96 protein-coding genes, 3 tRNA genes and 1 other RNA gene (1 of these 100 only partly in view) are annotated in these 92,002 nt (G+C 70.4%); 53 read left to right on the top strand and 47 right to left on the bottom strand.

Annotated elements, in window-relative coordinates; all coding sequences use genetic code 11:
* The first annotated feature begins 165 nt into the window (after window positions 1-165).
* A complete protein-coding gene (locus GE300_RS09565; protein WP_154446324.1) occupies window positions 166-1,554 on the top strand; it encodes a hypothetical protein in 1,389 nt (462 codons plus the stop codon).
* Window positions 1,555-1,920: 366 nt separating this feature from the next.
* Here the strand turns inward: GE300_RS09565 and GE300_RS09560 are convergent, their stop codons facing one another.
* The 4 genes from GE300_RS09560 to GE300_RS09545 form a co-directional block, all read right to left on the bottom strand.
* Complete coding sequence (locus tag GE300_RS09560; RefSeq protein ID WP_154446323.1) at window positions 1,921-2,175, bottom strand: hypothetical protein; 255 nt, start codon at window positions 2,173-2,175, stop codon at window positions 1,921-1,923.
* A gap of 208 nt (window positions 2,176-2,383) precedes the next feature.
* Window positions 2,384-2,575 (bottom strand): hypothetical protein, encoded by a 192-nt coding sequence (locus GE300_RS09555; RefSeq protein WP_154446322.1) that lies wholly within the window; start codon window positions 2,573-2,575, stop codon window positions 2,384-2,386.
* The gene (locus GE300_RS09550; RefSeq protein ID WP_154446321.1) at window positions 2,572-2,928 is read right to left on the bottom strand and encodes a hypothetical protein; all 357 of its coding nucleotides are present in this window, start codon (window positions 2,926-2,928) and stop codon (window positions 2,572-2,574) included. Before GE300_RS09550 ends, GE300_RS09555 begins: the two co-directional genes overlap by 4 nt.
* A 75-nt stretch (window positions 2,929-3,003) precedes the next feature.
* Window positions 3,004-3,091: transfer RNA gene (locus GE300_RS09545), tRNA-Ser, on the bottom strand.
* A 244-nt stretch (window positions 3,092-3,335) separates the two neighbouring features.
* On the opposite strand from GE300_RS09545, the gene GE300_RS09540 reads away from it, so the two are divergent.
* The 8 genes from GE300_RS09540 to GE300_RS09505 all read left to right on the top strand — a co-directional run bounded on the left by GE300_RS09540 (window position 3,336) and on the right by GE300_RS09505 (window position 10,960).
* On the top strand, window positions 3,336-4,232 hold the full coding sequence (locus GE300_RS09540; RefSeq protein WP_233416901.1) for an SPOR domain-containing protein: 897 nt from the start codon (window positions 3,336-3,338) through the stop codon (window positions 4,230-4,232).
* 32 nt (window positions 4,233-4,264) lie between these two features.
* Entirely contained in the window at window positions 4,265-5,440 is a 1,176-nt protein-coding gene (locus tag GE300_RS09535; protein ID WP_154446319.1) for a D-alanyl-D-alanine carboxypeptidase family protein, read from the top strand.
* Between the two features lie 2 nt (window positions 5,441-5,442).
* A complete protein-coding gene (tmk, locus tag GE300_RS09530) occupies window positions 5,443-6,105 on the top strand; it encodes a dTMP kinase (RefSeq protein WP_154446318.1) in 663 nt (220 codons plus the stop codon).
* Window positions 6,106-6,118: 13 nt separating this feature from the next.
* Window positions 6,119-7,249, top strand: a complete 1,131-nt coding sequence (locus GE300_RS09525; protein WP_154446317.1) for a DNA polymerase III subunit delta' — start codon at window positions 6,119-6,121, stop codon at window positions 7,247-7,249.
* A gap of 26 nt (window positions 7,250-7,275) precedes the next feature.
* Complete coding sequence (locus GE300_RS09520; protein ID WP_154446316.1) at window positions 7,276-8,076, top strand: TatD family hydrolase; 801 nt, start codon at window positions 7,276-7,278, stop codon at window positions 8,074-8,076.
* The gene (locus tag GE300_RS09515) at window positions 8,069-8,872 is read left to right on the top strand and encodes an MBL fold metallo-hydrolase (protein ID WP_154446315.1); all 804 of its coding nucleotides are present in this window, start codon (window positions 8,069-8,071) and stop codon (window positions 8,870-8,872) included. The genes GE300_RS09520 and GE300_RS09515 overlap by 8 nt, the downstream gene beginning before the upstream one ends.
* Complete coding sequence (locus tag GE300_RS09510; protein ID WP_154446314.1) at window positions 8,866-9,804, top strand: AEC family transporter; 939 nt, start codon at window positions 8,866-8,868, stop codon at window positions 9,802-9,804. The genes GE300_RS09515 and GE300_RS09510 overlap by 7 nt, the downstream gene beginning before the upstream one ends.
* A gap of 91 nt (window positions 9,805-9,895) precedes the next feature.
* On the top strand, window positions 9,896-10,960 hold the full coding sequence (locus tag GE300_RS09505) for an AI-2E family transporter (RefSeq protein WP_154446313.1): 1,065 nt from the start codon (window positions 9,896-9,898) through the stop codon (window positions 10,958-10,960).
* A 42-nt stretch (window positions 10,961-11,002) separates the two neighbouring features.
* Here the strand turns inward: GE300_RS09505 and GE300_RS09500 are convergent, their stop codons facing one another.
* Window positions 11,003-11,653, bottom strand: coding sequence for a CDP-alcohol phosphatidyltransferase family protein (locus tag GE300_RS09500; RefSeq protein WP_154446312.1), 651 nt, complete (start codon window positions 11,651-11,653; stop codon window positions 11,003-11,005).
* Between the two features lie 387 nt (window positions 11,654-12,040).
* Here GE300_RS09500 and GE300_RS09495 point away from each other — a divergent pair, with 387 nt between their 5' ends.
* Window positions 12,041-14,365 (top strand): Tex family protein, encoded by a 2,325-nt coding sequence (locus tag GE300_RS09495; protein ID WP_154446311.1) that lies wholly within the window; start codon window positions 12,041-12,043, stop codon window positions 14,363-14,365.
* Window positions 14,366-14,627: 262 nt separating this feature from the next.
* Here GE300_RS09495 and GE300_RS09490 read toward each other — a convergent pair whose 3' ends face one another.
* Complete coding sequence (locus GE300_RS09490) at window positions 14,628-15,422, bottom strand: class I SAM-dependent methyltransferase (protein WP_154446310.1); 795 nt, start codon at window positions 15,420-15,422, stop codon at window positions 14,628-14,630.
* A gap of 154 nt (window positions 15,423-15,576) precedes the next feature.
* Between GE300_RS09490 and GE300_RS09485 the strand changes: the two genes are divergently transcribed.
* From GE300_RS09485 to GE300_RS09460, 6 genes are all read left to right on the top strand, one after another.
* On the top strand, window positions 15,577-16,596 hold the full coding sequence (locus GE300_RS09485) for an AraC family transcriptional regulator (RefSeq protein ID WP_325063179.1): 1,020 nt from the start codon (window positions 15,577-15,579) through the stop codon (window positions 16,594-16,596).
* Between the two features lie 504 nt (window positions 16,597-17,100).
* The gene (locus GE300_RS09480) at window positions 17,101-17,361 is read left to right on the top strand and encodes a helix-turn-helix domain-containing protein (protein ID WP_154446309.1); all 261 of its coding nucleotides are present in this window, start codon (window positions 17,101-17,103) and stop codon (window positions 17,359-17,361) included.
* Between the two features lie 74 nt (window positions 17,362-17,435).
* The gene (locus tag GE300_RS09475; protein WP_154446308.1) at window positions 17,436-19,178 is read left to right on the top strand and encodes a SulP family inorganic anion transporter; all 1,743 of its coding nucleotides are present in this window, start codon (window positions 17,436-17,438) and stop codon (window positions 19,176-19,178) included.
* A gap of 261 nt (window positions 19,179-19,439) precedes the next feature.
* A complete protein-coding gene (locus tag GE300_RS09470) occupies window positions 19,440-20,903 on the top strand; it encodes a helix-turn-helix transcriptional regulator (protein WP_233416900.1) in 1,464 nt (487 codons plus the stop codon).
* 124 nt (window positions 20,904-21,027) lie between these two features.
* The gene (locus GE300_RS09465; RefSeq protein WP_233416899.1) at window positions 21,028-22,242 is read left to right on the top strand and encodes a flavin-containing monooxygenase; all 1,215 of its coding nucleotides are present in this window, start codon (window positions 21,028-21,030) and stop codon (window positions 22,240-22,242) included.
* 22 nt (window positions 22,243-22,264) lie between these two features.
* Window positions 22,265-22,702, top strand: coding sequence for a DUF302 domain-containing protein (locus GE300_RS09460; RefSeq protein WP_233416898.1), 438 nt, complete (start codon window positions 22,265-22,267; stop codon window positions 22,700-22,702).
* 41 nt (window positions 22,703-22,743) lie between these two features.
* Here the strand turns inward: GE300_RS09460 and GE300_RS09455 are convergent.
* Together GE300_RS09455 and GE300_RS09450 are read right to left on the bottom strand one after the other, a co-directional pair.
* A tRNA-Leu gene (locus GE300_RS09455) sits at window positions 22,744-22,830 on the bottom strand.
* A gap of 115 nt (window positions 22,831-22,945) precedes the next feature.
* On the bottom strand, window positions 22,946-24,262 hold the full coding sequence (locus tag GE300_RS09450) for a peptidoglycan-binding domain-containing protein (RefSeq protein WP_154446305.1): 1,317 nt from the start codon (window positions 24,260-24,262) through the stop codon (window positions 22,946-22,948).
* Between the two features lie 73 nt (window positions 24,263-24,335).
* Here GE300_RS09450 and lipB point away from each other — a divergent pair, with 73 nt between their 5' ends.
* The 3 genes from lipB (at window position 24,336) to GE300_RS09435 (ending at window position 27,382) form a co-directional block, all read left to right on the top strand.
* Window positions 24,336-25,052 (top strand): lipoyl(octanoyl) transferase LipB, encoded by a 717-nt coding sequence (lipB, locus tag GE300_RS09445; protein ID WP_154446304.1) that lies wholly within the window; start codon window positions 24,336-24,338, stop codon window positions 25,050-25,052.
* A gap of 142 nt (window positions 25,053-25,194) precedes the next feature.
* The gene (gene ctaD / locus GE300_RS09440; RefSeq protein ID WP_154446303.1) at window positions 25,195-26,835 is read left to right on the top strand and encodes a cytochrome c oxidase subunit I; all 1,641 of its coding nucleotides are present in this window, start codon (window positions 25,195-25,197) and stop codon (window positions 26,833-26,835) included.
* A 1-nt stretch (window position 26,836) separates the two neighbouring features.
* Complete coding sequence (locus GE300_RS09435; RefSeq protein WP_154446302.1) at window positions 26,837-27,382, top strand: DUF2244 domain-containing protein; 546 nt, start codon at window positions 26,837-26,839, stop codon at window positions 27,380-27,382.
* Between the two features lie 137 nt (window positions 27,383-27,519).
* On the opposite strand, the gene GE300_RS09430 is transcribed toward GE300_RS09435, so the two are convergent.
* The gene (locus tag GE300_RS09430) at window positions 27,520-29,004 is read right to left on the bottom strand and encodes a spondin domain-containing protein (RefSeq protein WP_154446301.1); all 1,485 of its coding nucleotides are present in this window, start codon (window positions 29,002-29,004) and stop codon (window positions 27,520-27,522) included.
* A gap of 260 nt (window positions 29,005-29,264) precedes the next feature.
* Here GE300_RS09430 and GE300_RS09425 point away from each other — a divergent pair, with 260 nt between their 5' ends.
* Window positions 29,265-29,954 carry a hypothetical protein gene (locus tag GE300_RS09425; RefSeq protein WP_154446300.1) on the top strand — a complete coding sequence of 230 codons (690 nt, stop codon included), beginning with the start codon at window positions 29,265-29,267 and terminating at the stop codon, window positions 29,952-29,954.
* Between the two features lie 39 nt (window positions 29,955-29,993).
* Here GE300_RS09425 and GE300_RS09420 read toward each other — a convergent pair whose 3' ends face one another.
* A complete protein-coding gene (locus GE300_RS09420; RefSeq protein WP_154446299.1) occupies window positions 29,994-31,256 on the bottom strand; it encodes an MFS transporter in 1,263 nt (420 codons plus the stop codon).
* A gap of 82 nt (window positions 31,257-31,338) precedes the next feature.
* Window positions 31,339-31,794, bottom strand: a complete 456-nt coding sequence (locus GE300_RS09415) for a GatB/YqeY domain-containing protein (protein WP_154446298.1) — start codon at window positions 31,792-31,794, stop codon at window positions 31,339-31,341.
* Between the two features lie 181 nt (window positions 31,795-31,975).
* Between GE300_RS09415 and carA the strand changes: the two genes are divergently transcribed.
* Window positions 31,976-33,166, top strand: coding sequence for a glutamine-hydrolyzing carbamoyl-phosphate synthase small subunit (gene carA, locus GE300_RS09410; protein ID WP_154446297.1), 1,191 nt, complete (start codon window positions 31,976-31,978; stop codon window positions 33,164-33,166).
* A 130-nt stretch (window positions 33,167-33,296) separates the two neighbouring features.
* Window positions 33,297-35,117, top strand: a complete 1,821-nt coding sequence (locus tag GE300_RS09405; RefSeq protein WP_325063178.1) for a glycosyltransferase family 2 protein — start codon at window positions 33,297-33,299, stop codon at window positions 35,115-35,117.
* Window positions 35,118-35,185: 68 nt separating this feature from the next.
* Here GE300_RS09405 and GE300_RS23530 read toward each other — a convergent pair whose 3' ends face one another.
* Both GE300_RS23530 and GE300_RS09395 read right to left on the bottom strand, forming a co-directional pair.
* A complete protein-coding gene (locus GE300_RS23530) occupies window positions 35,186-35,989 on the bottom strand; it encodes a hypothetical protein (protein WP_154446296.1) in 804 nt (267 codons plus the stop codon).
* 14 nt (window positions 35,990-36,003) lie between these two features.
* Window positions 36,004-36,645 (bottom strand): GntR family transcriptional regulator, encoded by a 642-nt coding sequence (locus tag GE300_RS09395; RefSeq protein ID WP_154446295.1) that lies wholly within the window; start codon window positions 36,643-36,645, stop codon window positions 36,004-36,006.
* A gap of 106 nt (window positions 36,646-36,751) precedes the next feature.
* Here GE300_RS09395 and GE300_RS09390 point away from each other — a divergent pair, with 106 nt between their 5' ends.
* Both GE300_RS09390 and GE300_RS09385 read left to right on the top strand, forming a co-directional pair.
* On the top strand, window positions 36,752-37,396 hold the full coding sequence (locus GE300_RS09390) for a pyrimidine 5'-nucleotidase (protein ID WP_154446294.1): 645 nt from the start codon (window positions 36,752-36,754) through the stop codon (window positions 37,394-37,396).
* Between the two features lie 42 nt (window positions 37,397-37,438).
* Window positions 37,439-38,722, top strand: coding sequence for an FAD-dependent monooxygenase (locus GE300_RS09385; RefSeq protein WP_154446293.1), 1,284 nt, complete (start codon window positions 37,439-37,441; stop codon window positions 38,720-38,722).
* On the opposite strand, the gene GE300_RS09380 is transcribed toward GE300_RS09385, so the two are convergent.
* Together GE300_RS09380 and GE300_RS09375 are read right to left on the bottom strand one after the other, a co-directional pair.
* Window positions 38,719-39,195: an Lrp/AsnC family transcriptional regulator gene (locus GE300_RS09380; RefSeq protein ID WP_154446292.1), complete on the bottom strand. Its 477-nt coding sequence runs from the start codon at window positions 39,193-39,195 to the stop codon at window positions 38,719-38,721. The genes GE300_RS09385 and GE300_RS09380 overlap by 4 nt on opposite strands.
* Window positions 39,195-39,653, bottom strand: coding sequence for an Lrp/AsnC family transcriptional regulator (locus GE300_RS09375; protein WP_154446291.1), 459 nt, complete (start codon window positions 39,651-39,653; stop codon window positions 39,195-39,197). Before GE300_RS09375 ends, GE300_RS09380 begins: the two co-directional genes overlap by 1 nt.
* A gap of 144 nt (window positions 39,654-39,797) precedes the next feature.
* Between GE300_RS09375 and ilvC the strand changes: the two genes are divergently transcribed.
* The 5 genes from ilvC to GE300_RS09350 all read left to right on the top strand — a co-directional run bounded on the left by ilvC (window position 39,798) and on the right by GE300_RS09350 (window position 44,209).
* Window positions 39,798-40,820 (top strand): ketol-acid reductoisomerase, encoded by a 1,023-nt coding sequence (gene ilvC / locus GE300_RS09370; RefSeq protein ID WP_154446290.1) that lies wholly within the window; start codon window positions 39,798-39,800, stop codon window positions 40,818-40,820.
* A gap of 114 nt (window positions 40,821-40,934) precedes the next feature.
* Window positions 40,935-41,345: a DUF6524 family protein gene (locus GE300_RS09365; RefSeq protein WP_154446289.1), complete on the top strand. Its 411-nt coding sequence runs from the start codon at window positions 40,935-40,937 to the stop codon at window positions 41,343-41,345.
* Window positions 41,346-41,474: 129 nt separating this feature from the next.
* Window positions 41,475-41,906, top strand: a complete 432-nt coding sequence (gene secG / locus GE300_RS09360) for a preprotein translocase subunit SecG (RefSeq protein ID WP_154446288.1) — start codon at window positions 41,475-41,477, stop codon at window positions 41,904-41,906.
* A 172-nt stretch (window positions 41,907-42,078) separates the two neighbouring features.
* Window positions 42,079-43,725 carry a CTP synthase gene (locus tag GE300_RS09355; protein WP_154446287.1) on the top strand — a complete coding sequence of 549 codons (1,647 nt, stop codon included), beginning with the start codon at window positions 42,079-42,081 and terminating at the stop codon, window positions 43,723-43,725.
* Between the two features lie 28 nt (window positions 43,726-43,753).
* Entirely contained in the window at window positions 43,754-44,209 is a 456-nt protein-coding gene (locus GE300_RS09350; protein ID WP_325063177.1) for a tellurite resistance TerB family protein, read from the top strand.
* Here the strand turns inward: GE300_RS09350 and GE300_RS09345 are convergent.
* The 13 genes from GE300_RS09345 to GE300_RS09285 form a co-directional block, all read right to left on the bottom strand.
* Window positions 44,201-44,671, bottom strand: coding sequence for a GFA family protein (locus tag GE300_RS09345; protein WP_325063176.1), 471 nt, complete (start codon window positions 44,669-44,671; stop codon window positions 44,201-44,203). The two genes, GE300_RS09350 and GE300_RS09345, sit on opposite strands and share 9 nt — an antisense overlap.
* The gene (gene murD / locus GE300_RS09340; RefSeq protein WP_154446286.1) at window positions 44,668-46,074 is read right to left on the bottom strand and encodes a UDP-N-acetylmuramoyl-L-alanine--D-glutamate ligase; all 1,407 of its coding nucleotides are present in this window, start codon (window positions 46,072-46,074) and stop codon (window positions 44,668-44,670) included. The genes GE300_RS09345 and murD overlap by 4 nt, the downstream gene beginning before the upstream one ends.
* A 14-nt stretch (window positions 46,075-46,088) precedes the next feature.
* A complete protein-coding gene (locus tag GE300_RS09335; RefSeq protein WP_154446285.1) occupies window positions 46,089-46,748 on the bottom strand; it encodes an SDR family NAD(P)-dependent oxidoreductase in 660 nt (219 codons plus the stop codon).
* A complete protein-coding gene (mraY, locus tag GE300_RS09330) occupies window positions 46,745-47,830 on the bottom strand; it encodes a phospho-N-acetylmuramoyl-pentapeptide-transferase (protein ID WP_154446284.1) in 1,086 nt (361 codons plus the stop codon). Before mraY ends, GE300_RS09335 begins: the two co-directional genes overlap by 4 nt.
* Window positions 47,831-49,279 carry a UDP-N-acetylmuramoyl-tripeptide--D-alanyl-D-alanine ligase gene (locus GE300_RS09325; RefSeq protein WP_154446283.1) on the bottom strand — a complete coding sequence of 483 codons (1,449 nt, stop codon included), beginning with the start codon at window positions 49,277-49,279 and terminating at the stop codon, window positions 47,831-47,833.
* Window positions 49,276-50,742: a UDP-N-acetylmuramoyl-L-alanyl-D-glutamate--2,6-diaminopimelate ligase gene (locus GE300_RS09320; protein ID WP_154446339.1), complete on the bottom strand. Its 1,467-nt coding sequence runs from the start codon at window positions 50,740-50,742 to the stop codon at window positions 49,276-49,278. The genes GE300_RS09325 and GE300_RS09320 overlap by 4 nt, the downstream gene beginning before the upstream one ends.
* Before the next feature lie 58 nt (window positions 50,743-50,800).
* The gene (locus GE300_RS09315; RefSeq protein WP_325063175.1) at window positions 50,801-52,591 is read right to left on the bottom strand and encodes a peptidoglycan D,D-transpeptidase FtsI family protein; all 1,791 of its coding nucleotides are present in this window, start codon (window positions 52,589-52,591) and stop codon (window positions 50,801-50,803) included.
* Window positions 52,588-52,917 (bottom strand): cell division protein FtsL, encoded by a 330-nt coding sequence (gene ftsL, locus GE300_RS09310; protein WP_154446282.1) that lies wholly within the window; start codon window positions 52,915-52,917, stop codon window positions 52,588-52,590. Before ftsL ends, GE300_RS09315 begins: the two co-directional genes overlap by 4 nt.
* Window positions 52,914-53,918 (bottom strand): 16S rRNA (cytosine(1402)-N(4))-methyltransferase RsmH, encoded by a 1,005-nt coding sequence (gene rsmH, locus GE300_RS09305; RefSeq protein ID WP_154446281.1) that lies wholly within the window; start codon window positions 53,916-53,918, stop codon window positions 52,914-52,916. Before rsmH ends, ftsL begins: the two co-directional genes overlap by 4 nt.
* A 19-nt stretch (window positions 53,919-53,937) precedes the next feature.
* Window positions 53,938-54,441 carry a division/cell wall cluster transcriptional repressor MraZ gene (mraZ, locus tag GE300_RS09300; protein ID WP_325063174.1) on the bottom strand — a complete coding sequence of 168 codons (504 nt, stop codon included), beginning with the start codon at window positions 54,439-54,441 and terminating at the stop codon, window positions 53,938-53,940.
* Window positions 54,442-54,995: 554 nt separating this feature from the next.
* Window positions 54,996-55,370: RNase P RNA component class A (gene rnpB / locus GE300_RS09295), an RNA gene on the bottom strand.
* Window positions 55,371-55,401: 31 nt separating this feature from the next.
* Window positions 55,402-56,094: an N-acetylmuramoyl-L-alanine amidase gene (locus GE300_RS09290; RefSeq protein ID WP_154446337.1), complete on the bottom strand. Its 693-nt coding sequence runs from the start codon at window positions 56,092-56,094 to the stop codon at window positions 55,402-55,404.
* A 21-nt stretch (window positions 56,095-56,115) separates the two neighbouring features.
* Complete coding sequence (locus GE300_RS09285; protein WP_154446280.1) at window positions 56,116-56,565, bottom strand: outer membrane protein assembly factor BamE; 450 nt, start codon at window positions 56,563-56,565, stop codon at window positions 56,116-56,118.
* A gap of 93 nt (window positions 56,566-56,658) precedes the next feature.
* Between GE300_RS09285 and GE300_RS09280 the strand changes: the two genes are divergently transcribed.
* From GE300_RS09280 to GE300_RS09245, 8 genes are all read left to right on the top strand, one after another.
* Complete coding sequence (locus GE300_RS09280) at window positions 56,659-57,231, top strand: YceD family protein (protein ID WP_154446279.1); 573 nt, start codon at window positions 56,659-56,661, stop codon at window positions 57,229-57,231.
* Between the two features lie 148 nt (window positions 57,232-57,379).
* Window positions 57,380-57,586 (top strand): 50S ribosomal protein L32, encoded by a 207-nt coding sequence (gene rpmF, locus GE300_RS09275; protein ID WP_154446278.1) that lies wholly within the window; start codon window positions 57,380-57,382, stop codon window positions 57,584-57,586.
* Between the two features lie 18 nt (window positions 57,587-57,604).
* Window positions 57,605-58,699 (top strand): phosphate acyltransferase PlsX, encoded by a 1,095-nt coding sequence (gene plsX / locus GE300_RS09270; RefSeq protein WP_154446277.1) that lies wholly within the window; start codon window positions 57,605-57,607, stop codon window positions 58,697-58,699.
* A 2-nt stretch (window positions 58,700-58,701) separates the two neighbouring features.
* Complete coding sequence (locus GE300_RS09265; protein ID WP_154446336.1) at window positions 58,702-59,679, top strand: beta-ketoacyl-ACP synthase III; 978 nt, start codon at window positions 58,702-58,704, stop codon at window positions 59,677-59,679.
* Window positions 59,680-59,784: 105 nt separating this feature from the next.
* Window positions 59,785-60,087 carry an integration host factor subunit alpha gene (gene ihfA / locus GE300_RS09260; RefSeq protein WP_154446276.1) on the top strand — a complete coding sequence of 101 codons (303 nt, stop codon included), beginning with the start codon at window positions 59,785-59,787 and terminating at the stop codon, window positions 60,085-60,087.
* An 18-nt stretch (window positions 60,088-60,105) separates the two neighbouring features.
* Window positions 60,106-60,963 (top strand): MerR family transcriptional regulator, encoded by an 858-nt coding sequence (locus tag GE300_RS22945; RefSeq protein ID WP_325063173.1) that lies wholly within the window; start codon window positions 60,106-60,108, stop codon window positions 60,961-60,963.
* A gap of 44 nt (window positions 60,964-61,007) precedes the next feature.
* Window positions 61,008-61,084 (top strand) — tRNA-Pro (locus tag GE300_RS09250).
* A 67-nt stretch (window positions 61,085-61,151) separates the two neighbouring features.
* Window positions 61,152-62,243 (top strand): 2'-deoxycytidine 5'-triphosphate deaminase, encoded by a 1,092-nt coding sequence (locus GE300_RS09245; protein WP_154446275.1) that lies wholly within the window; start codon window positions 61,152-61,154, stop codon window positions 62,241-62,243.
* 17 nt (window positions 62,244-62,260) lie between these two features.
* Here the strand turns inward: GE300_RS09245 and scpB are convergent, their stop codons facing one another.
* The 6 genes from scpB to GE300_RS09215 all read right to left on the bottom strand — a co-directional run bounded on the left by scpB (window position 62,261) and on the right by GE300_RS09215 (window position 68,659).
* A complete protein-coding gene (gene scpB / locus GE300_RS09240; protein WP_154446274.1) occupies window positions 62,261-62,941 on the bottom strand; it encodes an SMC-Scp complex subunit ScpB in 681 nt (226 codons plus the stop codon).
* Entirely contained in the window at window positions 62,938-63,726 is a 789-nt protein-coding gene (locus tag GE300_RS09235; RefSeq protein ID WP_154446273.1) for a segregation and condensation protein A, read from the bottom strand. The genes scpB and GE300_RS09235 overlap by 4 nt, the downstream gene beginning before the upstream one ends.
* Complete coding sequence (locus GE300_RS09230) at window positions 63,719-64,738, bottom strand: glycoside hydrolase family 3 N-terminal domain-containing protein (RefSeq protein ID WP_325063172.1); 1,020 nt, start codon at window positions 64,736-64,738, stop codon at window positions 63,719-63,721. The genes GE300_RS09235 and GE300_RS09230 overlap by 8 nt, the downstream gene beginning before the upstream one ends.
* A 1-nt stretch (window position 64,739) precedes the next feature.
* Window positions 64,740-65,633: an SPOR domain-containing protein gene (locus tag GE300_RS09225; RefSeq protein WP_154446272.1), complete on the bottom strand. Its 894-nt coding sequence runs from the start codon at window positions 65,631-65,633 to the stop codon at window positions 64,740-64,742.
* A gap of 69 nt (window positions 65,634-65,702) precedes the next feature.
* A complete protein-coding gene (gene argS, locus GE300_RS09220; RefSeq protein WP_154446271.1) occupies window positions 65,703-67,445 on the bottom strand; it encodes an arginine--tRNA ligase in 1,743 nt (580 codons plus the stop codon).
* 65 nt (window positions 67,446-67,510) lie between these two features.
* On the bottom strand, window positions 67,511-68,659 hold the full coding sequence (locus GE300_RS09215; protein WP_325063171.1) for a deoxyguanosinetriphosphate triphosphohydrolase: 1,149 nt from the start codon (window positions 68,657-68,659) through the stop codon (window positions 67,511-67,513).
* A 92-nt stretch (window positions 68,660-68,751) separates the two neighbouring features.
* Between GE300_RS09215 and erpA the strand changes: the two genes are divergently transcribed.
* Window positions 68,752-69,087 (top strand): iron-sulfur cluster insertion protein ErpA, encoded by a 336-nt coding sequence (erpA, locus tag GE300_RS09210; RefSeq protein ID WP_154446333.1) that lies wholly within the window; start codon window positions 68,752-68,754, stop codon window positions 69,085-69,087.
* 13 nt (window positions 69,088-69,100) lie between these two features.
* On the opposite strand, the gene GE300_RS09205 is transcribed toward erpA, so the two are convergent.
* A complete protein-coding gene (locus tag GE300_RS09205; protein ID WP_154446270.1) occupies window positions 69,101-69,982 on the bottom strand; it encodes a hypothetical protein in 882 nt (293 codons plus the stop codon).
* Window positions 69,983-70,077: 95 nt separating this feature from the next.
* Here GE300_RS09205 and xth point away from each other — a divergent pair, with 95 nt between their 5' ends.
* Window positions 70,078-70,857, top strand: coding sequence for an exodeoxyribonuclease III (gene xth / locus GE300_RS09200; protein WP_154446332.1), 780 nt, complete (start codon window positions 70,078-70,080; stop codon window positions 70,855-70,857).
* A 12-nt stretch (window positions 70,858-70,869) separates the two neighbouring features.
* Here the strand turns inward: xth and GE300_RS09195 are convergent, their stop codons facing one another.
* Both GE300_RS09195 and dksA read right to left on the bottom strand, forming a co-directional pair.
* On the bottom strand, window positions 70,870-72,018 hold the full coding sequence (locus tag GE300_RS09195) for an FAD-dependent monooxygenase (protein WP_233416897.1): 1,149 nt from the start codon (window positions 72,016-72,018) through the stop codon (window positions 70,870-70,872).
* A gap of 94 nt (window positions 72,019-72,112) precedes the next feature.
* On the bottom strand, window positions 72,113-72,535 hold the full coding sequence (gene dksA, locus GE300_RS09190; RefSeq protein WP_154446268.1) for an RNA polymerase-binding protein DksA: 423 nt from the start codon (window positions 72,533-72,535) through the stop codon (window positions 72,113-72,115).
* A gap of 194 nt (window positions 72,536-72,729) precedes the next feature.
* Between dksA and GE300_RS09185 the strand changes: the two genes are divergently transcribed.
* From GE300_RS09185 to GE300_RS09155, 8 genes are all read left to right on the top strand, one after another.
* Window positions 72,730-73,569, top strand: coding sequence for an AAA family ATPase (locus GE300_RS09185; RefSeq protein WP_154446267.1), 840 nt, complete (start codon window positions 72,730-72,732; stop codon window positions 73,567-73,569).
* Between the two features lie 102 nt (window positions 73,570-73,671).
* Window positions 73,672-74,118, top strand: coding sequence for a GNAT family N-acetyltransferase (locus GE300_RS09180; RefSeq protein ID WP_154446266.1), 447 nt, complete (start codon window positions 73,672-73,674; stop codon window positions 74,116-74,118).
* Window positions 74,115-75,488, top strand: coding sequence for a DUF2927 domain-containing protein (locus GE300_RS09175; RefSeq protein ID WP_154446265.1), 1,374 nt, complete (start codon window positions 74,115-74,117; stop codon window positions 75,486-75,488). The genes GE300_RS09180 and GE300_RS09175 overlap by 4 nt, the downstream gene beginning before the upstream one ends.
* A gap of 36 nt (window positions 75,489-75,524) precedes the next feature.
* The gene (locus GE300_RS22940; protein WP_233416896.1) at window positions 75,525-75,689 is read left to right on the top strand and encodes a hypothetical protein; all 165 of its coding nucleotides are present in this window, start codon (window positions 75,525-75,527) and stop codon (window positions 75,687-75,689) included.
* Window positions 75,690-75,759: 70 nt separating this feature from the next.
* Window positions 75,760-76,572, top strand: a complete 813-nt coding sequence (locus GE300_RS09170) for a class I SAM-dependent methyltransferase (protein ID WP_154446264.1) — start codon at window positions 75,760-75,762, stop codon at window positions 76,570-76,572.
* Between the two features lie 86 nt (window positions 76,573-76,658).
* The gene (locus GE300_RS09165; protein ID WP_325063170.1) at window positions 76,659-77,843 is read left to right on the top strand and encodes a vWA domain-containing protein; all 1,185 of its coding nucleotides are present in this window, start codon (window positions 76,659-76,661) and stop codon (window positions 77,841-77,843) included.
* 46 nt (window positions 77,844-77,889) lie between these two features.
* Window positions 77,890-78,231: a TerC family protein gene (locus tag GE300_RS09160; RefSeq protein WP_325063169.1), complete on the top strand. Its 342-nt coding sequence runs from the start codon at window positions 77,890-77,892 to the stop codon at window positions 78,229-78,231.
* Between the two features lie 40 nt (window positions 78,232-78,271).
* Window positions 78,272-78,958, top strand: coding sequence for a M48 family metalloprotease (locus GE300_RS09155; protein WP_154446262.1), 687 nt, complete (start codon window positions 78,272-78,274; stop codon window positions 78,956-78,958).
* Here GE300_RS09155 and GE300_RS09150 read toward each other — a convergent pair.
* From GE300_RS09150 to GE300_RS09110, 9 genes are all read right to left on the bottom strand, one after another.
* Window positions 78,949-79,494, bottom strand: a complete 546-nt coding sequence (locus GE300_RS09150) for an RSP_2648 family PIN domain-containing protein (protein ID WP_154446261.1) — start codon at window positions 79,492-79,494, stop codon at window positions 78,949-78,951. The genes GE300_RS09155 and GE300_RS09150 overlap by 10 nt on opposite strands.
* On the bottom strand, window positions 79,491-80,690 hold the full coding sequence (locus GE300_RS09145; RefSeq protein WP_154446260.1) for an RSP_2647 family RNA methyltransferase: 1,200 nt from the start codon (window positions 80,688-80,690) through the stop codon (window positions 79,491-79,493). The genes GE300_RS09150 and GE300_RS09145 overlap by 4 nt, the downstream gene beginning before the upstream one ends.
* 116 nt (window positions 80,691-80,806) lie before the next feature.
* Window positions 80,807-80,974 (bottom strand): RSP_7527 family protein, encoded by a 168-nt coding sequence (locus GE300_RS09140; protein ID WP_154446259.1) that lies wholly within the window; start codon window positions 80,972-80,974, stop codon window positions 80,807-80,809.
* Window positions 80,975-81,083: 109 nt separating this feature from the next.
* Window positions 81,084-81,806, bottom strand: coding sequence for an ABC transporter permease (locus GE300_RS09135; protein ID WP_154446258.1), 723 nt, complete (start codon window positions 81,804-81,806; stop codon window positions 81,084-81,086).
* Complete coding sequence (locus GE300_RS09130; protein ID WP_154446257.1) at window positions 81,803-82,474, bottom strand: ABC transporter permease; 672 nt, start codon at window positions 82,472-82,474, stop codon at window positions 81,803-81,805. The genes GE300_RS09135 and GE300_RS09130 overlap by 4 nt, the downstream gene beginning before the upstream one ends.
* A 27-nt stretch (window positions 82,475-82,501) precedes the next feature.
* A complete protein-coding gene (locus GE300_RS09125; RefSeq protein WP_325063168.1) occupies window positions 82,502-83,254 on the bottom strand; it encodes a transporter substrate-binding domain-containing protein in 753 nt (250 codons plus the stop codon).
* A 164-nt stretch (window positions 83,255-83,418) separates the two neighbouring features.
* Complete coding sequence (locus GE300_RS09120) at window positions 83,419-83,949, bottom strand: sarcosine oxidase subunit gamma (protein WP_154446256.1); 531 nt, start codon at window positions 83,947-83,949, stop codon at window positions 83,419-83,421.
* Complete coding sequence (locus GE300_RS09115) at window positions 83,942-86,965, bottom strand: sarcosine oxidase subunit alpha family protein (RefSeq protein ID WP_154446255.1); 3,024 nt, start codon at window positions 86,963-86,965, stop codon at window positions 83,942-83,944. The genes GE300_RS09120 and GE300_RS09115 overlap by 8 nt, the downstream gene beginning before the upstream one ends.
* On the bottom strand, window positions 86,962-87,297 hold the full coding sequence (locus GE300_RS09110) for a sarcosine oxidase subunit delta (protein WP_154446254.1): 336 nt from the start codon (window positions 87,295-87,297) through the stop codon (window positions 86,962-86,964). The genes GE300_RS09115 and GE300_RS09110 overlap by 4 nt, the downstream gene beginning before the upstream one ends.
* 335 nt (window positions 87,298-87,632) lie before the next feature.
* Here GE300_RS09110 and GE300_RS09105 point away from each other — a divergent pair, with 335 nt between their 5' ends.
* A complete protein-coding gene (locus tag GE300_RS09105; RefSeq protein ID WP_154446253.1) occupies window positions 87,633-87,872 on the top strand; it encodes a hypothetical protein in 240 nt (79 codons plus the stop codon).
* 74 nt (window positions 87,873-87,946) lie between these two features.
* Here the strand turns inward: GE300_RS09105 and GE300_RS09100 are convergent, their stop codons facing one another.
* Window positions 87,947-89,194, bottom strand: coding sequence for a sarcosine oxidase subunit beta family protein (locus GE300_RS09100; protein WP_154446252.1), 1,248 nt, complete (start codon window positions 89,192-89,194; stop codon window positions 87,947-87,949).
* A 209-nt stretch (window positions 89,195-89,403) separates the two neighbouring features.
* Here GE300_RS09100 and ccmI point away from each other — a divergent pair, with 209 nt between their 5' ends.
* The 5 genes from ccmI to GE300_RS09075 all read left to right on the top strand — a co-directional run.
* Window positions 89,404-90,627 (top strand): c-type cytochrome biogenesis protein CcmI, encoded by a 1,224-nt coding sequence (gene ccmI, locus GE300_RS09095; RefSeq protein ID WP_154446251.1) that lies wholly within the window; start codon window positions 89,404-89,406, stop codon window positions 90,625-90,627.
* On the top strand, window positions 90,624-91,103 hold the full coding sequence (gene ruvX, locus GE300_RS09090) for a Holliday junction resolvase RuvX (RefSeq protein ID WP_154446250.1): 480 nt from the start codon (window positions 90,624-90,626) through the stop codon (window positions 91,101-91,103). Before ccmI ends, ruvX begins: the two co-directional genes overlap by 4 nt.
* Window positions 91,100-91,315, top strand: coding sequence for a DUF1289 domain-containing protein (locus GE300_RS09085; protein WP_154446249.1), 216 nt, complete (start codon window positions 91,100-91,102; stop codon window positions 91,313-91,315). Before ruvX ends, GE300_RS09085 begins: the two co-directional genes overlap by 4 nt.
* A gap of 103 nt (window positions 91,316-91,418) precedes the next feature.
* On the top strand, window positions 91,419-91,742 hold the full coding sequence (locus GE300_RS09080; protein ID WP_154446248.1) for an ArsR/SmtB family transcription factor: 324 nt from the start codon (window positions 91,419-91,421) through the stop codon (window positions 91,740-91,742).
* Window positions 91,735-92,002 carry the 5' portion of an SRPBCC family protein gene (locus GE300_RS09075; RefSeq protein WP_154446247.1) on the top strand. It continues 176 nt past the right edge of the window, so the window shows 268 of its 444 coding nt (coding positions 1-268); the start codon lies at window positions 91,735-91,737; its stop codon lies off the right edge, out of view. Before GE300_RS09080 ends, GE300_RS09075 begins: the two co-directional genes overlap by 8 nt.

The raw sequence follows: 92,002 nt of genomic DNA, 5'->3' as shown, positions 1-92,002 counted from the left end.
TGTTCTCCTCGTTCTTGGAGACCAGCAGACGTCAGATCGTAGCTTCCGTCACTGTCCGATTTTCGGGGGGCAGCTCAATTCAACGATCCGACAGGTAACGAATTCCTGGCCGAGATCCGCGAAGGGCTGCAAGCCATCCAAGACGGTGACGGTGATCTGGCGCGCGTGGCAGCACGGTTGCAGGCCATCGGCGGGGCCGGTGACGAGGTGTTCCGGGCTGTCGAGCAATTGCAGGCGGCGACCGCTGATCCGGTGGGCCTGTCCCTTGAGGATGCGCGCGAACGGCTGACGACCATTGCCGAGGCTATCGGCCTATTCGGGGAAGAACTGGCCGCTATCGACGCGGCGGAACCGGGCGAACAGGCGGCGGCGGCCTATGCCCAACTGGCCGACCGCATGGCCGACGCGGCGAAGGCTGGCGACGTTCTCCGCTCTAAGCAATTCGCGGCGCTGTCCGATATCGTCAACAAGGCCGGATCTGCCGAGGAAAAGGTGCAGCTCATGCAGGCTGCGCTTGAGGCGAACGAAGAAGAACTAGTCGAGATTGTCCGACGCCTGGAAGAAAGCGAAAGCGGCGCGCGTGGCGTGGCCGGTGCGGCTGGCACTATCGACTTTAGCGGGGCTGCGGCGAGCGCGGGCGCTCTGGCTGATCAGCTTGGCCGAGCGCTGGCGAACGCTCAAGGGCTGGCAACGTCCGGTCTGGATGCTGTCGAACAAGCGCGGATCGAACTTGAGTTTGAGGGCGACCCGCTAGGCAAGGCTGGCGCTCTGGCTGCGCACCGCTTCGATAGCCAAGTAAACGTACCTACCGAGATTCTGGATAACGATACGGCGGCGGTCCTGGAGGGCGAGCGCACCGCCTATATCAACGCGGCTGTCGAGGCCGAGAAGTACCGGCAACAGCTTGCCAAGGTCCGCGAAGAACGCGCCAAGGCGGGCCAGTCGAGCGGCGGCGGGGGCGGATCGAAAGCCAAGGCCAAGACCGATGAACCGTCGATTCTGGATATCAGCCAAGAGCAGATCACGCAGCTTGAGCGGCAGATAGAGTTGATCGGGAAGACCGATGCGGAGATTGCCGAACTCACCCACAAGTACCTGCTGCTAGACGAGGCCAAGCGGCGCAAGCTGGACCTGGACGAGCGCGAGATAGAGACCGGGCAAACCCTGCGCGACCTGATCGACCAGCAAGCCGCGACGGTCGGGCGGCTGACCGAGGAACAGCGCCAAGGGGCACAGCAGGCGGAATTCTACGCGAGTCAGACCGCAGCACTTAAAGACGGCATTATTGACGCCATCGTGGAAGGCGAGAACTTTATCGGCACCCTGGGCAACATCGCCAAGGCATTCGCCAAGGTGCTGCTACAGGCGGCGTTGTTTGGCGAGGGACCGCTTGCCACCCTATTCGGGCAGGAAGCCGGTAAGGGGCTGCTGTCGGGCCTGCCGTTCTTCGCACGCGGCACGAACTTCGCACCGGGCGGGCCTGCCGTAGTCGGGGAACGCGGCCCGGAAATCGTGAACCTGCCGCGCGGGCGAGCGTCACGCCTAACCACATGATCGGGCCATCGGCACTAAACGTGCTCAAGGGCGGCGTAGGCGGCTCTACAGGCGGCGCAGCGGCATCACCGGAACCACAACTAGACGTGGCCGTGCTGCATTTCCGCAGCCAAGACGAATTCGATGCGTACCTGTCGAGCGCACGCGGGCGGCGCAAGCTTCGGGTTGTGAATGCCGAGGAAGGTTTCGGGGGCGGTAGTCCCCGGTGAGATATGGCGTTCGCATGGTGCGGGCGTCATGGGGGCGGCAAGTAACAGCCAGCCGCGAGCCGTCCCCGAATATTCGCGCTATCCATCGGCGCGCATGGCCGCTAAGGGGCCGGTGAAGGGGGGGTAGTTGATCGCCTCCCCTTCACCTTAACAAACCTTAGCTTACCTCTAGTTCAGCGACTTCGGCTTCCGCCGCGTATTCATGCGTCAGCCGGATAACGTCTTCAAGGCAAAGGGAGTATGGGACGGGTGTAAGGCCATCCGCTTCGACCCAACCGCCGACAACCTCATTGTAGCAGTAGATCGCATAGCCTCCACGTTTCGCCAACTTGAAGCCGTGTTTCTTGAGGCGCTGGGCGCACCGCTTTTCGAGGCGTTCGGCGGGTGTTGATTTGAATTCGGTCATCGGCATCGGAATGCTCCAAGGTTTGCGCACATCGCGCGATTTCAGGGAGTGAGCCTCTGCCGCACCAGTTTAGGGTGATGCCGCACCTACCGTTGCCGGTAACGCCCCGTCTGCGAGTTGGCTCTAACCCGTGACGCTGGGACGATTTCATAGAATAGTAACTACCGTGGGATTCGCCTGCAAGTGAAAAGCCCCGCCGAAGCGGGGCCTATCGTTACTCAGGGGCGGCGCAGGGCCGTTCTGATCGGTGCCGTTCAATCTCCCGGCTGATGTACCGGTCAATCTCCGATTGGGGCTTACCGGCCTTCACGGCGGCGACCACCTGCATAAACAGGTTCTCCGCGAAAGGCTGATCCTCGGCGGGGATATGGGCGAAGGCGCGGGCGATACGGTCGGCGGCGCTCATTGTTCGCCTCGACCGGTTGGCAGATCGTCGGGCCATCTGCTGTTGTCGCCAATCGCATTGTTCAGCCGCTCGACCTGCGGTTCCAGCGCATCCCGAAGGTTTAGCAACTCACGGGACGCGCGCAGTAGGGGGCGCACGTCTCCGCGAAAGAGCCAGTCCAGCGAAAGCCCGTTGTCGCAGACAAAGTTGATGCATGCATCTGATGGCGCGCCGTCCTCATCCAACAGGGATTCGGGCGGGCTGACCTGGAGGACTTCACAGGCCAAGTATACGCGCTGTCGCGCGTCTTCGTGGCGAATTTCGGCAGCCTGGGCGGCAAGGGCGTAAAGCGTGTCTGAAGCGGTCATTTTCAAGCGCTCTCCAACTGTGGGGACAGATGGTGTTCCGCGCACAAAAATCCCTGTAAGACCTTGATATTAAACAATGGCTGGCGGAGGCGGTGGGATTCGAACCCACGAAGGGTTGCCCCCTGCTGGTTTTCAAGACCAGTGCCTTCGACCGCTCGGCCACACCTCCGTCCGGTGCGGGGGTACACCGGGCCGCGACGGGGGGCAAGATCCCGCCAAGCCGGGGTTTCGTCGCTTCCCAATCACTGGCACATCCGATAGTCTGTCACGCAATATCTAGCCCACCCGCGGGTGGGGCAGGTGCGTTTCCCCGGACAGCCGCCAGAGAGCGGGATCCGGGGCTGCCGAGAGGGAGCAGTATGAGCAGGCAAAAGGCAAGCATCCGCCGCAGGCATGTCCTGGGGGTCCTCCTGTTGACCGCCGCCCTGGGTGGTTGCGGCCGGCTGGACGGGCTTGGTGACGCCACGGGTGCGGCCGCGGCATCGGCCAGCGGCGCGCCTGCGGCACCGGCGCAGAACGTGCGGGTCCAGGAACGCGACATCGAGCGGCCCGACATTTTCGCGCTCGAGGCGAAGGGCCTGTGGGACGGGCGGTTCAGCTTCGGCGACAAGTGGGTCGCGGTCGCCGCCAACGTCAAGGCCGAGCGCGTGCGCATCGTCAATCAGGCCAACGGCCGCGCCATCGAGGGCGCGCTGTTCCAGAAAGAGGACAACCTGCCCGGACCGCCGATCATGGTCTCGCAGAACGCCGCCGAGGCGCTGGCGATGCTGCCCGGCACGCTGACCGACATGAAGATCGTGGTGCTGCGGCGCGAGGTCGTTCCCGTGCAGCCCGATCCGGCCGCCGCGCCGACGCCGGCTGTCGCCGCCGGGCAGGTGTTCTCGGTGGACGGGGTCTCGACTGCCGCCATTCCCGGCACCGTCGCCCCCGCGCCGGCCGCACCGGCACCCGTGCCGGCGGCAGCGCCGGCCCACGCCGGCATCGACACCGCGGCGCTGGAGACGACCGCGCTGGCCGCGGTCGAGGCGGCGGCCACGCCGCCCGCCGCCACAGCACCCGCCGCAGCACCCGCCGTCTCGGCGTCCGGAACGTGGATCCAGGTGGTCAACGGCGGCAACCGCGACGGCGCCGAACTGACCCTCAAGCGGCTGAAGGACAACGGGTTGAACGGCGAGATCCGCCGCCACGGCAGCGACAGCGCGCCGATGTTCCGGGTGGTCGCCGGACCGTTCGCCGGCGGTGCCGCCTTCAACACGGCACTGGCCAAGATCAAGGGCCTCGGGTATCGCGACGCGTTCGCGGCCAGGTGATCGCCGCGACCGGGCGCCATAGGAGGAAACGCATGATCAGCAAACCGCGCGACACCCTGCTTTCGCTTGCCGCCGCGGCGGCGCTTCTGCTCGCGCCGCTGTCGGCCGCGGCATTCGAGACTGCCGCGCGATCGGCTTTGGTCGTGGATCACGCCACCGGCACGGTATTGCTGGAAAAGGACGCCGACGTGCCGCTGCCGCCCGCGTCGATGTCCAAGCTGATGACGCTGTTCATGGTGTTCGAGGCGCTGGAAGCCGGCAGGCTGTCGCTGGACGAGCGGCTGCCGGTCTCGCAGCAGGCGCAGCAGATGGGCGGCTCGACCATGTTCCTCGACACCACGGACAAGGTGCGGGTCGAGGATCTGATTCTGGGCGTCATCGTGCAGTCCGGCAACGATGCCTGCGTGGTGCTGGCCGAACGGCTGGCCGGCACCGAGACGGCCTTCGCGCAGCAGATGAACGTCCGCGCGCGGGAACTGGGAATGCTCGATTCCACCTTCGCCAATTCCACCGGATGGCCGCATCCCGACCACCGGATGAGCGCCCGCGACCTGGTGCGGCTGAGCACGCTGTTGATCGAGCGCTTTCCCCAGTACTACGAGTACTTCTCGGTACGCGAGTACGATTTCGACGGCCGCGCGCCGTCCAACCGGTACAATCGCAACCCGCTGCTCAACCTCGACCTGGGCGCGGACGGGCTGAAGACCGGCCACACCGAAGAGGCCGGTTATGGCCTGGTCGGCTCGGCAGTACAGAACGGCCGCCGCGTGACGATGGTGGTCACCGGCCTGGGCAGCTCGCAGGAACGGGTCGCCGAAAGCGAGCGGCTTCTGACCTGGGCGTTCCGCGAGTTCACCTCGCGCGAGCTGTTCCGCGCCGGCGAGACCATCGCGACGGCCGACGTCTGGATCGGCGCGGCGGGGCAGGTTCCGCTGGTCGCCGCCGACGCGGTGACCGCGGTCGTGCCGTGGGCGGAGAAGGACAACATCACCACCTGGGTCGAGTATTCCGGCCCGATCGAGGCGCCGATCGAGAAGGGGCAGCCGGTCGCCGAACTGGTGGTCACCGTGCCCGGCGTGGGCGAGACGCGGCATGCGTTGCAGGCCGCGGAAGGCGTCGGTCGCGGCGGCTTCATGTCCAAGCTTCAGGCCACGGCGCAGGTGCTGATGGGCCGAGCGATGACGGCCGCGCTCGGAGCCGGCGGATAGGCATGGGCGGAGCCGGCCGGCGCGGCCTGTTCATCAGCCTGGAGGGGATCGACGGCTCGGGCAAGTCGACGCAGGCCGGGCTGCTGGCCGAGCGGCTGCGCGAACGCGGCATCGCGGTGCACCTGACGCGCGAGCCCGGCGGCTCTCCGGGGGCGGAGGCGATCCGGTCGCTGCTGGTCGAGGGCGACCCGGCCCGCTGGTCGCCGGAAACCGAGATCCTGCTGTTTACCGCCGCCCGCCGCGACCATCTGGAGCGGGTGATCCTGCCGGCGCTCGCGCGGGGGGTGATCGTCGTGTGCGACCGGTTCGCGGACAGCACCCGCGTCTACCAGGGCGCCGCGCGCGCGGATTTGCGCCGGACCGTGGACGCGTTGCACGATCTGATGATCGCCACCGAACCGGACCTGACGCTGATCGTCGACATGGACCCGCGGGCGGCGCTGTCCCGCGGCCTGGCGCGGTCCAGCGGCGAGGACCGGTTCGAGGACATGGGCGCCGCTTTCCAGGAACGGCTTGCCGAGGGCTTCCGCAGGCTTGCCGAGGATGCGCCCGACCGCTGCCGCCTGATCGACGGCGCCGGCGCGCCGGACCAGGTGGCCGCGCGGATCTGGGCGGCGGTGGAGCCGTTGCTCGCCCGGCGGCTGGGCCCGGCCGGCGTGACGTGATACCCGCCCCGGCATGAGCGACGACAGCATCCCCGAGCCGGACCGGATCGAAGGCGCGCCGCACCCGCGCCACAGCACGGCGATCTTCGGGCACGAGGCGGCAGAGGCAGAGTTCCTCGACGCCCATGCCTCGGGCCGGCTGCACCATGCCTGGCTGCTCAGCGGGCCGCGCGGGATCGGCAAGGCGACGCTCGCCTGGCGGATCGCGCGGTTCCTGGCGGCGACGCCGGCGCCGGGGCAGGACACGGGCCTGTTCGGCGATGCCCCCTCCCCGGCCAGTCTGGATCTGCCGGCGGAGCATCCGGTGACGCGCCGCGCCGCGGCGCTGGCGGAGCCGGCGATCTACCTCTGCCGCCGTGGCTGGGACGAGAAGGCCAAGCGCCTGAAGACCCAGCTGACGGTGGACGAGATCCGGCGCATGAAATCCCATTTCGCGCTGTCTGCGACCGACGGCGGCCGGCGCACGGCGATCATCGACCCGGCCGACGAGATGAACACCGCCGCCGCCAACGCGCTGCTGAAACTGCTCGAGGAGCCGCCCGCGAACACCGTGCTGCTGCTGGTCAACCACCAGCCGGCGCGGCTTCTGCCGACGATCCGTTCGCGCTGCCGCACCCTGCGCCTGGGTCCGCTGTCGGCCGAGGACCTGGGTCGGGCGCTGCAGGCGGCGGAGCAGCCGCTGGACCAGGTCGACACGCTGCACCGGCTGAGCGGCGGCTCGGTCGGCGAAGCCGTCGGCCTGCTCGAGGGCGGCGGGCTGGAGATCTGGCCGGCGATCCTGACGCTGCTGGCGCAGGCGCCGCGCATGGACCGCCAGGCGATCGCCGCCCTGGCGCAAAAGGCCGCCGGACGAGCCAACGACGCGACCTACCGGATGATCGTGACGCTGACCGAACGGGCGGTGGCGCGTCTGGCACGGGCCGGCGCCGGCATGACCGCGGATCTGACCGAGGCCGAGGCGCCGATCGCCGCCCGGCTGTCGCCCGACCCGGCCGCGGCGCGCGCCTGGGCCGAGACCCACGCCACGCTGACCGAGCGCACCGGCCACGCGCGGGCGGTGAACCTTGACCCCGAACAGGTGATCCTCGATATGTTGCTGGCGATCGAACGAACCGCCAGCCGGATCCGGCCCGCCGCCGCCTGAACCGCTGGCCCAGCCCAAGAGCCTGAATGCCCCCTGCCCTGGTCGACAGCCACTGCCACCTGGATTTCCCGGATTTCGAGGGCCAGACGGACGAGATCGTCGCCCGCGCGGTCGCCGCGGGCGTCACCCGCATGGTCACGATCTGCACCCGGCTGAGTGGCGAGCCGAAGGTCCGCGCCATCGCCGAGGCGCACGATCCGGTGTTCTACGCCGCCGGCACCCATCCGATGAACGTGGCCGAACAGCCGATGGCCACCGTCGAGCAGCTGGTCGCGCTGGCCGCACATCCCAAATTCGTCGGCATCGGCGAGACCGGGCTGGACTACCACTACACCGCCGACACCGCGAAGGTGCAGCAGGCCAGCCTGCGCGTCCACATCGAGGCCGCGCGCCGCACCGGTCTGCCGCTGATCATCCACGCCCGCGACGCCGATGACGACATCGCCCGCATTCTGTCCGAGGAACACCGCGCCGGCGCCTACAGCTGCGTGATGCACTGCTTCTCGTCCGGTGCGGCGCTGGCGCGGACCGCGCTGGATCTGGGGTTCTACCTGTCGATGTCGGGCATCGCCACGTTCAGGAAATCCACCGAACTGCGCGAGATCTTCGCCGCCGCGCCGCCCGAGCGGGTTCTGGTCGAGACCGACAGCCCCTATCTCGCGCCGATGCCGCATCGCGGCAAGCGCAACGAGCCGGCCTACACCGCGCACACCGCCGCCGTCGGCGCCGAGATATTCGGGCTGAGCGCCGCCGAGTTCGCCGCGCGCACCACCGCCAATTTCGACCGCCTGTTCGACAAGGCCGCGCGCTGGACGCCGGATGCCTGACCTGGTGGTGCGCATCCTCGGCTGCGGCTCGTCCGGCGGTGTGCCGCGCATCGGCGGGTTCTGGGGCGCGTGCGATCCGAACGAGCCCCGCAACCGGCGCCGGCGCTGCTCGATCCTGGTGGAACGCCACGACGGCGACGCGGTGACGCGGGTGCTGGTCGACACCTCGCCGGATTTGCGCGCGCAGCTGCTGGATGCGCAGGTCGGGCTGCTGGACGCGGTGGTCTATACCCACGAACATGCCGACCACACCCACGGCCTGGACGATCTGCGCATGGTGGTGTTCAACCGCCGGTCCCGCCTGCCGGTCTGGGCTGACGAGCCCACCGCGACATCGCTGCACGCGCGCTTCGGCTATGCCTTCACCCAGCCGAAGAACAGCGCCTATCCGCCGATCCTGCAGATGCAGCCGATCGACGGGCCGTTCCGCATCGACGGGCCCGGCGGCGCGATCCCGTTCATCCCGTTCCGGGTCGAGCATGGCCACATGGGCGCGCTCGGCTTCCGGATCCACGATCTGGCCTACCTGCCCGACGTGTCGGCGATGCCCGAGGAGAACTGGACGCTGCTGCAGGGGCTGGAATGCTGGATTCTCGACGCGCTGCGCTACACGCCGCACCCGACGCACATCCACCTGTCCACCGCGCTGGACTGGATCGCCCGCTCGGGCGCCCGTCGCGGCGTGCTGACCAATATGCATATCGACATGGATCATGCCACCGTCGATGCCGAGACCCCCGACAACGTCACCCCGGCCCATGACGGCATGACCCTGCGGTTCGAATTGCCATGCTGACGCTGGTCCAGGTCGTGCTGCCGGTCTTTCTGGTCACCGCGACCGGCTATGCGCTGGTGCGCGGCGGCTACTTCAAGGACGGGCTGATCGACAGCCTGAACCGTTACACCCAGGCCTTCGCGATCCCGCTGCTGCTGTTCAACGCGACGCGGAACATGGACATCGCCGCGGTCTTCAATCCCGGCATGCTAATCTCGTTCTACACCGCCGCGACGACGACCTTCGTGCTGGGGATCGTTGGCGCGCGCCTGCTGTTCCGCCGCCGCCCCGGCGAGGCGGTGGCGATCGGCTTCGGCTCGCTGTTCTCGAACTCGGTGATCCTGGGCATCCCGCTGGTCGAACGCGCCTACGGCGGCGAGGCGCTGGCCGCCGCCATCGCCATCATCTCGGTGCACGCGCCGTTCTGCTATTTCCTCGGCATCACGGTGATGGAGATCAGCCGTGCCGACGGCCGCGGCGCCGCCGACACCGCCCGGGCCGTGCTGAGCGCCATGCTGCGCAACGCGCTGATGGTCGGCATCGCGCTGGGGTTCGCCGCCAACCTGACCGGTCTGTCGCTGCCGCAGCCGCTGCAGGACTCGGTGGACATGGTGGTGCGCTCGGCGCTGCCGGTGGCGCTGTTCGCCCTCGGCGGGGTGCTGACGCGCTACACCATCCGCGCCTCGATCGGCGAGGCGCTGATGACCTCGGCGCTCAGCCTGATCGTGCATCCGGCGATCACCTTCGCGCTGGCCTATGGCGTCTTCGGCCTGCCGATCCTGTTCGTCAAGGCCGCGGTCACGGTCGCGGCGATGGCCCCGGGGGTGAACACCTACATCTTCGCCACGCTCTACAACCGCGCCGAGGGCGCCGCGGCCAGCACGGTGATGCTGGCCACGACGCTGTCGCTGCTGTCGGTCTGGGGCTGGCTGTCGCTGCTGTCGCTGCTCTAGGGGCGGCTTTTCACTGCCGGGCGGCTCGGGTAAGGTCGCGCCGCGACGGGGATTTGGTTCCGGCGCGACACAGCGGCTGCAGGGCAGACCCATGACGATTTCCGATACGCTGTACCGCGGTGCGGTGGTCTTTCTGGCCGCCGTCGCGATGTTCGTCGTGCTGTCGCTGGCCGAGGCGGTCTTTGCGCCGCTGCTGCTGGCGCTGGTGATCGGCGTGGTGCTGTCGCCGCTGCTCCGGCTGGGCGAGCGTCTGCACCTGCCGCGGGTGCTGAACGCGCTGTTCGCGCTGATCTTCGGCCTCGGGGTGCTGGCCCTGCTGATCGTCCTGCTCGAGCCGCCGGTCAGCAGCATCGCCGAGCGGGCGCCGGCTATCTGGTACGAGGTGCGCGGCACCTTCACCGAGATCCAGACGCGGCTGAACGGGCTGATGCAGTTCTCGGACGAGGTCTCGGAGACGCTGGGCGAACAGGCAGAGAACCGCGAGGGCGGCAACATTCCCACCTGGACCGACGCGCTGCTGCTGGCGCCGTCGCTGGCGGCGCAGATCCTGATCTTCGTCGGCGGTCTGTTCTTCTTCCTGCTGACCCGCGCCGAGGTGTATGACGGGATCGCCCGGCTGCTGCCGCGGCTCGAACGGGCGCAGATCGAGCGCGTGGAGCACACGGTTTCGCACTATTTCCTGACCATCTCGGTCATCAACTTCTGCTTCGGCGCATCGGTGGCGCTGGCGCTGCACCTGCTGGGCATGCCCTCGCCGATCCTGTGGGGTGTGATTGCCGCCGCGATGAACTACATCCTCTACCTCGGCCCGGCGCTGGTCGCGCTCAGCCTGGCGGTGTCCGGCATCGTGGTCTACGACGGCGCGGCGATCCTGCTGCCGCCGCTGGTGTTCGTCGCGCTCAACGTCGCCGAGGGACAGTTCATCACCCCCGCGCTGGTCGGGCGGCACATGTCGGTGAACCCGCTGCTGGTGTTCTTCTCGCTGGTGTTCTGGCTGTGGCTCTGGGGGCCGGTGGGCGGGTTCATCGCGATCCCGCTGCTGCTGATGGCGAACGGCCTGTGGGAGCAGGCCCGCCCCCCGGCAGCGACGGTCGCGCCGGTGCACACCGCCCGCGAGGCCGGGCCCCGGCGCGAGGCCGGGCCCGCAGCCGAATAGGCTTTCCTCACGGCATCGCCCGCGCCCGGCGGCCGCCGCCGCTTACTCGCGTGCCGGGTTCACGGTACCGACGATCTTCCGCGCGCCCGGCGGCGCAAAGGCGCGCCAGCCCATGAACCAGCGTGACAACGTGGTAATCGCGCACGCCGCGGCGAAGCCGTAGGCCAGCAGCGGGAATGCGGCCGGCCACAGGCACATCAGCACGAAGACCAGGATCGTCTCGAACCCCTCGGTCAGACCGCCGAGATAGTAGATGCCCTTGGTGGGATATGCGTCGGCAGTCTCGCCGCGCTTGGTCGCGATGATGCCGAAGGCCAGGAAGGACGAACCGGTGCCGGTGAAGGCCGCAACCAGCACCGCCGCCGGCAGCGCATTCGCCGGATCGGCCAGCGCGAAGCCCAGCGGAAACACCGCGTAGAAGGCGAAATCCAGCGCGATGTCCAGATAGGCGCCGCGGTCGGTGGGCCCGTTGATCCGTGCGACCGCCCCGTCCAGCCCGTCTGCCAGCCGGCTGAGTCCCAGCAGCGCCAGGCCGATCCAGTACCATCCCGCCGCCAACGCGGGTACTGTCGCCACACCGATCACGAAGCCTGCGACGGTGATCGCGTTGGCCTCGACGCCGGCGCGCGCCAGCAGCCGCGCCGGCGGCGCGAGCAGCCTCGCCTGCAGCGGGATCAGCGCCGCGTCGATCATGCCCGGCGCCCCGGCGCCGAAGGTTCGCCCAGTACGCGCGCCGGCGCGCATCGTGCAGTGTTCATGTGCATTCTCCGGCTGACTGCGCAATCACTCTGTGGCCTATGCGAAAACCCGGCCGGATGGCGAATAACTTCAGCTTGAGCCGGTCGTGTGCCGCAACAGGCCACGCCGCCGACGCCGCCTGCGCTTCGCGCCCACGCGACGCTAGCCGCGTCGCGAGGATCGGTCAATTTCACTCCCCCCTCGCTGCGGCCGAAACGCCAGTTCGCCCAGCGGCTTGGCGTCCGCAGCCTCAAGGCGCCGCCGTGCCACGCCGCACGCGCCCCCTTGGCGGCCCTGTCCGACTTGGCTACATCGGGTCTTCCGACACAGGAGGAGCCCGCCTTGGACGCCACAGCCGACCGCATCGCCCGGAACATCGCGGATACCATCGACGCCCGGCCCGCCCAGGTCAGCGCGGCGGTGAACCTGCTGGACGGCGGCGCCACCGTGCCGTTCGTCGCCCGCTACCGGAAAGAGGCGACCGGCGGGCTGGACGACACCCAGCTGCGCACCCTGGCCGACCGGCTGTCCTACCTGCGCGAGCTCGAGGCGCGGCGGGCGACGATCCTGCAGTCGATCCGCGACCAGGGCAAGCTGACCGACGCGCTGTCCCGGCAGATCCTCGCAGCCGACACCAAGGCCACGCTCGAGGACATCTACCTGCCCTACAAGCCGAAGCGCCGCACCAGGGCGATGATCGCCCGCGAGAACGGGCTGGAGCCGCTGCTGCGTGCCATCCTCGACGACCGTTCCGCCGCGCCCGAGACCCTGGCCGAAGCCTATCTGAGCGCCGAGGTCGGCAGCGTGAAATCCGCCCTGAACGGCGCCCGCGACATCCTGGCCGAGAACCTGACCGAAAGCGCCGACCTGCTGGGCCGGCTGCGCGACTTCATGCGGAAGGAGGCGCTGATCACCGCGCGCGTGATCGAGGGCAAGGAGGCGGACGGCGCCAAGTTCTCGGACTATTTCGATCATCGCGAGCGTTGGTCCGACATTCCCTCGCACCGGGCGCTGGCGATCCTGCGCGCCGCCAGGGAAGAGGTGGTGACCGTCGACATCGCCCCCGATCCGGATGGCGGCGTGGCGCGGGCCGAGGCGATGGTCGCGGCGCAGATCGGCGCGCCCGGCGACGCCCCCGGCGACCGCTGGCTGCGCGCCGCCGCCGGCTGGACCTGGCGCGTCAGGCTGAGCCTGTCGATGTATGTCGACCTGATGTCCGAACTGCGCAAGCGCGCACACGAGGAGGCGATCGCCGTCTTCGCACGCAACCTCAAGGATCTGCTGCTGGCGGCGCCGGCCGGGGCGCGGGCAACGCTGGGGCTGGATCCCGGCATCCGGACCGGGGTCAAGGCGGCGGTGGTCGACGCCACCGGCAAGCTGGTCGAGACCGCGACGCTGTACCCGTTCCAGCCGAAGAACGATCTGCGGGCCGCCGAAGCCAGGGTGATCGAGATGGTCCGCCGCCACGGCGTCGAGCTGATCGCCATCGGCAACGGCACCGCCAGCCGCGAGACCGAGCGCATGGTCGCCGACGCCCTGCGCCTGCTGCCCGACGGCACCGCCAGACCCACCAGGGTCGTGGTGTCCGAGGCCGGGGCCTCGGTCTATTCCGCATCGGAACTGGCGGCGAAGGAATTCCCGGATCTGGACGTCAGCCTGCGCGGCGCGGTCTCGATCGCGCGGCGGCTGCAGGACCCGCTGGCCGAACTGGTGAAGATCGAGCCGAAGTCCATCGGCGTCGGCCAGTACCAGCACGACGTCGACCAGCGCCGCCTGTCGCAGACGCTCGAGGCGGTGGTCGAGGACGCGGTGAACGCGGTCGGCGTGGATCTGAACATGGCATCCGCGCCGCTGCTGGCGCATGTCTCGGGTCTGGGCCCGTCGCTGGCGCAGGCCGTAGTCGATCACCGCGACGCGCACGGGGCCTATCCGTCGCGCAAGACGCTGCTGAAGGTCGCCGGCCTCGGCCCGCGCGCCTTCGAGCAGTGCGCCGGTTTCCTGCGGATCCGCGACGGAAGCGAGCCGCTGGACGCCTCGTCCGTACACCCCGAGGCGTATGGTCTCGCGCGGCGCATCGTCGACGCCTGCGGCCGCGACATTCGCGCGATCATGGGCGATCCGCAGGCGCTGAACGGGCTGCGCGCTGACGATTTCGTGGACGAAACCTTCGGCCTGCCCACGGTGCGCGACATCCTGTCGGAACTCGAGAAACCCGGCCGCGACCCACGCCCCAGCTTCAAGACCGCCGCCTTCGCCGACGGCGTCGAGGACATCAAGGATCTCAAGCCGGGGATGCTGCTGGAGGGCACGGTCACCAACGTCGCCGCCTTCGGCGCCTTCGTCGACGTCGGCGTGCATCAGGACGGGCTGGTGCACATCAGCCAACTGGCCGACCGGTTCGTGAAGGACCCGCACGAGGTGGTGAAGGCCGGCGACGTGGTGAAGGTCCGGGTAACCGAGGTCGATATCCCGCGCAAGCGCATCGGGCTGAGCATGCGCAAGGACGGCGGCGCGGGTTCTGCCGACAAGCGGTCCGACCGCGGGACGACGGCCGCCAAGCCGCGCCGGCACGGCGCGAAACCGGCGGCGGACGGCGGCCGGACCGCGGCAGGCGACGGCGGCGCGCTGGGTGCCGCGCTGCGCGACGCCATGAATAAAAAGCGTTGATGACCGCCCCCGGCCGCCCGCACGGCGGCAAGTGGACGATCTGCGGACCCGCGCTTGGGGCCGGGTGATCCGGCGTCCCGGGATCGAACCCTTCGTTTCGCTGAATTCATCCGCCAGAACGTTTCATGCCGTTCCGCTGTGCGCCACCCGCGCCTGGCGGAGAGGCCGGGGGCCAAACCGGGGGCCAGACCGGGGCAAAGTACTCGAACAGGGGAACTGGCCGATGCGGCACTGAACGACATAAACATGCCGCAGGCGGCCGCTAGGGCTTTTGTGCCTTGATGATGAGCGTCGGCATGTCGAACTCGACCGACCCGTCTTCGAGGGTGAACGGCTCCAGCGCTTTCTCCGATTCGCGGAGGAGCCGCTCGAACTGGTCGTCGGACAGGATGCCTCCGAGTGTCCACACGCAGGCCCGCTCGGTCGAGACCATCGCGTCGATCGACGCAAAGCGAACCTTGCCGTCGCGCCTGACGATCTCTGCGTCGGCGAGGCCCGCCGCGCGGCAGATGTCCCGCAACTGCGCGGCGTCGCCCAGGCTGAAGGGGGCGCGAAAGGCGTTTCCGACCTCCGTTCCGAAGAGACGGTCGAGCAAGAGCGCGAAGGCGCCGTAGCCCGGCGAGTTCTCGACCGCATCGCAGACCGCGACGGCCAGCCGGCCCCTGGGTTTCAGGACCCGCATCATCTCGGTCAGCGCCTTCGGCTTGTCCTCGAAGAACATGAAGCCGAACTGGCTGACGACGGCGTCAAAGCTGTTGTCCGGCAGGTGCAGGGCCTCGGCCGTTCCCTCGAGCCACTCGATATTCGCCGGCTTGCGGCGCGCGACCGCCAGCATGTCCGGGTTGGCGTCCAGCCCGACCACTGCGCCCGACGGGCCGGCGATCCGTGCGGCGGCGAGGGTCAGGGCCCCCGTCCCGCAGGCCACGTCGAGCACACGGTCGCCCGCCTGCACGCCGGCTTCCGCCGAGACCACGGGCCCCCATTGCGCGAACAGGGCCGGCACGAACTGGGCATTGTATACTTCGGCTGGCGGGCGCGTTTCCTGCAGAACTTTCATCGCCTTTCTCCTCCGGGACCGGGGAACACCGGCTGGATATTCCCCCGCGCCGAAGCTAGCCTGCGCCATGGCACAAGACCATGATCGGAAGTCCCTGTCGCTTGCCGGATCGTCCATGATGCAGTTCCGGTCGATACCCTGTGAGGGAACGGCCGTGTCCGAACTGCCGGTACTCTGCCAGGACTCGGCCACCGATCCTCTGACCGATGCCCTGCGGATGGTGAAGCTCACCGGCGCGGTGTTTCATCTCGTGGACGCGTCCACCCCCTGGGGCGTGGAGATCCCGCGGGCGCAGGACTATTCCCCGATCATCCTGCCGCGCGCGCAGCATGTGATCTCCTACCACATCATTCTGAAGGGCGCGGGCTGGATCGAGATCCCCGGCGTCGCGTCAACATGGTTCGAGGCCGGCGACATCCTGGTGCTTGCGCACGGCGACCCGTATGCGCTGCTGAGCGCGCCCGGCCAGACGCCCGAGTTCGACCGGACGGCGACCATCGCCTTCTTCCGCGATTGGATGGCGGGCAAAGTGCCCTTCGTGATGCGCGAAGGCGGCGGCGGCCCAGGTGGCGCGGAGTACATGTGCGGGTTCCTCGGCTGCGACATGCGCCCTTTCAACCCGCTGCTCTCTACGCTGCCGCGCCTCTTGCGCGTGAACTGGTCCAGAAACGACCAGAGGGACCTGCTCGGCCGCCTGATCGACCTGACGCTCACCGACGCGCGCCTGCCGCGCCTGGGGGGCGAGTCGATCCGGATGAGGCTGAGCGAACTGATCTTCGTCGAGGTGATCCGCCTGTTCGTGCAGTCCCTGCCCGCGCACGAGACCGGCTGGCTGTCGGGTCTGCGCGACCCGGCGATCGGCAAGGTTCTGGCGGTGATCCACGAAGCCCCCGCGCATCACTGGACCCTCGCAGCGCTGGCCAAGGAAGCGGCGATGTCGCGTTCCGCCATGGTCGCGCGCTTCACCCACCTGATCGGGCATTCTCCGATGCAGTACCTGACCCTCTGGCGCATGCAGATTGCCGCTCGCCTGCTTGCCGACAGCTCCATGAAGGTGGCCAGTGTCGGACACGAAATAGGGTATGAATCGGAAGCGGCATTCAGCCGGGTGTTCAAGAAAACCGTCGGTGTGTCACCCGCCCGCTGGCGCGCGAATGCGATCGCGGGCATCTAGGCGCCGCTTTCGGGACTCGGCGCCGCCTGCGAGCAAAAGTGGGCAGTGTCCGCGCTCTGTGCGATTGGCGCGGCAGTGGGTTCGCGGTGCCGAGAATGCCCGAAACTCCAGCCGCAGCATCGCGGTAGGTGTTCGAGGGGCGATGACCGTCTGCGCCGTGGGCACCGGCCGGGTCCGCGAAGCCATCCTCCGCAGCGCAACATCGCGGCCCCAGCGCGATGTGGACCCGGCTCTGCGGCGAGGCATCCGAGTCGAAGGCCACAGAATCCAGACTTTGCCGCGCGTACGGAAACCGGCTCAGGCGGGACCTTCCTGCCGCTCGGCATCGCGAACGACGGCGCGTTCCTGTGCGCCCCCGGAGACATCGCTGCCGGCTGCGCATCGATTGCTCGGCTTCAGTCTTCACCCTCGACCCTTCACCGCTTCGGGCCGCCAGTATAAATGATGTTCGACATATCAGCATGCATGTACTAAACATCTGTTGTCACGTTCAGGACATGCATCATGATCACGGGTCCACAGATGCGCGCGGCGCGCGCCCTTCTCGGCATAGATCAGAAGACCCTGGCCAAGCTGGCGGGGCTGTCCGTGCCGACGATCCAGCGCATGGAAGCCGGCAGCGGCAACGTGCGCGGAATCGTGGACAGCCTGACCAAGGTCGTCGAGGCACTTGAACTCGCCGGCATCGAACTGATCGGCGAAGGCTCTGTCAGCACGGCAAGGGGGCGCGGCGTGCGACTGAAGGTGCCTTCACCGAAACCCTGATCCCTCAACCCGCGACGGCGACCGCCGACGACATGCCGACGATCCCGCCGCAACCCTCGAAGGTGCGGCCACAGATGAAAGACCAGACCACAAGACAGAGCGACGCGCCGGACTTTGCCGGACTCTTCACCCCGAAACTCGTCACCGTCCTGCGCGAAGGCTATGGCCTGGCGCAGTTGAGGGCAGACGCCATCGCGGGACTGACCGTCGCCATCGTGGCGCTGCCGCTTTCTATGGCCATCGCTATCGCGTCCGGCGCGACCCCGGCTCAGGGGCTTTATACGGCCATCGTCGGCGGTTTTCTTGTGTCGCTCCTCGGCGGATCGCGTTTCCAGATCGGCGGGCCGGCCGGCGCCTTCATCGTGCTGGTCGCCGCCACCGTGGCCCAACACGGGATGGAGGGGCTGATCCTCGCCACATTCCTGTCGGGGCTGATGCTTGCGCTCGTCGGCTTTCTGCGCCTCGGCACATTCATCAAGTTCATTCCCTTTCCGGTCACGGTCGGGTTCACGGCCGGGATCGCGGTGATCATCTTCGCCAGCCAGGTCAGGGAACTGTTCGGACTGACCTTGGAGAACGAACCGGGCGAACTGCTGGGAAAGGTGCCGGCACTCTGGGACGCACGGGCGAGCCTGACGCCGGCCGCCCTTGGCGTCGCCGTCACCACGGTCGCCGTGATCCTCGGCTTGCGACGCTGGCGCCCGCACTGGCCGGGGATGCTGATCGCCGTCGGCTTTGCCGCCGCCGCCACCGCCCTGCTCACGCTGCCGGTGCAGACGATCGGCAGCAAATTCGGCGGCATCCCCTCGTCGCTGCCGGCGCCGAGCCTGCCGTCGCTCTCGGCGGAAACGGTCCTCGCGATCCTGCCCGCGGCAATCTCATTCACCTTGCTGGGCGCCATCGAGTCGCTTCTGTCGGCCGTGGTCGCCGATGGCATGACCGGACGCCGCCACCGTTCGAACTGCGAACTTGTGGCCCAAGGCGCGGCCAACATCGGATCGTCTCTTTTCGGCGGCTTCTGCGTGACAGGCACCATCGCGCGGACCGCGACCAATGTTCGGGCCGGCGCGCATGGTCCGGTGGCCGGCATGCTGCACGCCGCATTCCTGTTCCTGTTCATGCTGGTCGCCGCGCCGCTCGCCTCGTACATCCCGCTGGCCGCGCTTGCCGGCGTGCTGGCCGTCGTTGCCTGGAACATGATCGAGAAATCGGCCATCGCCATCCTCATCCGCTCGGGCTGGGGCGAGGCGACGGTACTGGGCGCCACCTTCTTCCTGACCATCTTCCGCGATCTGACCGAAGCCATCGTCGTCGGCTTCGCACTCGGGGCGGTCCTTTTCATTCACCGCATGAGCCGGGCAACAGATGTTGTGACGGGCGGCGCCTTCGTCCGTCACGACGAGCCGGACACCGCCCACCCACGCGGCGAATACCACGAGGACCAGGCCCAGAACCCTGACGTGGTCATCTACCGGATCACCGGCGCGCTGTTTTTCGGGGCGACCGCCTCCATCGGCTCCGTGCTCGATCGCATCCAGGACGCCCACAAGGCGCTAATCGTCGATTTCTCGTCCGTCCCCTTCCTCGACTCGACCGGTGCCAACATGATCGAGGGACTTGCCCGCAACGCGCAGAAGCAGGGCGTCGCGCTTTGGCTTACGGGTGCAAGCCGGGACAACCGGCGCATCTTCGCGGCCCACGGCCTGAAGCATCCGTTGGTCAACCATGCCACATCGGTGGACGAGGCTCTCGCGCAAGTCCGCAAAGCCGTCCTCGCCGATCAAGGCAGCGTGATGCCGGCATCCGGCATCGCGTGACGTCGCCAGAATCCGGGACCGAATCCTGATTGCCTCGCGAAGGCCCGATCTGGCGAAATCCGGGTATCTTCGCTACCTTCCGCAGAAAGCATGGCAAGTGATCGTTCTCATAGGATCGACGCGGCAAGGGCTGCATACAATCGCGGCTCCTGGGCCGATGCGACCGAGTTGTACCTGCGGGCAGATGCCGAAGCTGCGCTGGATGTGCCAGATCTCGAAGCGCTGACATGGGCTGCGGGACTCGCAGCCCGGGATGCGGAAATGCTGGCGGCCCTGGAACGGCTGTACGCCCACCATGAAGCGCAGGGCGACCACGAAAACTGCGCGAGGACGGCGTTCTGGAGCGGCCTGCGCAACATGATGATCGGCGAGGTCGGTCTCGGATCGGGCTGGCTGCATCGTGCCGCAAGGCACGCGGAGGCGACACCGCGCGACTGCGTCCAGCGGGGCTATCTGATGCTGCCGCAGGTCTTCATGCTTCGCGGACAGGGGAACTACGAGGCAGCCATCGAGGCCGCCGACGGGGCGCTGGCGATCGGCGATGCGGCTGGGGATGACGACCTGATCGCGCTCGCCGGCAGCCTCAAGGGCGGCATCCTGTTCCGGGTGGGTCGGATCGAGGAGGGCTATGGCCCCATCGACGAAGCGATGCTTCTCGCCAACAGCGGTCGGCTGTCGCCGATCGTCTGTGGCGTCTGCTATTGCGAGATCGTCGCGTCCTGCTGCCGGGTGCAGGAGATGGTGCGCGCCCGCGAGTGGACCGCCATCCTCGACGCCTGGTGTCGTCGCAACCCGCAAGCCAAGGCCTTCAACGGCGTCTGCCAGGTGCACCGGGCAGAAGTGCTCCAGCTCGAGGGCAACTGGGCGGAAGCATATGCCGAGGCGGATCGCGCAGGAGAGGGTTTGAAGGGAACGACCGAACGGACCGCCATGGCCACCGCCGCCTACAGGCGCGGCGAGATCCTGCGTCTGCAAGGGCGCCACAAGGACGCCGAAGCGGAGTATCGGCGGGCCGGCGAAATCGCCATCGACCCGCAACCTGGACTGGCGCTGCTGCGGCTTGCGCAGGGGCGAGCGAACGAGGCCGCGGCAATGATCCGCCGCTCGATCGAGACCGCAGCTGACATGCCGCGCAAGACCGCACTGCTCCCGGCCGGCATCGAGATCCTCATCGCGTGCCGCGACCTCGAGGGTGCCGAGGATCTCTGTGCTGGGATGACCGAAATTGCCGGCATCTTCGGAACGGAGATTCTGGCCCGTATCGCCGATCAGGGCTGCGGCACACTGGCTCTGGCGCGCGGTGACGCCGCCGGCGGGGTCGCCGCGCTGATCCGCGCGCGATGCTTTTGGTCGGGTTTCGGCGCTCCCTACCTTGCCGCGCGTCTGCGCGTCGAAATCGCGCGCGGATGCATCGCGCTCGGAGACACCGAAAGTGCGGCGCTGGAACTGCAAGCCGCCGAGAAGACCTTCCTCGAACTTGGCGCCGAACCCGATCTTACCCGTCTTCGCAAGCTCCGCGGTGAGCGCACCCACGGCGAGCTTACCTCGCGCGAGCGCGAGGTGCTGGCATTGCTGGCGGAAGGCGGCTCCAACCGAGCCATCGCCGACGATCTCGGCCTCAGCCCGAAGACGGTGAACCGACACGTCGAGAATATCTTCAACAAGCTGGGCGTCTCCTCCCGTTCCGCCGCGGTCGCCAAGGGATTCAGGAACGGCATGATCTGATTTCGCCGGCATGGGGCAGACACCCCAGTTGCGGCCGCGCCGACATGGGGCGTCTGTACGATGACCGGCCGATGCGCGCCGGCTACGCTCGTCTCCAGACAGTCCGCACATCTGGAGCGAAGCGATGACCATGCAGAATGCGAAACCGGCGCGGGCGCAACATCCGGCGGATCTGCTGGAGACCGGAAGCGCGCTCCGGGCGCATCCGGAAAGTTTCTCGCAGGCGAATGCAGTCCCTGGGACGCCGGAACGACACCGGGTCGTCGTCATCGGGGCGGGCCAGGCCGGGCTCTCGGTCGGCTATCACCTCAGTCGACGCGGCATCGAACATCTCATCCTCGACGGCGCAAAGCGCATCGGCGATGTCTGGCGGAACCGCTGGGACAGCCTGCGTCTGTTCACCCCGGCCAAGTTCGACGGGCTCGACGGTCTGCGCTTCCCCGGCGGTCGCGACCACTTTCCGACCAAGGATGAGATGGCCGATTACCTGGAAACCTACGCTGCCCACCACCGGCTGCCGGTGCGTCTGGGCGCGCGGGTGCAAAGATTGCACCAGGCAGACGGGCAATTCCGCCTCGAAACCACGGCCGGCACCTTTCTGGCGCAGCAGGTCGTTATCGCGGCGGCCAGCTATCAGAAGCCGCGGGTGCCGGCTTTTGCCGCGAACCTTCCGCCAGACGTGGTGCAGATGCACTCGCACCAGTACCGGAACGCAGGCCAGATCGGGGCCGGACCGGTGCTGCTGGTCGGAGCCGGCAACTCGGGGGCGGAAATCGCCATGGATCTGGCACCAACGCATGAAGTCTGGGTGGCCGGGCGCGACGTGGGCCACATCCCCTTTGATATCTCCGGCTTCCTGGGGCGCAAGATCCTGGTACGGCTCGTCATTCGGGGCTTGTTCCATCGCCTGTTGACGATGCGCACGCCCATGGGAAAGAAGTTCCGCCGCAAGATGCATGGCCACGGAATGCCGCTGATACGCACCCGCCCGGGTCAGTTGCAGCGCGCCGGCGTGCGCCGGATCGGCAGGATCAGCGGCATCGAGGCCGGATGTGCGATCTCGGAAGACGGCCACAGGCTGGCCCCGAGCACCGTGATCTGGTGCACTGGCTATCATCCCGGCTTCGATTTCATCGATTTGCCGGTGCTCGATCCGCAAGGCGAGCCGAGGCATCGCTTCGGCCGAGCCACCGACATCGACGGCCTCTACTTCAGCGGGCTTCATTTCCAGTACGCGGTCTCATCGACCATGATCGCGGGGGTCGGGCGCGATGCGCGTCGCGTCGCAGCCTGGGTTGCCGAGTCCGACCGCCGCCAGAGCCGTTCGATCCCGTGTTGATACAGGCAAGGAGGATGCAGACATGAACAGGATTCTCTCCGCCGCCGTTCTCGCCGTTTTTACCTCGGCAGCGGCAGCTGAACCGGTCATCGTGCCAACGTCCGGCTCCGTGGACCAGACAGTGGGCGACTTGCAGGCAGCGGTCGAAGCCCAGGGTGGCCGGGTCTTCGGCGTGATCGACTTCGGCGGCGCTGTGCGTAGCGTCGGCAGCGATGTCGGCGATGTGCAGCTGGTGATCTTCGGCGATCCCCGGATCGGTGCGCAGGCGCTTTCGGCCGACCGCATGGCCGCGCTCGATCTGCCCGGAAAGGTCCTGGTCTACGACACGCCGGCAGGATCCGAGATGGCGTATGAGCAACCCGAAGAGATGCTGGCGGAGTGGAACATCCCCCCGGACGCGCCGGTCCTGACCATGATGTCCCGCGTCCTCGAAGCCATCACTTCGGCCGCGACGCGATAGATATTTTCTCCAGCGCGAACAAGCCGCTTGCCGGTAAAAATTGGTGCGGTCGAGAAGACTCGAACTTCCACGGGAGTTACCCCACAGCGACCTCAACGCTGCGCGTCTACCAATTCCGCCACGACCGCACGAAATGGTGCAGGCGCTATAGCAACTCCGTTTCGGGTTGTGAAGCGCCGTTTCGGAGCCCGGCCGAAGATTTCGTGACCGGCGCGGCGGAACCCGCCGCCGCGCCGCGGAACGCTACTGGCTGGACGGCATCGCGAAGGTCGGCAGCACCGTCGCGCCGCCGGTCTGCGCCGGCACCGGGCTGCCACCCAGGCCGGTCGCCGCGCGCAACAACTGCACCCGCTCGGGCTGGCCCGGAGCAAACACCGCCTGCGCGCCGCCGTCGAGCGCGGCAAAGGCCAGCTCGTACCAGGGCCGGGCCAGATCGACCCGCGTCGAGGCACCGAAGCCCTGCGACAGGTGGTGGCCGATCAGTTCGGCATAGACCGGCTCGCCCATCGCCACCAGCAGCAGCGCCGAGGCCAGCGCGACCTCGGGATTGTCGGTGCGATAGCCCGACGACAGGCAGATCCGCGCCGTTGTGGACAGCTGCGCCGGCGCCTGCCCGGTGGACAGGGCGAACTCGCTGACCTCGTCGAGGATCGCGTCGCGGCCACGGATCGACAGCCCCGAAAGATACGCGCGCATCGGCGGTACATAGGCCGGGCACTGCGCGTCCATCTGCGCCACGGTCAGGTTCGGGATCTGCCGCGCCATGGTCTCGCCCTGGGCGATGGCATAGGTCCGCGCCAGGCAGAACTGCTCGCTGAGCGCGAAATCAGGGTCGGAGACATTGGCCACCGTGGTGAAACCGCCGTTGGTGGTGGTGACCAGGCTGATCTGGTTGCAGGCGCTGGCCATCGACGCGGCCTGCGGCGCGGCGCCGAAACTGGGCAGCGGCGCGGCCGCGGCCTGCTGCGTTTCCGGCTCCGGCACCGCTTCGGGCGCCGGGGCGGGTACGGTCGCCACCGGCACGTTGACGGTCACCGCCGGCTGCGGTGCGCCCCGCGGCACGCCGGCCGCGTCGTCGCGATAGACCAGCAGCAGCCCGCGCGGCCCCATCGGGTTCTGCGCGATCAGCTGATGCGTCGCCGCCCCGCCCGACATCGCCCGGTGGTACGAGCCGACGAGGAAGCTGCGTTCGTAGTCGGTCAGCTGGCCGGTGGGCGCATAGCCCATGTGCGCCTGATACTGCGAGATCGCATTGCGCGAATTGCGGCCCAGGATGCCGTCCGGCGCCCCGGCCGGGAACCCGAAGTAGTTCAGCGCCGTCTGGGTTTCACGGTTCTGCGCCCGCACGGCAGCGGACGGCCCGCTCTTGCGCACCACGGTGCGCGTGGTCGTGGTCGCGGCCGGCCGGCGCTGCTGCTTTGTGGCTTCGTTGACGATCACCCCGCCGATCACACCGCCGATCACGCCGCCGATCACGTCCCCCGCATCGGCCGCCGCGCGCTGCGCCGGCACGATCGCCACGCAGATCGCCGTGACGGCGCCTAGCACTTTGCCCAACATCTGACTAAATCTCCTCGTGACACATGCCGCTCCCCAATTGCGGCGTGCCAATCCTAGCACAGAATCGCTCCTCATGACCGTTGACCTGCCCCCGACCGCCGCCGCTGCCAGCGCCACTGCCCCGGCGCCCGAATGGCTGCGCGCCGACGCGCCGGTGGCCTATCCCGACGCGGTCGCGGCGATGGAGGCGCGCGTCGCCGACATCCTGGCCGGCCGCGCGCCCGAGCAGGTCTGGCTGGTCGAGCATCCGCCGCTCTACACCGCCGGCACCTCGGCTCGCCCCGGGGATCTGCGTGCGCCAGACCGGTTCCCGGTCTACGAGACCCGGCGCGGGGGCGAATACACCTACCACGGGCCGGGGCAGCGGGTGGCCTATGTGATGCTGGACCTGAACCGGCGCGGCCGCGACGTGCGCCGCTTCGTCTGGCTGCTGGAGGAATGGGTGATCCGGACGCTGGCGCGCTTCAACGTCACCGGCGAGCGGCGCGCCGGCCGCGTCGGCGTCTGGGTGGTGCGGCCCGACCGCCCGCCGAACCCGGACGGCACCCCGGCCGAGGACAAGATCGCCGCCATCGGCGTGCGCCTGCGCCGCTGGGTCAGCTATCACGGCATCGCGCTGAACGTCGAGCCGGACCTCGGCCACTACGACGGCATCGTGCCCTGCGGCATCGCCGAGCACGGCGTGACCAGCCTGGTGGACCTCGGCCTGCCGGTGACCATGGACGACGTCGATCTGGCGCTGCGCGCCAGCTTCGCCGAGGTGTTCGGCGCCCTGCCCGCAAGCGGCTGAGGCCGCCGCGCCAGCGCGACAATTCACCCCGTCCGCGCAGGCAGGAACCGGTTGAGAGCGCCAACCGCCGGCTCTATAGTCGCCGCCACACCCGCGCGGCGTCCAGCCGGCGGCGAAAGACAATGCGCCTCAGGAGAAGCACATGGCAGACGCTACGGCCCACGCCCATGGCGAGCATGACAGCCGCGGGTTTTTCACCCGCTGGTTCATGTCCACCAACCACAAGGACATCGGGATCCTCTACATCATCGTGTCCGCGCTGCTGGGCCTGATCTCGGTCGGGTTCACCATGTTCATGCGGCTGGAACTGATGGAGCCGGGCGTGCAGTACATGCTGCTGGCCGACGGCACGCCGAACGGGCACCTGTGGAACGTGATGATCACCGGCCACGGCATCCTGATGATGTTCTTCGTGGTCATCCCGGCGCTGTTCGGCGGTTTCGGCAACTATTTCATGCCGCTGATGATCGGCGCACCGGACATGGCGTTCCCGCGGATGAACAACCTCAGCTTCTGGCTGTTCGTCGCCGGCTCGTCGCTGGCGGTGCTGTCGGTGGTCACTCCGGGCGGCAACGGGCAACTGGGATCGGGCATCGGCTGGGTGCTCTACGCGCCGCTGTCGACGACCGAACAGGGCATGTCCACCGACATCGCGATCTTCGCCGTGCACCTGTCGGGCGCGTCGTCGATCCTGGGCGCGATCAACATGATCACCACCTTCCTGAACATGCGTGCGCCGGGCATGACCCTGTTCAAGGTGCCGCTGTTCGCCTGGTCGATCCTGGTCACCGCCTTCCTGATCCTGCTGGCCCTGCCGGTGCTGGCCGGCGCCATCACCATGCTGCTGACCGACCGCAACTTCGGCACCGCATTCTTCGACGCGGCCAACGGCGGCGATCCGGTTCTCTACCAGCACCTGCTGTGGTTCTTCGGCCATCCCGAGGTGTACATCGTGATCGTGCCGGGCTTCGGCATCATCAGCCACGTTGTCTCGACCTTCTCGCGCAAGCCGATCTTCGGCTACTTGCCGATGGTCTTCGCGATGATCGCGATCGGCGCGCTGGGCTTCGTCGTGTGGGCGCACCACATGTACACGGTCGGCATGTCGACCACCCAGCAGGCCTATTTCATGATGGCCACCATGGTCATCGCGGTGCCGACGGGGATCAAGATCTTCAGCTGGATCGCGACCATGTGGGGCGGCTCGGTCGAGTTCAAGACGCCGATGCTGTTCGCCATCGGCTTCATCTTCCTGTTCACCGTGGGCGGCGTGACCGGCGTGGTGCTGTCGCAGGCCGCCGTCGACCGTGTCTATCACGACACCTACTACGTCGTGGCGCATTTCCACTATGTGATGAGCCTGGGCGCGGTGTTCGCGATCTTCGCCGGCGTCTACTACTGGATCGGCAAGATGTCCGGCCGCCAGTACCCCGAGTTTTGGGGCAAGGTGCACTTCTGGCTGTTCTTCATCGGCGCCAACGTGACCTTCTTCCCGCAGCACTTCCTGGGCCGCCAGGGCATGCCGCGCCGCTACATCGACTACCCCGAGCAGTTCGCCCTGTGGAACGAGGTCAGCTCGTACGGCGCGTTCCTCTCCGGCGCCTCGTTCCTGCTGTTCTTCGGCATCGTGTTCTACACCCTGTTCCGCGGCGAGCGCATCTCCGAGCCGGCCTACTGGGGCGCGCACGCGGACACGCTGGAGTGGACGCTGCCGAACCCGCCGCCGGAGCACACCTTCGAGACGCTGCCCACCCGCGAGATGTGGGACAAGCAGCACCACTGAGATGCGCCCGCAGAACGGAAATAACGACGAGGCCGGGGCTGAGACCCCGGCCTCTTCGCTTCCGGGGCCGAGCCGCAGCGACCCGCCGCTGCTGGAACTGGAGCTGCACCCGCACCGGTCGATGAGCCTGCGCGGCTTCCGCTGGGTGCTGATCATCACCTCGGTGGGGCTGGCGGTGCCGCTGGTCCCGTTCCGGGGCACGCCGGTCGGCTGGGGCCTGCTGCCGTTCCTGGTGGGGGCGCTGGTGGCGCTCTACCTGGCGATCCGGCGAAACTACCGCGACGCCCGGCTGCACGAGGTCCTGCGCCTGTGGCCCGACCTGATCACCGTGGAGCGGCACGAGACCGACGGCCGGGTGTTGCGCTGGCAGGCCAACCCGTACTGGGTCACCGTGACGCTGCACGACGACGCGCGGCTGGAAAACTATCTCACGCTGAAAGGCGCGGGGCGGGAAATCGAACTCGGCGCCTTCCTCGGCCCCGAAGAACGGATCGCGCTGCACGCGCGACTGCGCCGGGCCTTGGCGCAGATTGCCGCAGGGGGCTGAGCCCGGCCCGGCAGCAGCCTGTCCCTGTTGATCTTGCAGGCGCAGGTCGCCCGGCGCGGTTCCGTAATCACGCGCCGGAACGGGCCGCTGACCAGCAGAAGCGGCAGCCGCTGGATGCGGCTGCCGCAAGGCGTCGGTCAGACGAACAGGAAGTGGTCCGCGGTCAGGTCGGCGGCCGCGACCCCGATCAACTCGGCGTCCGATCCGTTGTAGGCGATCCGGGACGACGACGTGCCGGTGATGGTCAGATCCGCGAACTCGGTCACCCCGGCCGCGCTGATCGCGATCAGGTCGAGAACCAGATCGAAATCCGTCACCCGGTCGTGCGCGCCCTCGCCGGTCAGGACGACGACATCCTCGCCGCTGCCGGTCGTGATGGTGTTCCGGCCGGCTCCGCCGATGATCAGGTCGTTGCCGGCGCCGCCGTTGATCTGATCGTTGCCGTCATCGCCGTTGATGACGTCATGACCGGCGCCGCCGAAGATGATGTCCTGCGAATTGCCGCCCGACATCAGGTCGTTGCCGCCGCCGCCGATCAGCACGTCGCGTCCGGTCCCGCCAAGCATGACGTCTGCGCCGCCGCCGCCGAACAGGAAGTCGTCGCTGGCCTCGCCGTCGATCCAGTCGCCACCACCCCCGCCGAAGACGAAGTCGTTGCCGGGGCCGGCCTCGATGAAGTCTCGACCAAAGCCACCAAGGATCACGTCGTCGCCCCGCTCGCCGAACAGGAAGTCGCGCCCGGCACCGCCGTCGATGATATCGTCACCCCTGCCGGCATAGACCAGATCCATGCCCCGACCGGCGCTGATCACGTCCCAGCCGTCCCCGGTTTCGATGACGTCGTTGCCGCCCCGCGCATCGACGATGTCATCCGCGCTGCCGCCGAGGATCTCGTCGGCGTCTGCGCCGCCCTCATGGCGTGCCACCACGTTGATATGCACGGTGGCGAGTTCGAACCCGTCGCGCGAGAAGTCGCCGGCCGTCGGGTCGATGATGGTTCCCGCCGCGGTGGTGCCGCCGAGGATCGTCATCGGCTCGCCGTTCGGCCCCGCGACCGGGCCGTTCTCGCCGCCGATATAGCCCGGATGGGCGGCAATGGCGCTGTTGGTCGCGTCTCCGGTGTTCGGCGCATTCTGGTTGATGAACGCGGCGTCCTGCTCGGTGTTCGCTTCGGTTCCCGCGTCCAGCACGTCGCTGCCGTGGATCGTGATCTGGGTCGCGCCGTTGAAGTTGCCGCCGGCGTCGAACAGCTCGATCGGATCGTCCGAGCCGATGAAGGCATCGTTCGACGGGATCACCATCGCCCCGAACTGCAGGTAACGGTGATCCTGCTCATCGACGTCGAAGATCGTCGACGCCAGCTCGAAGGGGTCGATGACACCGGCCGCACCGAAATCGCCCGACACCATACCGGAAAGGCCGGTCACGCCGGTGGCGGCGGCGAATTCGCCGTTCAGCGTGTCCAGCGTGCCGTCCTCGGCAAGCCGCTCCAGGCCGGCGCTTGCGGTGTCGCCGATGTCGAACAGGTCGAACCCACCATCGTTAAAGCCAACCCAGACAGGAGTCAGGTACAGACCACCGATATCGGTTTCGTTCCGAACGGATACTCTAATCTCGACCATTGTTTTACCCCAATGAACAATTATGCCCACGCGCACGATTCACGCAGCATGCAGGGTAGTTCATGCGTCCGCCTTCGCCAGACCATAATGTTAACGAACTTTAAATAAATCTCCCCCGCGCCACGCCGCCTGGCCCTCCCGGACGCCGGCGCAGAGCCCCGGAAGTTCAAGGATTCGAACCGGCACATCAAGAGAACCGAGGCCGGATGTGGTTCACTCTGCGCGGAACGCGGGACGTTCCTGTCAAGATGGGGGATAGCATGATGCTTGACAGACCCTGCCTGCCGGCCCTCGCTGCCGCGACGATCCTGGCACTGCCGGCCGTCGGCGGCGAAATGGCGCACTACGGCGCGCAGCCGCGTGCGGTCGAGGCGCAGATCGTCACGGCTCCGGTGGTCACCTTCCCCGGCTTCGAGGACAGCCAGCGCCAGATCGACGGCGCGACCGCCACGCTGGTCAGCTACGACGGCGGCGTGCTGGTGGATGTGGCCACGGCCGAATTGATGCCCGGGCACGGCTATACCATGTGGTTCGTGCCGATCAACGCGCCCGAGGCCTGCGCCGCCGCGCCGTGCACGTCATCCGACGTGGTCGGCAACCACGAGGCCGTGCAGTCCGACGTCAGCTATGGCGCCGGTGCGATCGCCGACGCCGACGGGCGCGCGAGGTTCACCACCCACCGGGCGGCCGGAGATCTGGTCGATCCCTGGTTCGGCCACGGGCTGCAGAAGCCGATGACCGCCGAGGTCCATGTGGTGATCCGCGACCACGGCCCGATGGACGGGCTTTCCGCCGCCGCGGTCGAGGACGCTCTCACGAGCCATGCGGGTCAGTGCGATCCGGGCAAGCTGCCCGATTTCGACGGCGCGCGCATCGGCATGGCGGGCGGCTATGCCTGCCAAAACGTGCAGGACGCCGTCTTCATCCAGGGCGCGGCGCCGGCGCTGTGATCCAGCAAGGGGGTCCCGGGCGGCCGCGTCCGCCCGGGATCAGACGGCCGCCGCCGGGGCGCGCGGCGCGCCTTCAGCCTGCTCGCGCTCCCGGCCGCGCCCGCGGCCGGACATCAGCCACATCAGCAGGCTCAGCACGGCGAGATTTGCCACGCCGGCGATCGCCGCATTGGCATACGACCAGGTGTAGGCGCCGGTCAGATCGTAGAACCAGCCGCCCTGGTAGCCGCCAAGACCGTGACCAGCCCAGGCGAAGACCATGACGATGCCCAGCACCGATGCGCGCCGCGCCGGCGGCGCCAGCGCGCGCGTCGTCGCCAGCACCCCGGTCATCACCCCGGCATAGCCGAACCCGTAGATCACCGCGAACACGGCGAAGCCACCCAGCCCCTGCACCAGGGTAAAGCCGAACACCAGCAGCGTCTGCCACGCCGAGGCGAGCATCCACGCCGGAACCGGGCCGATCAGGTCGGCCAGACGCCCGAAGGCGATGCGGCCGAGGATGCCCACCAGCAGCATGCCGAAGGCGATGCCGCTGGCCTGCTCGACGCCGAAGCCGCGGCCCTGGATCAGCGGCACCAGGTGGACCAGCGCCACCGCCATGCAGGTGCAGCAGAAAAACGACGCCGCCGACAGCATCGCCGTCACCAGCCGCGGAGACACCGGCACCGGCGATCCGGTGCCGGCCGCCGGACCGCCAGCGCCGGCGGCGTCCGGACGCGGCGGCGGCCGCTGCAGCGCCGCCAGCGGCAGCAGCAGCAGCAGCGATGCCGCCCCCAGGATCGCCAGCGCCGCGCGCCATCCGTACCCGCCGATCAGCAGGCCGGTCACGAACGGCACACCGCCCTGCCCCAGCGCCTGCCCCGCCGACGCGATGCCCAGCGCCAGCCCCGCACCGCGCCCGAACCAGTTGCCGACATTGGCGATCAGCGGCGCGAACAGCGCCCCGGCGCCGAGAAAGCCGGCCAGGAAGAACAGCAGCTGCAGTTGCCACAACGCCTGCGCCTGCGACGCCGCCAGCACGCAGGCCGAGAACACCGCCGCGCCGAACAGGCAGACCGCGCGGGTCGAGGTCACCTCGGCCATCCGGCCCATCAGGATGCCTCCGGCCGCCAGCCCCACCAGCCCGGCGGTGTTGATCAGCGCCACTTCGGCGCGGCTGCGGGCGAAGGCCTCCTGAAGCGGGATGATCAGCACCGACAACCCGTTGACCATCAGCCCCATGGCCACCGCCAGCATCACGGCAGCGGACAGGACGATGGTCCAGCGATAGGAAGGCTCGGGCGAGACGTCGGCGCGCATGGCTCTCCTTCCCGGATGCGGGCGGAGCCAGTCTAGCAGGAACCGCCGGCCGGGTCGCGACGGATCCGCGGGCGGGCCGCGGTCAGCCCAGCGCGGCCTTGACGCGCTGCCCGGCCTTGCCGAAATCGATCTGCCCGGCATAGCGCGACTTCAGCACGCCCATGATCCGGCCCATGTCGCGGATCGAGCTGGCGCCGGTCTCGGCGATCGCCTCGCGGATCGCCTTGTCGACGTCCTGGTCCGACAGCGGCTTGGGCAGGAACCCCTGGATGATCTTGATCTCCGCGCGCTCCTGCTCGGCCAGCTCGATGCGGCCGGCCTCGTCATAGGCCTCGGCGCTGTCGCGCCGCTGCTTGATCATCTTGGCGAGAATGTCGCGGATCTCGGCCTCGCTGACGCCTTCGGTGTTCTCCTCCGAGCGGGCGGCGATGTCGCGATCCTTGATCGCGGCGTTGATCAGGCGAAGCGTCGAGAGGCGGAGCTGGTCTTTCGCCTTCATCGCCTCCTTCAGCTCGCGCGAAAGGCGGGTGCGGATCATGGGGATCACCTTGCTGCGTTCATACCTCAAGACCGACCGTTATATCGGTGCCGGCGGATCGTTACAAATCATTTCAATGTGCGCGCACCGCGGCCCGTCCTGCCCGGCGACGCCGTCGCGGCTTGACCGCCCGGCATGTCGGGCATAGGTTCCGCGCGACCTTCGAACAGGATGCCCGCCCATGACCGCCGATCCCCGGACGGCCGCCGCCGACGCGGCCGCAAGCCCCGAGAAACCGACCGCCTGCCTGGTTCTGGCCGACGGACAGATCTTCTACGGGCGCGGCTTCGGGGCCGAGGGTCTGGCGGTGGCCGAACTGTGCTTCAACACCGCGATGACAGGCTACCAGGAGATCATGACCGACCCCAGCTACGCCGGGCAGGTGGTGACCTTCACCTTTCCGCACGTCGGCAACGTCGGCGTGAACCCCGAGGACGACGAGACCGCCGATCCGGTCGCCGCCGGGATGATCGTCCGCTGGGATCCGACCGAGCCGTCGAACTGGCGCGCCGCCGGGCACCTGTCCGACTGGCTGGCCGCGCGCGGCCGCATCGGCCTGGGCGGCGTCGACACCCGCCGCCTGACCCGCGCGATCCGCCACCAGGGCGCACCGCACGTCGCGATGGCGCACGACAAGGACGGGAACTTCGACCTGGAAGACCTGACCGCCCGCGCCCGCGCCTTCGCCGGTCTCGAAGGCGCCGACCTCGCCAGGGAAGTCACCTGCGCCCAGTCCTACCGCTGGGACGAGATGCGCTGGGCCTGGCCCGACGGATACGCCAGGCGGCAGACGCCGGGGCACAAGGTCGTCGCCATCGACTACGGCGCCAAACGCAACATCCTGCGCTGCCTGGCCAGCGCCGGCTGCGACGTCACCGTGCTGCCCGCCTCGGCCACCGCCGAGGACATCCTGGCGCTGCAACCCGAGGGCCTGTTCCTGTCGAACGGCCCCGGCGATCCGGCGGCGACCGGTGCTTATGCGGTGCCGATGATCCGCGAGGTGCTGGACAAGTCCGACATCCCTGTGTTCGGCATCTGCCTCGGGCACCAGATGCTCGGTCTGGCGCTGGGCGCGAAGACCCTGAAGATGAACCACGGCCACCACGGCGCGAACCACCCGGTGAAGGACCACACCACCGGCAAGGTCGAGATCGTGTCGATGAACCACGGCTTCGCGATCGACACCCAGTCGCTGCCCGCGGGTGTCGAGGAAACCCATGTGTCGCTGTTCGACGGCTCGAACTGCGGCATCGCGATGCGCGACCGGCCGGTGTTCTCGGTGCAGTACCACCCCGAGGCCAGCCCGGGGCCGATGGACAGCTACTACCTGTTCGAGCGCTTCGTCGCCGCGATGAAGGCGCGCGCCGCCTGACCGACGCGGCCGGTTCCGGGTTCGTCCGGACCCCTCGCCGGCATCGCCGCGCCCGGCGCACCGCACCCGTTAAGCCGCTGTTAAGTTAACGCGGTCAAGGATCGGCGCATTCCGTTGCGAGGACCGACGCGTGCCCCGATCCGCCGCCGCCCAAGACCTCGACCGGCCGGCGCGCGCGCCCCGGCTGGGCGAGTTGCTGCGCGCGGCCGGCGCGGTACCGCCGGCCGCGGTCGACTCGGCGCTCGCGGCGCGCGGGATCGTGCCCCTGGGCGAGGCGCTGCGCCGCCGCGGCGCGGTCACCGGCGCTACCATCGCCGGCGCACTGGCGGCGCAGTCCCGTCTGCCGCTGGCGGACCTCGAAGCCGACCCCCCGGATCCGGTACTGTCGCAAGGCATGGACCCGCGCGGCCTGCTCCGGCTCGGCGCGCTGCCCTGGCGGCGGCAGGACGGGCGGCTGGTGATCGCCATCGAGGGCCCGGACGCGCGGGCGCGGCTGCTGGCGCGGCGGCCCGCGCTCGACGGACAGGTCGACTTCGCGGTCGCCGAGCGCCGCGCCATCGAGGACGCGATCCTGGCGCTGCATGGCCCCGCCCTGGCCGAGGCCGCCCGCGACCGCTGCCCCGAGGCCGTCTCGTGCCGCGGCTGGACCCGCCGGTCGGGCGCGGTGCTGCCGGTGATCGCGCTGACGCTCGCCGCCGCCGCGCTGCTGGCGCCGCTGCCGCGATTCCTGGCGCTGCTGGGCTGGCTGGCACTGGTCAACGCCTGCACCACCGCGCTGCGGGCGGTGGCGCTGGTGGAAAGCTTCCGCGCCGGGACAGACGCGCCGCGCCGCCCGCCGGCGGGCGCGCCGTTGCCGGTGATCTCGCTGCTGATCCCGCTGTTCCGCGAGGACGCCACGCTGCGCCAGCTGATCGCGGCGCTGGAAGCCAGCGACTACCCGCGCGAGCGGCTGGACGCGATCTTCATCCTCGAGGCGGACGACGTCGCCACGCCGATCGCGCTGGCCCGGACCCGGCTGCCGCCGTGGGCGCGGGTGCTGACCGTGCCCCCCGACACGCTCAAGACCAAGCCGCGGGCGATGAATCTGGCGCTCGACTTCTGCCGCGGCGACATCGTCGGCATCTACGACGCCGAGGACCGCCCCGAGCCGGACCAGCTGCGCCGCGTCGCCGAGCATCTGGCCGCCGCCCCGCCCGAGGTCGGCTGCGTGCAAGGATATCTGGACTTCTACAACCCGCGCCAGAACTGGCTGGCGCGCTGTTTCGCTGTGGAATACGCGATCTGGTTCCGGGTGCTGCTGCGCGGCGTGCAGCGCCTGGGCATGCCGCTGCCGCTGGGCGGCACCACGGTGTTCTTCCGCCGCCGGGTGCTGGAGCGGGTCGGCGCGTGGGATGCGCACAACGTGACCGAGGACGCCGACCTGGGCATGCGCCTCGCCCGCCTCGGCTATCGCACCGAGATGGTCGCCACCACCACCTACGAAGAGGCGAACTGCCGCCCCTGGCCGTGGGTCCGGCAGCGCTCGCGCTGGCTGAAGGGCTACGCGATGACCTGGGTTACGCACATGCGCGCCCCGGTCCGGCTGTGGCGCGAGCTCGGGCCGGCCGGTTTCGCCGGCTTCCAGCTGCTGCTGCTGGGCGGGCTGACGGCCTATCTGGCCACGCCGCTCTACTGGGCGCTCTGGGCCGGCTGGCTGGGGTTCGATCTGGCGGTGTTCGCCAGCGGGCCGCGCTGGCTGTGGACGGCGTGGTTCGCGTCGATGTCGCTGGGCCAGGCGGTGATGGCGGCGGTCGCGCTGCGCGCGGTCTGGGCGCGCCCGCGCCGCCACCTGATCGCCACCGTGCCGCTGATGTTCCTGTACTGGCCGCTGGGCGCGCTCGCCGCCTGGCGCGCGGTGACCGAGCTGTTCACCCGGCCGTTCTACTGGGCAAAGACGGATCACGGCCTCTGACACTCGCACCGGCTCCCGGCGCTGCGTCCGCCCGAACCGGGCTTGCCCGCCCAGCCGGCGGACGCTGCCTAGGCCACGCCGAACAGGGTACACGCTTCGGGCAGATAGCGCTCGCGGATCGCGTTGTTGCCGGGCCGCAGGTCTTCCAGCAGCGCGTCGCGGGCCGCCTGGTCCAGGTCGGGAAGCTCCGGCGCGGCGCCGTTGCGCGCCAGCGCCTGCAGCAGCCCAGCCTCGCCGGTCGTCCCGTTGACCCGCAACGACCGGTGCGGCAGCAGCCCGGCCGGCGCCGGCAGATCCGCCGCGGCCAGAAACCCCGGCACCAGCGGCAGATCGTGCGGATAGCGCATCAGGCGGATGTTCTCCGGCCCGAACGCGTCCTCCCACCACGCCAGCATCGCCGCGTAGTCCAGCCGCGCGCGGGTGCGCGGATCCTGCAGCCACGCCGCGACCGGCCGCGCCTCGGCCACCGCCGGGTCCAGCACCACCTGGCGATAGGCCGACAGCGCCCATTCGTCCTGCCGCCGCAGGCAGACCACCACCCGCACGTCGAACCGCTCGGCAAGCGGCGCAAGCGCCCGCGCGTACACCGGATCGGGGGCCGACAGCCCCTCGGCGCTGAGCACGGTGACCGGCGCGCGCACGCGCTCGGTATAGCCGGCGATCAGCTCCGCTGCCGCGCCGGGCGCGTCTCCGGGCGCCTCGGCGGCGATGGCCCGGACCAGGTCCTGGTGTTTCTCGGGCGCGCCGGACTTCGGTCGCGGATAGCGCACGCCCATCAGCCGCAGCGCGGCGCGGTTGCGCGCCAGGAACCGCTGCAGCGCCGACGTGCCCGTGCGCTCCATCCCGATGTGGAGAACGATCCGCCGTTTCACCCCCGCGTCCCCGCTCAGAGCCGCCCGGCGCCCTGCCTGAGCCGGGTCTCGTAGGCCGACGAGATGTGCTCGCGGATCGCCGCGTCCGCCGCGGCGCCGTCGCGCGCGGCGATCGCATCGACGATCGCCCGATGCTGGTCCAGCGCGACACCGGTGCGGCCCTCGGCCTGGAAGGTGGTGACGCTCATCAGCGCCATCGAGCGGTGCACGGCCTCGAGCTGCTGCACCAGATAGCGGTTGTGGCTGGCCAGGTGCAGCTGGCGGTGGAACCGCTTGTTGGCGCGGCTCATCCGCTCCGGCTGGTCCATCAGCGCCCGGTCCTCGTCGATCATCGAGAACAGCACCCGGACCTCCTCGGGGGTGGCGTGCTGGGCGGCCAGCCGCGCCGCCAGCGCCTCCAGCTCGGCACGCAGCACGTAAAGCTCGCCGATCTGGTCGTGGTTCAGCGAGGCGACGATCAGCGAACGGCCGTCGCGGGCCAGGATGCCCTGCGTCTCCAGCCGCTGGAACGCCTCGCGGATCGGCGTGCGGCTGACGCCGAAACGCTCCGCCAGCTCGGCCTCGACCAGCCGGTCGCCCGGCCGGTATTCGCCCTTGTCGATGGCGTCCAGCACCAGGTCGTAGGCATCCTTGTGCGCCTGGATCTCGCTCGGCATCCGCTTCCTCTCGTCCGCTCAACCAGTTACCCCCCGTGCCGCGGGTTGTCGACGGTTTTCCGCGCCGCAGCATTGAGCCGCGCGCCGCGGCGGCGTATGCCGGGGCATGGCCAGGCACCGCTTCATCCATGTCCGCACCTGGGTCTTCGACCTGGACAACACGCTGTACCCGCCCGGCGCCCGGCTGTTCGACCAGATCGAGGCGCGGATGAACGGCTTCATTCGCGCCCGTCTGGGGCTGGACGAGGCCGCCGCCGCCGCGTTGCGCCGCGACTACTGGCGCGACCACGGCACCACGCTGACCGGGCTGATGACGCACCACCGGGTGGAGCCGGACGGCTTTCTCGAGGAGGTGCACTCCATCGACCTGACCGGGCTGACCGCCGAGCCGGGGCTGCGCGCCGCGATCGCCGCGCTGCCAGGGCGCAAGATCGTCTATACCAACGGCTCGCGCGGGCACGCACGCGGGGTGACGGCGGCGCTGGGCCTGGCGGGACTGTTCGACGCGCTCTATGGCGTCGAGGACGCCGGCTACGCGCCGAAGCCGCGGGCCGAGGCGTTCGCCGCGGTGTTCGACGCCGACGGGCTGGACCCGTGCCGCGCGGCGATGTTCGAGGACGATCCGCGCAACCTTGCGGTGCCGCACGCGCTGGGCATGCGTACTGTACTCGTGGGCCCCGGGATCCCGCCGGCGCCGCATATCCACCACTGCACCGAGGACCTGCCGGGCTTTCTGTCGCAACTGGTCTGAGCGCCCTTCCCCGACCGTCGCCGGCGGACTAGGTTTGCGGCCATGACCGCGCGCCCCGAGATCCGGCCCGAAATCCTGACCGCAGACATCGCCGTCGCCGGCGGCGGCATCGCCGGCATGACCGCCACCGCGGTGTTCGCCGCCCTGGGCCTGCGCACGATCTGCATCGAGCCGGCGCGCCCCGTCACCGCGCCCCGCGCGGCGGGCGCCGACCTGCGCAGCACCGCCTTCCTGGAGCCCGCGATCGCGCTGATGGACGAGGCCGGTCTGTGGGACCGCCTCGCGCCCCACGGCACCGACCTGCGGGTGATGCGCCTGCTCGATGCCGCCGGTCCGGACGGCGCCGTACGGGAGCAAGCGGATTTCGATGCGGCCGAGATCGGCCGGACACGCTTCGGCGTCAACCTGCCCAACCGGCTGCTCCGGCGCGAGCTGCTGGCCCATCTCGAGGCGCAGCCATTCGCCACGCTGCTTGCGGGCACCGCCGTCAGGCGCCTGACCCCGCGCACCGCCGGGGCGATCCTGCACCTGTCCGACGGCCGCCAGGTCCGCGCCCCGCTGGTGGTCGCCGCCGACGGCCGCGACAGCCCGCTGCGGCAGGCGGCCGGTATTTCCGCGCCGCGCTGGGACTACGGCCAGCAGGCGCTGGTCTTCGCTGTCGCGCATCCGCGGCCGCACGACAACGTCTCGATCGAGGTGCACCGCGACGGCGGCCCGTTCACCCTCGTGCCGCTGCCCGACCGGGACGGCACGCCGCATTCGGCCGTCGTCTGGATGGAGCGCGGCGCCGAGGTCGCCCGGCTGCGCGCGCTCGACACGGACGCCTTCGCGCAGGCGGCCACCGAGCGTTCCTGCGGCGAACTGGGCCCGCTGACCCTGGCCTCGGAGCGCGCCGCCTGGCCCATCGTCAGCCAGATCGCCGCCCGCTTCGATGCCGCGCGGCTGGCGCTGATCGCCGAGGCCGCGCATGTCGTCCCGCCGATCGGCGCGCAGGGGCTGAACACCTCGCTCGCCGACGTCGCCTGCCTGAAAGAGCTGATCGCCGCCACGCGCGGCGATATCGGCGCGCCGGATCTGCTCGCCCGCTACAACCGCGCCCGCCAGCCCGAGACCGCGCTGCGCGTCGCCGGCATCGACGCGCTCAACCGTGCCGCCATGACCGGTGCACCCACACTGCAGGCCGCCCGCCGCGCCGCGCTCGCCCTGCTCCACCGCACGGGGCCGCTGAAGACCGCCGCGATGCGCCTCGGCCTCGGCGCGCACCCAGCTTCCACCGTCCCGAAAATATCCCCGCCGGAGGCATCCGGCAACGGCCACGGGCGCTAACGCCCGGCCCCGAACAGCGCATCGGGGCCCACGTCCTCCTGCCGCAGCAGCACGTTCGATTCGATCTCGCCCACCCCCGGCAGGGTCATGATCCGCCGCCGCAGGATGCGCTCGAAATCGCCCAGGTCGCGCGCCACGACCTTCAGCCGGTAGTCGTAGATCCCCAGCACGTGCTGCACCACCTGCACCTCGGGGATGGCGATCACCGCGCGTTCGAACTCGGCCAGGCTGACCCGCCCCCTGGCGGCCAGCTTCACGCCCAGGAAGACGACCACGCCGAAGCCCAGCTTCTCGCGGTCCAGCACCGCGTGGCGGCCGGTGATCACGCCCGCCTGCTCCAGCCGCCTGACGCGCCGCCAGGCCGCCGGCTGCGAGACGCCGACGATGTCCGCCAGCACCTGGGTCGAGCGCCCGCCGTCCGCGATCAGCGCGCGCAGCAGGGCCCGGTCGGTGTCGTCGAGGTCCAGTCCCATCAGATCGCCAGCGCCTCCGAGTTCTTCAGCTCCGACACCAGCATCAGCGCCTCGATGTCCGCGATGTGCGGCAACGCCAGGATCCGTTCCTGATAGATCTGCTGGTAGTGGCCGAGGTCCCGCGCGACCACGTCCATGCGGATGTCGACCCGGCCCAGCAGCGTCTCGATGCTCTGCACGTTGGCGATCCGGCGCGCCTCGGCGATGAAGGCATCGAAGGCGCGCGGCTCGGTCTTGTCCAGGGTCACCCGCAGGAACACCTGCACCTCGAAGCCCAGCGCCCTGAGGTCCAAGGCCACGCGGCGGGCAGCGATGACGCCGCCGGCCTCCAGCCGGTCGATGCGCCGGCGGCAGGCCGAGACCGAGATTCCGGCGGCCTCGGCCAGCACCGAGACCGGGCGCGCCGCGTCCTCCTGCAACAGGCGCAGCAGGTGGCGGTCGATGCGGTCGATCTGCATGAAAGTCTCGCTTCGGTCCGATATGGCGAATGAATGCGCCACATAATCCGCGAATATCGCGGAAATGGCAAACGCGTTCTCAGCTGCCCCGATCTATCCTGCGCCGGTCACTTCCAGACAGGAACCAGAACCGGAGGCAACGCCATGCGCGTCTATTACGATCGCGACTGCGACATCAACCTGATCAAGGACAAGAAGGTCGGCATCATCGGCTACGGCAGCCAGGGCCACGCCCACGCGCTGAACCTGCGCGATTCGGGTGCCAGGAACATCGCCATCGGCCTGCGCGAGGGCTCGCCCTCCGCCGCCAAGGCCGAGGCCGAGGGCCTGCAGGTCATGGGCCTGGCCGAGGTCTCGGCCTGGGCCGACGTGCTGATGCTGACCATGCCGGACGAGCTTCAGGCCGACACCTACCGCAAGTATGTGCATGACAATCTGCGCGACGGTGCGGCGATCGCCTTCGCCCATGGCCTGAACGTGCACTTCGGCCTGATCGAGGCCAAGCCCGGCGTCGACGTGATCATGATGGCGCCCAAGGGCCCCGGCCACACCGTCCGCGGCGAGTTCGTCAAGGGCGGCGGCGTGCCCTGCCTGGTCGCCGTGCACAACGACGCCACCGGCACCGCGCTGGAGATCGCCAAGTCCTACTGCTCGGGCATCGGCGGCGGCCGTTCCGGCATCATCGAGACCGACTTCCGCCAGGAATGCGAGACCGACCTGTTCGGCGAGCAGGCTGTCCTGTGTGGCGGCCTGGTCGAGCTGATCCGCATGGGTTTCGAGACCCTGGTCGAGGCCGGCTACGATCCGGAAATGGCCTATTTCGAGTGCCTGCACGAGGTGAAGCTGATCGTCGATCTGATCTACGAGGGCGGCATCGCGAACATGAACTACTCGATCTCGAACACCGCCGAGTACGGCGAGTATGTCTCGGGCCCGCGCATCCTGCCCTACGACGAGACCAAGACCCGGATGAAGGCGGTGCTGAAGGACATCCAGGATGGCCGCTTCGTCCGCGACTGGATGCAGGAATGCCAGGCCGGGCAGCCGTCGTTCAAGGCGATCCGCCGCAACAACGACGCCCACCAGATCGAGGCCGTCGGCGAGAAGCTGCGCGGCATGATGCCCTGGATCTCGGAAGGTAAGATGGTCGACAAGGCCAAGAACTGATTGTGACAAATCGCGCACCCGGGGGACGGCCCCGGGTGCGCGAGCCGGGTTTTCCTAGCCTTGGATCGGCGCGCTCGGTAAGGTCCGCGCAAAAGCGATTTGCAGGAGCGAGACATGGGCAGAGCCTTCCTGATCCGCTGGGCCGCCGCGCTGGCGCTGGTCCTGCTGACCTACAATCCCGCCGGTTTCAGCTATGTCGACTGGGTGCGCGGCGGCTTCGACCAGTCGCCGGCGCTGAAGGTGCTGATCGGCCTGCTGCTGTTCGTCGCCTATGTGATCTACCTGCGCGCCACCGTCCGCTCGATCGGCATCGTCGGCATCGGTCTGGTGCTGGCGATCATCGCGGCGCTGATCTGGGTGCTGATCGAGGCCGGGATCGTCTCGGTCGAGAACCCCTCGGTGATGGCCTGGCTGGGGCTGATCACGCTGTCGGTGGTGATGGGCGTCGGGCTGAGCTGGTCGATCATCCGCCGCCGGCTGTCCGGCCAGCTGGACGTGGACGACGTCGAGGAGACAAGCGCCTGACCGCGCGGCTTGCGCAGCGCGGCCGGGTCGGGTCCGGGGGCGGGGGTGATTTGCCCATCGACAAGCCCGACCTCATGGCCTAGACACCGGCGCTGAGCCGGAAACGCACGGGAACCGCACGGGCACGTCATGGAAAACATCGTTCTGATCATCCACCTTCTGCTGGCGCTGGCGCTGATCCTGTCGGTGCTGCTGCAGCGCTCCGAAGGGGGCGGGCTGGGGATCGGCGGCGGTGGCGGCGGCGTGATGTCCGGGCGTCCGCCCACCACGCCGATGGCCAAGGTGACCTGGATCCTGGCGATCGGCTTCATCTGCACCAGCCTGGCGCTGACCTGGATCGCCACGCGCGATTCCGCCGGCAGTTCGGTGATCGACCGCGTCGGCGTCGAGACCCCGGCCCCCGCCGGCGGCAGCACCGGCGGCGCCGGCGGGATCGCCCTGCCGCCCGCGCTGGATGGTGGCGATCTGACGCCGCCCGCGCCCGTGCCCGCGGATGGCGCAGGCGGCACCTCGGGCAGTTCCGGCGCATCGGGACCCGCGGTTCCGCCGCCGGCCGAATAATTTCTCCGGCTCAGGGGCAACCGATGGTTGCCCGGCTTTTTCATTCCACAGGATATTGCGCAACCGCGACTTGTCTTGGCGGCAAGAATGGCTTACGTCTGCAATCCCGTGGAGCAGCAATATTTCGGCCGGGTCGGACCCGGCGCAAGCGCACGGGAGGCGCTGTCGCATCATGGCGCGGTACATCTTCATCACCGGCGGTGTCGTTTCCAGCCTGGGCAAGGGCCTGGCCTCGGCCGCGCTGGGGGCGCTGCTGCAGGCGCGCGGCTATTCGGTCCGGCTGCGCAAGCTCGATCCCTATCTGAACGTCGATCCCGGCACGATGAGCCCCTACGAGCACGGCGAGGTATTCGTCACCGACGACGGCGCCGAGACCGACCTCGACCTGGGCCATTACGAACGCTTCACCGGCGTCGCCGCGCGGACCACGGATTCGATCAGCTCGGGGCGGATCTATTCCAACGTGCTGGAAAAGGAGCGCCGCGGCGACTACCTCGGCAAGACCATCCAGGTGATCCCGCACGTCACCAACGAGATCAAGGATTTCCTCGAGATCGGCGGCGACGAGGTCGATTTCATGCTGTGCGAGATCGGCGGCACCGTCGGCGACATCGAGGGCCTGCCGTTCTTCGAGGCGATCCGCCAGTTTGCGCAGGAAAAGCCCCGCGGCCAGTGCATATTCATGCACCTGACGCTGCTGCCCTGGATCAAGGCGTCGGGCGAGCTGAAGACCAAGCCCACGCAGCACTCGGTCAAGGAACTGCGCTCGATCGGACTGGCCCCGGACGTGCTGGTGTGCCGGTCCGAGGGCCCGATCCCGGACAAGGAGCGCGAGAAGCTGGCGCTGTTCTGCAACGTGCGCCAGGACGCGGTGATTGCCGCCCAGGACCTGCGCTCGATCTACGAGGCGCCGCTGGCCTACCACCGCGAGGGGCTGGACCAGGCGGTGCTGGACGCCTTCGGCATCTCGCCCGCGCCGAAGCCTAACCTCGAGAAATGGGAAGACGTCGCCGACCGGGTCTACAACCCCGACGGCGAGGTGCGCGTGGCGATCGTCGGCAAGTACACCCAGCTGGAAGATGCCTACAAGTCCATCGCCGAGGCGCTGACCCACGGCGGCATGGCGAACCGGGTGCGGGTGCGCGCCGAGTGGATCGACGCCGAGATCTTCGAGCGCGACGAGGACGTCGCCCCGCTGCTGGAGGGCTATAACGCCATCGTCGTTCCCGGCGGCTTCGGCGAGCGCGGCACCGAGGGCAAGATCCGCGCGGCGAAGTTCGCGCGCGAGCGCAAGGTGCCGTACCTGGGCATCTGCCTGGGCATGCAGATGGCGGTGATCGAGGCGGCGCGCGACCTGGCCGGGCTGGAGAACGCCGGCTCCGAGGAATTCGACCACGAGGCCGGCATGAAGCGATTCGAGCCGGTGGTCTATCACCTCAAGGAATGGGTCGAGGGAAATCGCACCGTGCAGCGCACCCAGGCCGACGACAAGGGCGGCACCATGCGCCTTGGCGCCTACGACGCGGTGCTGACCGAAGGCAGCAGGGTCGCCGGGATCTACGGCGGCTGCGCGATCTCGGAGAGGCACCGCCACCGCTACGAGGTGGACATCAAGTACCGCGACAAGCTCGAGGCCGCAGGGCTGAGCTTTTCCGGCATGTCGCCCGACGGCCGCCTGCCGGAAATCGTCGAGTACGACGACCATCCCTGGTACATCGGCGTGCAGTTCCACCCCGAGCTGAAATCCAAGCCGTTCGCCCCGCACCCGCTGTTCCGCGACTTCGTGCGCGCGGCGCTGGCGCAGTCGCGGCTGGTGTGACCTTTTCGGCCGGCGGCGGCGACCCTACATGCACAGCATGTTTGCCGATCTGATGAACCGCCTTCTGGGCAAGGCCCCGCAGCCCGATCCGCAGGGCGACTACCGCCGCTCGCTGGCGGCGCTTCTGGTGCGTTGCGCGCGCATCGACGACGACTACGCCCCGGCCGAACGGGCGCGCATCGACCGCATCCTGATCAGCCGCTATGGCCTGACCGAGTCGCAGGCCGCCGAACTGCGCGCCGAGGGCGAGGCGCTGGAGCAGGAGGCCGGCGACACCGTGCACCTGACCAAGGCGATCAAGGACGGCGTGCCCTACGAGGAGCGCGGCGCCATCGTCGAGGCGCTGTGGCAGGTGGCGCTGGCCGACGCCGATCGCGACCACGCCGAGAACGCCTTCCTGCGGCTGGTGGTCAAGCTTCTGGGGATCAACGACGTCGACAGCGGTCTGGCGCGACAGCGCGCGCAGCAGCGTCTTTCAGGCTGATTCCGGCCCCCGCGCCGCCGCGAACCGCGCCCGGCTGGCGGCGGGCCAGTACTTGCGGGCGGAATAGTATTCCGGGACCGCCGGAACACCCTCGGGCAGGCTGACCCAGGGCAGCTTGCCGGCGGTGAAGATGTGGATGTCGGGCGGCAGCGCGCCCGGATCGTCCAGCGTGCCGACGCGAACGAAGCGGATCGCCGGACCGGCGCCGGGATAGACGCTCCACAGCGCGACCTGGCAGGCGGGGCAGCGGCTGATACGCTGGCCCTTGCCGCTGGCGGACGGGACCGGCACCTCGACCGGCCGGCCCTCGAGGATCTGGACCCGCGACGCCTCGATCAGCGCGTTGATCACGAAGGCCGAACCGGTCTCGCGCTGGCACCAGCTACAGTGGCAGCAGTGCACGAACATCGGCGCCGCGGTCAGCCGGAAGCGCACCGCGCCGCAGGTGCAGCGGCCGTTCACCGCCCGGCCCCGAGCTTGCGCACGAGGTCGATGAAATGATCGCCCCGGTGCTCGAAACTCGGGTACTGGTCGAAGCTGGCGGCGGCGGGCGCCAGCAGCACAGTGTCGCCCGGCCGCGCATCGGCGGCGGCCGCCGTCACCGCCGCGTCGAGTGTGCCGCAGTCGGTGTGCGGGGTATCGCCCAGCGTGGCGGCGAAGGCGGGCGCGCACTGGCCGATCAGATAGGCCTTGGCGACGCGCGCAAACAGCGGGCGCAGCGGCTCGATGCCGCCCTCCTTGGGCACGCCGCCGGCGATCCAGCGGATGTTGTCATAGGCCATCAGCGCCTTCTCGGCGGCGTCGGCGTTCGTCGCCTTGCTGTCGTTGACGAAGGTGACACCGTCGCGCGTCGCGATCACCTGGCTGCGGTGGGCCAGACCGGGATAGCTGCGCAGCCCCTTCTCGATCTGCCGCGGCGACAGCCCCAGCGCACGCAGCGCGGCCCAGGCGGCGCAGGCGTTCTGGTGGTTGTGCGCGCCGGGCAGCGCGGGAATGTCGCGCAGGTCGACCGAGGCCATCTGCCGCCCGCCGCGCCATTCCGCCAGGAAGCCCTTGCGCGCGAACACCGACCAGCCGTCCTTGATCTGCACCGAATTGGCGATGCGGATCACCGGATCGCCGGAACCGGTCACCTCGCGCATCTGGTTGGCCAGCAGCCGCCCCTCGGGACCGTCGACGCCGATCACGCTGCGCTCGGGCCCGCCCTCGGCGAACAGGCGGCGCTTGGCGGCGAAATAGCCGCCCGGGCCGCCGTGCCGGTCCAGGTGGTCGGGGCTCAGGTTGAGGAAGATGGCGATGTCCGGGGCCAGCGCGCGCGCCAGCTCGGTCTGGTAGGATGACAGCTCCAGCACCACGACCTCGGCCTCTGCGGCCGGGTCCAGGTCCAGCACGCCGCGGCCGATGTTGCCGCCCATCTGGGTCGGGCGGCCGGCATCCGTCAGGCAGTGGTGCAGCAGCGCGGTGGTGGTGGACTTGCCGTTCGAGCCGGTGACGCAGACCACGCGCGGCGTCGGGTCCATCTCGTGCCAGTCGTCCGTTGCCCAGGATCGGAAGAACAGGCCGACGTCGTTGTCGACGGCGACGCCGCGATGATAGGCCCGCTCGATGATCGGGTGCGGCGCCGGGTAGAGATGCGGGATGCCGGGCGAGACGATCAGCGCGACCATCCCCTCCCACGCCGCGTCGCGGCGCAGATCGGCGATCTCGAACCCCTCGGCGGCGGCCTTCTCGCGTGCGCCGTCGCTGTCGTCCCAGCAGGCCGGCACCGCGCCGCCGGCGGCCAGCGCCCGCGCCGTCGCCAGCCCCGAGCGGCCCAGCCCCAGCACGCCCACGCGATGCCCCTCGTAGCCCCTGACCGGGATCATGCGGCTTTTCCTTCCTACCAGGCGATCGGCTTGCGGTCGCGGAAGAAGCCCCCGGTGGGGCCGTCCTCGGGCAGCGTCGCCAGCCAGACGGCAGTGTCTGCGCCCTCTTCCGGCGACCGGCTTGCGCCGGGGCCGCCCATGCGCGTGCGCACCCATCCGGGGCACATCGCGTTGATCTTGATCGTATCGGGCAATTCGTGGCTGAGCGCCAGCGTCAGCGCATTCAGCGAGGCCTTGGCGACCGCGTAGGCACCCGGCCCGTCCAGACCTTCCGAGAACGCGCCCCAGCCCGACGAGAGATTGACGATCCGGCCCCAGCCCTGCCCGCGCATGTGCGCGACATTGGCGCGGATCAGATGGTAGGGGCCGTGGACCATGACCTGCATCGCGGTCTGGTACGGGCCCGGATCGGCCAGCAGCCCGCCGCCGTCCAGCACGCCGGCATTGTTGACCACGATGTCGAAGCCGCCCTCGGCCGCGACGGCGTCCCGCACGCTTTCGATGTGCGTCAGGTCCAGATGAACGGCACGGACGCCAAGCGCATCGGCGGCCACTTGCCCGGCCTGCGGATCCCGCGCGCCGATCACCACGTCGAGCCCCTGCGCCGCCAGCCCCGCCGCGATCGCCCGGCCGATGCCGCGGTTGCCGCCGGTGACCAGCGCCTTGCGGATCATCTCAGCTTCAGGGTCGCAAGGCCGATCATCGCCAGGATCACGCTGATGATCCAGAACCGGATGACGATCTGCGCCTCGCCCCAGCCCTTCTTCTCGAAATGATGATGGATCGGCGCCATCAGGAAGATCCGCTTCTTGGTGCGCTTGTAATAGGCCACCTGGATGATCACCGACAGCGCCTCGACCACGAACAGCCCGCCGATGATCGCCAGCACGATCTCGTGCTTGGTCGCGACCGCGATGGCGCCCAGCGCGCCGCCCAGCGCCAGGCTGCCGGTGTCGCCCATGAACACCGCCGCCGGCGGCGCGTTGTACCACAGAAAACCCAGCCCCCCGCCGATCAGCGCCGCCGAGAAGATCGCGATCTCGCCGGTGCCGGGGACGTAGTGGACGTCCAGATACTGGGTGAAGTCGGTCCGGCCCACGACATAGGCGATGATGCCGAAACTGCCGCCGGCGATCATCACCGGCATGATCGCAAGGCCGTCCAGGCCGTCGGTCATGTTCACCGCGTTTGCGGCGCCGACGATCACGATCATCGCGAAGGGCACGAACAGGAACGACAGGTTCAGCAGCAGGTTCTTGAACACCGGGAACGCCAGCTGGCCGCTTAGCCCGGCCGGCTGCAGCCACATCGCCCAGCCCGCCGCGATCGCGGCGATGCCGAAGCCGATGGCCAGCCGCACCCGCCCCGAGATGCCGGCCACGTCCTGCTTGGTGACCTTGGAATAGTCGTCGGCGAAGCCGATCAGCCCGAAGGCGGCGGTGACGAACAGGATCAGCCAGACAAAGCCATTGTCGAGCCGCGCCCACAGCAGCGTCGAGACCAGCAGCGCCGACAGGACCAGCAGACCGCCCATCGTCGGCGTTCCGGCCTTGGTCAGGATGTGGCCCTCGGGGCCGTCCTCGCGAATCGGCTGACCGCGCTTCTGCTTGCGGCGCAGGAAGTTGATCAGCGGCCGGCCGAAGATGAACCCGAAGATCAGCGCCGTCAGGAACGCGCCGCCGGCACGAAAGGTGATGTAGCTGAACAGGTTGAACAACCCGCCGTCGTCGGAAACTCCGCTGAGGAAATACAGCATCTACTCGGTTCCTTGCGCATCCAGCGGGCGTGCATCGCCCAGTTTCTTGATCGCCTGCACCAGCAGCCCGACCCGGCTGCCGTTCGAGCCCTTGCACATCACCACGTCGCCGGCGTCCACCAGCCGCGGCACGCGCGCGGCCAGCGCCGCGCTGTCGGCGCACCACAGACCGCGCTTCTTGTGCGGCAATGCCGCATGCAGGTGCTTCATCAGCGGCCCGGCACAGTGCACCGTGTCGACCGCCGCCAGCGCCGGCAGCGCCGCCAGTTGCGCGTGCAGCGCCGGCCCGTCGGCGCCAAGCTCCAGCATGTCGGCCAGCAGGGCGATGCGACGGCCGCGCGCGACCCGCCCCTGGCCGTCGCGCGGCTGGGTCACGGCAAAGACCTCGAACGCCGCCGCCATCGCCGCCGGGTTGGCGTTGTAGCTTTCGTCGATCAGGTGCACGTGCCCGTCGATGCCGCCGCCGCCCAGCGCGATGATCCAGCGCGCGCCGCGGCCCTCGGGGGCGGACCAGCCGGCCAGCGCCAGCGCGGCGCGGGCGCGGTCCGCGCCCAGCGCGTCCACCGCCGCCAGCACCGCCATCGCGTTCATCGCCAGGTGCCGCCCCGGCTGCGCCAGCTTGAAGATCTGCGGCGCGCCCATGCACGCGGCGCGGGCGGTCACCGCGGTCTCGGTCAGGTTGGTGTCGCTCAGCCGGTAGTGCGCCAGCGCAGAGCCGCCGAAGCTGAGACAGCGCACCCCCAGCCGGCCGACCACGCCGCGCTGAACCGGATAGGTCCCGGTGTCGCGGTTCAGGATCATCACCCCGCCGGGCACCAGCCCCTCGGCCAGCGAGGCCTTCTCGCGGGCGATCTCGTCAAGCGAGCCGAACGACTCCATGTGCGCCGCGGCGACGGTGGTGACGATGCCGACGTGCGGCCGCGCCAGCCGCGCCAGCGGCGCGATCTCTCCCGGGCGGTTCATGCCGATCTCGATCACCGCGAAGCGGGTGTCGCGCGGCATCCGCGCCAGCGTCAGCGGCACGCCCCAGTGGTTGTTGTAGCTCTTGTCCGCGGCGTGGGTCGGGGCCTGCGCGGCCAGCGCCGTGCGCAGCATGTCCTTGGTCGAGGTCTTGCCGACCGAACCGGTCACCGCGACCACCCGCGCGCGGGTGCGCGCGCGCCCGACCGCGCCCAGCGCGGTCAGCGCGGCCAGCGTGTCGTCCGCCACCAGCAGCGGCGCGTCCCCGGACACGCCCTCCGGCACATGGCTGACCAGCGCGGCGGCGGCGCCAAGCTCCAGCGCCCGGGCGACGAACTCGTGGCCGTCGCGCTGCGCGGCCAGCGCCACGAACAGATCGCCCGGCGCCAGCGTGCGGGTGTCGATCGACACGCCGGTCGCCTGCCACGCGCCGGCGGTGCGGCCGCCGGTGGCCCGCGCGGCCTCGGCGGCGGTCCAGAGCGCGCTCATGCCAGCCGGCCTTCCAGCGCCGCGACGGCGATCGAGGCCTGCTCGGCATCGTCGAACGGCAGCACGTCGTCGCCGACGATCTGCCCGGTCTCGTGCCCCTTGCCGGCGATCAGCAGCGTGTCGCCGGCCTGAAGCGCGTCGACGGCGGTCAGGATCGCCTCGGCGCGGTCGCCGATCTCGTTCGCCTCGGGCGCGCCCTTGAGGATCTGCGCGCGGATCGCGGCCGCAGCCTCCGAGCGCGGATTGTCGTCGGTGACATAGACCACGTCGGCGTTCTCGCGCGCCGCGGCGCCCATGACGATGCGCTTGCCGGGGTCGCGGTCGCCCCCCGCGCCGAACACGACCAGCAGCCGGCCCATGACATGCGGGCGCAGGGCGCGCAACGCGGTCTGCAACGCGTCGGGCGTGTGCGCATAGTCGACGAAGACCGCCGCGCCGTTGCTGCGCACCGCCGCCCGCTGCATCCGCCCGCGCACCGCGACCAGCTTCGGCAGCGCATCGAAGGCCGCGTGCGGATCGATCCCGGTGGCCAGCGCCAGCCCGGCGGCGAGCAGCGCGTTCTCGCCCTGGAAGCCCCCGATCAGTTCGAGCCGCCGCAGATGCGCCTCGCCCCGCCAGGAGAAACGCAGCTCCTGGCCCGTCGCATCGAAGCGCTGGTCCAGCAGGCGCAGCGCCGCCTGCTCGCGCCGGCCGACGCCGAGCACGCTCTGGCCCCGACCGGCGGCTATCTTCGCCACCGCCGGGCCCATGTGATCGTCGAGGTTCACCACCGCCGTGCCGTCCGCCGGCAGCACGCGCTGGAACAGCCCGCACTTGGCGAAGAAATAGGCGTCGAAGTCCGGGTGGTAGTCCAGATGATCGCGGCTGATGTTGGTATAGGCTGCCGCCGCCAGCCGGACCCCGTCCAGCCGACGCTGCGCCAGACCGTGACTCGACGCCTCCATCGCGGCGTGGGTGATTCCCTCGGCGGCGAGGTCGGCCAGCAGCCGGTGCAGGATGGTGGGCTCGGGCGTGGTGTGGGTCAGCGGACGCGCGACCGCGCCCTCGACGCCGACGGTGCCGAGATTGACCGCCGCATGCCCGGCCGCCTCCCAGATCTGCCGGGTGAAGCTGGCGACCGAGGTCTTGCCGTTGGTGCCGGTCACCGCGACCATCGTCTCGGGCTGCGCCGCGAACCAGGCGGCGGCGGCGCGGGCCAGCACCAGCCGCGGATCGTCGTGGACGATCACCGGCACCGGCAGCGGGCCCTCGGCCTCGGCGAGCGCCAGGCCGGTCGGATCGGTCAGGATCGCCACCGCGCCCATGCGCAGCGCATAGCTGATGAACGCGGCGCCGTGCATCCTGGTGCCGGGCAGCGCGGCGAACAGGTGTCCGGGCAGCGTGTCACGGCTGTCCACCGACAGCCCGGTGATCAGCCGTTGGCGCGACCAGTCGCCGGCGCGGCGGGCATCGCCGTCAAGCAGTCCGAGGGCCGCAATCTCCTGTGGCCTGTTCCCATCGCTGGTCAATCCGACCGCTCCCTCAGTTGCCGGTGCGCACGGTCAGCGCATCCTCCGGCGTCTCTTTAGGCAACGGCCGCATGTTCATCAATGGCGCGATGCGGCGGATCACCTCGGCGGCGACGGGCGCCGCGGTCCAGCCGGCGGTGCGGCGCGGCTCCCGCCCGCTGCGGTCCTCGGGTTCGTCGAGGCTGACGGTCAGCACGTATTCCGGGTCGTCCGCCGGGAACACCGCCGCGAAGGTCGAGATCACCTTGTTTTCGGAGTAGCCGCCGGTGCGTTTGGGCTTGTCCGCGGTGCCGGTCTTGCCGCCGACGCGATACCCTTCGACGTCCGCCATCGTTGCGGTGCCGCGCTCGACCACGGCGCGCAGCATCTGCCGTATCTTGCGCGAGGTTTCGGTCGAGATCACCCGGTCAGCGTCGGTCGGCGCCGGCGTGTCCGCCAGCAGCGTCGGACGCACGCGCAGGCCGCCGTTCACCACCGAGGCGTAGCCGCTGGCCAGATGCAGCGGCGTCACCGCCAGCCCGTGGCCGTAGCTGATGGTCATGGTCGAGATCTCGGACCAGCGCGGCGGAAACAGCGGCTTGGACTTCGACGCCTCGGGCAGCGTGATCGGCACCGGCTCGAAGAAGCCCAGGCTGCCCAGGAACGCCTTCTGGCGCTCGGCGCCCAGTTCCATCGCCACCCGCGCGGTGCCGACGTTGGACGATTTGACGATCACGTCGCTCAGCGTCAGGAACGGCCCGTAGTTGCGGAAGTCGCGAATCCGGAACCGGCCCCAGGTCAGCGGCCCCGAGGTGTCGACGATAGTGTCCGGGGTGGCGATGCCGGTCTCCAGCGCCTGCGCCACGGTGAATATCTTGAACGTCGAGCCCAGCTCGTAGACGCCTTGCGCGGCGCGGTTGAACAGCGGGCTATCCGACGGATCGCCCTGCGTTGGCGGCAAGGGACGCTGGTTCGGGTCGAAATCGGGCAGCGAGGCCATGGCCACGATCTTTCCGGTGCGGGCCTCCATCAGCACCGCCGCGGCGCCCTTGGCGTTCATCAGCTGCATGCCGCCCGCCAGCACCCGCTCGACCGCCGCCTGCACCGACAGATCGATCGACAGGCGCAGCGGCTGGCCGCCGTTGGCCGGATCGCGCAGGAAAGCGTCGAACTCGCGCTCGACGCCGGCCGAGCCGATCACCTCGGCGGCGTGCACGCCCTCGCGCCCGAAGCCGTAGCCGCCCAGGATGTGCGCCGCCAGCCGGCCGTTCGGGTAAAGCCGCATCTCGCGCGGGCCGAACTTCAGGCCCGGCTCGCCCAGGTCCATAACCGCCTGCTGCTGCTCGGGGCTCATCGTGCGCTGGACCCAGAGGAACTTGCGCTTGCCCGAGAACTGCTTCAGCAGCTCGGCCTCGTCGAGGTCGGGGAAGATCCGCGCCAGCCCCGCGGCGGCGGCGACCCGGTCCACCATCTCGTGCGGCTGGGCGTAGAGCGAGGCGGTCATCAGGTTGGTGGCGAGGATCGCGCCGTTGCGATCGACGATGTCGGCGCGCTGCGCGACGATGCGCTGCTCGGCCGCGGTCACCCGTGGCTCCTCGGGGTCCGAGGCGGCGAGCACCGACATCCGCGCGGCCACCGTGCCGAACGCCAGCACGAAGGTCGCCGCCAGCAGAAGCAGCCGGTGCTCGGCCTTCAGGCGCTCGGCGCGGTGGCGGGCGCGCAGCCGGGCGGCGCGCTCCTCGGCCTCGATGTCGTCGGGGTTCTCGCCCCGGGCGCGCGCCGAGAACACCCGCGCCAGCGGACGCAGCGGCCGGCGCGGGGTCACGGCCGCGCCTCGGTGTTGGCGGCCAGCAGCGGGATCGGCGGCTGCGGATAGGGCACCATCGCCGGATCGCCGAAATGCTCGGCGGTCATCGGCATCAGCCCCAGCTCCGGGAAATACATCTCGGCCAGCGCGCGCAGCCGGTCGGGCCGGTTCAGGTAGGCCCATTCGGCGCTGAACATGGCGATCGCCTCGCGCTCGGCGGCGATCTGCGCACGCAGGTCGGCGACCCGCTGCACCGCGTCCTGGGTGCTGTAATTCACCTGGTACGCCCAGGCGGCGAAGGCCACGACAAGGGCGCTCGCGGCAAGATAGAGCAGCGTTCTCATCCCTTCTCCTCCATGCGTGTCAGTCCCAGGGGTGGCAGGCCCAGTTGATCCAGACCGATGCGGCCCGCCGGCGCCGCGGTGCGCGCCGCCATCCTCAGCTTGGCCGAGCGCGCGCGCGGGTTGGCGTGCGTCTCGCCCTCCTCGGGCGCCACCGCCTTGCGCGTCAGCAACTTGAAGCGCGCCGCCTCGGCCGGCGCCGCCGCGGGCATGTGGCGCGAGCCGCCCTCGGCCTGACCCGAGCGGGCCCGCAGGAAACGCTTCACGATCCGATCCTCGAGCGAATGGAAGGTCACCACCGCCAGGATGCCGCCCTCGGCCAGCGCGCGCTCGGCCGCCAGCAGGCCGCGGGCCAGTGCGCCCAACTCGTCGTTGACGGCGATGCGCAGCGCCTGGAAGGTACGTGTCGCCGGGTGCGGCTGGCCCGGGCGCGGGCGCGGAAGGATCCGCTCGATCATCCCGGCCAGCTGCCGGGTGCGGGTGAACGGCTGCGCCTTGCGGTCGGCGACGATCGCCCGCGCGATGCGGCGCGCGGCGCGTTCCTCGCCATACTGGAACAGCACGTCGGCCAGTTCGCGCTCGGGCAGGGTGTTCACCAGGTCGGCGGCGGTGGTGCCGGTCTGCGCCATGCGCATGTCCAGCGGTCCGTCCTGCATGAACGAGAAACCCCGCTCCGAGCGGTCGAGCTGCATCGAACTGACGCCGACGTCCAGCACCACGCCGTCCAGCGGCAGCGCGCCGGTGTCGGCCGCGACCCGGTCGAGATCCTGGAAATTGCCCTCGACCAGCACCAGGCGGTCACCGTAGTCCCCGGCCCAGTCCCGCGCCTCGGCCAGCACGCTGGGATCGCGGTCGACGGCGATCACCCGCCCGGCACCGGCTTCGAGCAGGGCGCGGGTATAGCCGCCGGCGCCGAAGGTGCCGTCGAGCCAGGTGCCGCGGATCGGCGCGGCACGCGTCAGGATCGGGTCCAGCAGGACGGGGATGTGCGGGTCGAGCGTCATGGTTCCGCCCCCTGCCCGGTCATGCGTTCAGCCGGGCACGGTCGAGCAGTGCGAAGATGTCCTGCTCCTGATCCTTGTCGCCCAGCCAGTCGCCGATGCGGTTCATGTCGTCCTCGTAGGCCGACGGCTCCCAGATCTGGAACTTGTCGCCCATGCCGGCGAAGGTCGCTTCGGCCTTGACGCCGATCCGCTCGCGCAGCTTCGCGGGCAGCACCATGCGGCCGTTCTCGTCGACCTGGGCGTAGATCGACTGGGTGTTGATCATGCGCTCCAGCGCCTCGCGCTCGGGCGAATAGCGCGGCAGCGCCGAGATCATGTCGTCGACCTCCTCGATGCCCTTCAGCGAATAGCCCTCGAGGCACGGGCGGCCGCGCAGCCCGTAGACCAGCACCAGGTTCGGCTGCGCGCCCGACACCCAGTCGGGATCGCCATCTTCCAGCACGCGCCGGAACGGGGCCGGGATCGACACCCGGCCCTTGCTGTCCACCTTGTGGACGCTTTCGCCCCTGAAACGTCGTGCCACGTTTCTCTCCTGCCCGGCGCGCCGGAAACGAAAACGACCCGTGCGTTGTCAGCACGGGTCGCTTCTCTTGCCCTGGTGGCCGCGCCCGTCTGCGTGCCGCTGTGTCCGCCGAGTGCCTTACGCCAGGCGCCTTGGTTCTTGGGGGAAGAATGCGGGCCTGTATGAAGCCTGCTCGTCTTTTTTCTTGTTCGGGACTTGGCGTCCCTTGTGGGATGTACCGCATCCTTCCCTGTCACATGGTATAACGTGGGAATACATGCAAATCAATGGGAAAATTACTCACAACATGGTCCCGCATGGAGAATCTCATGTCAACACATCTCATGAATTGCATATCTGTTCTGCGAAAACCCAACATAAAGCGCACTGGAAGCAAACAGACACCAGATATGCCGCAGGCTGGACGAACGGCCCCGTCCCATCCTGTCCCATGAAAACCCGAAGAGCGGCGCAATCCCCATGCCGCCAACGGTTTATCCACCCGGTTATCCACAGGCAGGACGGGGAAAACGGGGCATCCCGCCCCTTTGTGCGGGGGCGGGATGGGAATCGATGGATGCGGATGGCCTGTAAGCCGGATTCTGTAAGACGCTTGCGCGTCCCGATGGCCATTCGTCTGGGCCGGCCCTTGCGGACCGGCTCGGGCAGCCAACCCGGACCTGCTCGGGGCGGAGGCGCCCCTGCGGCTTGCGCCGCACGCGATCCCTATTTGGCCTTGCTCCCGGCGGGGCTTGCCGTGCCGGACCTGTTGCCAGGCCCGCGGTGGGCTCTTACCCCACCGTTTCACCCTTGCCCCGGACAGGCCGGGGCGGACTGTTCTCTGTGGCGCTGTCCCTCGGCTTGCGCCGGCCGGGCGTTACCCGGCGCCGTTCCTCCGTGGAGTCCGGACTTTCCTCGGGCACGAAGCCCGCGGCCATCCGGCCATCCGCAGGGGGCATGTACGCACCCCCCGAGGCGGGGTCAAGAAAGAGCGCCGGGAAACGGGTGCCGCCGGGCGAGATCCTCGATCAGCGCCACGTCCCAGCCGTCCGGTCCGGCGGCCGCGCCGTGCGCCCGGGGCCGGAACCGGGCGCGCACCGCCGGCAGCAGCCGCGGGCTGTCCGCCGGATAGCCGAACCGGGCCGCGGCGCGGGCGAAGCGATCCGGCCACTCCGAGGCGTCGCCGACATCCGGCGCACCGACCCGGGGCCAGACCGCAAGACCCCGCCGCGCCAGCCGCCGCCAGTCGAAGCGCGGCCCCGGATCGGATTTCCGCTCCGGGGCCAGATCGGCATGGCCGATCACCCCGGCCGGTCCGATGCCGTGCCGGGCCAGAACCCCCGCCAGCAGCGACTCGAGCGCGGCGATCTGCGGCGCGGCGAAGGGATGGTCGCCGCGGTTGTCCAGCTCGATGCCGATGCTGCGCGAATTGACGTCGCCGGCCCCGCCCCAGGCGCCGGCGCCGGCGTGCCAGGCGCGGCGATCCTCGTCAACCAGCCGCCAGACCCGGCCGTCTGCCCCGATCAGGTAATGCGCCGACACCTCGTGCTCGGGCGCCCGCAGACGCGCCAGCGCGGCCTCGGCGGTCGCCATCGCGGTGTAGTGCAGCACCACCAGCGACGGCCGCAACCCGTCGCGCCGCGCGCCGTGGTTCGGGGACGGGGCGTCGATCATCTGCACGAGCGCACCACCGTCTCAGCGGTTGAGGAAATCGCTCGCATCGAAGTTCAGCAGGCCGCCGAACACCGCCAGCAGCACATTGCGGCGCTGGCCGCCGGATTCGGTGATCCGCGCCGACAGCGGCACCTCCTGGCCGTCGTTCAGCCCGTACCGGCTGACGTCGCGCACCACGCCGTCGCGATCGAAGGCGACCGCCAGCACCACCCGGTCGGTGATCTCGGGCGGGTTGTAGGCCAGCTGCTTCATCGTCGTCTGCACATAGTACCACTCGTCCGCCGACACCAGCGCGGTGCTGGCCGGGCGGCCGAGCCGCTCCTCGATCGAGGCGATGGTGTCGATGCCGGGCTCGATCGAGGCGATCTCCGCCTCGCTCGGCACATAGCCGTGCACCGTCACCGTAGGCGAGCAACCGGCAAGAATCAGCACACCGAGCACCATCGCCACCCGCGCTATCACCCTGGTCATTCTGTCCGGCACGTTGCCCTCTTCGTTGCGCCCCCTTGTCCCGTACCCCGCGGCCCCCCTAATTTCAAGCGAGCACGAGGCAAGGAGAATGTCATGGCAACGGACCGTCCCCCGCCGGCGCCCGCCGCCGAGTTCAGCCGCCCGCTGCGGCTGGCCCGGCTGTCGCGCGCAAGACCGCACCAGATCGACGAGGCCGCGACCGCCGGGGAATGCGCGCGCGTCGCGCGCCTGCTGGATCTGCAGGCCGTTTCCAAACTGCGCCTGACCGGCCGGCTGGAGGCCGCCGCCGGTGGCGGCTGGACCTTCCGCGGCACCGTCGGCGCCAGCCTCACCCAGACCTGCGTCGCCACGCTGCAGCCGGTGCCGGCGCGGATCGACGCCCCGGTGCGCCGCGACTATGTCGCCGGGCTGGACGCGGACGCGCGCGACATCGCACTGGACCCGGACGCGCCGGACGAGCTGGAGCCGCTGCCCGAGACGCTCGACCTCGGCGCGCTTGCGGTCGAGGAACTGGCGCTGGCGCTGCCGCCCTACCCGCGCGCCCGCGGCGCAGGCCCGGCCGCGGTCGAGGCGCGTCCGCCCGGCGCCGCCCCGCTGGAGCCGGACCCGAAACCGTTCGCCGCGCTGCAGGCGCTGAAGCGGAAATTGGACGACAGCGACGGCTGAGGCCAACTTTTCCCTTGCAGCGCAGATGAATCCGGTTATGGTCCGCGCTTCCGGACACCGCCGGTTGTTCGCGGCGGCTCTCGGGGTTTGTCCCGGCCGTGGCGTTCCCCGGCAGCAGGCGAAGCCCAAAGACCCAGAGGTTGAACAGATGGCTGTTCCTAAGAGTAAGATCACGCGGTCCAAGCGCGGCATGCGCCGTTCGCACGATGCGCTGACCGGCGCGAACCCGAACGAATGCAGCAACTGCGGCGAGCTGAAGCGTCCGCACCACGTCTGCCCGTCCTGCGGCCACTACGCCGACCGGGAAGTCGTGGCGATGGTTGACGAGATCGACCTGGACGAAGACGCCGCGTAAGCCGGAACGGCCCAGCGCATGACAGCCAGCACCCCCGATACCAGCGACCGCTCCACGGTCATATCCATCGATGCGATGGGCGGTGAACGGGGGCTATCGGCGGTCATCGGCGGGATGGAGAAGTCGGCGCGCAAGAACCCCGACATCCGCTTCATCCTGCACGGCCCGGAACCCCATCTCGCCCCGCTGCTGCAACGCCAGCCGGCGCTGCGCGAGCGCACGGAAGTCCGCCACGTCGAGAAGACCGTCTCGATGGAGGACAAGCCCTCGCGCGTGCTGCGCCGCGGCAAGGGCACCAGCATGTGGAACGCGCTGGAGAGCGTCGCCAAGGGCGAGGCCGCAGTCGCGGTCAGCTGCGGCAACACCGGCGCGCTGATGGCGCTGTCGATGCTGGCGCTGCGCAAGGCGCCCGGCGTCGACCGTCCCGCCATCGCGGTGATGTGGCCGTCGCGCAACCCCTCGGGCTACAACGTCGTGCTGGACGTGGGCGCGGACATCCGCGCCGACGCCCGCGACCTGCTGAACTACGCGATCATGGGCGCGGCCTATGTCCGCAACGGCCTGCAGCTGAAGCGGCCGCGTGTCGGCCTGCTGAACGTCGGCACCGAGGAGCACAAGGGCCGCCCCGAACTGCACGAGGCGGCGCAGCTGATCGAGGCCGCGGCGCCGGGCAGCGATTTCGAGTACGTCGGCTATGTCGAGGGATCGGACATCGGCGGCGAAGGCGTCGATCTGATCGTCACCGACGGCTTCACCGGCAACGTCGCGCTGAAAACCGCCGAGGGCACCGCGATGCAGGTCCGCGATCTGCTGAAAGAGGCATTCCGGTTCACGCCGCTCAGCCGCATCGGCGCGCTGTTCGCGCTGACCTCGCTGCGGCGGCTGTCCAAGCGCATCGACCCGCGCCGGGTGAACGGCGGTGTCTTCCTGGGTCTGAACGGCACCGTGGTCAAGTCGCACGGCTCGGCTGACGCGACCGGCCTCTCGGCGGCGATCAAGCTGGCCTTCATCCTGGCGCAGAACGGTTTCGCGGAAAAACTGGCGCGCAGAGTTGCATCCGGGGCCGGCCCCGCCCAGACTGACACCAAACGAAAAGAAGCAGAGGCCAGTTGAGCATGGGCGTGAGGCGCGCGGTAGCCGTCGGGTGCGGGCATTACCTGCCTGCGCGCGTCGTCGAGAATGCGGAATTCGAAAAGTTCGTCGACACCTCGGACGAATGGATCCGGAGCCGCTCCGGCATCGAGCGCCGGCATTTCGCGGCCGAGGGCGAGAAGACCTCGGATCTGGCGATCGCCGCTGCGCGGATGGCGCTGGACGATGCCGGGCTGCAGGGCAGCGACATCGACGCACTGGTGCTGGCCACCGCCACCCCCGACCAGACCTTCCCGTCGACCGCGACCCGCGTCCAGGCGGCGCTGGAGATGGGCGAAGGCTTTGCCTACGACGTGCACGCGGTGTGCGCCGGCTTCGTGTTCGCGCTGTCGAACGCCAGCGCGATGATCGGCTCCGGCCAAGCCAACCGGGTGATGGTGATCGGCGCCGAGACCTTCAGCCGGATCCTGAACTGGGAAGACCGCACCACCTGCGTGCTGTTCGGCGACGGCGCCGGCGCGCTGATTCTCGAGGGCGCGGACGGCGACGGCAGCTCCGCCGACCGCGGCGTCCTGTCCACCGTCCTGCGTTCGGACGGGCGCTACAACGACCTGCTCTACGTCGACGGCGGCGTCTCGACCACCGGCACCGCCGGCCAGCTGGTGATGCAGGGCCGCGAGGTGTTCAAGCACGCCGTTTCCAAGCTGGCCGCCGCCGGCGAGGAGGCGCTGGAAAGCGCCGGGCTGGAGGTCGACGACGTCGACTGGGTGGTGCCGCACCAGGCCAACCTGCGGATCATCAAGGCGACCGCCGGAAAGATCGGCCTGCCGATGGAAAAGATCGTCGTAACCGTGCAGGATCACGGCAATACTTCCGCGGCTTCGATCCCGCTGGCGCTGTCGGTGGCGAACAGCCAGGGCCGGTTCCGCAAGGGCGATCTGCTGCTGATGGAGGCGATCGGCGGCGGATTGACATGGGGTGCGGCGACACTTCGCTGGTAGCTTTCGATCCCCGCCTGAATTTGGCCAGCCAACCCCCTGATATTGACTCGCTTTTGCGAATCCAACTAACGTCGCGCGCACCGGGCTGAAATCGGGAGCGCGATGATGAGCGAATCCACCCTTACGCGGATGGATCTGGCCGAAGCGGTATTTCGCGAGGTGGGTCTGTCCCGCAACGAGTCCGCCGAACTGGTGGAGTCCGTGCTCCGGCACATCTCGGACGCGCTTGCGGGCGGCGAGAGCGTGAAGATCTCGTCCTTCGGCACCTTCAACGTCCGCACCAAGTCGGCGCGCATGGGCCGCAATCCCAAGACCGGAGAGGAAGTGCCGATCTCGCCCCGCCGGGTGCTGACCTTCCGTCCCTCGCACCTGATGAAGGAACGGGTGGACGCGGGCAACAAGCGCTGACGCCCGGACCCATAGAAGGTGGTTCGCAAATCTCCCGATGCCTTTCGCACGATCAGCGAGGTCGCCGAGATCCTCGAGATCCCGGCGCACGTGCTGCGCTTCTGGGAAAGCCGCTTCACCCAGATCAAGCCGGTGAAGCGCGGCGGCGGCCGCCGCTATTACCGCCCGCTGGACATCGACCTGCTGCGCGGCATCCGCGACCTGCTCTACCACGACGGCATGACGATCAAGGGCGTGCAGAAGATCCTGCGCGAGCGCGGCGTCAAGCACGTCACCGAACTGGGCCGGCTGGAGCCGCAGCGCGACCCGATCCATGCCCCGCAGGACCCGCCGCTGCGCCGCCCTGCCGCCGCGCCCGCCGCCGAGTTCGTGCCCGAATTCGTGCCCGAGCCGGACGACACCCGCCCCGAGCCGGTGCCCGAAGCGCCCTTCTGGGCCGAGCCCGAGGATGACAGCATGGATCAGCCCGAACCGCCCGCGGCCGGCCGACCGGAGGCGCCCGAAGCGCCGTTCGCGGTGCTCGGGCCGGATGACGACGTGCCGGACGACGACGTGCCGGACGACGCCGCGCCGCGGGACGTGCCGGACGAGCCCGGCGCGCAGGATACGCCTGAAACCGCCCAGCCCGCCGCCCAGCCCGCCGCCCCGTCCCGCCCCGACGCGCCGCCGATGCGCAGCTTTCCCGACGCGGCGCTGCCGGGTCCGGGCCGGCAGCCGCGCGGCGACACCCAGGTCGACCTGTTCAGCCACGCCGAGAAGCGCGACCGCCGCCCGTTCCCGCCCGATCCGGCCCGCGCCGCGCGCACCGAGGAACTGCGGCGGATCCTCGGAAAGCTCGAGGCGCTGCGCGAAAAAATGGCCGCGACCCTGCGCTGATGCGTCTTGCAGCCACGGCTCAGGCGGGTATAACAGCGGCTCGTCGGGCTATAGCGCAGTCTGGTAGCGCGTTCGTCTGGGGGACGAAAGGTCGTGAGTTCGAATCTCGCTAGCCCGACCACCTCATTCCAGGGCGCCGGAGCACATCGCTCCGGCGCCCTTTTCGCAACCGAACCGCGGGGCCGCCGATGACCGACCCGACCGGCCAGGGGGTGCTGGCCGACCGCCAGATCGCGGCGATGATCGACAGCGGCGCGATCGGCCTCGACCGCGCCCCGGCTGCCGACCAGATCCAGCCCGCCAGCCTCGACCTGCGGCTCGGCGCCCGCGCCTGGCGGGTGCGCGCCTCGTTCCTGCCGGGGGCCGAGGCGACGCTGGCCGACCGGCTCGACCAGTTCGCCATGCACGAGATCGACCTCGGCCCCGGCGCGGTGCTGGAGAAGGGCTGCGTCTACCTGGTGCCGCTGATGGAGCGGCTGTCGCTGCCGGACGACGTGACGGCGGTGGCGAACGCCAAGTCCTCGACCGGACGGCTGGACCTGTTCACCCGGCTGATCACCGACCGCGGCACCGAGTTCGACCGGATCGACGCCGGCTACGACGGGCCGCTCTACGCCGAGGTCTCGCCGCGCAGCTTCTCGGTGCTGGCGCGGCCGGGGATGCGGCTGAACCAGATCCGTTTCCGCCGCGGCCGGGCCGAGCTGGACGACGCCGCGCTGCGCGAACTGCACGCCCGCAACCAGCTGGTGGACGGGCCGGCGCACATCGACAACGGGCTCGGGTTCTCGGTCGACCTGCGCCAGCGCGACGGCGGCATCGTCGGCTACCGCGCCAAGCCGCACACCGGCCTGATCGACCTGGACAGGCTGAACCACTACGCGATCGACGATTTCTGGGAGCCGGTGCACGCCCGCGACGGGCGGATCATCCTCGACCCCGGCGCGTTCTACATCCTGGTCAGCCGCGAGTCGGTGCACGTGCCGCCGGACTGCGCCGCCGAGATGGCGCCCTATCTGGCCATGGTGGGCGAGTTCCGGGTGCATTATGCCGGCTTCTTCGATCCCGGATTCGGCCATGCCGCCGCCGGCGGCCACGGCTCTCGCGGGGTGCTGGAAGTGCGCTGCCACGAGGCGCCGTTCGCGCTGGAGCACGGCCAGATCGTCGGCCGGCTGGTCTACGAGCGGATGTCCGAGCGCCCCGGGCGGCTTTACGGCGCGGACCTGAAGTCGAACTACCAGGGCCAGGGTCTGAAGCTGTCCAAGCACTTCCGGACCGCCTAGCGCCCGCCCCGGCCGGTTCAGTCGAACATGTCGTCCTGTTCCTCGTCGCCTTCGTCGCCCGCGTCCGTCTCGTCGCCGTCGCCGTCGCCGCGCGCGCCCAGGCTGCCCGGCATCGGCCGGTTGTCCAGCAACCCGGCCTCGCGCAGTTCCTTGATCCCCGGCAGGTCCTTGGCGCTTTCCAGCCCGAAATGGTCCAGGAACGCGGGCGTCACCGTGAAGGTCACCGGCCGCCCCGGGGTCTGGCGGCGCCGGCCGAGCCGGATCCAGTCCAGCTCCAGCAACAGATCGATGGTACCGCGCGACACCGAAACGCCGCGGATCTCCTCGATCTCGGCGCGGGTGACGGGCTGGTGGTAGGCGATGATCGCCAGCGTCTCGATCGCGGCGCGCGACAGCTTGCGGGTCTCCTCGACCTCGCGGCTCATCAGGAAACCGAGGTCGGGGGCGGTGCGGAACGCGACCGCGTCGCCGATCTTTACCAGCCGCACGCCGCGCCCGTCGTAGCGCCTGCGCAGCTGCTCGACCGCCGCGCCCGGGTCCGAGCCGTGCGGCATCCGGGCGGCGATCTCGCGCAGTGTCTGCGGCTTCTGCGCGGCGAACAGGATCGCCTCGACCATGCGCTCCTGCTCGGCCAGCGGCGGCGCCTCGAACAGTGTGCCGACGCCGCCCGCGGACTTCTCCCCGGTCTCGTCGTTCATTCCGTGGCGTCCGGGCGCGCGCGCAGGGTGATCGGCGCGAACGCGCTTTCCTGCCGCAGCTCGACCCGGCCGCGCTTGGCCAGTTCCAGCGAGGCGGCGAAGGTCGCGGCCATGGCCGAACGGCGCTTCTTCGGGTTCACCTGCCAGCCCTCGGGCAGGAAGCTGGCGATGTCGCGCCACTCGACGGCGGCGCCGACCAGCGCGCGCATCCGCTCCAGCGCCTGCTCCATGGTGTAGACCGGGCCGCGGTTCAGGTGGAACGGCTGGAAATCGTCGCGGGTCTTGATCCGGGCATAGGCCTTCATCAGTTCCAGCAGCGTCGCCTCATAGGTGATCTTGCGCCGCTCGCTGGTGGCCTGCGGCTCGCCGCGCGCGAACATGTCGCGGCCCAGCCGGTCGCGGCCCATAAGCTGCGCGGCGGCGCGGCGCATCGCCTCCAGCCGCTCCAGCTGGAACGCCAGGTGCGCGGCCAGCTCCTCGCCCGAGGGGCCGTCCTCGGTCGGGTCGGGCGGCAGCAGCAGCCGCGACTTCAGGAACGCCAGCCACGCCGCCATCACCAGGTAGTCGGCGGCCAGTTCGATCCGCAGCCGCTTGGCGGCGTCGACGAAACGCAGGTACTGCTCGGCCAGCGCCAGAACCGAGATCCGGCGCAGGTCCACCTTCTGCGTGCGCGACAGCGTCAGCAGCAGATCCAGCGGCCCCTCGTAGCCGTCGACATCGACCACCAGCGCCTCGGCGGCCAGGCGCTGCGCGGTATCGAATTCAGGTGCGAAATCGTCAGGCAACGGGCACTCCCCTGGCCAGATCGTCGATCTGCTGCAGCGCCGCCGGCACGTCGATCGGCACCGGCTGCAGCGCGGCGCGGGCGGCCAACGCCGCGTCGGTCCGGGCCAGCGCGGCGCCGGCAAGGCGCGGCGCCGCGCCCATCACCGCGCGCATCTCGTCGGCATCGCCGTTGCAGTGCAGTGCCAGATCGCAGCCAGCGGCGATCGCCGCCGCCGCGCGCGCGTCCAGCGTGCCGCTGAGCGCGCCCATCGACAGATCGTCAGACATCAGCGCGCCGCGGAAGCCGATGTCCGCGCGGATCGCGGCCAGCACCGCCGGCGAGGTCGTCGCCGGGCGTTCGGCGTCGAGCGCGGCATAGACGATGTGCGCGGTCATCCCCAGCGGCAGGTCGGCAAGGGCGCGGAACGGCGCGAAATCCTCTGCCTCCAGCAGGTCTCGGGGGGCGTCGACCACCGGCAGCGACAGATGGCTGTCGAGCGGCGTCCGGCCGTGGCCGGGAACGTGCTTGAGCACCGGCAGCACGCCGCCCGCCGCCAGCCCGTCGGCCACCGCGCGGCCCAGCGTCGCCACCGCGTCCGGCGCGGCGCCGTACAGCCGCTGGCGAATCGCCACGTGCGTTTCGGGCCGCGCGATGTCGACCATCGGGGCGCAGTTCACGTCGATCCCCAGCAACGCCAGCTCGGTACCGATCACGTGGTAGCGCAGCCGCATCGCCGCCACGCGCTCGCGCGGGCCGGCAAAGCGGGCCAGAAAGCTTTCGGCATTGTCCCAGCCGGTCCAGTGCGGCGGCGTCAGCCGCGCCACGCGGCCGCCTTCCTGGTCGATCAGCACCGGCGCCTCGCGGCCGACCGCGCCGCGCAGGTCGCGGACCAGCGCACGGACCTGCGCCGGGGTCTCGACGTTGCGGGCGAACAGGATGAAGCCCCAGGGGTCGGAGCTGGCGAAGAAACGGGCTTCCGCGCGGGTCAGGACCGGCCCCGAGCAGCCGAGGATCGCGGCGCGGGCGCTCACTTCAGCGCACCGTCACCGGGATGCATTCCAGCGCGCGCGCCACCAGCGCCTCGCACAGCGCGCGCTGGCTGGCGCCGCCTTCGAAGCCCAGCGCCCGCAGCCGGAAATAGACCCGGCCGTTCGATTCGGCGCGCTGCACATAGTATTGTTTCGAGCCAAGCAGGTCGGAATGCCCGCCCAGCAGACGGTTCCACTGCGCCTGCGCCTGCTCGGGCGTGTCGAACGCGCCCAGCTGCACCAGCCGGGTGCCGGCGGCCAGGTTCTCGGGATCGACCGGCGCCGCGGCCAGCGCGGCGCTGCGGGTCTGCTCGCGCGGGGCGGTGATGCGGGCGCGCGCGGTGTCGAGGCCCAGCGTCTCGGGGCGGACCCGCGGCCGCGGGCGGCCGCGACCGTCGGCCGCGGAAATACCGTCGGCCTCGGCCTCCTGGCCCGGCGCGGCCTCGCTGTTCTCGGCGGTCAGCAGCGAAAGGATGGTTTCGGCGACCGGATCGCCGTCGGCCTCGCCCGTGCCGGCGTCGGCGGCCTGCGCATCGGCGTCGGCGGCCGGCGCCGGGTCGTCGCCGCGGTCCAGCGACAGCACCGCCGGGGCCAGGCTGGCACCGCCCGGCCGCTGCGCCTCGTTGCCGGCCAGGATCTCGTTCACCTCGAGCCCCTGGTGGGCGACCTCCTCGCCGCCCGGATCCTCGGGCAGGATCCGTGCCGGGCGCTCCATCGCCTGGATGACCGGGATCTCGTTCGCGTCGCGCACGCCCAGGCGGTAGGCCCACAGGACCAGCAGCCCGAGCACCATCAGCGACAGCACCGCGCCGCCCCACTTGAAATACAGGAACAGGACCCGTCTCAGGCCCTGCGGTTCACCCTCCTCGGCGAATTCGTCGTAATACGCGTCTTGCATTCCTGCTCGCCTCTGCCTCGCCCCACTGTATATGGGGGTAGCGATTTGCCCAACACCAAAATGTACATTTTACATGTCTTCGACCGGTGTGACGCCAAGAATACCCAACCCTGCCGCGATAACAACGGCAGTCGCGCGAATCATGGCAAGCCGGGCCCTCGTTACCTCGGGTACGTCGGCACGGACAAAACGCAAGTCCGGGTCGAGCTTACCACGATGCTGCAACGCATGATAGGCGCTGGCCAGATCGTACAGGTAGAAGGCGATCCGGTGCGGCTCGTGCGCCTGCGCCGCGCCTTCGACCTGGCGCGGCCATTCGCCCAGCTTCTTCAGCAGCGCCAGCTCGTCCGGATCGGCCAGATCCCTGACCGGGGCGTCGGCCAGCGCGGCGTCGTCGGTGGCGAAACCCGCCTCGGCCGCGCGGCGCAGTGCCGAGCACACCCGCGCATGCGCGTACTGCACATAGAACACCGGGTTGTCCCTGGACTGCTCGGTCGCCTTGTCGAAGTCGAAGTCCAGCGTCGCGTCGTTCTTCCGGGTCAGCATCACGAAACGGGTCACGTCGGGCCCGACCTGGTCGATCACGTCGCGCAGGGTGACGAAGGTCCCCGCCCGCTTGGACATCTTGAATTCCTGCCCGCCCTTCATCAGCCGCACCAGCTGGGTCAGCTTGATGTCCAGCGGCACCCTTCCGTCCGACAGGGCGGACACGGCCGCCTTCATCCGCTTGACATAGCCGCCGTGGTCGGCGCCGAACACGTCGATCAGCTGGTCGAAGCCGCGCGTGACCTTGTCGTAGTGATAGGCGATGTCGGGGGCGAAATAGGTCCAGCTGCCGTCGGACTTCCGCACCGGCCGGTCGGTGTCGTCGCCATGCTCGGTCGAGCGGAACAGCGTCTGCTCGCGCGCCTCCCAGTCGTCGGGCAGCTTGCCCTTCGGCGGCTCCAGCACGCCGACGTACAGCAGCCCCCTGTCCTCAAGCGCCTTCAGCGCGGCCTCGATCCGGCCGGTGCCGTACAGCGACTTCTCGCTGAAGAACACGTCCATGCGCACGCCCAGCGCGGCCAGGTCGGCGCGGATCAGCTCCATCATCGCGTCGGTGGCGAATTCGCGGATCTCGGCCAGCCAGACGTCCTCGCCCCGGTCCAGATAGGCGTCGCCGACCTTCGCCTTCAGCGCCGCGCCCACCGGCACCAGGTAGTCGCCGGGATAGGTGCCGTCGGGAAACTCCACCTCGTGGCCGTGCGCCTCGAGGTAGCGCAGGTAGACCGACCGGGCGAGCGTGTCGACCTGGCCGCCGCCGTCGTTGATGTAGTATTCGCGGGTCACGTCGTAGCCGGCGAAATCCAGCAGCCCGGCCAGCGCGTCGCCGAACACCGCGCCGCGCGTGTGGCCGACGTGCAGCGGGCCGGTCGGGTTGGCCGAGACGTATTCCACGTTCACCTTCACGCCGGTGCCCATGTCCGAGCGGCCGAAATCCGCGCCCGCCCGGATCGCCGCCGGCGCCACCGCCTGCCACAGCGCCGGCTGCAGCCGCAAGTTCAGGAACCCGGGCCCGGCGACCGTCGCTTCGGCGATGCGCGGATCCTCGGCCAGCGCCCCGGCCAGCGCCTCGGCGATGTCGCGCGGCTTCATCCTCGCCGGCCTGGCCAGCACCATCGCCGCGTTCGTCGCCATGTCGCCGTGCGCCGGGTCGCGCGGCGGCTCGACGGCGACATTGCCCAGGTCCAGCCCCTCGGGCAGGCGGCCTGCGGCGACCATCGCGTTCAGGGCGGCGATAACGGCGGTGCGGATCTCGGCGAAGAGGTTCATGTCAGGATTCCGGTCAATGCTGCGGTGCGCGACCTAGCACAGCGGCGGCGGCGCTGCCACAGGCATCAGCGCCAGGTTCGGTCCCCGCAGATGCGGCGGTGCTCGTTGTAGGCGAAGCGGTCGGTCATCCCGGCGATATAGTCGCAGACCGCGCGCGCCAGCCGGGTCTCGTCGCCCGACAGCGCGTGCGCGTTCCAGCCCGCGGGCAGGCTTTCGGGCGCGGCCATGTAGGCGGCGAACAGCTCGCGCACCACGCGGGCCGAGGTCACCCGCATCTTCTTCACCCGCGCATGGCGGTACATGTTGGCGAACAGGAAGGCACGGATCTGCTGCAGGTCGGACCAGAGCGGGCCCGAAAAGCGCACCACCGGCCGGCCCAGATCCCGCACCGCCTGGGCGCTGGCCGGCGCCGCCGCGGCCAGCCGCCGGCGGCTTTCGGCGATCACGTCCTCGACCATCACTCCGAACACCCGGCGCAGGGCCTCGTGCCGGCGGCGGTCGGGGTCGAGCCCGGGGTGGCGTCGGTCGACCTCGGCGAAGCAGCGGCCGACGATCGGCAGCGCGCGGATGTCGTCCACCGAGAACAGCCCGGCGCGCAGCCCGTCCATCAGGTCGTGGTTGTTGTAGGCGACATCGTCCGCCACCGCCGCCACCTGCGCCTCGGCGCCGGCATGGGTCGACAGCTCCAGGTCGTGCCGGGCGTCGTACTCGGCCAGCGCGTAGGGCAGATCGCCGGTCACCGGACCGTTGTGCTTGGCGATGCCCTCCAGCGTCTCCCAGGTCAGGTTCAGCCCGTCGAAGGCGGCGTAGTGCGTCTCCAGCCGGGTGACGATCTTCAGCGCCTGCGCGTTGTGGTCGAACCCGCCCCACGGCGCCATCAGCTCGGCCAGCGCGTCCTCGCCGGTGTGGCCGAACGGCGGGTGGCCCAGATCGTGCGCCAGCGCCACCGCCTCGGTCAGTTCCTCGTTCAGGCCCAGCGCCTTCGCGATCGTGCGCGCCACCTGCGCCACCTCGATCGAATGCGTCAGCCGGGTGCGGTAGTAGTCGCCCTCGTGCTCGACGAACACCTGGGTCTTGTGCTTCAGCCGGCGGAACGCCGAAGCGTGGATGATCCGGTCGCGGTCGCGCTGGAACTCCGAGCGGTGCGCCGAGGACGGCTCCGCCACCAGCCTGCCGCGGGTCTGTTCGGGGTCGCTGGCGAAGGGCGCGTGCACGGGCGGTCTCCGGTCCGGGGTGACGGTCTTGTTGCGGCGGCGGGCGCGTCTTACATTCCTGGGTGCTACCCGATCACGAGGCGATGGAAAAGATGCAGCTCGACCTGCCCCCGAAAGTGACCGACCGGGCCTTCGCCCGGCTGCACGAGATCAACGCCGACGCCGACGCGGCCCAGTGCCTGCGCATCGCCGTCGAGGGCGGCGGCTGCTCGGGCTTCCAGTACGACATCAGTCTGGCCGACGCGCCCGAAGCCGACGACCTGGTGCTGGAGAAGGACGGCGCCCGGGTGCTGGTCGATCCGGTCTCGCTGCCGTTCCTGAAGAACGCCCAGATCGACTTCACCGAGGAACTGATCGGCGCGCGCTTCGTGGTGCACAACCCCAACGCCACCTCCAGCTGCGGCTGCGGCACCAGCTTCTCGATCTGATCGGCGCCGCGGCTCAGCCCGGCAGCGCGCGGTGCGCCGGCGCGCGCAGGCTGGCCATCTCCTCGGCCATCGCCGCCGCCACCTCCTCGGGCAGGGTGTCGGGGAAGTCGTCGGGCGCCAGGAAGGCGTAGCCAAGCGCCCGCACCACGTCCGGATCCAGCCGCGCGTTGACCCGCGCGACCGCGGAGCGGGTCAGCCAGCCGCGCCAGTGTTCGCGCGAATAGTAGCTTTGCAGCGTCGCCAGCCCGGCCTCGCCGGCCTTGGTGTTGCGCTCGCGCGGCTTGATCTCTCCGGCGGGCAGCGCCAGCGCGTCGGCGCAGGCGCGGGCGGTTCCGGCGGGATCGGCGACGAAATCCTCGAACCGCAGCCGGTGGCAGGCCAGCCCCTCGGCGGCCGCCCGCGCGGGCAGCGCCAGCGCCGCCGCCGCCTTCTCCGCCCACAGGTCCACCGGCGAGGCCACCACCGCCGCCATCCCCTCGCGCCGCTCGGTCATCCACGGGCGGGCGGCGAAGGCGTCCAGCGTCTCGGCGTTGGGGCCCTTGATGTGGTACGGCCGCCGCGCCAGGCCGACCAGCCAGGAATAGGGATTGCGCACCATCACCACGACCCCCGCGCCCGCCGCCACCATCGCCGGCGTCAGGCGCGGAAGCGCGTGCTTCCACGGGTCGGACTCGGCCTCGCGGGCGGCGGCCTCGTCGCGCAGCGCGTGCAGGTAGAGCTTCTTCCACGCGCCGCGCATCTGCGTCTCGATCGCCGCCTCCAGCGCGCCGTCGGCGGCCGCCGCCGCCGGCGCCGCCACCCGGTGGCCGACGTCCGGCAGCTGCCGCAGCAGCGCACCCAGCGCCCGCGTTCCGGTGTTGCGCTCGCCGAAGATCTTCACCACGTGGCGCGCCATGCCCGCCGATCCTTCCTGCCGTTTCCTGCCGCCGGGCGGTCCGGCCGGGGCGTTTGGGATTGCCTAGACCTGAATCGCGCTGCTACTCCAGCACCATGAAGATCGCCTCGTACAACATCAACGGCGTCAAGGCGCGCCTGCACGCCCTCACCGCCTGGCTTGAGGAAGCCCGCCCCGACGTGGTCGTGCTGCAGGAGATCAAGTCGCTCGACGAGACCTTCCCGCGCGCGCCGATCGAGGATCTCGGCTACAATCTGGAGACCCACGGCCAGAAGGGCTTCAACGGCGTCGCGATCCTGTCGCGGCTGCCGCTCGAGGACGTGCGCCGCGGCCTGCCCGGCGACGACGGCGACGAACAGGCGCGCTGGATCGAGGCGCTGGTGCTGGCCGACACGCCGGTGCGGGTGTGCGGGCTCTACCTGCCCAACGGCAACCCGGCGCCGGGTCCGAAATACGACTACAAGCTGGCCTGGATGGTGCGGCTGAAGGCCCGGGCGCAGGCTCTGCTGGCCGCCGAGGAGCCGGCGCTGATGGCCGGCGACTACAACGTCATCCCGCAGGCCGAGGACGCCGCCAACCCGGCGGCCTGGGCGACCGACGCGCTGTACCTGCCCGAAACCCGCGCCGCATTCCGCCGGATCGTGCACCTCGGCTTCACCGACGCGCTGCGGGCGACGACGCGGCAGGACGGCGTCTATACGTTCTGGGACTACCAGGCCGGCGCCTGGCGCCGCAACGACGGCATCCGCATCGACCACATCCTGCTGACGCCGCAGGCCGCCGACCGGCTGGTCACCTGCCAGATCGACAAGGAGATCCGCGGCCGCGAGAAACCCTCGGACCACGTGCCGATCTGGGTGGAACTCGAGGACTGAGCGCAGCGCGGCTCAGCCCGCGCCGCCGGTCACGTCGTGCCCGTACAGCCAGTCGAACCGCGCCAGCAGCCCGCCCGGGGCCAGCGCGCCGACACCGGCCATGCCCGCGCGCAGCCCGGCCCGCAGCGGCCCCGGCGGCAGGTGGTACAGCCGCGCGTTGCGCGCCGCGGCGCGCTGCACGCGGGTCACGCGGGGCTTGCGCGCGCGTTCGTATGCCGCCAGCGCCGCCGGCACGTCGCCGTGCCGCTCCAGGCAATCGGCCAGCACCCAGGCGTCCTCGATCGCCATCGTCGCACCCTGCGCCAGGAACGGCAGCATCGGGTGGCACGCATCGCCCAGCAGCGCGACGTTGCCGCGGTGCCAGCGTGGCAGCGCGCCGTGGGCGAACAGGCCCCATTCCCGGCCCTCTCCGACCGCCGCCAGCAGCCGCGTCACCGGCGCGCACCAGCCGGCGAAGCCGGCGCGCATCCTCTCGACGTCGGCGACGGCGGTCCAGCCCTCGGCGGTCCACGCGTCCCGCGCCTCGACCGCGACCAGGTTCCACAGCGCGCCGCCGCGCAGCGGATACACCACCACATGCCGCCCCGGCCCCATGAACAGCAGCGTGCGCCCCGGATCCAGCCCGTCCGCCGCCGCACCGTGCGGCACCAGCGCCCGCCACGCCACCTGGCCGGTAAAGGCCGGCGCGACATCCGGCAGAGCCCTGCGCCGGAACGCCGAGCGGACGCCGTCGGCGGCGATCACCGCATCGGCCTGCGGCGGCGCGCCGGGATCGATCTCGGACGCGAACCGCAGCGTGGCCCCGGCGCCGGTCGCCGCCTCGGTCAGCACCGCCAGCAGATCCGCGCGGTGCAGCTGCAGATACGGCGCGCCATAGCGGCCCTCGGCGGCGGCCATGTCCACAGCGGCCACCAGCCGCCCCGACAGACCGTCGCGCATCTCGACCGCGCGCGGCCGCGCGGCGTGCGCGTCCAACTCCGCGCCCAGGCCCAGCGCGCGCAGGACATGGACGCCGTTCGGGCCGATCTGCAGCCCGGCGCCGACGTCGTCGAAGGCGGGGGCGCGCTCGTGCACGGTGACCGCGACGCCGCGGCGGGCCAACGACAGCGCCGCCGCCATGCCGCCGATTCCCGCGCCCACCACCGCCGCCGTCCGGATCATCAAGGCACCTCCGCGCGTGCCGCCCCGGTGCCGGGACCCGACGAAAAAGGGGCCTGCTGGCCCCTTTTCCCGAGTTTCATCGCGGTGCGCGGGATCAATCGTCCCGATGCACCTTCTCGCGCCGCTCGTGCCGCTCCTGCGCCTCCAGGCTCAGGGTGGCGATCGGCCGCGCCATCAGCCGCTTGAGCGAGATCGGCTCACCGGTCTCCTCGCAGTAGCCGTAGCTGCCCTCGTCCAGCCGGCGCAGCGCGGAGTCGATCTTCGACACCACCTTGCGCTGCCGGTCGCGGGTGCGCAGCTCCAGCGCCCGGTCGGTCTCCTCGCTGGCGCGGTCGGCCACGTCGGGGATGTTGCGGGTGCCTTCCTGCATGTCCTCGATCGTGCCGCGACTTTCAGCGAGGATCGATTCCTTCCATTTCATCAGCTCGTTGCGAAACCACGCCACCTGACGTTCGTTCATGAACGGCTCGTCCTCCGAAGGCAGGTAGTCGGAGTCGAATTTGGTTTCCGCTTTCATATGGTGCGCTACCCTGGTTCTGCGTGCTGGCACGGGCCGGGGGGGATCGGCGCCGCATTGCACCGGCTGCTCTCAATATGCGGGTCGTCTACTAGGATTCCCGCGACTTGTCACCTATTACCTGCGTGAACGGAACGGAATTATCGTCGCCACGCAACAGCTTCGCCGGGACAGCGACAGGCAGGAAAACAAGCATGAATTTCCGCTCGACGGCCGAGTACATCGCCACCAGGGATCTTGCCGTCGCGGTCGATGCGGCGGTGACGCTGGAACGCCCGCTGCTGGTGAAGGGCGAGCCCGGCACCGGCAAGACCGAGCTGGCCCGCCAGATCGCGGCGCAGATGGACGCGCCGCTGCTGGAATGGGCGGTGAAGTCGAGCACCAGGGCGCAGCAGGGCCTGTACGAGTACGACGCGGTCAGCCGGCTGCGCGACAGCCAGCTGGGCGATCCGCGGGTCAGCGACGTCGGCAACTACATCCGTCGCGGCAAGTTGTGGCAGGCGTTCGTCGCCGAGCGCCGCGTGGTGCTGCTGATCGACGAGATCGACAAGGCCGACATCGAGTTTCCCAACGACCTGCTGCAGGAACTCGACCAGATGGAGTTCCACGTCTACGAGACCGGTCAGACCGTCCGCGCCGTGCACCGCCCGGTGGTGATCATCACCTCGAACAACGAGAAGGAACTTCCCGACGCCTTCCTGCGGCGCTGCTTCTTTCACTACATCCGCTTTCCCGACGCCGGGACGCTGCGCACCATCGTCGAGGCGCACTTCCCGGGCATCAAGCAGACCCTGCTGACGGCGGCGCTGGACCAGTTCTTCGAGATCCGCGAGACGCCGGGGCTGAAGAAGAAGCCGTCGACCTCGGAGATGCTGGACTGGCTGCGCCTGCTGGTGGCCGAGGACCTTGATCCCGCCGACCTGCGCCGCAGCGCGCACGAGGCGCTGCCGCGGCTGCACGGCGCGCTGCTGAAGAACGAGCAGGACGTGGCGCTGTTCGAGCGGCTGGCATTCATGGCCCGGCGCGAGCGCTAGTCCGGCCGCGGCGCTTTCGGGGGTTGCCAAGCCGCCGAAGCTGCGGACAGATGGTCGCAGCGGGCCGGCCCGCGCCATTTCAAGCCACGGGTGACGATTTCGATGACGACGATCCGGCCGATCACCCCCGCCGACGAAACCGCCTGGCGGCGCCTGTGGAAGGCCTACCTGACCTTCTACGGAACCGAGCTGCCCGAGCAGGTCTGCCGCAGCAGCTTCGCCCGGCTGACCGACCCGCATGTCACCGACTACCGCGGTGTGCTGGCGCTCGGCGCCGACGGCCCGGTCGGGCTGGCACACTTCATCTTCCACCGCCACGGCTGGCGGATCGAGGATGTGGTGTACCTGCAGGATCTCTACGTCGCGCCGCAGGCGCGCGGCACCGGCGCGGGGCGGGCGCTGATCGAGGCGGTCTATGCCGCGGCCGATGCCGCCGGCTGCCCCTCGGTGTACTGGCTGACGCAGGAGTTCAACGCCGAGGCGCGCCGGCTCTACGACCGCGTCGCCACGCTGACCCCGTTCGTGAAATACCAGAGGACCGGCGCATGATCGCGCGGCTGGCGGCGACGGCGGCGATCCTGGCGGCGCTGGCCGGCTGCGGGCTGGCGCCGCCGTCGCAGCCGGCCAGCCGCGCCGTGGCCACCGGCCCGGCGGCGACCGATGTCGCCTTTCCCGCCGAGACGCTGCCGCGCGGCGTCGCGCGCGCGAACCGGCAGCTGGCGGCGGATTTCCTCGACCTGACCTTCGCGCTGGAACGCGGCGAGACGCTGCGCGGGCTGCTGCGCCACGAGGGGCCGATCCGGGTCTACCTGCGCTCGCCCGAGCTGGCGCCCTACGCCGGCGACATCGAGAACCTGCTGCGCCGGTTCCGCGACGAGGCGCGGATCGACATCCGCAGCACCCGCGATCCGTCCGAGGCACGGATCCACATCGACGGCGTGCCGCTGGCCGAGCTGCAGCGCATCGACGCCGGCGCGGCCTGCTTCATCGTCCCCGGCGAGACCTCCTGGAGCGGCTTCCGCGCCCGCTCGGGCCGCGACCGGCTGCGCTGGTCGTCGCAGCGGACGCTGGGCGTCACCGCGATCTTCATCCCCACCGACAGCTTCCCGCAGGACATCCGCGACTGCCTGCACGAGGAGCTGGCGCAGGCGCTGGGGCCGGCGAACGACCTGTACCGCCTGCCCGACAGCGTGTTCAACGACGACAACTTCCACTCGATCCTGACGCCGTTCGACATGCTGATGCTGCGCGCGCTCTACGACGACGCGCTGCGCTCGGGCCTGCCGCACAGCGTCGTGGCGGGGCGGATCGGGCCGATCCTGGCGCGTATCAACCCGCAGGGCGAGGGCATCGGCGAGCTGCCCCGCGCCCCCGCTTCGGCCGAATTCAAGCGCTCGATCGAGGAGGCGCTGACCCGCCGCCACGGCGCCGCGCGCCGGATCGCCGCCGCCAACCGCGCGCTGGCGGCGGCGCAGCGCCTGCAGCCGGCGGATCACCGGCTGGGGGTGGCGCTGATCACCCGCGGCCGGCTGACCCGCGACCAGGCGCCGGAGCGGGCGGCGGCGGATTTCCGCGCCGCCTACCGGCTGTTCCGCGACCGCTACGGGCCCGACGACATCCGCACCGCGCAGGCGGCGCTGCACGTCGCGCTGACCGCGCTTGAGCAGGCCGACTTCGACGCCGCCGACCGGCTGGCGACGCAGGCGATTCCCGTCGCCCGGCGCGGGCACAACGCGGTGCTTCTGTCCAGCCTGCTGGCCATTCGGGCCGCCGCGCTGACCGCGACCGGAGACCGCACCGGCGCCCGGCAGGCACAACTGGACCACCTGCGGTGGGCACGCTATGCCTACGGCGACGGCAACGGCACCCGCGCGCGCGAGCAGGCCCGGCTGGAGGCGCTGCTGCCGCAGATGAACTGACGCCGGCGCGCCCGCGCCCCCAAGACGGACCTTCCGATGATCCCGCTGATCGCCTTCGCCGCCGGTTTCGCCTTCGGCTGGCTACGCGCCCGCCGCCGCGGCGGCAACCGGCTCGACAAGCTGCAGTACGGCGCCGGGCACGGCATCTTCGCCGCGATCCTCGCGCTGGCGGCGGTGATCCTGGCCGCTCGGCTGGCCTGACCGCAGCGGGTAACCCCGCCTTAACCATACACCCCCAGCATGGCCCGCAGGCGATGCAGGAGGGTTCGAGATGGCAATGCTTTCGGCCACCACGGTCGAGGACGGCGTGCGTGGTTTCTACGACGGCTACGGCTGGGTCGGCACCGATGGCGGCAACGGCGAGGATGCGGCGTTCCGGGCGTTCCGGCCGGCCTATGCCGGGTACCACGCCGCGGTCGAACGGCGCACCCTGGCCGCCTTCGACGGCCTGCACGGCGGGCTGCTGATCGCCGGCTGCGGCGACATGCCGGCCAGCCACCTGGACCTGGCGCGGCGCTTCGACCGGCTGGCCTGTCTCGACATCTCGGGGCGGGCGCTGACCGCCGCGGCGACGAAGCTCAACCGCCGGGCCGAGATCGTGCGCGGCTCGGTGCTGGAACCGCCGTTCGACGAGGGCGGCTTCGACGCGGTGTTCTGCGCCCACGTGCTGTTCCACATCGACATCGACCTGCAGGAACGCGCCGTCGACCGGCTGCTGCGGCTGCTGCGGCCGGGCGGACGGCTGGTGGTGATCTATTCCAACCCGCGCTCGCCGGTGCGCTTCGCCACCGCCGCCGCCGAACGCGCGCGGCGGCTGCTGCCGGGCGCGGCGCGCGCGGCGCCGGCGCGGCCCGATCTCTATTTCCGCCGTCACCCGCTGGGCTGGTGGCAGCGCTTTGCGGACCGCGCCCGGATCGACATCCGCCCCTGGGACGTGATCGGCAGCCGCGACGACCGCGCGCTGCTGTGGTCCGACCGCGCGGCCAAGCGGTTCTACGCCGCCGCGGGCCGCATCGAGGCGCGCCACCCGCGCGTCGCCGCCGCGCTCTGGCACTATCCGATGATCGTGCTCGAACGTCGCTGAGCGGCGCCGCCGCCGCGGGGTTGCCTCCGCCCCGGCGGGCGCGGCATGCTGCGGCGGATCCGCAACTCAGCAACGGGCCCGCCGCCGTGTACGTCACCTTGTTCGAGGAACTCCGGCGCCAGGGCGTGCCGGTCTCGCTGCGCGAGTACCTCTGCTTCCTGCGCGCGCTGTCGGCGGGGCTTGCGGCCTTCGACGCCGAGGGGTTCTACTATCTCGCGCGCACCGCGATGGTGAAGGACGAGCGCCACCTCGACCGGTTCGACCGCGCCTTCGGCACGGTGTTCTCGGGGCTGGAGGCGCTGACCCCAGCGCAGATCCTGACTGCCGCCGAGATCCCCCAGGACTGGCTCCGCAAGCTGGCCGAGAAGCACCTGACGCCCGAGGAACGCGCCGCGGTCCAGGCCGCCGGCGGTTTCGAGGCGCTGATGCGCAAGCTGATGGAGCGGCTGTCCGGGCAGAAGCGCCGGCACCGGGGCGGCAGCAAGTGGATCGGCACCGCCGGCACCTCGCCGTTCGGCGCTCATGGCTACAATCCCGAAGGCGTGCGCATCGGCCAGCACGAAAGCCGCCACCAGCGCGCGGTGAAGGTCTGGGACCGGCGCGAGTTCCGCAACCTCGACGACCAGGTCGAACTCGGCACCCGCAACATCAAGCTCGCGCTGCGCCGGCTGCGCCACTGGGTGCGCGATGGCGCCGCCGAGGAGCTGGACCTGCCCGGCACGATCCGCGCCACCGCCGAGCATGGCTGGCTCGACGTGCAGACCCGCCCCGAGCGGCGCAACGCGGTCAAGCTGCTGCTGTTCCTCGATGTCGGCGGCTCGATGGACCCGCACGTGCGCGTGGTCGAGGAGCTGTTCTCGGCCGCCCGCGCCGAGTTCCGGCACCTCGAGCACCACTATTTCCACAACTGCATCTACGAGGGCCTGTGGCGCGACAACGCCCGCCGCCGCCAGGCGCAGACGCCGACCGCCGAGGTGCTGCGCACCTACGGTTCCGACTACAAGGCGATCTTCGTCGGCGACGCGGCGATGAGCCCCTACGAGATCCTCTACCCCGGCGGCGCGAACGAGCACTACAACGCCGAGACCGGCGAAACCTGGCTGCGGCGCCTGCGCGAGCAGTGGCCGCACAGCGTCTGGATCAACCCGCTGCCGCAGCGCCACTGGCGCCACACCCAGTCGGTCGGACTGATCGCCGAGATCTTCGAGCGCCGCATGGTGCCGATGACGCTCGACGGCATCGCCCGCGCCGCACGCCTGCTGGGGCGCTGAGACCCGGCGGCTGGCGCAGCCGTCGTGACCGCGATCATCGTCCATCGTGCTGCTGGACGTGGTGTTCTCGATCGACAGCATCCTGACCGCGGTCGGCATGACCGACATCCTGCCGGTGAAGTACGCCGCGGTGATCGTCGCCGTCGCGGTGATGTTCCTGGCCTCTGGTCCGGTGATGCGCTTCGTGGGCGAGAACCCGACCGTGGTGATGCTGGCGCTGGCGTTCCTGCTGATGATCGGCGTGGTGCTGATCGCCGACGGCTTCGGCCACCACGTGCCGAAGGGGTACATTTACGCCGCGATGGCCTTCGCCGCCTTCGTCGAGACGCTGAACATGCTGGCGCGCCGGCGCGGCGGGCTGAAGGCGCACCGCCAGCCGGGGGTCTGAACCGCTTGCCGGGATCGGCCGGGCCCCCCATATCTGGGACATGATCCGGTTGACCCCGATCCTGCTGGCCATCGCCTTCGCGGTGGGAATGTACCTGCTCTCGGCCTGGCGGCTGAAGCGGCAGCTGGACGCGCGCTCGACCGAACTGGCCGACCCGGCGATCGCGCGGCTGACCCGCGACATGGCGCTCGAGTTGGACCTGCCCCGGATCCGGGTGCACATCTACGAGGTCGCCGCCGTCAACGGCCTGGCCGCGCCCGACGGACGGATCTTCATCACCCGCGGATTTTTCGACAAGTACCGGCTGGGCGACGTGACGGCGGCCGAGATGGCCTCGGTGATCGCGCACGAACTGGGCCATGTCGCGCTGGGGCACTCCAGGCGGCGGATGTTCGATTTCTCGGGGCAGAACGCGATCCGCACGATCCTGGCGATGGTGCTGGGCCGGCTGATCCCCGGCATCGGGCCCTATATCGCGAACCTGCTGACCTCGCTGCTGGCGGCGCGGCTGTCGCGCCAGGACGAATACGAGGCCGACGCCTACGCCGCCGCGCTGCTGACCAAGGCCGGGATCGGCACCGGTCCGCAGGTGTCTCTGTTCCGCAAGCTCGAGGGCATGGCCGGCAGCGGCGGCGGACAGCTTGCCTGGCTGATGAGCCACCCGAAGACCGAGGAACGCGTCGCCCACATCGAGGCGCTCAGCCGCCGCTGGGTGACTCAGCCCTGATCCAGCGCCTTGCCCAGCCGCGGCAGGCCGGCGCGCTTGAGCAGCGGGCGCAGCGGCTGCGCGCGCCCCGAGACCGCCTCGGTCCGCAGCCGCACCGCGTCCACCACCTCGGCCACCGGCACCCGGCCCTCGGTCAGCAGCTCGGTCAGCACGCTGTCGGGGGTGCGCACCATCAGCCCGTGCCGGGCCAGGGTACGGCCGGGAAAATCCCGAAGGTTGGCGGTGACGATCGCCTCGGCACCGCCGGCGATTGCCGCGGCCAGCACGTGCAGATCGTCCGGATCGGGCAGCGACAGCATGTCCGCGGCACCGGCGGGCGGCACCACCTCGCCCGCCGCCCAGTCGGTGCGCAGCAGCGCGATCTCGGCCCGGGCGATGGCTTCGGCGGCGGCGCCGTGGCGCGCGGCGGCGCGGGCCCATTCCTCCAGCACGCGCGGCGAGTACAGCGGCACGAAGCCGCCCTCAACCGCCGCGCCCAGCAGGATCTCGCGCAGCACGGTGGGGAACAGGATGCAGGCGTCGAGGAACAGCCTCATCCGTCCAGCCGCAGGAACACCGCCTTCAGATACGAGGATTCGGCCAGGTACGGGTGCACCGGGTGGTCGGGCCCCGCCTCTCCGGTGGACAGGATCTGCGCCGCCCGCCCGGCGCGGCCGATGCCGCGCAGGCTGGCGGTGCGGAACTTCGCCAGATCGGCGGCGTGAGAGCACGAGCACAGCACCAGGTAGCCGCCCGGCTCGACAAGGCCGGCGGCCAGGCGCGCGATGCGTTCGTAGGCGCGCAGCCCCGCCTCCAGCGCCGGCTTCGCGGGCGCGAAGGCGGGCGGGTCGCACACCACCAGGCCGAAGCGCTCTCCGGCTTCAGCCAGATCGGCCATCACCTCGAACGCGTCGCCCTGCCGGGTGGCGAAGCGCTCCGCCACGCCCGAGCGGGCTGCGCCCTCCCCGGCCAGCGCCAGCGCGGGGGCCGAGCCATCCACCGCCAGCGCGGCCTGCGCGCCGCCGGCCAGCGCCGCCAGGGCGAATCCGCCGACATGGCTGAAAACATCAAGCACCCGCCGTCCCCGGCCCAGCCGCGCCGCGAAGGCGTGGTTCGGCCGCTGGTCGTAGAACAGGCCGGTCTTCTGCCCGCCCTCCAGGTCGGCGCGGTAGATCGCGCCGTTCATCGGCACGTCCACCGGCCCGTCCAGCGCCCCGGCCAGCACCGAGGATACGGCGTCCAGCCCCTCCAGCGCGCGCGCCCTTCCCGAGGCGTTCTTGACCACCGTCGAAACGCCGGTGACGGTGCGCAACGCGGCGACCATCGGCTCCAGCAGCAGCTCGGCCCAGGCGGCGTTGGGCTGCACCACGCAGGCATCGCCGAACCGGTCGACGACGACCCCGGGCAGCCCGTCGGCCTCGGCGTGGATCAGGCGGTAGAACGGCGCGTCGTACAGCGTCTCGCGCAGCGCCAGCGCACGGGCGAAGCGCGCCTCGAACCAGGCCTGGTCCACTGCCTCGTCCGGGTCGCGCGACAGCATTCGCGCGGCGATGCGGCTGGCCGGGTTGAACGCCGCCAGTCCCAGCGGCGTGCGCTCGCCGTCCTCCAGCACCACCAGCGTTCCAGGCGCCAGGTTGCGCGCGCGCCGGTCCAGCACCAGCGTGTCGGCGAAGGCCCAGGGCGCGCCGAAGCGCAGCGGCTGGGCGTTCTTGTTCGGGCGCAGATGGATGCGGGGACGGTCGGTCTGGCTCATGGCGGGGTCCTCTGGCGGCGTGCCCCGCCACAAGCACGAAAAAAGGCCACCCCGCAAGGGGCGGCCCAGTCTGGGAGGAAACACACCGACCCCGCCTTGCGGGACCGGAATAAACGTCAGATATGCGCGCCGCGGCGAAGGGCAAGGGCAAAGCGCCCCGGAAGCGCGGCGATGGCGCGGGCGGCGGCGCGCAAGCCGCGGGCGATCACCTCGGCGCGCATCGCGTTGGCCTGGCGCTCGGCGGCGATAAGATGGTCGCGGTCGATGTCGTAGCGGTCGTACATGGTGGCTCCTGTCGCACCGGCGGCAAACCCTCCGGCGTTGCGTTCGCGACTAGAGATAGGCGCCGACCGCCCCTTGTGCAGCACACAAGTTGGCAGTCCCGCCATGCGTTCAACGCATGGCGGGCAGCCGGGACCGCACGCGCACCGGGGCCAGCGCCAGGTGCCGCAGGTAGCGCCGCTCGAGCGCGCGGAAGACGCCGACCACGACCAGCGTCACCAGCATGTACAGCGCCGCCGCCGTCAGCAGCCCCTCGTAGGCCAGGTAGTAGCGCGCGTTCAGCGCCCGCCCGGCGCCGAGAATGTCCTGCAGGGTGATCACGCTGGCCACCGCCGAGCCGTGCAGCATGAACACCACCTCGTTGCCCAGCTGCGGCAGCGACCGGCGCAGCGCCGCCGGCAGCAGCACCAGCCGGTCGACCTGCCGCGGCCGCAGCCCCAGCGCGCGGGCGGCCTCCAACTCGCCCGCCGGCGTCGCCGCCAGCGCGCCGCGCAGGATCTCGGAGGCATAGGCGCCGCTGTTCAGCGCGAAGGTGATCAGCGCGCACCACCAGGCCTCGCGCAGCAGCGCCCAGGCCCAGCTGTCGCGCAGCCACTCGAACTGCGACAGGCCGAAATAGACCATGTAGAGCTGCACCAGCAGCGGCGTGCCGCGGAACAGCGCGACATAGCCGTCGGCCAGCGCCGACAGCCCGCGGACCCGGCGCAGCCGCACGAAGGCCACCGGCACCGCAAGGCACAGCCCCAGCGCCAGCGCCAGCACGGTCAGCTGCACCGTGATCCACACCCCCTCGGCGAACAGCGGCCAGCTTTCCAGGATCAGGCCGGCCTTCATCGCGCGGCGCGGCGCTCGGCGGCGGCGAACAGTCGGCCCGACACCCAGGTGATGCCCAGGTAGACCAGCAGCACGAAGCCGAAGAACAGGAACGGCGCGCGCTGCGACTTGCCGACGTCGTTGGCCACGCCGACCAGATCGCCCAGGCCGATCACCGACACCACCGCGGTGGACTTCACCAGCACCATCCAGACGTTGGCATAGCCCGGCAGCGCGTGCCGCAGCATCTGCGGCAGCAGCACCAGGCGCAGCGTCGCGCCGCGGCCGAGGCCCAGCGCCCGGGCGGCGTCGGCCTGGCCCGCCGGCAGCGCGCGATAGGCGCCGCGGAAGGTTTCGGTCAGATAGGCGCCGTAGATGAAACCGATCGACAGCACCCCGGCCCAGAACGGCGGCAGCGGGATGCGGTCCAGCCCGACCAGCGCGCCGAGGTCGTTGAGCAGCCGCTGGCCGCCGAAATAGACCAGCAGCACCATCACAAGATCGGGCACGCCGCGCACCAATGCGGTATAGCCGCGCACCGCCGCCGCCGGCAGGCGGCGCCCGGACAGCCGGCCGACGGCGCCCAGCGCACCCAGCGCGGTGGCCAGCGCCAGCCCCAGCAGCGCCAGCGCCAGCGTCACCGCCGCGCCGCGCAGCAGCAGCGGCAGGAACGGCAGCAACTCGTTCATCCGGTCAGCCGTGGCGCGACGGCGCGGTCATCCGCCGAAGATGTCGAAGTCGAAATACTTCTGGTTGATCTTCTGATAGGTGCCATTGGCCCGCAACTCGCCGATCGCATGCGAGAAGGCGTTGCGCAGATCCTCCTCGCCCTGGCGCACGGCGATGCCCGCGCCGATGCCGTGGTATTTCGGGATCGAGATCGGCGGCCCGAAAAAGGCGAAACCCTCGCCCGAGTCGGTGTCGAGAAAACCGGTCGCGCTGGCGATGCTCTCGCCCATCACCGCATCGATCCGGCCCGCCGCGAGGTCCAGGAACGCCTCGTCCTGCGAGCCGTAGAGCTTGATGTCCACCCGCGGATGCTCGCCGCGCATGTAGTCGTGGTGCACGGTGCCGCGCTGCACGCCGACGACCGCGTCCTTCAGGTCGTCCATCGTCATCCCCTCGCGGCCGACGAACCGGGCGGGGGTGTTGTAGTACTTCATCGAGAAGTCGACGACCTGCTTGCGCTCGGGGGTGATCGCCATCGAGGCGACGATGGCATCGCACTTGCGCTCCAGCAGCGCCGGGATGATGCCGTCCCAGCCGGTCTTCACCAGCGTGCAGTCATAGCCCAGCTGGTCGCACAATGCGTTGGCGATGTCGATGTCGAACCCGGCGACCGAGCCGCTTTCCGTGGTGAACGAAAACGGCGGGTACGCGCCCTCGACACAGATGTTCAGGCTCTGCGCAACAGCCTGCGCGCCAAGGCCCGTCACCAGCGCAAGCGACAGCAGGGTGGTTTTCAGCACCGGTGTTCCTTCCTGTTCGACGCGCCGACATTCGGGGAAGCGCCGGGATCGGTCAACCGCCGCGCCGGCCGCCGGCGCGGTTCGGCGGCAACTGTGCCCGCGACAGGACAGAACACCCGCAAACCGTTGCCCACGCGCAACAAATCCGCGCCGCAGGTGCAGGATCAGTCGGAAAGCCCGACCTCCGCGCCCGGGGCGGCGGCGCGCGCCAGCCAGCGCGCGACGAAATCCTCGACCGAGCGGAAGCAGACCAGGGTGAAGCCGGCGTCCTCGTGCATCCAGAACGCCGCCGCCACCTGGCCCAGCCGGGTGCGGCGGAAATCGCCGCGGCCGAACCGGTCCGGGGCCAGGTCGACCGGCGCGCCCTTGGCCAGCACCTCGCGCGCGCCGGGCCCCTCGATCCGGAACAGGCTGCGCGCGTCCGACACGTCCGCCGCCAGGTGATGCACCGATGCCAGCCGCGACGACAGCATCGCCGCGGTGTCGGCGGCCTGCTCGAACGGCAGCAGGACCAGCAGCTCGTCCGGCGACATCCACGCCAGCGCGAAGTCGCCGTCCTCGGCGATGCGGCGCACGTCGGGCTGCGCGACGCCGGTGACCTCGGTCACCACCGCGCCCAGCGCCGCGTCGCCCAGCTCGCCGCGCAGCGCGATCATGCCGCGCCGTTCGGGGCCGATGATCCGCGTCTCAGACATTCTGCCGCTCTCCTTCCGGGTCCAGGAACACCGGGTCCACCACCGTCGCCTCGATCGCGCGCCCGGGCTCGACCTCGAACCGCAGGACCTGCCCCATGCGGCGCGATCCGCCCCTGATCAGCGCCATCGCGATCGACCGGTCGAGCGTGGGCGAGAAATAGCTCGAGGTGACGTGGCCGATCATGCCGGCGATGCCGTCGGGGCGCGGCGCGCCCTCGACCGCGTGCGCGCCGTCGGGCAGCACCTCGGCCGGGTCCAGCGTCGCCAGCCCGACCAGCTGCTTGCGGTCCGGGTCGGTCAGGTGCGTCCGCTCCATCGCGCGCTTGCCGATGAAATCCTGCTTCTTCTTGCTGACCGCCCAGCCCAGGTTCAGATCGTGCGGCGTCACCGTGCCGTCGGTCTCGTCGCCGATCATGATGAAGCCCTTCTCGGCCCGCATCACATGCAGCGCCTCGGTGCCGTAGGGCTGGATGCCGTGCGCGGCCCCCGCCTCCAGGCAGGCGTCCCAGAACGCCTGCCCGCGGCCCGCCGGCACCGCGACCTCGAAGCTCAGCTCGCCCGAGAACGAGATCCGGTGCACCCGCGCCGGGATCCCCGCCAGCGTGCCCTCGGCGAAGCCCATGAACGGCAGCGTCTCGCGGCCGAGGTCCATGCCCTCCAGCGCCTCCAGCACCTGCCGCGCCTTCGGTCCGACCACGGCGATCTGCGCGTGCTGCTCGGTCAGGTTGGCGGTGTAGACCCGGAAGTCCCACCACTCGGTCTGCAGCCATTCCTCCATCCAGGCATGCACCCGGTCCGACCCGCCCGAAGTGGTGTGGCACAGGAAGCTGTCCTCGGACAGCCGCGCCACCACGCCGTCGTCGAACAGGAAGCCGTTCTCGGTACACATCAGACCGTAGCGGCAGCGCCCGACCTTCAGCGTCGACATCATGTTGGTGTAGATCAGGTCCAGGAACTTCGCCGCATCCGGCCCCTTGACCAGGATCTTGCCCAGGGTCGAGGCGTCCAGCAAGCCGACGTTCCGCCGCGTGTTCAGGACCTCGCGCGTCACCGCGTCCTCGACGCTCTCGCCCGGGCGCGGGATGGCATAGGGCCGCCGCCAGTCGCCCACCGGCTCCCAGTGCGCGCCCTGCGCGGCCAGCCAGCCGTCGATGGCGGTCTTGCGGACCGGCTTGAACAGCTCGCCCCGCGCCGCGCCGGTGATCGCGCCGAAGCTCAGCGGCGTGTAGGGCGGGCGGAAGGTGGTGGTGCCGACCTGCGGGATCGGCGCGCCCAGGCTCTGGCTCAGCACTGCCAGCCCGTTGATGTTGCTCAGCTTGCCCTGGTCGGTGGCCATGCCCAGCGTGGTATAGCGCTTGGCGTGCTCGACGCTCTCGAACCCCTCCTGCGCGGCCAGCTGCACGTCGGATACCTTGACGTCGTTCTGGAAATCCAGGAACGCCTTCTCGCGCAGCGCCGCGGGCGCGCCGTGCGGCATCATCCAGACCGCCTCGGGCGCGGCCTCGTCGACGGTTTCCGCCCGCGGTGCGGGCGCCTCGGACGGCGACAGATCCAGCGCCTGCGCCACCCGGTCCGCCGCGGCGGCCGCATCCGCCAGCGCCGCGTCGGCCCGCAGCGCCCCCGACGCCGCCCCGGCGGCGGTCACCATCGCCCGGCCGTCATGGTTCAGCGGCGGCCGCGCCGGGTCGGGCACGAACATCGCCGCCGCCTCGTCCCAGCGCAGCTTGCCGCCGCAGTGCGACCACAGGTGCACCACCGGCGACCAGCCGCCCGAAACCGCCACGCAGTCGCAGCCGATCTCCTCCAGCACCGCGCCCTCGCCGGCCTGCGCGCAGATCCCGACCGAGGTCACGCCGCGCCTGCCGCCCCAGGCGAGGGCCACGCCGCGCCCGGTCTCGACCCGCACGCCGCGGGCGCGCACCGCCTGCGCCAGCGGCCCCTCGGCGCGGGCGCGCACGTCCAGCACCGCCGGCACCGTCAGCCCGGCGTCGAGCAGCGCCAGCGCGGTGCGGTAGGCGTCGTCGTTGCCGGTCACCAGCACCGTGCGGTCGCCGGGGCTGACACCGTAAAGCGTCACGTAGTCCCGCACCGCCGAGGCCAGCATCACCCCGGGCCGGTCGTTGCCGGCGAACGCCAGCGGCCGCTCGATGGCGCCGGTCGCGGTGATGATGTGCCCGGCGCGGATCCGCCACAGCCGGTGCCGCGGCCGGCCGTCGCCCGGCGTGTGGTCGGCGACCCGCTCGCCGGCCAGCACATAGCCGTGGTCGTAGACCCCCGCCGCCTGGGTGCGCAGCCGCACCGTCACGTTCGGCATCTGCGCCAGCGCGGCAAGCTGCGCGGCGACCCAGTCGTGGGCGTCCGCGCCGTCGATCCGGCCGCCGTCGGCAAGCGCCCGACCGCCGGCATGCGGCGCCTGCTCGAGCAGCAGCACCCGCGCGCCGGCCGCGCCCGCGCGGCGCGCCGCGGTCAGCCCGGCGATCCCGGCGCCGACCACCAGCACGTCGGCGAAGGCGTGGAAGTGCTCGTAGCGGTCCGGATCGCGCGCGCCCGCCGCCGGCGCCGGCCCCAGCCCGGCCGAGCGGCGGATCACCGGCTCGAACAGGTGCTTCCACGCCGCGCGCGGCTGGATGAACGTCTTGTAGTAGAACCCAGCCGGCAGGAACTTCGCCATGCCCGCGCTGACCGCGCCGAGATCGGTCTCCAGGCTCGGCCAGTGGTTCTGCGAGCGCGCCTCCAGCCCCGCGAACAGCTCGGTGGTGGTGGCGCGCTGGTTCGGCTCCATCCGGTCCCCGGTGCCCAGGCTGACCAGCGCGTTCGGCTCCTCGGCGCCGCTGGCGTAGACGCCGCGCGGGCGGTGGTACTTGAACGACCGGCCGACCAGCGACCGGCCGCTGCCCAGCAGCGCCGAGGCCAGCGTGTCGCCGGCAAAGCCCTTCAGCCGGGTGCCGTTGAAGCTGAACGCGACCGGCCGGGCGCGGTCGATCAACCGGCCGCCGCGGGGCAGACGGCTGCTCATCGATCCTGCTCCCACTCCGAGATCCAGTCCGGGCGGCGGGCGCGGATCGCCTCCAGCACATGCGCGGGCGGCGCGGCGGTCTGCGCGGCGTAGGTGCCGAACACCTCCAGCGTCGCGGTGCAGCGGGCGGCGTGGAACCACTTGCCGCAGCCGAACGCGTGCCGCCAGCGCTCGAAATGCACCCCGCGCGGATTCTTGCGGGCGAACAGGTAGTCGCGGAACGCCGCATCGTCCGAGCCGGGGCCGCTGCGCTTCAGATGCGCCTCGCCGCCGGGGTGGAATTCGGTCTCCTCGGCGCTCACGCCGCAGCAGGGACAGGTCAGCAGCAGCATGGCGGCCTCCGGAGGGTCACGAGCGAATCACCTGCGGCCGGAACGGCGGTCGCACGCCCTGGGATAATCGAACGAAAACAATCGGATATTGCGATATGGCGCCCGGCCTCCGGCGCCGGCCCGCCTTGCACCAGCAGACCTTCGAGCGGACATTCCCCAGCGAATTCAACACCAAGGCCGGTCCGGCAGTGTTTACTCACGAGTAAACCAGAGAATCTTCGGACACGGATCGCGCATTTTGTCTCAGGTTTGGCAATAGATTGGCGAGCGAGGCGAAATGAGCTATGATTGCCGCAGTTGTAACGAGTTTTAGACTTATTTTCGGGGGATTGCGCATGTCTGAGCACCAGCGGTGGGTCACCGACCTCGTGAAGTTCCATGGCAACGCCAAGGAAACCGTCGGCGAGTTCCTGTACAAGCCGTTCGGGATCGAAAGTACAGACGGTCTGAACGCCATCACCCTCTACGTCTTCGCGGCGGTGGCGGTGTTCGTGCTGTTCCGGCTGTTCACCCCGGCACGCAGGGCGCGGGCGCACAGCAAACCGGACCACTACGACTTCGGCCGCGGGCTCTGACCGCGGCCCGACCGATGGGCTTCGCATGCCGGCCGTCGCCTCTGCCGAGGCCGTCGGGCTGAGCGCGCGCCCGGTCAATGCGCCACCGCCGCGGCGACGCTCTCGTCGATCATCCGCCCCTCGGCGAACCGCTCCAGCGAGAACGGCGCCGCCAGCGCCCGCGGCGCGCCGTCGGCCAGCATCTCGGCGGTGGCCCAGCCCGAGCCGGGGATCGCCTTGAACCCGCCGGTGCCCCAGCCGCAGTTGAGGAAGATGCCGGGCACCGGCGCCGGGCCGATGATCGGCGAGCGGTCGCCGGTCATGTCGACGATCCCGCCCCATTGCCGCAGCATCTTCAGCCGGCTGATCAGCGGAAAGGTCTCGACCAGCGCGCGCACGGTCTCCTCGACGTGCTGGAAACTGCCGCGCTGGGTGTAGTTGTTGAACCCGTCGGCGCCGCCGCCGATCACCAGCTCGCCCTTGTCCGACTGGCTGATGTAGCCGTGCACCGTGTTCGCCATCACCACGCAGTCCAGCACCGGCTTGATCGGCTCGCTGACCAGCGCCTGCAGCGCCAGCGATTCCACCGGCAGGCGGAACCCCGCCATCTCGGCCAGCACCCCGGACGAGCCGGCGACGACTAAGCACAGCCTGTTGCAGCGGATCGGCCCCTTGCCGGTCTGCACCCCGGTGACTCCGGTCGCGTCCCGGTCGACGCCGGTCACGGCGCAGTTCTGGATGATGTGCACGCCCAAGTCGGACGCGGCGCGGGCATAGCCCCAGGCGACGGCGTCGTGCCGCGCGGTGCCGCCGCGCGGCTGCCACAGCCCGCCCAGCACCGGATAGCGCGGCCCGTCGATATTGATGACCTTGACGATCTTCCGCACCTCGTCCGGGGTGACCATGCGGCTTTGGATGCTGGCCAGCCGGTTGGCGTGCGCGGTGCGCTTCCAGGCGCGCAGCTCGTGCTCGGTCTGCGCCAGCATCATCACCCCGCGCGGGCTGAACATGATGTTGTAGTTCAGCTCCTGGCTCAGCGTCTCGTACAGCGTCCGCGACTTCTCGAAGATCGCCGCGCTCTCGTCCTGCAGGTAGTTCGAGCGGATGATCGTGGTGTTGCGCCCGGTGTTGCCGCCGCCCAGCCAGCCCTTCTCCAGCACCGCGACATTGGTGATGCCGTGGTTCTTCGCCAGGTAGTAGGCGGTGGCCAGCCCGTGCCCGCCGGCGCCGACGATCACCACGTCGTACTGCGCGCGCGGCTCGGGCGAGGCCCAGGCCCGCTCCCATCCCGCGTGGTGACGCAGGGCTTCCCGCGCGATGGCGAACGCCGAATACCGCTTCATCCAACCCCCTCTTCGCCGGGCCAGCACGCCGGCACGCCGGCCGCCTACCGGTCTAGCCCGACCCGCCGCGCCCGGCCGCACCGGCCTGCGGCACAATGATTCCCAATCGCGACATTTTCATCCGCCCCGGCGCGGGTGCAACGATATGCGCATTGCAGCCGGTCCGCCGACGTCGATAATGGCCCCTCGTTCGAAAGGGCAGGTCAACGATGATCTTCTGGGCAGTCGCCGCAATCCTCGGGCTGATCGTCGCCGCGGTGTTGACGCGCGCGATGCTGCGGCCCGGTGCGGCCGCCGGCCGCGCCGACCGCGCGGCGCGGGTCTACCGCGCCCAGCTGGACGAGGTCGAGGCCGACCTGGCGCGCGGCACCCTGACCGAGGCCGAGGCCGGCGCGCTGCGCGCCGAGGTATCGCGCCGCCTGCTCGCCGCCACCGACCGCGCCGACGCCGGCGACGCGGCGGCCCCCGGCAGGATGAATCTGGTGGCCGCGGCGCTGACCGCGGCGTTCGTTCTGGGCGGCGGCGGCGCGCTCTACGCGGTGCTCGGCGACGCCGGCGCGCCGGACCGGCCGCTGGCCCGCCGCCTGGCCGAGGCCGCGCAGGCCTGGGCCGAGCGCCCCGGCCAGGCCGAGGCCGAGGCGCAGCTGGCCGCCGCCGGGCGCGCCGACCCGCCCGAGGCCGACCCCGAGCAGCTGGCGCTGATCGAGCGGCTGCAGGCCGCGCTCGCCGACCGGCCGACGGACGAGCGCGGGCACCGCCTGCTCGCCGCCTCGCTGGCGCGCCTGGGCCGGTTCCCGCAGGCGGCCGAGGCGCAGACCCGGGTGCTGGAGATCGTCGGCGCCGACGCCACCGCCGCCGACCTGGTCAACCTGGCCGAGTTCCGCATCCTGGCGGCGCAGGGCTATGTCTCGCCCGAGGCCGAGGCGGCGCTGGTGGCGGCGCTGGATCTGGACCCGCAGCACCCCCGCGCGCGCTATTTCTCGGGGTTCGGCGCGCTGCAGGCGGGCCGGCCGGATATCGCCTACGGGCTGTGGGCGCGGCTGCTGGCGGAAAGCGCGCCGGACGCGCCCTGGGTCGCGCCGATCGCCGCGCAGATGCCCGAGGTGGCGCGCGCCGCCGGCCAGCCGGTGCCGCCGCTGCCCGGCAGCACCGCGACCGGGCCGACGCAGGACGACATCGCCGCCGCGCAGGACCTCAGCCCCGAGGATCGGGCGCAGATGATCCGCGGCATGGTCGATCGGCTGTCCGGACGGCTGGCGACCGAGGGCGGCCCGGCCGAGGACTGGGCGCAGCTGATCCGCGCGCTGGGCGTGCTGGGCGAGCGCGGCCAGGCCAACGACGTCTACCGCGAGGCGCGCACGATCTTCGCCTCGGCGCCGCGCGACCTGGCGCTGATCGAACGCGCCGCGCGCGATGCGGAGATCGTGCGATGATCCACGAGGACGCCGCCGCCTTCCGCGCCGCGCTGCCGCAGGGGCGCGCGCTGATCGGGCTGGACCTGGGCACCAGGACAATCGGCGTCGCGGTCTCGGACAACCGGCTCAGCGTGGCGACGCCGCTGCAGACGCTGAAGCGCAAGAAGTTCGGCACCGACGCCGACGCGCTGCAGGCGCTGATCGACGGCCGGCAGATCGGCGGCCTGGTGCTGGGCCTGCCGCGCAACATGGACGGCAGCGAGGGGCCCCGCGCCCAGTCCACCCGCGCCTTCGCCCGCAACTTCACCGCGCGGCACCCGATCCCGCTGATGCTGTGGGACGAGCGCCTGTCCACCGTCGCCGCCGAGCGCGCGCTGCTCGAGGCCGACACCTCGCGCCGCCGCCGGGCCGAGGTGATCGACCACGTCGCCGCGGCGCTGATCCTGCAGGGCTTCCTGGACCGGCTCGCGTACATGGCCGGAGCGGCGTCATGAGCGGCGCGCGCGACGGCATCGAAAGCCCCTGCGTCAACATCTGCATGCTGCACCCGGAAACGCGGCTCTGCATCGGCTGCGCCCGCACCGGGGACGAGATCGCCCGCTGGTCGGCGATGACGCCCGACGAGCGGCGCGCGGTGCTCGCCGCCCTGCCCGACCGGCAGGCCGCGCCCACCACGCGCCGCGGCGGACGCGCCGCCCGGCGCTGAAGCCCGAACCTGGCCGAAACCGGCCATGGCACGGAAAAGGAATCTTTGACTCCGTGTATTTTCTATTTTAGCTAATAACGGAAACTGGAGAGCACGACACCCGATGCCGCTTCCCGACGCCTTCGCCGCGCTGGGCGATCCGACCCGCTTCGCCATCGTCGAGCGCCTGCTGGCCGAGGGCGAGAAGAGCGCGGGCGAGATCTGCGGCGTGGTCGCCGTCTCGGCACCCTCGGTGTCGCGGCATCTCAAGGTGCTGTGCGACGCCGGCGTGCTGGTACGTCGCGCCGAGCGCCAGCGTCGGCTATACTCGGCCAATCCGGCGGCGCTGCAGTCGATCCACCGCTGGGCGATTTCGCACCGGCAGTTCTGGGCAAGCAGCCTCGACCGGTTGCAGCGCGCCGTGGAAGGGGACCGCACGGATGTCTGACCTGACGCTCACCCGCTTCTTCCGCGCCGACCGCACCCGGGTCTTCGACCATCTGACCCGCACCAAGCTGCTGCTGGAATGGTGGGGCCCCGAAGGGCTGACGGTGCCGGTGCACGCGCTGGACTTCTCGCGCCCCGGCCCGTGGTTCTCGGAGATGCACGCCCCCGACGGCGCGGTCTACAAGGTCTCGGGGCAGGTCGAGCATGTCGATCCGCCGGCCTCGGTCGCGTTCACCTGGGGCTGGCACGACGACGCCGGGC

The sequence above is a fragment of the Halovulum marinum genome, assembly GCF_009697225.1.
Taxonomy (GTDB): domain Bacteria; phylum Pseudomonadota; class Alphaproteobacteria; order Rhodobacterales; family Rhodobacteraceae; genus Halovulum; species Halovulum marinum.
This window is presented reverse-complemented; position numbering and strand designations above follow the sequence as displayed.

Bases quoted from the DNA above. Each gene is read 5' to 3' on its own strand.
- GE300_RS09560 (WP_154446323.1), bottom strand. From the start codon at position 2,175: ATGCCGATGACCGAATTCAAATCAACACCCGCCGAACGCCTCGAAAAG.
- GE300_RS09555 (WP_154446322.1), bottom strand. From the start codon at position 2,575: ATGAGCGCCGCCGACCGTATCGCCCGCGCCTTCGCCCATATCCCCGCC.
- GE300_RS09535 (WP_154446319.1), top strand. From the start codon at position 4,265: ATGATCAGCAAACCGCGCGACACCCTGCTTTCGCTTGCCGCCGCGGCG.
- tmk (WP_154446318.1), top strand. From the start codon at position 5,443: ATGGGCGGAGCCGGCCGGCGCGGCCTGTTCATCAGCCTGGAGGGGATC.
- GE300_RS09525 (WP_154446317.1), top strand. From the start codon at position 6,119: ATGAGCGACGACAGCATCCCCGAGCCGGACCGGATCGAAGGCGCGCCG.
- GE300_RS09520 (WP_154446316.1), top strand. From the start codon at position 7,276: ATGCCCCCTGCCCTGGTCGACAGCCACTGCCACCTGGATTTCCCGGAT.
- GE300_RS09515 (WP_154446315.1), top strand. From the start codon at position 8,069: ATGCCTGACCTGGTGGTGCGCATCCTCGGCTGCGGCTCGTCCGGCGGT.
- GE300_RS09510 (WP_154446314.1), top strand. From the start codon at position 8,866: ATGCTGACGCTGGTCCAGGTCGTGCTGCCGGTCTTTCTGGTCACCGCG.
- GE300_RS09505 (WP_154446313.1), top strand. From the start codon at position 9,896: ATGACGATTTCCGATACGCTGTACCGCGGTGCGGTGGTCTTTCTGGCC.
- GE300_RS09500 (WP_154446312.1), bottom strand. From the start codon at position 11,653: ATGATCGACGCGGCGCTGATCCCGCTGCAGGCGAGGCTGCTCGCGCCG.
- GE300_RS09490 (WP_154446310.1), bottom strand. From the start codon at position 15,422: ATGAAAGTTCTGCAGGAAACGCGCCCGCCAGCCGAAGTATACAATGCC.
- GE300_RS09480 (WP_154446309.1), top strand. From the start codon at position 17,101: ATGATCACGGGTCCACAGATGCGCGCGGCGCGCGCCCTTCTCGGCATA.
- GE300_RS09475 (WP_154446308.1), top strand. From the start codon at position 17,436: ATGAAAGACCAGACCACAAGACAGAGCGACGCGCCGGACTTTGCCGGA.
- GE300_RS09470 (WP_233416900.1), top strand. From the start codon at position 19,440: ATGCTGGCGGCCCTGGAACGGCTGTACGCCCACCATGAAGCGCAGGGC.
- GE300_RS09465 (WP_233416899.1), top strand. From the start codon at position 21,028: ATGACCATGCAGAATGCGAAACCGGCGCGGGCGCAACATCCGGCGGAT.
- GE300_RS09460 (WP_233416898.1), top strand. From the start codon at position 22,265: ATGAACAGGATTCTCTCCGCCGCCGTTCTCGCCGTTTTTACCTCGGCA.
- GE300_RS09450 (WP_154446305.1), bottom strand. From the start codon at position 24,262: ATGTTGGGCAAAGTGCTAGGCGCCGTCACGGCGATCTGCGTGGCGATC.
- lipB (WP_154446304.1), top strand. From the start codon at position 24,336: ATGACCGTTGACCTGCCCCCGACCGCCGCCGCTGCCAGCGCCACTGCC.
- ctaD (WP_154446303.1), top strand. From the start codon at position 25,195: ATGGCAGACGCTACGGCCCACGCCCATGGCGAGCATGACAGCCGCGGG.
- GE300_RS09435 (WP_154446302.1), top strand. From the start codon at position 26,837: ATGCGCCCGCAGAACGGAAATAACGACGAGGCCGGGGCTGAGACCCCG.
- GE300_RS09430 (WP_154446301.1), bottom strand. From the start codon at position 29,004: ATGGTCGAGATTAGAGTATCCGTTCGGAACGAAACCGATATCGGTGGT.
- GE300_RS09425 (WP_154446300.1), top strand. From the start codon at position 29,265: ATGATGCTTGACAGACCCTGCCTGCCGGCCCTCGCTGCCGCGACGATC.
- GE300_RS09420 (WP_154446299.1), bottom strand. From the start codon at position 31,256: ATGCGCGCCGACGTCTCGCCCGAGCCTTCCTATCGCTGGACCATCGTC.
- GE300_RS09415 (WP_154446298.1), bottom strand. From the start codon at position 31,794: ATGATCCGCACCCGCCTTTCGCGCGAGCTGAAGGAGGCGATGAAGGCG.
- carA (WP_154446297.1), top strand. From the start codon at position 31,976: ATGACCGCCGATCCCCGGACGGCCGCCGCCGACGCGGCCGCAAGCCCC.
- GE300_RS09395 (WP_154446295.1), bottom strand. From the start codon at position 36,645: ATGCCGAGCGAGATCCAGGCGCACAAGGATGCCTACGACCTGGTGCTG.
- GE300_RS09390 (WP_154446294.1), top strand. From the start codon at position 36,752: ATGGCCAGGCACCGCTTCATCCATGTCCGCACCTGGGTCTTCGACCTG.
- GE300_RS09385 (WP_154446293.1), top strand. From the start codon at position 37,439: ATGACCGCGCGCCCCGAGATCCGGCCCGAAATCCTGACCGCAGACATC.
- GE300_RS09380 (WP_154446292.1), bottom strand. From the start codon at position 39,195: ATGGGACTGGACCTCGACGACACCGACCGGGCCCTGCTGCGCGCGCTG.
- GE300_RS09375 (WP_154446291.1), bottom strand. From the start codon at position 39,653: ATGCAGATCGACCGCATCGACCGCCACCTGCTGCGCCTGTTGCAGGAG.
- ilvC (WP_154446290.1), top strand. From the start codon at position 39,798: ATGCGCGTCTATTACGATCGCGACTGCGACATCAACCTGATCAAGGAC.
- GE300_RS09365 (WP_154446289.1), top strand. From the start codon at position 40,935: ATGGGCAGAGCCTTCCTGATCCGCTGGGCCGCCGCGCTGGCGCTGGTC.
- secG (WP_154446288.1), top strand. From the start codon at position 41,475: ATGGAAAACATCGTTCTGATCATCCACCTTCTGCTGGCGCTGGCGCTG.
- GE300_RS09355 (WP_154446287.1), top strand. From the start codon at position 42,079: ATGGCGCGGTACATCTTCATCACCGGCGGTGTCGTTTCCAGCCTGGGC.
- GE300_RS09350 (WP_325063177.1), top strand. From the start codon at position 43,754: ATGCACAGCATGTTTGCCGATCTGATGAACCGCCTTCTGGGCAAGGCC.
- murD (WP_154446286.1), bottom strand. From the start codon at position 46,074: ATGATCCCGGTCAGGGGCTACGAGGGGCATCGCGTGGGCGTGCTGGGG.
- GE300_RS09335 (WP_154446285.1), bottom strand. From the start codon at position 46,748: ATGATCCGCAAGGCGCTGGTCACCGGCGGCAACCGCGGCATCGGCCGG.
- mraY (WP_154446284.1), bottom strand. From the start codon at position 47,830: ATGCTGTATTTCCTCAGCGGAGTTTCCGACGACGGCGGGTTGTTCAAC.
- GE300_RS09325 (WP_154446283.1), bottom strand. From the start codon at position 49,279: ATGAGCGCGCTCTGGACCGCCGCCGAGGCCGCGCGGGCCACCGGCGGC.
- ftsL (WP_154446282.1), bottom strand. From the start codon at position 52,917: ATGAGAACGCTGCTCTATCTTGCCGCGAGCGCCCTTGTCGTGGCCTTC.
- rsmH (WP_154446281.1), bottom strand. From the start codon at position 53,918: ATGACGCTCGACCCGCACATCCCCGTCCTGCTGGACCCGATCCTGACG.
- GE300_RS09290 (WP_154446337.1), bottom strand. From the start codon at position 56,094: ATGATCGACGCCCCGTCCCCGAACCACGGCGCGCGGCGCGACGGGTTG.
- GE300_RS09285 (WP_154446280.1), bottom strand. From the start codon at position 56,565: ATGACCAGGGTGATAGCGCGGGTGGCGATGGTGCTCGGTGTGCTGATT.
- GE300_RS09280 (WP_154446279.1), top strand. From the start codon at position 56,659: ATGGCAACGGACCGTCCCCCGCCGGCGCCCGCCGCCGAGTTCAGCCGC.
- rpmF (WP_154446278.1), top strand. From the start codon at position 57,380: ATGGCTGTTCCTAAGAGTAAGATCACGCGGTCCAAGCGCGGCATGCGC.
- plsX (WP_154446277.1), top strand. From the start codon at position 57,605: ATGACAGCCAGCACCCCCGATACCAGCGACCGCTCCACGGTCATATCC.
- GE300_RS09265 (WP_154446336.1), top strand. From the start codon at position 58,702: ATGGGCGTGAGGCGCGCGGTAGCCGTCGGGTGCGGGCATTACCTGCCT.
- ihfA (WP_154446276.1), top strand. From the start codon at position 59,785: ATGAGCGAATCCACCCTTACGCGGATGGATCTGGCCGAAGCGGTATTT.
- GE300_RS09245 (WP_154446275.1), top strand. From the start codon at position 61,152: ATGACCGACCCGACCGGCCAGGGGGTGCTGGCCGACCGCCAGATCGCG.
- scpB (WP_154446274.1), bottom strand. From the start codon at position 62,941: ATGAACGACGAGACCGGGGAGAAGTCCGCGGGCGGCGTCGGCACACTG.
- GE300_RS09225 (WP_154446272.1), bottom strand. From the start codon at position 65,633: ATGCAAGACGCGTATTACGACGAATTCGCCGAGGAGGGTGAACCGCAG.
- argS (WP_154446271.1), bottom strand. From the start codon at position 67,445: ATGAACCTCTTCGCCGAGATCCGCACCGCCGTTATCGCCGCCCTGAAC.
- erpA (WP_154446333.1), top strand. From the start codon at position 68,752: ATGCAGCTCGACCTGCCCCCGAAAGTGACCGACCGGGCCTTCGCCCGG.
- GE300_RS09205 (WP_154446270.1), bottom strand. From the start codon at position 69,982: ATGGCGCGCCACGTGGTGAAGATCTTCGGCGAGCGCAACACCGGAACG.
- xth (WP_154446332.1), top strand. From the start codon at position 70,078: ATGAAGATCGCCTCGTACAACATCAACGGCGTCAAGGCGCGCCTGCAC.
- GE300_RS09195 (WP_233416897.1), bottom strand. From the start codon at position 72,018: ATGATCCGGACGGCGGCGGTGGTGGGCGCGGGAATCGGCGGCATGGCG.
- dksA (WP_154446268.1), bottom strand. From the start codon at position 72,535: ATGAAAGCGGAAACCAAATTCGACTCCGACTACCTGCCTTCGGAGGAC.
- GE300_RS09185 (WP_154446267.1), top strand. From the start codon at position 72,730: ATGAATTTCCGCTCGACGGCCGAGTACATCGCCACCAGGGATCTTGCC.
- GE300_RS09180 (WP_154446266.1), top strand. From the start codon at position 73,672: ATGACGACGATCCGGCCGATCACCCCCGCCGACGAAACCGCCTGGCGG.
- GE300_RS09175 (WP_154446265.1), top strand. From the start codon at position 74,115: ATGATCGCGCGGCTGGCGGCGACGGCGGCGATCCTGGCGGCGCTGGCC.
- GE300_RS22940 (WP_233416896.1), top strand. From the start codon at position 75,525: ATGATCCCGCTGATCGCCTTCGCCGCCGGTTTCGCCTTCGGCTGGCTA.
- GE300_RS09170 (WP_154446264.1), top strand. From the start codon at position 75,760: ATGGCAATGCTTTCGGCCACCACGGTCGAGGACGGCGTGCGTGGTTTC.
- GE300_RS09155 (WP_154446262.1), top strand. From the start codon at position 78,272: ATGATCCGGTTGACCCCGATCCTGCTGGCCATCGCCTTCGCGGTGGGA.
- GE300_RS09150 (WP_154446261.1), bottom strand. From the start codon at position 79,494: ATGAGGCTGTTCCTCGACGCCTGCATCCTGTTCCCCACCGTGCTGCGC.
- GE300_RS09145 (WP_154446260.1), bottom strand. From the start codon at position 80,690: ATGAGCCAGACCGACCGTCCCCGCATCCATCTGCGCCCGAACAAGAAC.
- GE300_RS09140 (WP_154446259.1), bottom strand. From the start codon at position 80,974: ATGTACGACCGCTACGACATCGACCGCGACCATCTTATCGCCGCCGAG.
- GE300_RS09135 (WP_154446258.1), bottom strand. From the start codon at position 81,806: ATGAAGGCCGGCCTGATCCTGGAAAGCTGGCCGCTGTTCGCCGAGGGG.
- GE300_RS09130 (WP_154446257.1), bottom strand. From the start codon at position 82,474: ATGAACGAGTTGCTGCCGTTCCTGCCGCTGCTGCTGCGCGGCGCGGCG.
- GE300_RS09120 (WP_154446256.1), bottom strand. From the start codon at position 83,949: ATGTCTGAGACGCGGATCATCGGCCCCGAACGGCGCGGCATGATCGCG.
- GE300_RS09115 (WP_154446255.1), bottom strand. From the start codon at position 86,965: ATGAGCAGCCGTCTGCCCCGCGGCGGCCGGTTGATCGACCGCGCCCGG.
- GE300_RS09110 (WP_154446254.1), bottom strand. From the start codon at position 87,297: ATGCTGCTGCTGACCTGTCCCTGCTGCGGCGTGAGCGCCGAGGAGACC.
- GE300_RS09105 (WP_154446253.1), top strand. From the start codon at position 87,633: ATGTCTGAGCACCAGCGGTGGGTCACCGACCTCGTGAAGTTCCATGGC.
- GE300_RS09100 (WP_154446252.1), bottom strand. From the start codon at position 89,194: ATGAAGCGGTATTCGGCGTTCGCCATCGCGCGGGAAGCCCTGCGTCAC.
- ccmI (WP_154446251.1), top strand. From the start codon at position 89,404: ATGATCTTCTGGGCAGTCGCCGCAATCCTCGGGCTGATCGTCGCCGCG.
- ruvX (WP_154446250.1), top strand. From the start codon at position 90,624: ATGATCCACGAGGACGCCGCCGCCTTCCGCGCCGCGCTGCCGCAGGGG.
- GE300_RS09085 (WP_154446249.1), top strand. From the start codon at position 91,100: ATGAGCGGCGCGCGCGACGGCATCGAAAGCCCCTGCGTCAACATCTGC.
- GE300_RS09080 (WP_154446248.1), top strand. From the start codon at position 91,419: ATGCCGCTTCCCGACGCCTTCGCCGCGCTGGGCGATCCGACCCGCTTC.